The sequence below is a fragment of the Pedobacter zeae genome, assembly GCF_014196715.1.
GTDB classification, from domain to species: domain Bacteria; phylum Bacteroidota; class Bacteroidia; order Sphingobacteriales; family Sphingobacteriaceae; genus Pedobacter; species Pedobacter zeae.
The window spans coordinates 1037355-1151552 of record NZ_JACIEF010000002.1 but is presented as its reverse complement, the minus strand read 5'-3'; the positions used below and the strand labels follow the sequence as shown (position 1 = coordinate 1151552).

Genomic DNA, 114198 nt, shown 5'->3' with positions numbered 1-114198 from the left:
ATTACCATTGATACATGACCGGCAAAATTAGATCCGTTTGCAATATCGTAAGTAGCAAAAACCTCGTTTACGCGTTTGGTCGTACCTTCGTAAATACGGATCGAAGCAAAAGGAATGGTACCGAAATCATGCCCCCTGAAGCTGTTCAGCACAAATGCCACATAATTTACATTAGCATCCAGCTGCGAAAAATCAAGCGTAATAATTTCGTTATCAAGGCCATCGTCGCCACCCATGTCTCCGGTTAAATCATCACCGCTGTGTTTTACCGATCCGTTTTTTGATTTCAGGTTTCCAAAATAAACAACTTCTAAAAGCTGCTTATTTTCGTTATACAAAGCGCAACTTGCATCTAAATCTACGGCTTCTTTTGACGATCCGAAGCCGAAGAGACCTTTCTTTTCAATTGCACCCCAGTTAATCCCTACACAAACCTGCTGAAGTTTACTTCCATTGCTTTTTTCAAGACTGATACGCTGTCCTTTTTGAAGATTGATTGCCATAATATTACTGATATCTGTTTAAATAATCCTGTAAACCACCTTTCATTCCAACTCCTACCGCCTCAAATTTCCATTGATTTTCGCGTTTGTAAATTCTTCCGAACTCTACTGCAGTTTCAATAGAAAAATCTTCCTCGAGTTCGTATTTTAAGATCACTTCGTTGGTTACCGCATCAAAAATACGGATGAATGAGTTCCTTACCTGGCCGAAGTTCTGTCTTCTGCTTTCTGCCTCGTGAATGGTTACCACAATGCAGATTTCGCTAACCTTACTATCTATTTTGGTCAGGTCGATTTTAATCTGTTCGTCATCACCATCGCCATCACCTGTTAAATTATCGCCAGTGTGCTCTACCGCACCGTCTGGCGAAACCAGATTGTTATAAAAAACAAAATTTTCGTCAGAAATTAATTTCTTCTGATCGTTCATGATAAAAACCGAAGCATCTAAATCGAATGCCGAACCTGTAGAAGAGCTGTTGGTATCCCAACCTAAACCTATTGTAAATTTAGGGGCATTGATGTTTTCCCTTTGCCCCTTTTGCAGATTAATTGCCATATTTAAATTAATTTATAATTGTTGTTCTTGATATAGTCTTTAATAAGGTCTAAATTTTTCGAATAGGCATCAATAGTGTGGTAATTGTTGCCGAGCGAAAGATCGTAAAGCTGGTTAACAAATTCGGCATTTCTGCGCTCCAAAAATATGGTAAAACTGCTCGAACTGCTGTTTAAAATATACTTTACGATACGTGTATTGAAGCAAAAATTGCCCCCATCGATAATTTCTTCAAGGTCGAAAATGGATTTAACCTGATGGTAATTCAGAAAATTCTCAACATTGGGATGGATATTTTTGTTAACCAGTTCGGCAAAGTAAAGCATGTGCATTTCGTTGGTAAGCCCATATTCTTTTGCCATTTTTAGGATCATCCTTTCGTGGCTTCCGGTAATTTTGATATCATCCAGGAAAAGCAGTGTTTTCCCTGCCAAAAAGTCCTTATCGATATGAAAAGAATCATTGCCGATCAACGAAAGCCTTTCTTCGGCACTTAATTCGCCATAATCCTCCTTGTAGGTAATGGTGCGGTGTACCTTGGTTTCCTGTACAGCCAGGCCACCATTTTCTACCAGCCAGCGGTTAAGCTGGCTCACGAAATAGTTTTTCATGGCAAAAGTTGCCGTTGGGATAAAGCTGTAAGGACTAGATATTACCACAATCTGATCAGTAATCAGGTTATCAACCAGGTAATAATTTATAAAGCCATCTGCCAGGGCTTTACCGAACGAACGGGCTACCCGATCATCACCAAATTTAAAGCGGCTGTACTCATCGGCACTAAAACCAAAATCGGCTGTATTGTCGATTTTATGGAGTGAATAACTATACGGTATCATAGAGTAGATTTGAGATAGATAGATTATTGGAGTTGATGAGCATACTGTTAATTCCCATGGCTTCGGCCCCTCGCACATCGGCATAAGGGTTATCACCAATATGAATTACATCCGATAATACTAAATCAGGGTGTTTTGTCCTGTCGATCGTATCCAGCATCAGCTGAAAAAAGCCAGCGCTGGGTTTCGACATGCGTACTTCATCCGAATAAAGTTGGAAATCTATATATTGGTCAATTCCCAATTGATTAATAACTATTTTTAGGGTTTTGCCTTTAATAAATCCTGTATTACTTAAAATATTAGTAGTACCATTGCCCGATTCCTTAATTTTGGCCAGCACATCCAAACAATCATCGCAATAGAGTTTTGGCGCATGTGCAAATACAAGCTGCTCCATATCATGATCAAGCTGCCGGAGGTCTACATCGCGAAAATTGTAATCGTAATCGTTGATCATGCTGATTACCATTAAGTACATTTCTTCGGCATCAACGTTCTTTCCGGCCTTTTCGTTAATGGCATTTACCATTAAATCAACCTGGCGGAAAATGATGGCGATTTCTTCAACCGTTTTATTTTTACCGTTAAAGTTCCTGTAAAAATAGTGTACACGTTCCTGCTTATATCTCGGATTGGATTTAATCAGTGTTAACCAAAGATCGAACGAGTAATGTTTGTAAAAAGCCATTTGCACCGGTTTACTCATCTATTTTAATAGGTCTTAATATTACAAAATCAGATTATAAGATCTGGGGGGTGAAAGATTTGCAACAGATAAAACTTAACTTTAAGATTTATCCAATACATCTTCCGCATCTTGCGAGATCACGATATCACTTTTGTGTTTTTTGGGGAAGTTGAACAGTAAAGAACTCAGTACCGGCAGGATAAAAATAGCTACAGTAAAAACAGATACAAAAAGATCAGTTTTCTCGCCTTCAATGGCATGCGAAACCGGTGATTCGGGATTGAAGTGGGTAAATAGCGACGAGGTAAGTTTAATGCCCAATACCCCGATCACGATGAAAGCCACAGTTTCTAAAAAGGTAAATTTTTCCATCAGCTTTACAAAAGCCTGTGCCACAAAGCGCATGGCCAGTATCCCGATAAATACACCAATATAAATCAGCCAGATGTGATCGGTAAACGCAACCGCAGCAAAAACGTTATCGATAGAAAAGGCCAGATCCATTACTTCTACCAGGGCAACAGTTGCCCAAAAATTACCAATTAAGCCTACTGTTGATTTATATATCCAGCTTTTGCTTTTATCTACTTCCTCTTCTTCATCCTTGTTTTTACTGTTCTTTTTTCTGAAATAATCAAATGCCAGGTATAACAGGTATAAACCGCCGAGGGGTTTTAACCACCAGATTTTAACCAACCACGCAGCCAGAAACAGACAGATCCCCCTGAAAACATAAGCGCCGATAATACCATATTTTAATGCTTTATCGCGTTGGTTTTTGGGAAGGTCCATTACCATGGTGGCCAAAACCGCAGCATTATCAACCGAGAGCAAACTTTCAATTACAATAAGGTTTAAAATAATCAATAATCCGGCCTGTATGTCATCACCTAAAATTGTATGCAGAAAATCCATTTGAGCGTGTGTATTTTTTTAAATTAATGTTTTAGTTATTCCAGCAAAGAAACAAAATTTTATCATTCCCGCTAATCAAACTGTTTATTTTAACAGGTATTTTTATTGTTAGAATAACAATTATTAGAATTGTTACAGCATTGGCGTCCAATATCAATCCGCAACCTCCAGTTGGTATACACTTCCTTTTTCTCCGGCCAGGATAACCATCTTGCCCTTTTTTGCCTTTTGGACAGCATTAAAACTTTTATCCGAAATGTGTTTCCAGTTTTGCCCTGCATCTGTTGATATATCTGTACCGGAAGTACCGGTGGCAATTAATGTTTTGGCATTGATGTAAGTTACACCAGACCGGTATCCGAAAACCGGCGTAGTGGGTTTCTGCCAGGTTTTGCCCCCATCGCCGGTGAGCAGTATATTATTGGTATTTTCTTTATCCTTTACATAATTACCGCCAACTGCAACACCATTTTTATCATTTAAGAAATCGATAGAAAAAGGCCCTGTACTGTTTTCGCCCTGTATAATTGGGCATTTAAATACCTGCCAGTGCTGTCCATAATCAGCCGAAAAATAAATATTGGATACTGTACCACCTGTAGCAATCCAGGTTTTACCTCCGGGAAGGGTTTTAATAGTGGTTCCACTGGCCGCAAAACTGGCCTCACCTTTAACTAAACTACTTGTTAAGTTAGCGGTAATATCCTGCCAGCTTTTACCTGCATCAACGGTTTTAAGCAACTGTAGCCTGTTATGAATAGGATCGCCGAAAACGATGCCCCTGTTTTTATCCCAAAAGCCGGCCCCATCTAAAAATATGGCGGTATCTGCATTTTTATAATGCGTTGTCCAGCTTTCTCCCCCATCGGTTGTTTTAAGGATATATGCTGGCGATCCGGCGTTTACAATGATGGCATTTTGATTATCGAAAGCTTCGATGTCCCTGAAGTTGAGTTTTTCATAATCTTTAGGCTTGGTCCATTTCCAGGTACTGCCACCGTCGGTACTTTTACCAACCGAGCCGTTGCTACCACTTACCCAGATTACCTGGTCGGATACCACACTTAACCCACGTATGCTGGTTTTAGTGCCTTCGGCTAAAGGTTTCATGGTATAGGATTGTGCAGCGCAAAAAAAAGGTGCCACAATAAGGCACCATACTAATTTCTTCATGTATACTGTTATTTAACGCGTCTAAAAGTCTCTGATCTGCCTAACAGCGAAATACCTACATAACCGCGGATATTTAACACATCGGCACTTTTTAAGGTCATGTTACAGCTGTAGGTTTTACCACTTTTGGGGTCATATATTGTACCATCAGTCCATTTCCCACCATCGTAAACAAAATCTTTTAATATCTCGAGGTTTAGTAAGGCCCTTTTCTGTAAGTTCTCATCAGGATTTTTTGCATCCAGTTTGGGCTTACCGTTTAAGTTTGGTTCCTTCATCCACGCCAGTTTACCGTAAAACTTATCGCCTTTTTTATAAATCTCAATCTGTCCTTCTCCTGATGGATTAAGCCATTTGCCTAAAATAGCATCTTTGCTCTGTGCAGAGACAGAAAACGATACTGCGACGAACAGCAGCATTAAAAATGGTAACTTTCTCATATTTTTTATTTCTAGTTAGATTTTAAAGATAATGATTACTCTTTATATGGAAACACAAAATAACCAGAAAAAGTATGAGAAAGTTTTATAAAAGGTAAAATTTACTTTGAAACAACTGGCAGGTATTTGGCCCTGTAGGCATAAAACAGGAACAGGTTAAACAATAACATTACTGCACTCATCGGAAGATCTTTAGGTTGTGCTAAAAACGCGGTATATAAAAAGATATTCAAAGTAACCGGAAAAATAATGATCGTTGCCAAGGGCGCTGTCCGGTTGATGAGCAACAATATACCTCCGATCAATTCTGTGATTTTAATCAACGGAAAAAGGTAAACCGATGCCATCAGGCCTGTCATAAAAGTGGTTTGTGCAGCTGTCATTTCCGGCGCTTTAGGCATAAAATTTAAAAAATAGCTTATAGAAGCAAATAAATACATAGCGGCTAAAAGCACGCGGATAACAATTACTGTGATTTTCATGTTGGTTAAGTTTTAGTTTGTAATTAAAAATAATATTTTTTGTTCAATTGTAGTTGATTTACCGTTTAAATCAGTCAGTACCCATTCTTGGTACCGCCATCAGCAGCGCTTACAATTTTAAGACTGCCGACCAGAGCTCCCTCGACATTGATTTTCAACTAGATCCTCGTTAGTTTTAAATCCATCCATGGCACCCAGTTTTTTCCATCAAACTGCTCCCACAGGCCTTCAATTGTGTTGTCTTTAAAGTTACCTTTAAATCTTTCAGTATCAGCAAATATTAGAATAATATCATGATAAATTTTAAGTGTAGAGATGGAAATACGTCCATTATTATCGAACGATTGCGACCTGAAAACATCCTCCATATCATCGTAATGGGTAATTTCTAAAGACTGTACCTTTTTCTTGCCAAAGGTTATATCTGTCTTGTGCATCAGAAAGAACCCACCTTCAATCCATTCGTAGGTATCGGTTCCAATAATGGATTCGCCCGATTTGGTTAAACCTTCCGTTTTCCATTTACCTATATAGGGATCGAGCAAATAAAAACTCTTGTTTCTCATAAGATTAATAAAATCAATTGATATTCAAGCTATTGCAGATATTCTTTAACTGATCAACATGGCGTTGTGTATGATAAATCACGAAATAAACGGCCTCCAGCCGGGTCAGAAAACCATATACCGGCAGCTCATAAGAAATACATGTTCTCGTTAAATCGAGGTTGGTTACCGCCTTGGATAACCCTTCCCTGATCTGTTTTAAATTCTCCAATAATTCTGCCTGGTTATAGATCTTGTACTCGGGGTAAATTTCTTTCGGCGAACTGTATTTAGCATCAGCATCCAAAAGATCTTTTTTAATCTGTACCAGCATTAAGTCTGCAGGCCTGTCTGTTTCGTCTACCGCACCGTTGATGACCTGTAGAAAGCCCGAATTGGCTAAAATCAGGTGTTCGGCCAATTGTCCTGCTGTCCAGCTTCCTTTAAATGGTACAGTATTCACCTGGGTGCTGTCAAATTTCGACAAAGTGTTTTCCAATGCCGATAGTGTTTCATCGGTTTGTTTCAGTATCTTTTCCATATAACTACCTATAATTCATTCCAGGGTATCCTAATAATCTCCTCCAAAGGGCTACCTGCCCTATACAGTTGGCTTCACGGTAGCTGCTAAAGCCGATCATTTCGAACAATGTTATTTCCATGCCCGGTATAACCAGTTTTTCGTCCAGCTTTTCATCGGTTGCTGTGGTTAACGCTTCCTGCAAGCGGGGAGAAATTTCTTTCCAGTCTTTTATAAAATCTGCCAGTAACGGATAAGTGGCATCATCAATAATGCCTTTATTGCCGGCAAAAAGTTCGTCGGTTACCGATGGGAGATCGATACCGAATGATTTGGCCAGAAAATAGCGGCTATGCACCACACTCCCGGTAATCCAGGCAATGTGGTTTGCCCTGGTATCCAACCTTTTCTGTGCATCTTTTTGTTCTATCCCATCTAAAGCGCTGAGTAAAAAATCTGTTTGCATTTCGTAAAGCACAATAAAACCGTACATTCTATTACTTGTTGGGCTGCTTTTCATATTTTTTTGATTAGTAATTAACTTGGAATAAAGTTAGGTGTTAATTTAGCGGATCGCCCATGCCGGAAAAGTCAATATTAAGGGGCATTTCAGACAAATTTTATATATTTACGATACCGAAATTCTTAACAAAATGAAACAAATAGGTGTTTTAATGCCACAAAACTTCAGATTATTAAGCGTAGCTGCTATTTTAGATGTTTTTGATACGGTAAATGGATTTTATTGTAAAGAAGGGCGACAAATGCCTTTTAATATCAGTTTAATTACCACGGATGACCAAAATTACAATTTAAGTGAACATCCCTGCATCCCCTTGCAGAAAGCCACCGGTTTTGATCTCATTTTGATCCCTTCCTTTGCCACCCATGATATTAAGGAATGCATTTCGGCCAATATCAGTTACCTGCCATGGCTGAATAAACAGCATCAGGGAGGGGCAGAAATTGCCACTTTTTGTACAGGGGCATTTTTGCTGGCGGCATCGGGATTGTTAGACGGCAAATCGGCTACCACCCATGTTGATGCCTGTACTGCTTTTTCTACGGCCTTCCCACAGGTACATTTAAAGGCTGATAAAACGGTAACACAAGACGGCAAACTATTTACCAGCGGTGGCGCAACCTCTACCTTTCATTTACTGTTACACCTTTTACATCTTCATTGCGGAAAAGATATGGCAGTTAAGGTAGCGAAGATTTTTGCGATCGATATGGACCGCGTAAACCAGTCTTATTTTAGCACATTCCAGCCTGTCCGTCACCACAATGATGATATTGTTGCCTCTGCGCAGGAAAAAATCGAAAATAATTATCAGGATTTGGCTACTATTGAAGAGATGATCAAAGACATTCCTTCCAGTAGAAGAAATATTGTGCGCCGCTTTAAGCAGGTAATCGGCATTACCCCTATCGAGTATCTTCAGCAAACCCGTATCGAAGCTGCAAAAAAGCTATTGGAACAAACTGCCCAGCAAATGACGGAGGTGATCTATAATTCAGGCTACAATGATCCAAAAGCATTCAGGAAAGTGTTCCGGAAATCGGTTGGCATGACCCCCACCCAATACCGGGATAAATTTCAGGCGAGATAGAAGATAACTAACTGACCAGCAGCGTAACAGAAGGAGCTGTAACGGAAAGCAGGGCAGCCGACTGCCACAAAGCACTGAACCTCAACTTTTAAACAAAAAACGCTGTGTATAGCGCAGATGGAATTTATAGTTATTAGTATCGCATAAACCCCTTTGTTTCTAAGCCTGACCCCGTAAATGAACCCAGAAAACAAAAACTAAATATATAGTTTTCAACATTTAAATTTATTATGTTGATAATTAATATAAAATTAATGCGCCACCTTCTTTTATTTAAGATAACTTAATGTTATAATTACACTAACCAAATAAAAATTTATATGAGCACATTCCTTTTAGTTACAGCGGTATTTTATGTTATTTCTTTTGGATTAATGTGGTACTGTTATTTCTCCGCTGAGCAGATTCCCAGCGATGATGAAAAATTCTAATCAGTTCTTTTCCCGTCATCAAAAATTAACGTCTCCCTTTTAGGTTAAAACACTGAACTTTTTTTTGCAGCAGACACGAAAATGGATGTGGTCCACCTGCGCTTATTCTTTTAAAGAAAACTTTCTTTTTATTTATTAGCGATCCACTTAATCAGGTAGGATGCAGTTCCTGTATACCATAAAACTGCGGAGATTAAAAATATTGCGATCAGGATCCATAAAATCGGCCATCCTTCAAATTTATGTTTAGGTCCAGGCGTGTATGACTTCAGGTTATTATGGTCACTGTCCATCCTTTCACCTTTTTTTTCTGGTTTCGGATCAGAGATATTGCTCATAAAATATTTGGTTAGTAATACAAACTTAGCTTATAAACCTATAAATCAAAAATTAGTTTTAATATTCTCTTTTATTCAAATTAAACAAAGTGCAAAAATCGTTAAAATTCAGGCATTTAGCGTGCATACAACCAAACTTAGCCGTAAAAAACGGGGTAAAGCAGCAAATCACCCCAGAAACAAAAGAATCGCACTGAAAAACCGGCTTGCTGAGCTACAACTGCTGTTTCGAAAAAGCCTGCTGATATTTAAGTGGCGTTTTCCCTGTAATCTCTCTAAAATATTTATGAAAACTGGTAAAGTTGTAAAACCCGCAGTCGTAACAAATCTCCTTAACAGTTAAACTACTTTCAATCAATAATTTACAAGCCTGCCCTACCCTAATTTCGTTCAGAAACTGTGTGTAGGTTTTTCTGCTTTTGGTTTTAAAGAACTTGCAGAACGAATTTGGGCTGATTTTGGCCACCGCTGCAATTTCCTTCAGTTCGATTTTATTTTTGTAATTACTGATGGTATAGTTGTAGATCGATTGGATCCGGTCTTTCTCATTTTCTAAAAAATTGGGCTTAAAGCCGAGCGAAACCAATGTTTTTTTCTCCTCAGCACTGGCTATTTCGGAGAGCACTTCCAGGAGCCTGATAATCCGCATGGTACCATTCGCTTCAATAATCAATGGCATTAAGCTGGCTATCCGCTCTTTAGCTGTACCAAATAACTGAAGGCCCTGTTTAGATTGTGCCAACATTTTTTTGAGCTCCTGGTTTTCGGGAAGTTCGATAAATGCTGTCCCTAAAAAATCTTCCTTAAAATGAACAACATAAACATCAACCGATTCTTCCTCTTTTTTGTCAAAAAACTCGGGATCAAAGCGCCAATAATGTGGCAGGTTACTTCCAAGCAGCACCACATCGCCCTCGCTAAAATTTTTGATGCTATCGCCGATAAACTGTGTTCCCCGCCCCTTTTTGATGTAAATCAGCTCCAGGGCAGCATGGTAATGCCACAGGTTGTTCACATCTGGCATAACATCCCTCCTGGCGCTAAAAGAATCTACGGTATTGGTAGATACATTAAGTAAATGCGGTTTCATAAAATCTTTAAAAAAATCAATCTAATATGCAGTAATATTTAGCAATGTATAAAGTTGAGCCAATATCATTTAATAATTAGATCATAAAGTTAAATTTTTATTAGCACTTTAGGGGTTAATTTGTAATGAAACAACTAACCAAAATATATTATGAAGGTTGAATTATTTATTTCTTGTTACCCCGACCGGCTTTTTTCTAAAGTTGCACCTGCAGCCCTTTCGTTAGAAAAAACTGGTTTGGATGTTCATTTCGAATTAAACCAACCAACGGCCATTAGCGAATTCAGGCTATAGCCGTTTAACTCCGGGGATCGATGAACTATTTGTTAAAAATTTCGAAAAATTCGATTATTTTGCTTCAAAAGGGGTATACACCGAAAAGTAAACCCGATGCAATGAACATGATGGCATTAAGTTTATCAAAAAGAGATACAATTTACGATATTGCCGGAAAGTCTTTAACCTAACCTGCTTAATCATTTAATCAACTAAAATATGAGCCAAACTACACCTGCTAACTTTAAAGTATCTGATCCAGAAAAAAATGGGAAAGGATATTTATTCCCACTAATTCTGGTAACAAGCCTGTTTTTCTTTTGGGGTTTTGTCCACAATCTCGATCCCATATTAATTCCGCATTTACGCAAAGCTTTTCAGTTAAATGTTTTCGAATCTACCCTGGTCGATTCTTCAGTTTTTATCGCTTATTTTTTATTGGCATTACCTGCAGGCTACATCATGCGCAAGTATGGCTATAAAAGCGGTATCATATTAGGCCTTGTTTTATTTGCTATCGGTTGTTTATTGTTTATACCTGCAGCCAATACTGCACAATATATATTTTTCCTGGGGGCACTTTTTATTATCGCCTGTGGCTTAACTTTTCTGGAAACAGCGGCAAACCCTTATGTAACGGTATTGGGACCACCAGAAACAGCTACGCAGCGTTTAAACTTCTCCCAATCTTTTAACGGCTTTGCAGCTTTCTTAGCTCCTGTACTGGGTGGTAAATTTATTTTTACCGAAGTAAAATATACCGAAGCCCAGTTGGCGAAAATGCTGCCCTTAGAAAAACAGGCGTACATGCTCGAAGAGGCGTCTACCGTAAAAGCGCCTTACTTAATTTTGGGTATCCTGATTATTGTAGTGGCTATCCTGTTTGTTTTCACCAAGCTGCCCGACATTAAAGAGGAAGAACATGCAGAGGAAAAAAGCAGTTTTGCGCATGTATTAAGCCACAGCCATTTGCGCTGGGCAGTTATTGGTCAGTTTTTTTATGTAGGCGCCCAGGTTTGTGTATTGAGTTTATTCATCAGTTTTGTAACCTCATCGGCAAACATAAGCCAGGATGAAGCAAAATGGTACGCAGGGGCCGCTGGTTTAGCTTTTATGATTGGTAGATTTGTGGGCACCATTTTCATGCGATTCGTAGCACCACATAAATTATTAATGCTTTATGCATTAATCAGCGCTGCACTTACCCTTTTATCTGTTTTTGCGAGTGGAATGATTACTGTTTACGCTTTAATCGGTGTTGCATTTTTTATGTCGATCATGTTCCCCACAATATTTTCACTGGGTATATCGGGTTTGGGTAAAGATACAAAACTGGGTTCGTCGTTAATTGTAATGTCTATTGTTGGTGGTGCATTTTTGCCTCCGGTGTTAGGCCTGATATCAGATGCGGCCCACAACATCCAATACGGATACCTGGTACCCTTCGTCTGTTTTTTAGTGGTATTTTACTTTGGCTGGAAGGGATGGAAACCCAATCATATCGAAAAAGAAATAAGTTTAGAAGTATAAATTAATAATGAAAAAATCAGTCATCAAGATTAACCATGCCGATAACGTTTTGGTTGCACTGCAGGATTTACCAGCCGGCACCCAAATACTTCATGAAGGAAATACTTATGTTACGGTTGATGAAGTTCCTGCCAAGCATAAATTTTTTATGCAGGATATGAAGGCAGGTGACGAAGTAATCATGTATGGTGTTTTAGTTGGAAAAGTGCAGTTCGAAGTGAAGGCCGGTATGCGGATGAATGTGGAGAACACTAAACATGCTGCCGAACCCTTTGCCTATCGCAAGGTTAATTACAAATGGGAAGCCCCTGATGTAAGTAAATACGCCAACCGCAGTTTTAAGGGCTATCACCGTAAAAACGGCTCGGTGGGCACGGCAAACTACTGGCTGTTTATCCCAACTGTTTTTTGCGAAAACAGAAACCTGGAGATCATAAAAGAATCGCTTTACAGCGAGTTGGGTTATGCAGTTGATGACAAATACAAATCTTACACCCACAAGCTGGTGGAGGCTTTTAATAGAGGAGAAGACATTCATAATATCAGTTTTGAACCTAAAGTTGACAAGGCCAGCCGTACTTTTAAAAATGTAGACGGGATTAAATTCCTCACCCATAACGGGGGCTGTGGCGGAACACGGCAGGATGCCGATACTTTAAGCAAATTACTGGCCGCTTATGCCCATCACCCCAATGTGGCCGGTATTACGGTTCTAAGTTTGGGTTGCCAGCATTTGCAGGTAGCGGACTTTAAACGCGACCTGTTTGCTCTTGATCCTGATTTTGATAAACCGCTTTTGATTTTCGAACAGCAGAAAACACAAAGTGAAGAACAATTGATCCAAAATGCAATACGCAGCACTTTTGAAGGATTGATGTTCATTAATAAACAAGAGCGTGCTGCAGCGCCACTAAGCAAACTGTGTGTAGGTGTAAAATGCGGTGGTAGCGATGGTTTTAGCGGCATCTCAGCCAATCCTGCCGTAGGTTATTGCGCCGATTTACTGGTGGCTTTAGGGGCCAAGGTTTTATTGGCCGAGTTCCCCGAGCTTTGCGGTGTAGAGCAGGAAATGATCGACAGGTCTGTAGACCAGCCAACTGCCGAGAAGTTTATCCGTTTAATGACGGAATATGATGATCTGGCGCATAAAGTAGGCTCGGGCTTTTATATGAATCCTTCGCCAGGGAATATTAAGGACGGTTTAATTACCGACGCCATAAAATCAGCCGGAGCAGCGCGTAAAGCGGGTTCTTCTCCTGTGGTTGATGTTCTGGATTATACCGAACCTGCAACAAAACCGGGTTTAAGTTTAGTTTGTACCCCCGGAAACGATGTGGAAGCCACAACGGGTAAAGCAGCCGCAGGTGCTACGCTAATTTTATTTACCACAGGCTTGGGCACGCCAACGGGAAACCCGGTTTGCCCAACGATTAAAGTAGCCACCAATTCGGTTTTGGCCAGTCGTATGAGCGATATCATCGATATCGATACCGGAGCCGTGATCAGCGGAGAAAAAACCATTAACGAAATGGGTGAAGATATCCTCGAATACTGCATTAAAGCAGCCAGTGGCGAGGAAATTCCCAAAGCAGTACAGCTTAATCAAGATGATTTTATCCCCTGGAAGCGGGGCGTAAGCCTTTAGGTGCAGGAAGGTAAGATGGAAGATGGAGAAGGTGAGATGGATAATGGATCATGTTAAATGGATATTGTATGATAGAAAGCTTAAGTCGCCATTTCGACTGCAGTGAAACGGAACGCCTGCCTGTACAGGTGGGGAGAAACCTACACAACCAAAATCCGGATTTGTGTTCTGTGAAAAACACTTTGTATGACAGTTAAAACAACAAAAGAAAAAGATAACCGAATATGAATTTAAATTTAGACGGCAAAATAATACTGGTAAGTGGTGGTGCAAAAGGCATTGGTGCGGCAATTGTTAAGGCATTGGCTACCGAAAACGCCTTTCCGATCATTATTGGCCGAAATGAAGAAGATAACCTGAAAATGCTGCAGGAAGTAAAAGACCTGGGTTTAAAAGCCGATTATTTTACGGCCGAACTTACCGCACCTGAAACCTGCAAAACCATTATTGATAGCATTTTAGAAAAATACAACAGAATAGACGGTTTGGTTAATAATGCAGGCGTAAATGACGGCGTTGGACTCGAAAGCGGCACTTACGAAGCTTTTATGGATTCGCTGCATAAAAATGTGGTTCATTATTACCTGTTGGCCAAGTATGCACTGCCTGCATTAAAAGAAAGTAAAGGATCTATTTTAAATATTGGCAGTAAAACGGCAGAAACTGGCCAAGGTGGTACCTCCGGTTATGCGGCATCAAATGGCGCCAGAAATGCATTAACCCGCGAGTGGGCAGTAGAATTATTGCCATATAGCATCCGTGTAAATGCAATTATCGTGGCCGAAGCCTGGACGCCATTATATGAGAAATGGATCAGCACTTTTGAAGACCGCGACGAAAAGCTGAAAAGTATTACCGATAAAATTCCTTTCGAAAACCGGATGACCACTGTGGATGAAATAGCCAATACCGCTGTGTTTTTATTATCGGATAAATCAAGCCATACCACGGGCCAATTGATTCATGTTGATGGCGGTTACGTGCATCTGGACAGGGCTTTGTTGTAGAATATGCCCGCTTTTTTGTCATTCTGCACGCAGTGAAGAATCTTTTTCTTATCGGCAGTATGGCCTAAGTATGCGGAAATACATAACCCCACAAGCCATTCATTATTAAACAATTGCAAAACAACATCCATAATAGCTTGTAGAAACGCCTATTTAAAACATGTTAAAAGGCGTTTCGACAGGCTCAACTTCGCACAAACTTTAAATAAACCAACAACCTAAGAGATAGATCATTGGGCTGAATTATTTTATGTATGATCAAAAACCTAAAATCGCCCAAAATAACAGAAGGCCATCCTTTTAATCCCATTTTAAGATGAGTTGGTTACATTTGCTGCATGTTAAAGATTGGAATAGCAGAAGATGATCCTAAAATTGCCGGACTTTTAAAATCCGCGCTCGAAGAAAGCGATTATCAGGTATTTACCGTTGCTAATGGCATCGATGCACTGGAGCTTTTCCTGAGTCAAAGTTTCAACCTTTTAATCATTGATGTCATGATGCCCGGCCTTAATGGCCTGCAGCTTTGTAAACACATCAGGCAAAAAGCGGTTCAAACACCAATCCTGATGCTTACGGCCTTAGGTACTGTTGATGATAAAGTTACAGGTTTGGAAGCCGGGGCTGATGATTACCTCGTAAAACCTTTCCACCTGAAAGAATTTTTGGCACGGGTGGCAGCACTTTTACGCCGGCAACCTGCTGTTGATGCTAAAACAGGCTATAAATTATATTTCGAAGACCTTTCGCTTGATACCTACAGCAAAGAAGTAAGCCGGGGCGGAAAGCCGATTGAGCTGAGTGCCAAAGAATTTGTGCTGCTCGAACTGTTTATGCGCAACCCCAACCGATTGCTGTCCAGGCAGTTTATAGCTGAACAGGCCTGGAATATCAATTTCGAAACCGGCACGAACGTAATCGATGTTTACATCAATTTCCTACGAAAGAAGATCGAAAAAGATTTTGAGCGCAAACTCATCCATACCAAAATTAATATGGGTTATATCCTAAAATAAGGTGAAAATAAAAGACCGCATAGCATTCTATTTTACGCTGATCAGCACTTCGATGTTGTTCGCGGTGCTGTGTACGGTGTACTTTACTTTTATGAAATTTTTGGAAGCTGATTTTTTTGAACGGCTTACCGACCGTACCATGGTTACAGCCAAACTGTACCTCGAAGCCGACGAAATCAGCAGGGATGCTTTGAATACCGTTCGCCATAAGTACCTCCAAAAACTGAATGGCGAAGTGATCCGCATTTACGACCATAAAAACAGGGCTACATTTATCGGCGATTCTGCCCAATATTGGCGCAATTCTACTATCGATGAAGTACGTAAAAAAGGCCGTTTAAAATATACCGACGGACAACGGCAGGTAGTGGGTATTTACTACAAAGACAATCAGGGCGATTTCGTGATTCTGGCTTCGGCCGACGATCAGGGTTCGCACAATAGACTAGCCAAACTGTTGAAGATCATGATTGTGGTATTCATCTTCATTTCGTTGATCGTACTGTTATTAAGCAGGTGGATTGCACAAAAAATGCTCAAACCCCTGCAAAAATTCATGCTAGAAGTAAAACAGGCAGGCTCGCAAAATATGGCATTCAGGGTCGAAGAAAATCACAACAAAGACGAGATCAACCTCATTGCCCAAAGCTTTAACCTTTTAATGGAAGAACTGGAACAGGCCTTTATTTTACAGAAAACCTTTGTATCCAACGCTTCACACGAATTACGGACACCGGTAACGCGTATCATGATGACCGCCGAGCTGGCACTGTCAAAAGAAAGGGATCAGGCTGCTTATCAAAAAGTGATCGGTTCGATGCTTGAGGATGCCGAAAAAATGGACCACATTATTACCGGTTTAGTTGCTTTAGCCAAAATGGACCTGGAACTGATCAATTCTAAGCTGGTTCCGATCAGGTTAGACCACCTGATACTCCAAATACAGTCTGAATGGAAATTGCAGAAAAACCTTGATCTTACCATTACCAATCAAAACGCCATTGATGCGAAACCTGAAATAATGGCCAATGCCGTATTATTGCAGATTGCCCTGGATAATATCATTTCGAATGCGTTTAAATTTTCTGATCATCAACAGGTAAGCATTACTGTTGAAGCCAAAGAAAACGATTTTCTCATCCACATTACCGACAATGGAAAGGGCATCCCTGCTGGAGAAGAAGAAAATATTTTTGAACCTTTTTATACGCGGGCCAACGATTTTGGCCTCCAGGGTGAAGGAATGGGGCTTTATATGGCTCAAAAAATCATCCATCTGCTTAAAGGGAAAATAGCTGTGAATAACCTGGAGCAAGGCGGCTGCACTTTTACAGTCATTTTACCAAAGATTTAGAAGCTATTTATCTATCCTCGTGGTTGTCATTCCTGCTAACGCTCGTTTCTAACGAGCGTTGAATAGAATATCGTTTACAACGATAAAATCGTATAACTATTTATGTACCCGTTTGGAAAAGAGCGCAAGCATAATGGAGAAATAATCAACCTATCTGCAACTTTAATCCCCTTTTAAGCCCTATTTAATCCGCCTTTAATTCGGCAAGAATAGTTTTGCTGAATGAAAAGAATAGGTACGTTGCTCATTTTCATTTTAGTCATCACAACCAGGGCAACTTTTGCACAAACCGATACCCTAAGCTTAACCCTGAGGCAGGCCGAAAGCTTTTTTTTAAAAAACAATTACGACCTCCTGGCCAGTAATTATGAGATCGACCGGGCAAAAGCCGAAATGATTACGGCCAAATTGTTTGAGAACCCAACACTTGAGTACGAAAATCTTTTTTACAACCACGAAACCAGGAAATTCCTGCAAACCTCTTATGCCAATGGTCAATATGCAGGATCTGTTTCGCAATTGTTCAAACTCGCCGGTAAGCGGAACAAAAACATCAAACTCGCGCAAACCGGGGTTAAACTGGCAGAGTACGAATATTTCGACCTGTTGAGGACACTGAAATTCGAACTTGTTAATACCTTCTATAAAGCCTATTTCTCTGCACAATCCATAAAAGTATACCAGGAACAAATCAACTCTACCGGGCAATTACTAAAAGCCTACGATCTTCAGTTAAAAATGGGTAATGTGGCGGCAAAAGATGTCATCAGAATCAAATCATTGTTGCTCAACCTCAGGGCTGAACAGGCTGGATTACTGAACGAGCTGGAAGACAACTACAAAGACCTGAAATTGTTATGTGGTTTAGATGCCGGTGCTTCGCTTGTTTTGATAGCAGATCAGGATGCCTTCCAAAACGAGCCAATTGATAAAATTCCCTATGGTTTACTGCTCGATTCGGCCAGGACGAACCGTGCCGACCTTAAGGTAGCCAAAACCGGCCTCCTTTATAACGAACGTAATTTAAAACTTCAAAAAGCAATGGCCATCCCTGATGTAGAAATTGCCTTAAGTTACGACCTAAAAGATAATTATCCCGAAAAATACACGGGTTTGGGTTTAAAAATCCCGCTTCCGCTTTTCTTCAGAAACCAGGGCGAAATTAAAAAAGCGCAGATCGGTATCGCTGCCGCCAATACCAATATCAAAAAACAGGAAACCCTGCTCGAAAACGAGGTATTTAACAGCTATAAAACTGCTTTACGGAATGAAAAATTGTACGCAGAGACAGATCCCGCTTTCAGTACCGACTTTAACACGCTCATTTCAGGACTGATCAAAAATTTCAAAGCCAGGAATATCAGCCTGATTGAATTTTTAGACCTGTATGATGCCTATAAAGAAAATACACTGCAACTGAACAAACTCCGGTTCGAAAGAATGAGTGCCCGTGCTGAGCTCAATTATGTAACCGGTTCTACTATTTTTAAATAAATCTTATGCAAAATCTCTATAAAAGCACTTTACTTATTGCAACAAGCAGCTTGTTACTGGCTTGCAGCGAACACCCAACAGCTGCACCCCATGATAAATTTGTGCTCACCGATTCGTTGATCAACCGCTTGCTGATTGATACGGTGCACCAGGCTAACAACAAGACAGAACTCTTGTTTTCGGCCAAAATTGCAGCAGATGAGGAGCACCGTTCTGAACTTTTTCCCATGGTAAGCGGAACGGTAAACAGTGTTAAGGTACGGCTGGGCGACCAGGTCTCGAGCGGGCAGATATTGGCCACCCTGAGCAGCTCAGAAATGGCCGGTTTTAACAAGGACGTGATTGCGGCCAATGCCGAGCTTAAAAACGCCGAACGATCGGTAAAACAGGCTGAACAACTTTTCCAGAGCGGCTTATCATCTGCAAAAGAACTGGAAGAAGCCAAAAATGATTACCAGGTAAAAAAAGCTGAGGCAAAAAGGGCCAATGCGGTATTAAAGCTGAATGGCGGCAGCAGTACAGGGCTATATGCAATCAAATCTCCTATCAATGGTTTTGTGATCGAAAAAAATGTAACCCAGAACATGCATTTACGTGGCGATAACGATAAGAGCCTTTTCACCATTGCCGATCTCTCCAATGTTTGGGCAATGATTAATATTTATGAATCAGATATTTCGCGTGTAAAGGCTGGCGATGAAGTCAGCCTATCGACCCTCTCCTATCCCGATAAAATTTTTAGCGGTAAAATAGAGAAACTTTACAACCAGGTAGATCAGGATAGTAAAGTAATACTAGCACGTGTGGTGATCCGAAATCCGGGTTTTTTATTAAAACCTGGTATGCTTGGAACAGTAAAAGTTTCAGCAAACTCAGCCATTAATCTCCCTGTACTCCATTCGGGGTCGGTTATTTTCGACGAAAACAAGAACTACGTGCTGGTTCTCGCCCCGGATCATAAAGTAAAAATCCAGGAGATCGAAATTGGCCATAAAACTGCCGATAAAACCTACATCAGCAAAGGTGTAAGCGCCGGCGACCGTATTATCGCATCCAAGCAGGTTTTCCTATTTGAGAGTTTAAAAACACGGTAAAATCCTTTTCATCACTTTGATTATAACAAATGCATAAATTCATTAAAGGCATTATAGGCTTTGCATTGAAGAATAAGTATTTTATCTTTTTTGCTACTTTTATTTTAATCCTGTCTGGTTACCTGAGCTTTAAGCATACGGCCATTGATGCATTTCCTGATGTAACCAATACCAATATCATTATTATTACCCAATGGCCGGGCCGCAGTGCCGAGGAGGTAGAAAAGCTTGTGAGCAGACCACTTGAAATTGCCATGAACCCAACAGAAAAGCGTACCAGTATCCGCTCTTCGTCGCTCTTCGGGCTTTCTATCGTAAAAGTAAGTTTTGAAGATGATGTAGATTATGCCGAAGCCAGGATACAGGTAAACAACCACCTCGATGAAGCTGATTTGCCCGAAGGGATCAAACCAGAGGTACAACCACCTTATGGCCCTACAGGCGAAATATTCCGTTACACCCTTACAAGCGATACCAAATCTATCCGTGAATTAAAAACCCTTCAGGATTGGGTGGTACAAAGAGAGCTTTTATCGGTTTCGGGCATTGCCGATGTGGTAAGTTTCGGAGGTGAGGTAAAAACCTATCAGATTACCGTCGATCCGCAAAAGGCAATTCAGTATGGTGTAAGCGCTACCGAACTTTTCGAGGCAGTATCTAAAAGCAACATCAATGTGGGCGGCGACGTGATTGTGCAAAGCGGCCAGGCTTATGTTGTGCGTGGCATAGGCGTACTCAACAATATCGATGAAATCAGGAATGTAGTGGTCGATAATGTTAATGGCACCCCCATATACGTTAAAACCATTGCCGAAGTTGCCGAATCAGCTTTACCCAGGCTGGGGCAGGTTGGTCGTGATCAGGACCCTGATGTGGTTGAAGGCATTATTGTGATGAGGAAAGGTGGCAATCCAAGCGAGGTAATTGCCAGATTGAAGGAAAAGATCAATACGATCAATACCAGCATATTACCAAAGGATGTAAAAATAAAACCTTTCTACGATCGCGAAGACCTGGTAAACTATTCTGTACATACCGTAATGGGCAATATGCTGGAAGGAATTCTGTTTGTAACCTTAATCGTATTCCTGTTTATGGCCGATTGGCGTACCACCTTAATCGTTTCGGTTATTATTCCCCTGGCCCTGCTCTTTGCATTTATCTGCCTTAAATTAAAAGGCATGTCTGCCAATCTGCTATCTATGGGGGCCATCGATTTCGGGATCATTATAGATGGTGCTGTGGTAATGGTTGAAGGGATTTTTGTAACCTTAGATTGGAGTGCAAAAAAACTGGGCATGGATCGGTTTAACAAAATGAGTAAACTCGGTTTTATTAAAAAGGCCTGCGTTGAAAACGGAAAGGGAATCTTATTTGCAAAGCTGATTATCATTACCGGTTTGCTACCTATTTTTACTTTCGAGAAGGTAGAAGGTAAAATGTTCTCACCCCTGGCGTGGACATTAAGTTTTGCCTTGCTGGGTGCACTAATCTTAACCTTTACGCTGGTACCTGCCATGGCCAGTGTACTCTTAAAAAAGGATGTTAAAGAGAAACACAATATCTTTTTGGAGTGGATTACGAAAACGACCCTCGAATTTTATGATCGCTGCTTCAAAAAAAAGAAGCTTGTTTTTAGTGTTTCTATTGTTGTATTGCTTTTGGGCATTTTTAGCTTCAGGTTTTTGGGAACAGAATTTCTGCCCAGCTTAGATGAAGGCTCTATTTATGTCCGCGCTACCGGACCACTGAGCATTTCATTAGCGGAAACGAAAAAGCTTTCGAATGAGATGAGAAAAATCTTTTTAAGCTTTGAAGAAGTTAAGCAGGTAATGTCGCAGACTGGGAGGCCTAATGACGGGACAGATGCCACAGGTTTTTACAACATGGAATTTCATGTGGATATTTACCCCCGTAAAGAATGGAAACGTAAGCAGACCAAAGAACAGCTGATTGAGCGCATGCAGGAAAAACTAAAAAGTTTCCCCGGTATCAATCTTAATTTTTCGCAGCCCATTTCAGATAATGTAGAAGAAGCCGTATCAGGTGTAAAAGGCTCCATTGTAGTGAAGCTATTTGGTGAAAACTTTGACTACATTGAAAAAGAAGAGGAAAAGATAGAAAGCATTTTAAAAACGGTTGATGGTATTGAAGATTTAGGTATACTAAGAAATCTTGGTCAGCCAGAACTGCAGATCAACCTCAACCAAAAAAAGATGGCTTTATATGGTGTAAGCACTGCTGATGCCAACGCCGTAATCGAAATGGCTATTGGCGGTAAAGCCGCTACACAAATTTATGAAGGCGAACGAAAATTTGACCTGATTATCCGTTATCCTGAAGATTTTAGGAACGATGAACGTTCGATCAGTAAATTACGGGTTCCTACCATATCTGGTACCAACGTTCAATTGGGCGAAATTTCGAGCATACGCAAAATTACGGGTCCCAGTATGATTTACCGCGATAAACACAAACGTTACGGGGCCATTAAATTTTCGGTCAGGGGCCGCGATATGGGAAGCGTAATTGCCGAGGCACAAGAAAAAGTAAATGCAAAGATCCATCTGCAGCCGGGATATACATTGGAATGGGCCGGAGATTTTGAAAACCAGCAAAGGGCCATTGCCAGGTTATCTCAGGCAGTTCCGGTGAGCTTATTACTCATATTCTTCATCTTGTTTGTGCTTTTCGGAAACATTAAAGATGCTTTGTTGGTACTAAACAACGTTCCTTTTGCCATGATTGGCGGTATACTGGCCCTTTTGGTTGCGGGTGTAAACTTCAATATTTCGGCAGGAATTGGTTTCATCGCACTTTTTGGAATCTGCGTGCAAAATGGCGTATTACTCATTACCCGTTTTAAAACCAATATCGCCGACATGAAGCACCATCCCGGCTGGACCTTTACCGATGCCATGCGCGCCGCAGTTGCCAGCAGGTTCAGGCCGGTATTAATGACGGCATTAATGGCTGCCATCGGTTTAATGCCTGCCGCATTATCTACCGGAATCGGTTCTGAAGCATCAAAACCATTGGCCATAGTAGTAATAGGCGGATTAATTACCGACACACTTTTTAACCTTTTCGTTTACCCCATTGTATTCTACTGGTCGAACCGTAAAAAAGTGCAGAAAATGATACCGGAAAGCCTGTAGGGATGGAAAATGGGATAGGTAAAATGGAAGATGGAATATCCAAGCGATCGTCATCCTTAGCAGAGCCGAAGGATCAATCGTAAATGTTAAGTTGCATCAATAAAAAGCATAGTCATCTCGACTGAAACGCAGTGAAACGGAGAGATCTGTCTGGGTAGATCTCTCCCGTAAATCGTCACCCTGAACTTGATTCAGGGTCTATCATGCAAATAGATTTCTCCATCACGCTCCAGTCCGTATCACTACTTCGCTTACTCCGCACCTTTCCGCTGTGTTCTTGGCAGTAAAACCATGCTACTTTAGCCCGCTGATGTATTTTCTCATTTTGGCTACAAAAGCCCTCAATTAGGCTACAAATTACAGACCGGCCTTAGCCACCTTTGATCCATCATTTATTCAGATAAAAATTATGGAACATCAACAGGAACATCAGGGTACAAATATCCCAACAGCAAATAAGGTTTGGTTTATTACAGGTGCGTCCCGCGGATTTGGGCGTGTATGGGCAACAGCAGCTTTAGAACGTGGCGATAAGGTGGCAGCAACGGCAAGGAACCTCTCGGCCATTGCCGATCTTCAGGAAAAGTACAAAGAAAATGTATTGCCCCTCGAACTCGACGTAACCAATTACGACCAGGTAGCAAAAACCGTTCATCAGGCGCACGAACATTTCGGGCGATTGGATGTTGTTTTAAATAATGCGGGTTATTCGCTTGTCGGTACTATTGAAGAAGCTACCATTGACCAGGTTAAGGCCATGTATAACACCAACATTTTTGGAGCAGTGGCTGTTATACAAGCTGCGCTGCCTATATTACGCAAGCAGGGTTATGGCCATATTTTAGGTACATCCAGTAACCTTGGCCACGTAGTTTTACCCGTTATCGGATATTACAGTTCATCTAAATGGGCATTTGAAGCCATTCACGAAAGTTTGGCAGCAGAGGTAAAATCATTTGGGATCAAAGTTACCATTATCGAACCGGGTGCCTATGCCACCGAATTCGGAAGTCAGGCTTCTTTAAAGTTTGCAGATGGATTGGATCTATACACCGATTTTAAAGCAAAGTTTTTTGAAGGTTTGCAACACATGGAAAGAGGTAATCCGGAGGCAACGCCCGAGGCCATTTTTAAAGTGGTGGATACAGAAAACCCACCTTTACGTTTATCGCTCGGCAGCCATAACCTGGCCTGGGTACGTACGGCTTACGCTGAGCGTATAGCCAGCTGGGAAGAATGGGAAGCGGTATCGAATGCAGCGCAGGGTTAATTAATCAGAAATCAACCATATAACCGATAAACACTGGCTTATCGGTTATATTTGTATAATATCAATATGAAAAAGGTAGACAATAGCCCTTATAAATTCAGTTCGTTAACAGAAGCACACCGGATGTTGGGCCTGCCCCAGCCTAAGCACCCTTTGATCAGCCTGATCAACAATGAAGAGCATCCGGTTGAAATGAGCGGACAGCCTAATTCGCATATCCTGAATTTTTATAAGATTTCGTATAAACCAAAATTAAGCGGCAGGCTAAAGTATGGCCAGAGTTATTATGATTTTGATGAAGGCGGTTTATTATTTGCTGCTCCCAACCAGGTTATTGGTCACGATGAAGATTTAAGCTCAAGCGTTTGCTCCTTGTTTACTTTATTGATCCATCCCGATTTTTTATTGTCTTATCCAATAGCAAAAAAAATCAAAAGTTATGGCTTCTTTTCCTACTCAGCCAATGAGGCCTTGCACCTGTCTGAAAAAGAAAAAACCACTGTTATTGCTATTTTTAAGAGTATCGAGGAAGAACTGAACAGCAGGATCGACGATTTTAGCCAGGATGTGATCATCGCACAAATCGAACTGCTGTTAAATTACAGCAATCGTTTTTATAAACGGCAATTTATTACGCGCAAGGTATTAAATAACGACCTTTTGCAAAAACTCGAAGAATTGTTAGAAGAATATTTTAACGATAAAGTAACCATGCTTAAAGGTTTACCTACGGTGCAATACCTTTCTGATCATTTAAATGTTTCTCCAAGTTACTTAAGCGATCTGCTCCGTTCGCTAACCGGACAGAATGCACAACAGCATATCCACCAGAAACTGATCGAAAAAGCAAAAGAAAAATTATCGGGCACCAGTTTATCGGTGAGCGAAGTGGCATACGAACTGGGCTTTGAACACCCGCAATCCTTTAATAAATTGTTCAAAGCAAAAACGAAGGTATCGCCGTTGGCATTTAGAAAAATGTTTAATTAAGCAAAAATGCTCTACCTGTAGCGTTTTTGCTTTCTGCATCGTATAAGCTGCAAATTAAAGCTTTATGAAAAAAATACTATTACTCATTTTGGCTGCAGCAGGCCTTTTGTATATATCATGCAAGAAAACCGGTCATGAGCATGATGGACCCGGTGAAGTTTATGGTAAATGGAAACTCACCGAAGCGATGCAGGATCCCGGTGATGGAAGTGGCAGATATAAAAAGGTAACCGGCGAGGCCAAATACCTTGTTTTAAGCAAATCGGCAGATAACGCCGGTAAATTTGAAGGTGATGCGCTTCCGGATTTGTTTTCTTTCAGGATTCTGGACAGTGTAAAAATGGAAGTTTCCAGTAATACCTATAAAACGCCATTGATTTATTATTACAAAGTTTCGGCAAAATCGCTGCAGCTTAACCCACCCTGTTTCGAAGGTTGCGGGTACAGGTTTGTAAGAGAATAACAGCCTGGTAGATCAAGCAGTAAAAAATAATTTATTAGAAGCAGCAGTTAATAAAACCCTTCTTTAACTAATTGTGATCACCATTTGATTAAGTTAAATATACCCGCTGTTAGCCCCTAAGCCTGTCGAAGACCTTTATCTGTCTACAACAAAAATATTTGTCCTTCAACAGGCTCAGGATGAACGGTCATTTTTAAACAGTCAAACTATCCCAGATCACCTGGTAAACATCCGGTGCATACAAGGTTTTACCAACTGCTTTGGAAGTTACCAAAACCGGTTTAAACTGATCGGCCACATGAATGCGGCCATGTGATCCTTTAACCAGCGTAGCATCTAGCGGGATTACATCCATCACATAACGAAAACCGGCTTTTTTCCTTAAAAGTTTATATCCTGCCCTCAATTTAGAGGTCATAAACATTTCTACAGGATCGTAACCAGGCTTTTTATGGATATCTACCACCCTTGCATAATCAGGTGCTTTGGCATCATCAAGCCAGAAATAATAGGTAAACCAGCTGTTTTCTTTGGCCATCAGCACCAGATCGCCTGAACGTTCATGGTTGATGTGGTGTTTTTTCTGTTCTTCTTTATCTAAAACCAGCTCAACACCGGCTACGTCTTTCAATAAGGCCTTCACCTGTTCCGTCACGCTTTTATCGTTAATGTATACGTGTGCAATCTGGTGATCGGCCACGACAAAAGCTTTTGACGCACCTGCATCCAGGAGTTCCAATCCTCTTTCTTCGCGGATCTGGATCCATCCCTTTTCCCTGAACAGGCGGTTTAAATGAACAGGATGATTTACCGGGGCTATGCCATATTCGGAAAGTAAAATGATACGCGCACCTTTTTCTTCATAAAAGCGCACCAGATCAGAAACCACCGCATCAATTTCCTGCAATTCGGGCTTGATTTGTGCTAAGTCTGGTCCGAATTTTTGTAAACAGTAATCAAGATGTGGCAAATAGATCAATGTAAGCGTGGGGTTATGAAGTTTTTCGGTTTCCATTGCCGCATCGGCAATCCACCGGGTTGATTTAATATTGGCTCCCGGCCCCCAGAACTGGAACAATGGAAATTGCCCTAGCTTATCCTGCAGGTAATCGCGCAGTTCGGCAGGTTGCGAATAACAATCGGGCAGTTTACGGCCATCGGCCAGGTAATTGGGCCGTGGTGTAACCGAATAATCAACCGTAGAATACATGTTATACCACCAGAATAGATTGGCACAGGTAAAGTTTGGATCTTCTTTTTTGGCCTGATCCCATATTTTTTCGGCATTGACCAGTTTGTTCGACTGTTTCCAGAATTTAACTTCTGCATCGGTATCATCGTACCAACCGTTACCTACAATTCCGGTTTCGGAAGGGAATTTCCCGGTAAGGTAACTCGATTGCATCGAGGTGGTAACTGCCGGCAACAGGGGTTCGATGGTACTGAAGTGGTTTTCAGAAATATATTTTTGGATAAAAGGCGTATGCGCTCCTATTACGGATGATGACAGGCCTACGATGTCGATAACAACGGTTTTATGCATGATCTACTGTTCTAATAATGTTTTTACCCAGGCCAGTTCCCTGATGATGGAATCGTTTAAAGGTGCTTTTAAAGTTGTTGGCAAAACCTCCCAGGTATAGGTTTCTACTTCCAGATGGGCTGTAAAAGAGCTTTCTTTCTGCAGGTTCAGTACTTCGGCAATATCGCTTTGGGTAGATTGGATCAGGCCCATATCTTCTACAAAGATCGGGACGTGGAAATGTGCGCGCCATTCTTCTACCGATACATCTCCGGCCGCTGCCAAAGCCTCTGCAAGATCGGGATACCGCAATAAAGTGCCATTGTTTTTACGCGCAATTACCTGGTGCAGGTAAGTAGGTTCATCAAAACGGCTCAGCTCATCCAATACTGCTCGGCGTTCAGGCATTGAAGCCGGTAATTTTGCCTTCAATGCAGCGCTGATCTGGATTTTGCCTATTTTGATACCTTTCTGCCTCAATTCGTTAATAATAGCCGTATGCGGTTCGTACCCGATGGCAAAATGGCAAACATCGTAACACAAATAAATGTGGTTTTTAATCAGTGTTTCATTATTTCCGGCAGGTAAAAGTACATTTTCGTACCAATGGATAAATTCGGGTCCGGATTCAAGGAAGCCATCAGGTTCAGGCTCAATATCCAGGTGGATGAGCTTGCCACGCTGTTCCTGTATTTGCTGCAGGCCTTTGGCAACTTTTACAATATTGGCAGTCGCCTTATTTGTAGCGTTTTCTCTTGCCCCCGCATCGGTAAACCAGGGTTTATAACTCAAAGGGGAAGTGGAGATGCCACCGTCCATATCGTCCGGAAGCAGCTGAGAAAGGATATGAGCCAAACGGAGGGTATACGCTACCCTGTCTTCGGTTGTCCAATCGGGTGCATGTACCTGGTCTTTAACCCTCGTGTGATGGAACCCGCCATAAGGAAAACCGTTCATCGTAAAAACATAACCCCCTTCGTCCTGAAGCCATTGTTTAAAAACCATTAAATGGTTTTGCTCCAAAAGTTCAATACTGGCAAGGTTGGAAAGGCGTAAACCAATTCCGAGGGGCGAACCAGGCGATAACCCGGCTTTTAGCTTCGGGAAACTATCTTTCAGTACGGCAAAATGTGTTTCCCAGTTTTCTCCAGCGTAAATATTGGTACAGAAAGTTAAATGTCCGGAATTTAATTTCATTGCTTAATGTTGGATAATGGCCGTTTGGTTATTTAAAATCCCGGCTGCCTGTTTTAAAATCTGTGGGTCTATTTCGTGTACTTCCTCTCCACTGCCAATGCCGGTAAGCAGGGTAATGGTTAATTGGCCGCCAAGGTGTTCACGGAACTCCTCCAGTCCCTGCAAAATCGGGCTATTACTTTCATTAACCTGTAACAAAGGGTGTGTTAACTCAAAACCAAGTGCCTGGATCAGGTTAATTACCCGTTGTGCCTCTTCGGCTGTAATTCTTCCGGATAAGTTCGAATATACGCTATCCAAAGCGATACCCATTGCCACGGCCTCTCCGTGCCTTACTTCAAAATTGCTAAGATATTCGAGTTTGTGGGCACTCCAATGGCCGAAATCCAGCGGCCTGGCCGAGCCATTTTCAAAAGGATCGGCACTACGGATGTGTTCCAGGTGTAGTTTGGCACACTTCCAGATCTGGTCATTCATGGCTGCAGTATCCCGTGCGGCAAGTGCTGCTGCATTGGCTTCGAGCCACTCAAAAAACTCGGCATCTTTAATCAAAGCCACCTTAATGGCCTCGGCAATACCCGAACGCCAGTCACGGTCAGATAAGGTACTTAAAAAAAGTTCGTCGTTAAAAACAGCAACGGGTGGTGAAAAAGTACCCAAAAAGTTCTTTTTATTAAAATAGTTAATGCCATTTTTTACCCCAACGCCCGAATCATTCTGCGAAAGAACCGTACTCGGAATCCTGATGTGTTTAATGCCCCTGTGTGCAATCGTAGCTGCATAGCCCACCATATCGAGTACAGCACCACCACCAATTGCGGCCACAAAAGAATGGCGGTCTATACCATGTACGTTAATGGATTCCAATACCTGGTCGAAATAGCGGGTATCGTTCTTCACCTGTTCACCCCCGGGAATGACCAGGATATCCTGAACCAGCTGTGTTTTAACGTATTTAGAGAAATAGTTTTTAATTTCAGTAATAAGGCCCTGGTGCGCTTTGGCTACCCCTTCATCAATTACAAATAAAATTTTCTTTACAGTAACCGCAGGGTTTAAATTGATTAAAAAATTGTTCAGCAAATCGTTTTCAGGTGAAAACAGTGCTGAAGTAAAGAAAACATTGTAGTTATATTGTACGCTGAAAGATTGATGTAAATGTTCCATAATTGGATAATCTGTGTATGGTTTAGGTAACAGCAAATAATTTAGAGAGCCACAACGATAGGGGCAATAAAGCCGCGATGATAAAAGCAAGGGTCAGGGCATCGAAAGTTACCGCCCAGGCAGCATCCATCAAAATCAGGGATATTACGCCAGCTTTAACGGCTGCACCGATATTTTTGCCAATAGGCTGACCAATTGCCTTCAAAAGCGGCCTGAAAATCATAAAAGTAAAGGGCACCAGGAAAAGCAGCGACCACAGCAACCTCTCGTTTACAAAAGCAAAATAAGCAATCGCAAAAATTACTATTGCATAAAGAAAGGCGGCCAGGTACAAGTTTTTAGCATGGCCTCCGTGAACTTCGCCACGGCTCGTCATGGTGATGGAGAAAATATAGATTACCGGAATAACCGCTAAATAATAATGACTGTAAAGCAATTCCGGCACAATACTTAAACCCAGCAAGAGGTTAAATCCCCGGCATAAACCCATATTAAAGGGGCCTAAAAAAGAATGGTGCTTGCTTAGTTTGTTATACAGCAAAGCGAAAACGGCTACTAAAAACGCAAGTATACCGGAAGTAAAACTATTTAAGGATGCAAATGCAATTCCAGCCAAAAGTAAAAGGGTACCAAAAATGGTTGCATGCTGCAAACTGATCAGGCCACTGGGAATGGCCCGTTCCGGCCGTTCAACTTTATCGAGTTCGGCATCAAATACATCGTTAAAAACAATGCCTCCACCATATAAACAAGCTGTTGATGCGGCCAAAAGCAAAATGGAAAGCCATGGAACGGAAAATCCGCTGCTTAAAACTCCCGAAATGGCAATTCCCGCTAAAATATCGGCTACAGAAGTAACAATATTGGCAGGACGCATCATGCGCAGGTAAACAATTATTTTTTTCAATGCCATTTAGCTGATAATGATCGAAGATTTATCGGGTTTTGGTTGCTGTCCGCCACGCAAAATGGTATTGCCTTCAAATTTCTCGGTAAGGTCTACAGCCGCATTAAAATCGGCCTCATCAAGCTGTCCGCTTTGAGCAAAAGCGGTAATTGCATTGCGGTAGGTAACGAGTTCAATTTCTTCATCGCTTAAACCCCGTAATTTCATTAAGGCCGCAGTTTTAGGTACGGCCAATGGGTCGCTAATACCCCAATCGGCAGCCGAATTTACCATAATGCGTTCTGCACCGTATTGTTTTACAATCTCTACCATACGCTCGTTACCCATTTTGGTAAAAGGATAAATGGTAAAGGCAGCCCAGAAACCACGGTCTAAAACCTCTTTTACCGTTTCTTCATTGTTATGGTCTATAATCACCTGGTAAGGATCGAGGCCATGTTCTAAAGCAATATCCATACTCCGCTGGGTACCTTTTTTCTTATCGCGGTGTGGCGTATGCACCTGTACAGGCAAACCGGCTTCTTTGGCAAGTTCGAGCTGTAACCTGTAGTATTTCTCCTCGGCAGCGGTCTGATCGTCGAAACCGATTTCGCCAATGCCTACCACCCCTTCTTTATAGATAAATAAGGGCAGGATCTCCATAACCTGCTCGGCCAGGCTTTCGTTATTGGCCTCTCTTGAATTAAGCCCGATGGTACAATAATGTTTAATACCGAACTGTGAAGAACGGAAACGCTCCCAACCAACCAAACTGCTGTAATAGTCTCTGAAACTGTCTAATCCGGTACGTGGCTGGCCCAACCAGAATGCAGGTTCGATTAACCCAACAATACCGGCATCGGCCATGGCCTGATAATCATCCGTAGTTCGGGAGGTCATGTGAACATGCGGATCAAAAAATTTCATCCCCTTTACAGCACTGATATCGAAAGCCTCAGGCTCCCCCATCATTGCTTTATCTCTTGCGATTGAGCTACTACAACACATCTCTTTATCTTAATTTTTTAGGTTATATTGAATTCCAGGTTAAGCTTCCATCGGCCAGGGCCAATTTCAGTTCCGGGAAGGTATTGATAAAATCTTTGGCCTGCGGGTAATCCGATCCGGCTACAGCCAGTGCAATGGCACGCTGTTCGGTCGGGTTATAACGCTGTAGACCAGTCTTGAGGTCTTCAAAAATTTCGGCGTTGATAAATTTAGCGACCAGGCGCCACAACTGTGGATTTACTTCCCTGCCTGCCGCCCAGCGTTCTTTGGCATAATCTACCAATGTTAAAGCCAGCTGAAGATTGGCACGCTCATCCAGGCCTACAATACGTTTAATATTTTTTTCGGTAAAAAACGCCTTTAAAACAAGCTGGTTCCAGGCCGCCTCATCGAGATTTGCCGCCGGATACGGATTATTTTCCATAATGGCTTCGAGCACAGACCCAATATTGCTCCTGATCCCTTCGGCGCAGCGTTTCACCCAGCATCCGGGATGCGCCAAAAACGGCAGTGCCGAATATAAAGCTACAGCCTCGTTCACCTCGGCCGACAGGAATAAACGCTCAATGTTTGAAAATAAGCGTTCTTTATCGCCAGGATCCAAACCTGCCAGCAACCACACACGGCTCAGCCTATCAATGGTCCAGCTACGGATATAACCAAAGCCTGCTGTATCCAGTGCCTGTTGCTGATCTCCGGTAATGGTAACCGGTAACTTGCCTGTTTTACGCGGCAACATCACAAATACTTTGCCTAGCTGTGCCCATTGGTCCTGAGATTGCATAAAAGCTTCCAGCCAATTTTCGGCCTCCGGATTTATATTGTTTTTAACAACAGCGCCCATTATTTCTTTCACCGCCTTCATATGATTACCGCTCATAAATAAAATCTCCCTCAAGGCACTTATGCCGTTATACCGGCAGAAACAAAATAATTGATCAGGAGTGCACCTGCAATAATCAACAGGCCAAAGAATTCGCGCGTTTGCTCGATATAAGGTTTCGTTGCCTGCATGCTCTGCACAAGGCTCTCGCGCCTGTATTTGGTAATCCAATCGCGCACACCATCTTTTGCAAAGAAAAGGATAACCGCATAAATTAAATAAAAAGCAGTTAAAAACAGGTAAGCAAAAGGGTAAAATTTACCAGCTGCAGCTAATCCGCAGCATATTGCGGCACTTAAATAGATAGACACCCATAAGAAAGCATCGTTATCGTTAAGGTTCACATAAGCAAAACCCAAAAATGAGATACAAAAAATAATGTTAAGAATAATTAAAAGCATTTTGAGTCATTTGGTTTAAATAAGCTAATCGGTTGCCCGATTCTTTCATTGACAAACAAAGTTATTTAAACAGAATGCTTTTTTTGCTTAAAATATGTAAATTATATACTGCTATAAAATTTTTTTTTGATTAAAACAGCACCAGTTCAATCAAACAATAACCTCATATTCAATAATTTAAAGATAAAAAACAATCAATTTACCGATCAGCGGGCACAAAACCATTTTTTCGCATCCATTCGTAGCAGCTTATAAACCAGCTGTCTTTATTCTCTGCATCATAAAGGCCAAAGCCATGGCCTCCGGTTTGCAGGATATGCATTTCACTTTTAACCTTTGCTTTTAGCAAGGCATCGAAAAACTGCAAACTGTTTTTCACCGGTATTACCTCATCATCGGCTGCATGAACCAGGAATGTTGGCGGCGTAACCTGGCTTACAGATTTATTGGTGCTGTATAATCCCAATGTTTCGGGGCCAGGGTTTTTTCCTATTAAATTTTCCCGGGTGCGTGGTATCTCCGGATCATAAATAATAACCGGGTAAAGTAAAATCATAAAATCAGGACGGAGCGAGGTATTTTCTTTATTATCGATCACTACCCTGTTTAACTGCGTGCCCGCTGTTGAAACTAAATGGCCACCTGCCGATAGCCCCATCATTCCTATCCGGTTAGGGTTGATATTCCATTCGCCGGCGCTCCGGCGTAACGTTTTAATCGCCATTTGAGCATCCTGCAAAGGGCCGATTGTTTTGTCGATCATAATTTTATCGCTGGGCAGGCGGTATTTCACCACAAAGGCAGCTACTCCCAGCGCATTAAAAGCCCTGGCCATTTCAATGCATTTTTTGGGCGCAAGAACAAAATAACCACCGCCGGCAAAGAGGATTACAGCCGTTCCGTTGGCTTTATTTTTAGCAGGAAAATAAGCCTGCATGGTGGGTTTACTTACATTTTTAATCAAACCACTGCTATCGGTTTCTTCCGTATAATCGGCAGGGGTTTTCTTTGAATTTGGCACCCGTTCCGGGTAGAGCTGAATGGTAAGATCCTGGGCATAACAAAATGACACGGATAAAATAGAAAAGAAAAAAATAAAGGCGCGGTTCATGTAAAAGGCTTTAATTGATAACCCGATAAAATTAAGCCCTGTTTAACCGGAAACATGTGCAGAAATGCGCTATTTACCGGTGCATTTTTCTGAACGTTAAAGGTTGCAGGCCATAAGCAGATTTAAAGGCCCTGCAAAAAGCACTCTCGTTTTCGAATCCACTGCCCCAGGTGATTTCGTGGATGGGTTGATCCGTATTTTTAAGCAAATCGGCAGCCTGTTTTAGTTTTATCCGGATCAGGTATTGGTGTGGGGTAACCTTAAATACAGATTTAAACTGCCTGATGAGCTGGGGTACCGATAAACAAGCCATACTGCCCAGTAATTTTAAATCAGGTTTTTCCATAAAAGTTGAATGGAGATAATCTTTCGCAATACACAGGCGCCGGTAAATTTCGATTTTTGAGGATGGCTTTATGGCCTGCACCCCAGCTATTTTTTTTGTATCAGATTTGAGGGTACTGATCAGGTACCTGAGTAAAAAAACCAGTTGTTCTTCTGTACCATCGTTGTAACCATTATGCTCGAGCTGCGAAATAAGCTTTCCCAGTTGCAACTGTAATTCCGGGCCGGTATCATTCAGTGTCTGAAAAAATTCGGGTTGCTTATTATTGCTGTAAAACGGGTTATCCAATAGCTCCGTTTCACTTTTCAAGGTATCGTCAAATACCCGGGCCGCAAAATCTTTCTGAAAAAAAACCGATAGCCCCCTTACCTTATCGTGGGTATCGATCTTGCAGGAATAATGCTGTTCATCGTTTAATACCAGGAACTGCCCCGGCCTGATGGCCAACCGGCGTTTATTTACCCCGTACCACTCCTCTCCTTTTAATATCGTTTTGAACGAAAGGCAACCTACGTGGTCATCGCAAAAACTGTAACTGCTCAGCGTATTGAAAACAACATTATGGGTTTTAAATCTTCCGAAATGAAGATCCTTATCAAAATCAGGGCTGGAATGATCCGGTAACGAAGTTAAATACATTATTGATCCTATTTTTTTACTACAGGTTAATACAAGATACTCATTACCATATTAAAGATCAAATCAGCAGTCGAAAGCGCCACGCCTAAGCAGCCTTATTCTATCCTGGTATTACTCAACATAAAGAAAAGGATATAAAGCGCTTAAACCTATCCAGTTTTAATTATTTAGCTTCACTGTTAATTTTCAAAAACCAATTTCAGAATATTGGCCAGCACGGGGTTATGATCATCGGCCCGCCAATTGATCAATAAGTCGGTTTTAAAAGGCAGCGGGATAAAGCGCAGCCCCGGGCTTTGATGGTGCATATAAGAATCGGGCAGGATGGCAATGCCCAGGCCTTTTCTAACCAATGCGATGATGGTTGAGCCGAATTCGGAGTGCAGAAACACATCGGGAACAAACTCGTAAGATTTAAAAAGGGCCTGGATGATCTCGCTGTAACTGCTCCCCTCATCTTTTGTGGGCAGGATAAATTTCTGTTGCTTTAAGCTTTCGGTTGATAAATCACCGAAACCTTTAAAAGGATGATCTAACGGAACCACGAGCGCCAGGTGATCGGAATGTATTGTTTTCGACCTGATGCCCGGTTCTCTGTTGATATCGCGGGTAATGGCAAGATCTATTTTATAATTTTTCAGGAATTCCAGTTGGTTTTCGTACAAAACCTGCACCAGTTTAATCTGCAGCTGTGGGAATGCGGCCGTAATCTTCGCTAAAAGATCGGGCATGAGCGATGCAGATATCGAATCGGGATGCGCAATGGTTATCGTTCCGCGCTCGCCCAGGTGAAGCTGTTTGGCAAACTGGTGGATGTATTCGATTTCATTTAACTCCAGCTCCCATTTTTCTTTTAAAAATTTCCCTGCCGGGGTGAGTTTCACATTCCGTTTATTACGCTCAAAAAGCTGCAAACCCAGCTCATGTTCGAGCGACTGTATCTGCCGGCTAAGGGCTGATTGTGTGATATTTACCTTTTCTGCCGTTTTCCAATAATGAAGCTGCTCCGATAAGGCTAAAAAATACTTGATGCGCTGAAGATCCATTAATGCAAAATACACATTAATAAATGAAATAATAGCATTTTAAATCATTTAATAACTTCCTACATTCGCAGCATGGAGCAGCAGATCACAATCGAAAGGGTAAACGTTGCCGAGGTTAAAAAACTACAGGAAATCGGGAGATTCACCTTTTTTGAAGCTTTTGCCGAAGTAAATACGGAACAAAACATGAGCAATTACCTTGAAAACCATTTTTCAGAAGAGCAGCTGGAAAACGAACTGAACAACAGGGATTCCCAGTTTTATTTTGCCCGCGTGAAAGAAAAGGTAATTGCTTATCTAAAAATCAACCTCGGCGAAGCGCAAAATGAAAAAATAGATGATGCACTCGAAATTGAACGGATTTATGTATTAAAAGCATTCCATGGTAAGGGAGTGGCACAGGCCCTCTATCAAAAAGCAATTGATATTGCTCACCAAATGCAGCTGGGAAAGGTATGGTTAGGTGTTTGGGAAGAAAATTACAGGGCTTTAAGATTTTATGAAAAAAACGGTTTTACAGCCTTTGGCAAACATGCATTCTGGCTGGGCGATGACGAACAAACCGACCTGTTGATGAAAAAAGAATTGGCCAGCACAAACGAATTAAAAACACATTAATGGAAAAAAGAACGCTTTTTCTTATTTTACTTATCCTGGGCACCGCTTTCTGGGGCATTTCCTTTCCGGTTACCAAACTGGCTATTGGCCAAAGTCAACCACTTTTATTTTTATGCTACCGTTTCTTTTTGGCAACCATGGTTTTATCGGTAGTTTTTTGGAAACACGTTAAGCAAGCCAAGGTAACATCCATCAAAACGGGTGCAGGCCTGGCCATTCCGCTTGTGCTCGGCATTTACCTGCAAACGCTTGGCATTACCCATACCGCTGCTTCGCAGTGTTCGTTTGTTGCCGGAATAACGGTAGTGATGATTCCAGTGATTAAACTCGTTATTTACCGCAAATCGGCGCCCTTAAAAATATGGATAGCGGCATTTACGGCACTAATGGGTTTATTTATGATTTCGATCAATGATCATCTCCGCATCGGAACCGGCGATCTTTATACCATTATTGGTGCATTTTGTTTTGCCATCTACCTGATACAGGTTGAAAAAGAATCGAAAGCAGCTAACATTGTGCCCACCATTGTACCCATGTTTGCCACCTGCGCCCTATTTACCTTTTTATTGGCCACTTTTCAGGCCGATACGGTATGGTTACCGCAGCAGCCAACCTTTTGGCTGGGTATTGTTTTCTGTGCCTTGTTTTCAACGGCCTACATGTATACCATATCCAACATCGCCCAAAAGTACATCAGTGCCGAAAGGGTATCGATCATTTATCTTTTCGAGCCGGTATTTGGCGCCTTTGCTGCACATTTTATATTGGGAGAAGAAATTACATCGAGGCTCTTAATTGGTGGCGGGATGATATTTTTGGCCACACTGATCTCCGAACTCAGGTGGAAAATGCCAAATCAACTGGCCATACCAGGCCTGTTAAAGTGGAAAAAGGACCAAGGCTAATTTTTTGAAGCCACCCAAATGATCGATATATTCGTACAATGGAACCTATCGTACTGGACCGATCGCAGGCACGGAAAATCATTTTACAAGCAGCCGGACTTTCAAAAAAAGCACCGTTCGGGATGGGAATCGATGCTGTTTACCTGGTAATTGACCATCTGGGCTATGTACAGTTAGATACCAACTATGTGGTAGAACGTGCCCACCACCATGCCCTGTTCTCCCGCGTTCCCGATTATCAAACAGAATGGCTCGCGCAACTTGGCGAACAGGGCGATATTTTTGAATACTTTACCGCTGATGCCGGCTTTATGCCCATGCACGATTTTCGCTTTTCCTTACCGGTTAAAAAGGCGTTTGCAACACGCGATACTTCCTTAACGAAAAGAGAAGCTGACCTGATGAACCAGATTTTAGACCAGGTGGAACGCGATGGAGCGGTGATGGTTGGAGATTTTGAGAACGACCGTGTAGAGGCAAGTTCGGGCTGGTGGGACTGGCGGCCGGCAAAAGTTGCACTGGAAAGACTTTACCTCGAAGGTAAACTGATGATCAGCCGGACCAGTGCTTTTCAGAAAGTTTATCACCTGCCATTAGATAGGGTACCTCCGGATATCGATCAGACCATGCCTACCGGCGAAGCTTATGCACGTTATGTGATTAACCGTACACTCGGCGCTTTGGGAATTTCTTCCATAAAAGAAATGGCATGGCGCTCGCGCCGCGTAAAAGGCAACCTGGTAAAAACAGAGCTGGAAAAAATGGTCAGTACCGGCCTGGTGAAGCCTGTTATAGTAGAGGGCGTAAAAACTAAATTATACATGCGCGCCGGCACAGAGACTCATGTGAGTTTAGAAGATGAGGTTTTTATCCTTTCCCCTTTCGATACGCTTAATGTATTCCGTTCGCGCTTAAAAGATTTTTTCGATTTCGATTACCAGATCGAATGTTTTGTTCCGGCGCCAAAGCGAAAATTTGGTTATTTTTCACTCCCTATCCTGGCCGGAGAAAAATTTATTGCCAGGATGGATGCCAAAGCCGATCGTAAACAAAAAATACTAATTGTTCACAACCTCCATTTTGAGCCTGTTGAAATTGGGAAAGAAACCATCCATAAATTGGTATGCCATCTAAAAGAATTCATCCTGTTCAACAAATGCAGAGATGTGCAGTTTAAAAAAACCAACAATAACAATTTACTGGCATTAATTAGCAAAGAATTTAAGTAACAAAAATATTACTTTACAGGAAGTGGTAATCCTGCTACACTCGGCCAAAGTATCAGCACAGATTAGGAATGCTTTAAGGGACGGTAACCGGATAAATCCTCCCCATTAGGTCTTGCCATTTTCCACCAGCTAACAGTTCTGTCTTTTTTTCTCCCCTCTTGGTATGCGCCGTCTGACTGCTCAGTCAGGAATGAAAATAGAAATAGATTATGCTGGGAAAGGCAATTTCCTCAGCCTTAATACAAGGAATTTCATTTAATTGCTTGCTGATGTACATGACCAATTGCCTCGGGTCGGAAGCAAAAATAGGCATCCCCTGAAAATGTAGACTTTTCGCCCTGTCATCAGCGAAAACCTCTACCAATTGATTGGCCTTATATTCAAGTGATATTCCAGAATCCATGTACACCGTCGTAATATCATCCCTACTATCGCCAACAACCTGCATTGCTTCAAGTACAGTTTTTAAATCGTCCTGACTGAAGAACTCGCTGAATTGATTGAAGGTATCAAGTAATTCCTGTTCCTGCTGCTGCGAATTTTCGCTCCTTTCTGCGGTGATGGAGCCGAGTTCATCGTAATATGTTTGTAGAACTGATTTATCCGTCAAAAATTCTATCGGCCCCAAGCCGATCAACGGCAATAGCTCCCAAAACGGCGAATGTGAAGTATGCTTACTCATATCACGAAGTTAAATATTATTTAAAGAAACTTATAAAGATTAGTGAGTGGTTACTATCCTGTCCGTTTTTGCTCCCTGCCACTGCCGATTTGGCCTTAGATCCATTTCGCAGCAATAGCGGTAAAGCATCAGCAATTTTCGGCTTTTTTCAGTTAGCTGTTACTTTTATCATATTAACTGATTAATACAGCATACCTCTTTATTGCCTATGGCCGTCACATTGTTACTCTGTTCCGCTATTTCCTTAGCCGCATCAAACTTGTTTAATAAGAAGAAGCCATAAAGTATTTTTTGTGGTATATTGGTGCAACATCCTTAAATAATGTTTGTCTTTTTTAAGCAGGTACATCAATCATCTAAAACAGTATAAGCCCTTGGCCCGATATGAAAAAAGCAATTATTACCGCGCTGTTTGCACTGATCAGTGCTGCCTGTTTGTCGCAAACGTTATCAAAAACAGATTTTATGGAAGATCTGGAGTTTCTAAAAAAAACCTTACCTCTTAAGCATACCAATCTTTTTGCCAAAATAGACAGTAACCAATTTAAAAATAAGGTCGATCAGGTATCCATGAGGTCGAACGGGTTTGACAGGAACCGCTTTATTGTCGAGCTCTTCAGGCTAACAAAATCCATTGGCGATGAGCATACTTTTATAGAAGTAAATTTCACCAAAGTTTTGCCTGTGCAATTCGAACTTTTTAAAGAGGGTTTATTCGTTGTAGGCATCGATCCGGCAAACACTTCGGTATTGAACAGCAAATTAGAAAGCATAAACGGACATCCGGTAAACGACATATTGGCCCGTTTCAGAGAAATTATCCAGGATGAAAACCCCATGTATTTTAACGACCGGCTTTTGCAACACCTTAACAACCCGGTATTGTTAAATGGCTTAGCGCTGATCAGTAACGATTCTACCGCAACATTTACCTTAAGCAACGCAGCTGGCCAGGTACAAAATATTAAGCTTAAAGCCGTTGCCGGCAAAGATGCCACAAAACTTAACCTGGCGCAATCAGGCAACAACCTGCTGTCGCATCAAAAGAACAGCAATTACTGGTTCGATTACCAAGCAGATACAAAAATCCTCTATTTTAACTATAGCGATTGTAGCGAACACGCATCCTATCCCTTTGCAAAATTTGCTGAAGAACTTTTCACTGTGATCGACAAACAAAAACCCAATAAAATCATACTCGATCTGCGCAGCAACGGTGGAGGAAATTCTGCCATTTTAAATCCTTTCATTGAGAAAATAGCGGCCAGTTATTTAAATAAAAAAGGCAAATTTTATGTACTCATTGGCCCGCATACTTTCTCCTCAGCCGTAATGAACGCCGTAAGGATCAAGAGAAATACCAATGCTATCCTGGTGGGTCAGCCCAGCAGCGGTAATATTAACGGGTATGGCGAAGTAAGGGGCTTTGCATTGCCAAAATCAAAGATCATTGTGGCCTATTCTACCCGGTATTGGGAAAACTGGAAAGGGAAAAAAGGTCCGTTAAAGCCCGATAGCTATGTGGACTATTCGATTAAAAACTACATCAAAGGAAAAGATGAAGCCCTGGCCCAGGCAGATAAAAGCTTCGGGCTATCGAAGCCATAATTTTTTAGTCTTTGCTTAACTTAATATTTATCGGGTTTCAAAAACCAAATTCATGATAGCTTCCTCAGCGAATTTCATCGTCCTATCCTGCTCAAGGGCAAGGCTGAATAACCACAAGCTTCCTTATGTTATTAATCATTCCCATTTCTTAAATTTGATTAGCCAAAACCAAACCAATGACGATTAATTCTTTTTCCAAGCCACACAGCGCACAAAACGTTACCGATTATCCGAATAACAATACTTATTTTCTGGTCTGGAATTTCAGGGAAGAGGCCGGTCTGGTAACAATCAAATCAGTTTTTCAGCGCATATGTGCCCTGGTGATTAACCTTAATAATTCTGCGTTAAACCGCTTTCCCGATGCAAAGGCCAGCTGCGTAATGGGCATAGGCTACGATGCCTGGCTGCAGCTTGACCTGCCTCAACCCCTGCCTAAAGAGTTGAAGCGGTTTGAGCCGGTAACCGGTAGCAAACACACGGCCGTAAGCACCAAAGGCGACCTGCATTTCCATATCAGGGCTGATCATAAAAGCCTTGCTTATGATATGGCTGCTGCCATTTCTGAATTGATGAGCCCTGTTGCCGATGGTGTAGTGGAAGTGCAGGGTTTTCGTTATTGGGATAGCAGGTCTGTTTTAGGTTTTGTAGATGGTACCGAAAATCCGCATGGTGCAGACCGCGATCGTTTTGCCATTATTGGTGGCGAAGATCCCTCCTACCAGGGCGGAAGCTACCTCTTTGTACAACAATACATCCATAACCTCAGGGCCTGGAAATCGCTTCCGGTAGAAGAACAGGAAAAGGTAATTGGCCGATCTAAAGAACAGGATATTGAAATGAGCGACGAGCTAAAGCCCAAAAACGCGCATATTGCCCTGGCCAACATTGGCGACGATTTTAAGGTGGTGAGAGATAATATGCCTTTCGGAAATGTAGCCACCAATGAGATGGGTACCTATTTTATCTGTTACGCCAGCACTTTCAGCACGGTAGAGAAAATGCTGAACAACATGTTTATCGGCAACCCGGAAGGAAATTACGACCGTATACTGGATTTTAGTACCGCGAAAACGGGATCGCTATTCTTTGCCCCGAGTTTGGAGCTGCTTGACGAATTTGGAGGTTGATGTAATACCGGCCTGGCAAGGCTTTGTAAATAATAACAGGAAAAAGATTGATAATCGCTTTCAGCTATTTACTACCTGTTCCATTGGTTATCACATTAAGGTTTTCAGAAACAACTGCTATTGCATGTGAAAACATTAAAACCAGGATCTTCCTGATGGGTTTCAGGGGATGGAAGAAAGTTAACTTTCTCCAATAGTTTAATCGAATGGTGGTTTTCCTGATGGGTAAACGCCACTATTTTTTGAAATTTCAACCACTGAAAAGCATAAGAGATCACTTCCTTGATGGCTTCGGTCATAATTCCTTGCTTTTGGAATTTTGGCATAAGCTCGTAGCCAATTTCGCCACTGTTTTTTTCATCCGAAAAGTTAAAAAGGCAAATGGTCCCTACAAATGTGTTGGTTTTCGCCAGGGTAATGGCCCAATAAATGGAATTGTTTTTTTGAATATGCTCGTTAACCTTATTGATAAAATTGGTTGCATCTTCAATGGTCTTGCTCGGCTCTCTTGCAAGATATTTATTGATTTCCGGATCAGAACGCAAAGCTAAAATATCCTGCTGGTCGTCTGTTGACAACTGCCTAAGGGTGAGCCTTTCTGTTGTTAAAATGGGGAAAGGGGTAAAATTTCTTTTGATCATGCGGTCTGCTACTTTTCAGGTTGTTGGCATCACTAACTGACTGCCCACTCAAATATAAACGAAAGCCTGAGATTAATGAACAGGTTACCCTGTTATTTACTTTGAAACTGCTAAGAGTAGTAGAAATAGCGCCAAAATTTATTTCTGCTTGCTGCGCGCCAGAACAGCGCTTACAGTCATGGCTGGCGATCACAAAAATCACTTTATACTGACAAACTGCAACTGGCTTTGCAGAAATAAGAATTAGATTTGTTTGATGAAAGCGATCCTCCTGCACAAATTTGGCCAACCTGAAGCGTTACAGTTTAGCGAGACAGCGAAACCCGTTATCAATAACGATCAGGTATTGATTAAGGTAATTGCTGCAGGTATAAATCCTGTTGATGCAAAGATCAGGTCGGGCTTACACCGGTCATCTAAAAGTTTACAGCTACCGGCTATTTTAGGAAAAGATGTAAGCGGTATAATTGAACAGGTAGGCAGTAATGTTTCGGCATTTAAAATTGGGGATGAAATTTTCGGAATTGTAAATGGCAGTTACGCAGCATATACAACAGCAAGCCCTGACACTATCGTAAAAAAACCAGCTCATGTTTCATTCTATGAGGCGGCGGCTATACCGACTGCCGGATTAACGGCTTATCAGGCTGTTCACGAACAATTACAGATCAAAGCGGGGCAAAAAGTATTGATACAGTCTGCTGCCGGGGGCGTTGGTCACCTAGCTGTACAATTTGCTAAATTTGCCGGTGCTTATGTTTATGGAACGGCATCTGCTAAAAATGCAGCTTTCCTTTCGGAACTGGGTGTTGATGAAATCATCAATTATAAAGAACAGCAATTTGAAGAAATTGCTACTGAACTGGATGCCGTGATGGATACCATGGGCGGCGAAATACTTTATCGCGCCATCCAAATTGTTAAACCGGGTGGTAAGGTGGTATGCCTGCCTTCATCTACCAAAGACGATCCGATTGCCTTAAAAATGGCTGAAGAACGGAATATTGAATTAATATGGCCAATGATGCAACCCAGCAAAGAACAATTGCAGTTATTTGCCACCTGGCTTGAAAAAGAAAAGTTAAGGGTTAAAGTAGAAAAAGTTTTTTCATTAACCGATATGGTCAGCGCCCACAAGACCATTGAGTCACATGGGGTTAGTGGAAAAATTGTTGCCAAAATATCCTGAGGGCGTTTCGGCCTGTTGTATTCGCTTATACCTAAAGTGCAGTGTGACCCGGACAGTTTAAAACACTATTGATAAAAAGTGCTCCGATCCCGATCACACTGCTGCTCATAAAATTTGCATACCATAAAAACGGCCCTGGTGGGCAGCCATGTTACTTTAGGCACTGGTGTTACCTGATGCATTTCCGCTCAGGTCGCCGTTAACGTCTTCTTCATCGTCAGTTTCGCCGCTTAGGCCCCGCTGCACATCATTCTCCTCCATTTCATGATCATCATTTGGGCTTTGTTTTTTCTGGGCGTCCTGGTTTTCGTCTTCCTCCTCTTGGGGTACTTGTTTTGGATCTGTATTCATCATCACTAATTTTTTATTTAAACAACAGCACCAGCCCGCGAAAGGTTTAGCAACCATTGCAAATAGTGATGATCCGGTATTTCCCGCTGAATTTTTTGGGTATTAACCTGATCGAAAACAGGTATTAATCCTGCCAACCATATGATGGATTACCTGTTTTTTAGGTATCTGTTTACTAAAAACAAAATACCATGAAAAAACTAAGCCTTATTTTAAGCTGCCTGGCACTTTTAACACTCGCCTGCAGTTCCGACCGTAAAAACGACAGTACCGATTCGCTGATGAACGACACTACGCAAACGGATACCAGTTCGAACCTCAACCAGGATACTTTAGGAAGCGATACAACGCAGGATACCACCATTCGCATGCAGTAAGCCGGTTTGCCTATCCGGATAGAATACCATTAAACATTAAAAACCCTAAAGCATTAACAACAATTATCTGATTCAAATGGATATTAAGAAATTCAGTTCTCAATTGGAGCATAATGCCAATGCTTTAAAATCGAGAGCGATCTTGTTCACTAAAGATGAGGATGATGCCGACGACCTTGTACAAGATACGCTGATTAAAGCCTACAGATTTTTGGAACGTTTCCAAGACGGTACAGATTTTAAAGCCTGGCTGTTTGTAATTATGCGCAACACTTTTATCAACAGTTTCCGCAAAAAACAAAGATGGTCAGCGGTTTTTACCCCGCAAAGTGAAGCAGATAATAACCTTTTATACGGTGCGACCAGTAACCAGGCAGAAAGAAACTTTGCCGGCAGGGATATCGCGGCTGCTTTGAACCGCCTGCCCGACAGCTATCGGGTGCCTTTTGTGAGGTATTTTGAGGGTTACCAATACCAGGAAATTGCTAACGAGCTGGGACTGCCACTGGGCACCGTTAAAACCCACATTTACCAGGCCAGGGCAATCCTGAAAAAGAACCTGCGCAAATACCGGGAAGATTTGCCCGGAACTTAAACCTGGTAAATACGACAGCAAGCATTGATGATAAAAAGGGTTAAAGGGCATTTGCTTTTTTAACCCTTTTTTATTTAAAATTTAAGTGTGCCTTTACAGAACTGCTTATTTCCTACTAAACGTGATGGCAGGAAAATGTAAGATTACCCAGGATTTTCACTTGGGCAGGTCAGCAGCTACCGTAAAAATTCCTCAAACTTCTTTACTTAAGATAGGGTTGTTTAGATAAAAGCAGAAAGTATGAAACCGATGTCTATTTGGGCGGCGAATGCCGCAGCTGAACTACAGCATATTGATACGCTTGCCTTGGTCTCCGAACCGGTAGGGGTATCCCTTAGTCTGGGCAGTGATTCGCTTTGGCTGGTAAAACGCTGGCCGGATGGAGGCAAGATTGCTTTTAGAACCGCTTTTTCTCCTTCCGGGAAACTCCGCATCACTAAAATGGACCAACAGGGCACCAAAATATTGGTGAGCCTGGAATGCTCTACGCTAAAATACGAAGTGATGGCAGCGATCGATGAAGGCCAGAGGTTGCTCAGGTACACGGTTAGTGCGAGCCCGAAAATCTCATTGAACCTTCCGTACTGGCCCAAAGATATGATCAGTTTAAACCAAAAAGGAAAAACCGGGACCCGGGGGACCATCCATACCCAGCAAAGGGGTACGCGGTCAGGCATTCTTTATTTCAACCAGGACCGGTCGGGATCGGTATTTTACTTTCAGAACCTGAGCGCCCTGAACCGGTATTGTGAGGATGCTCAATGCAGCGCCGGCGCTACTGTAGGCGGCGAATGGCCTGAAATCGGGTTTTCGCTTCCAGCCTCAAACGCCCCCCTGAAAAAGGATCAGACTTACATTTTCAGTGAAGCCCTGGTGAACTTTTCTGATCACCTTCCGGAATCGCCGGGAGAAATCGCGATCGATTATCTAAACAGGCTCTCTCTAACTTATTTGCAGCTACCGCGGCCGGAACGCTTTTACCTTAACTGGCTGGATATTGTTGAGAAAGGATTAAATGATTTAGTATACCATAAAGGCTGCTGGAGTTTTGCCGCCGGACACGCCTACCTCAATGCCTATGTAGCCGATTATAAAAATCCGCCTGAGGTGATGGTACAGCTTGCCGTATTACTGCCTATGATCGAATACGTGAACTGGAAAGGAGAAACCAATCATCAACTTATAGCGGAGCTGAAATCGGGACTGGAAAACTTCTATGAGGAAGACATGAAAACAATAGTACGCTGGTTGCCGGCCATGGAAGAAAACCTGGATCATTCGGAAGAGCAGAAAAAAACCCGCATTATGGATGCATGGTACCTGCACCACCCGCTAATGAATCTAGCTCGTTTGAGCGACCATGGGGATAAAATGGCGCATGACCTGCTCTTTAAATCAATCGGTTATGCTATGCATGTAGCCCAAACATTTAAGTATAAATGGCCGGTTTTCTATCAGATGGATACCCTTAATGTGATTAAAGCGGAAACAGCAGAAGGCGCCGGCGGCGAAAAAGACGTTCCGGGCACTTACGCAGACCTGATGTTGAGGATGTGGAAACTGACCGGCGAGAAAAGATTTTTTAAAGAAGCCGAACGGGCAGCCAAGGAACTGGTTGGCCTTAGCTTTGATATTTTTTATCAGGCCAATAATACAGCCTTTAGTGCAGGGGCAATGCTCAGGCTCTACAAAGAAACGGGAAACCAAAAATACCTCTACCTGAGCTATGTATGCCTGGCAGCGATTTTTGACAATGTACAACTTTGGGAATGCAACTATGGGCATGCGAAGAATTTCCCTACCTTTTTTGGCATTTTTCCGCTCCGGGATGCACCTTATACTGCAGCTTATGAAGAGCAGGAGGTATACGCAGCCCTTCACGACTACCTGGCTGAGGCTGAAGGCATTGACATCTTACCATCGGTAAGATTGCTGATAGCGGAGTTTATCCGGCATACCATCGGACGACTAGCCTACTACTATCCTACTATGCTAAAAAGCGATATGATTGCGACGAAAAGTAAAACCGGCGAAATTGATCAGCGCCTTTGGATTGCCCTGGAAGATTTACATGATGGCTGGGAACACTCAGGTGAGGTTGGCCAGGAGGTATACGGCGCCGGAATTGCTTTTGGCGTGATCCCGAAACAGTATCGTAAAGTTAAGGATGAACATTTTACGGTTTTTTGTGATTATCCGGTAGCCAGTTTCCGGAAAGTAAAAAAAACGCTCTATATGACCACAGGAGGTGATGCCAGGTTAGAATGCAGGCTGATCTTTCTGCTGGATGGCCGTCATCCCTACACTTTCAACCTTGATCTGGGTGACGAAATACCGGGTCCGGAACCGGTGAAAGTAACACCAGAACTGGTTGAGTTTAGCATTACAGGCAATCTAAAGGTCAAGGTTACCTGGACAAAAAAAAGCCCCTGAAGCAAGCCATTACCGGGCCAGGTTCTGAATTTATACGCCGGCTAAGAAAGGCCGTAGGAGCTGAATGGAAGGCCAAATGTGGCTTTTGGCGCATCAGGCACGGAGCATACTGAGGCCCGCTGCATTTTACGCATAGCCTGCTATCTCACTGCGCACGGCCAGCATTTCCTGTACCCGGTCGATCGCTGTTTTACTGGCCGTAATGAGATAAATTACCGTTAACCGTCCATTTTCTTTTGCCATGTCCATCCGCTCAATCTTTGCATCGGTTAACCGCACATCTGCCTCGAGTTGTTCAACCACCTTCATTTCAGCGCCGCTAAACGTAATGGTTATGAGCTTTTCGTTCCGGAGTCCCGAAACCATCTTTTCTACTTTACTAACCGTAAGCAGTATCATAATTGTAACTAAAGTTAACACCAGCGCCAACGCATGGTAACCAATACCCGCAGTCATCCCGATTGCAGCGGCTGTCCAGATGACGGCTGCAGTGGTTAAACCCCGGACGGAGATCCGGTCTTTAAATATCACACCGGCACCTATAAACCCTATTCCGGTAATAATATTGGCTGAAATGCGGTCGTCAGTACCAGCCCCGTGCCAGGAAACAATGGTAAAAATTGTTGATCCCAGGGTGATCAGGATAATGGTTCTGAAACCGGCAGATTTGTTTCGGTATTCCCGTTCAAATCCAATACATCCCCCACAAATTACCGAAATGGCCATGGCCATGATATGCTCAAATTCTATTGTAAAATCCATTATATAAGGTTGTTTAATTCCTGGCCCGATTGAACTGTCTTTTTTTAATCTCAAAGCAAAAAAAATATGCTCTTGTAAAAATAACAGGCCAAAAAGGATAAAGGTTTCTGAAATTAACGCAAATGTATGGTCAGCCTGAACGGAAGCCAAACACTAAATTGCGGTTACCAAGCTGCATTTAAGCAAAACTTCTTTGGCTTTAAGCGTGTTGAAGTGCAGGGATCACTATTTTTTTAAATAAAGGTTTACCGGTCAGTGCCCTTGAACCGTCTTCTTACAATATGCGGCCAGATACCGGTTGATCTCTCCGGTGGTCATGAGCTGTTTGTTGGTCACGGGCTTCGTTTTTTCCAAAAGGCATAGCCCCCAAAAATAGCATGTACCAATGTAAAAAAACATGATCAAAAAAATATTGAAATGAAAAAGCAAAGCAAAATATCAGCAGAAAAGCCAAACAACACTTCAGCCGGCTTAGAAAAACCGCGTTTACGTGGCTCTGGTTATACCTACGATGAAAAGGCAGAACCCAGCGACAAAAGTTCGCCGCTAAGCCCAGACAACGCAGATGAAGCCGTGGTTTTGCCTCCTTTAGGGCAAAAGAACAGGCCCTGACGGTCATCCACATTCGTTTTATTTTTCCATCGGGAATATGGATAGCGGCTTCATTTTCTGCCAGGCAGCTTAAATTAATTGCATGTGCGGCCTGATTTGCAAGTTAACCACATCAGATCGCGGCGGTTGTGCAATGCAGAAGGCTATTGCCCATGCGATGTCTGTTGCTTTCAGCATCTCTTGCCGCTCGATTTGTTCGAGCTTATCTTTCGAACTCCCCTCCTGAAGGTCTGTATCAACCGCCCCGGGTTCAATTAACGAAACTTTCAGCCCCTTGGGGTTAACTTCTTTACGCAATGCGGTTGCAAAGCCCTGGATGGCTGCCTCGGTAGCCACATAGAGCGAACTGTCCGCCTCCCTTACATCTGCACTCATGGAGCCCATCAGGATAAGCTGCCCACCTTCCCCCATTCTGGAAACAGCTTCTTTACTGCAAGCGATATAGGAAAGCAGGTTGGTATTTAAAACATACTGCCAATCATCATATTCGCCTTCCAGCACACTTCCGAATGGTAGTGCGGCATTATTAACCAAAATGTCTACACCTCCCAACTGTTGATCGGCAACTTCAAAAAGTTTTTTGATACCAGCCTTTGATGCCAAATCAACAACAAGGCCCATACAGGTATCATTTCTACCGGGATCAATAACATTCAAAGTCTCGTCAAGTTGCTGCTGGTGCCTACCGCAGATCAGGCACCGGCTTCCCAGAGCGCTCAATAAAATGGCTGCCGCTCTGCCAATGCCTGTGGTACCACCCGTGATGATAATTTTTTTATTTAAAAAAGCACTTCTGAAGTATGAATTGAAATCTTCCATAACGAAATCTGATTAAATTTTAAAACCACAGGCATCCATACTTTTTCTCCTGATTATACAAGCCGGATGAGAACAACTGTCTGGTATCCCTGTCTTTCAGGTGTAACTACCTGAGTGCAGATTTTAGTCAACCCAGGTTGATTTTTACCTGAAGAAAATAAAGCGCCAACAGAAGAAGAACAGTGGCAACCCGATCTACTGGAATGTCTGGATGAATCCACAAAATATAAACCGGACCATCATAAGCAACAGGATGCCAGGAAAAAGGATATCAAATATCTGACAACAAACGTTAACCCAGGCGTACATTTACACTGATAATTTTAAAATAAGATTCGTTTTCTTTTTTAACGATCAAATCCAGGTATTCCGGAAAGCTGACTAGGTTAGGCACTTCGTCTTCCAGAAAGGCGGCAAAAACTTCCAGATCGGTTGCTGCTTGAAGGATGAGTTCAAGCGTTTCGCTCGTTTTCCAGTTAACAGCTACGATTTCAGGATAATTACCCTGCAAAATAGCGGGGAATCCCTGCAGGGAAAAAACATTGGCAAGCTGCTCAGAAATTTCGTTAATATGGGGCTTTAATGCCTTATCGCGTGTATACCAGTTGTTATTCCCCTCACCTCTCCACATCACACCGGCGTAGGCCCCGTTCATCTGTACAGCATAACAATCGCCCTCATGTTTAACCACAGCCTGGTATGGCCGCCGGCCTTTATGCCAGTTAAACACATATCTTTCTTTAGAAAACGGCGCAAAATCAAACGCCTGCTGTGCGGCTTTTTGCTTTCTTAAGCGCAGGTAGATCCACATACCGGCCAAACCAAAAGCAACGGCCATTAATCCGATCAACTTATTGTCAGTCTTTTTTATCAATATATTTTCCATGCTTTTTATTTAAATGAACACCTGTTTTTTCAAATAAGTTTTAAGGGGATGGCACTTGGCAACAAGCTGATGGCTTTATTCGTGAGCTGCAAAATTAAGGTAAGCTTCATTTAAAAGTGCGTTAGGCACATCAGGCCATATGAATGGCCATTTCACCTGAAAGAGAGCGGAAAACCGACTGGCAGGCCCAAAATACTACCTCCGGTTGAGTTGCAACCAATGCGTGATCTACCTGAAAACCGGGTAGATATACTTGATTTAAAGTAGGCGTAATCAAGAGCAAACAACAAATAAAACACTGACAAACAAATACTTACAATATTATAACAGGAAGAAGCAGCTTTCCATAACCGGTTTTGAAACAAAACATAACACTTTTTCAGTCTGTTCTATCAGAAAATCTATAGTTATGAAAAAGTTAATTGTATTCATCCTGTTATCGGTATTCAGTTTCGGCGCTTTTGCACAAACCCGCCAGGATACCACGAAGAAGAAAACCGAAAAGAAAAGCAAGCCCAAGCAGATCCCCCAAAAAAAGCGGGATACGACCTCTCGGGACACCTTGAAGAGAGACACGATCAAACACCTGCCACCAAGGTAGCTGGTAAGGCCTGGGAAACCAGGCCTTTGTTGTATAATAACCTGATCACAAAATTATCCGGAACCAAAAAACTGTTACTGGTTAATCGGCCGGGTCAACCCGCCCAAATAATTCTGTTAATTTTTTCAATTGCTCTGCCAGGCTGCCACTAACCTTTGTTTGCAGTTTCCATGCCCAATTGCCCTTAGCCTCCCCGGGAATATTCATGCGTGCGCGTTCATCCAGGCCTAAAATATCCTGAATGGGTAATATTGCCGTTTGGGCTACCGATGCATAAGTGAGCTTGGCCATGGCCTGATGGACATTTTTAAGGGTGATGCGCTCACCTGCATATAAACTGAGGCGTTCAATCTCTTCAGGGCTTGCCTGCTGATTGAACCAACCTTTTGCCGTATTATTATCATGTGTACCGGAATAAGCAATACAGGCCGAATTTTCAAAATTATGTGGCGCATGCGGAGAGGAGGGCAATGTACTGTTGAAGACGAACTGCAATACCTTCATCCCCGGAAGCTTAAACTGATTAAGTAAGGCATTCACACCCGCACTTTCTTCTCCCAGGTCTTCGGCAATAAGTGGCAGCTCACCCAGCTCCTGGCGCAGTTGCTTAAAAAAATCTTCTCCGGGGCCATTTAACCATTTTCCCTTTACTGCACTGGTTTGGCCTGCAGGTACCGACCAATATTCAGAAAATGCACGGAAATGATCTAAACGCAACAGATCAAAGCGCTTAAGGCTTTTGCTGATCCGCCCGATCCACCAGCCATATTTTTCCTGCTTCATCTTTTCCCAATCAAATACCGGCATGCCCCATAATTGGCCCTGGGCATTAAAATAATCAGGTGGTACCCCGGCCACCGCAAGTGGTTCCAGGTCTTTACCGAGTTTAAAGAGCAATGGCTCCTCCCACAACTCATGCGCAGCATAATCGGGATAGAACGGTAGATCGCCAATAAATGCAACCCCCTTATGTTTTGCATATTGCCTTAAATCTTCCCACTGTTTAAAAAAAATAAACTGCTGCCACTTTATCTCCTCGATTTCGCTTTCGTGCTTTTTGCTAAAATCTGCAATTGCCCGGGCTTTACGGTATTTGTAAGGATCTGGCCAGCGGTACCACGCTTTGCAGTTGAGCTGCCGCGAAAGCACCTGGTGGAGCGCAAAGGTATGGAGCCAATCTTCCTCCGCGCTGCAAAACGCTGTAAACTGCTGCTTCAACGGCTTAAAATCCCCATCTAAAAAATACCGGTAAGCTTTTTCAAGTATAGCGTTTTTCTGGTTTAAAACCTGTTCGAAATCAACCACAGAACCGGCCTTAAATCGGCATGCCTCCAAATCGGATGGTTTAAGCAGCCCATCCTTTAGCAATACTTCGGGGCTGATGAGCAGAATATTCCCTGCCGAAGAAGAATGACTGGCATAGGGCGAAAAACCGTTTTCAGCGCTGACAGGATTGAGTGGTAAAATTTGCCAGTACCGCTGACGGGCCTGATGTAAAAAATCAACAAAACCAAAAGCAGCCGGTCCCAAATCCCCTATTCCGAAATCGCCCGGAAGACAACTGATGTGCATCAATATGCCTGCGTTCCGTTTTGGCAAAGAGGCTTGCAGGCTAATCAGCGCAAAGGGATGCTGGGCAAAGAGTTCGGAAATACCTAATCCATCGCTCAGGATATCCTGGTGACCGCTTTGCCCGTTCAATAAATCTTTCCAGCTTAAAGGTGCACCTGGGGGTAATATCAGTCTGGTATCTTTCCAATCTAAATCCAATACTCCGCAACCTTGCTTTTTGCTTAGCTTTGCCAAACCCAGGGGTATTGCAACCAGGATCCATTGATTGTTAAATCTCTGGGCAAATGCGCAAATGTGTGCGGCGTAAACTCCCTTTACGCTTATCGGAATGTATTCTCCTTGGCTAAAAAGCTGTGCATGCGTTTTCCGGAGTTCCATGAGCGCGCGCACCAACCTGAGTTTTATCCCGCCTGAAAAGCGCTCCTGCCAAAGTTCGGAAAATGTACGTGTATCTGCTTCTTTCAGTATTTTCAGTCTTTTTTTATAATCTACGGGCCTGCGGTTATCCGGATCGACCAGGCTGAGCTCCCAAAGCTCGCTGCCCTGATAGCAATCAGGTACTCCCGGACAGGTAAACTTTAAAATCAACTGTGCAAGGCTATTCATCACTGCAAAATCTGCAATTTGCCTTAAAAACCCTTGTAAAAGCTTGCCACAGTCGCTGTGCGGATCATGCAACAAATCAGATAACCCAGCCAGGCGGGTTTCGTAATCCTGGTTTGGAGCGGCCCAGTCTGAGCGCTTTTTAGCCTCCCTGAGGGCTTTGGGAACGAATTCTTTCATCCGGCTGCCGATCTCATCGCCATCTTCTCCGGGAAATGGAAGCGCACCTGTTAAAGTCTGCATCAGGAGGTAGACATCATTTTTATGCAAGCCCTCAAATTCCCGATGCTGAGCCATTAACTGCTGCATGCCCCATACAAACGCCGCCCATTCATCAGGCATATCACTGAGCACATTTAACCTTGCCCTTACATCTTCCCCTCTTTTGGTATCGTGGGTAGTGGTGGCGTTCATGCTAAATGGCCACTGTAACTGCCGCCTGACCATATCATCATGAAATGCATCTATGCCAATACCAAAAGCATCGGCAGAATCGCCCACTTCATTATGGGCAATGAACCGGTTAAAGGTAAACATCAGCGTATCTTCTACACCTTTTGCCATTAGCGGCCCCGTAAACTGCATACACCGTTGAAAGAACTTAGCAACCCTTCGGTTATAAGGCTGGTTACCTTCCGCGGGTTTATCCAGCAGGATTTTACGGAGCAGTAAGCCCTCCTGCCGGAATTGAGGTTCATTTAACATTGGGCCTGTAATTGTCTCAATCTCCCGGTAAAGGTCAGGGTTGGGTGGAAAGCCATACGTGTAAAACCTGTACACGGGCATGCGGATAAGTAACTGGGCAATAGCACGCTTAATTTCAGCACCATCTGAAACCGTTTCGGGAACAAGTTTAAGTTCATGAAACAAGGCGCAAAGGTTATTGAGCTCGCCCGCCATGTGCTCGTGTAAGATATAACTTTTCTTTTCGTAGCTAAGCCGCGCGGGATCTTGTTTCTTACCCGTTACCTTAAAGTATAGGCTGTCCATTTTCTTTTGAGAGGAGCGGTCGGTAAACAGGTTATTGACCACGGATAGAAAATCGTAACCGCTATTGCCTTGTATGGCCCAGCTTTCGGGTAAATGCTCCCCCTTTTCGAGTATTTTTTCGACGACGATATAAACTTTTTGCCCAACTGCCCGGCGCAACCGGCTCAGGTATTGCTCCGGATCATAAAGTCCATCCACATGGTCGATCCTTAGTCCCTGAAATACACCTTCTTTAATCAGCCTGAAAATATAGCTGTGGTAATGGTCAAATACCTTTGTGTGCTGGATATTTAAACAAATAAGGCTGTTAACGGTAAAAAAACGGCGGTAATTGCTGTTGGCAGAAGTCTCCTGCCAGTGGCAAAGACGGTAAAACTGTTCATTTGCAAGTGCTAAAATCAACGCTTTATCCTTTAATTTGCCGCCATTTTTGATCTCGGAAAGCCTGCCCGAACTCTTGCTGTTCAGGGGCCAGTTTCCGCTGCCCGTATGGAGAAAGTATTTCCCGTTTTGTTTTTGCAGGCTAAGTGAGCCTTCTTCTACAGCCTGGTTGATGTTATTGCCCAGAAACGGCACCATAAGCCTTCCATCCCCTTGCGCCCAATCGATATCAAAGTAATCAGCAAATGCCGACTCCCTGCCTTTTTCGAGCACATCCATCAGCCAGGTATTATCCGGATGAAAAGCCATGTGATTCGGTACAATATCCTGGAGCCAGCCTATTCCGGCCTGCTTTAACTTTTTTGACACCGCAAATAGTTCTTCCTCTGTGCCTATCTCTGGATTGATCCTTAAAGGGTTAACAATATCGTAACCGTGGGTACTAGAAGGCATGGCCTGAAAAATTGGCGAAGCATACAGTGTATCAATGCCCAGTTCGATCAAATACGGAATGGCCCGGTCAAGGTCTGCAAAATTGAAATCTTTATGAAATTGTATACGGTAAGTTGATTTAGGAAGATACATGCTGAGCTGAAAAAATTAAAATGGATTCTGGAAATATCGTCACCTGGTTATCTGCTAAAACAGCCTTTACGCCCTGCCCGGGTCCGCCCCACCGGGCACTGGAAGAATCGAGCAGCAAAATATAGGGAGCTGCTCCCTCCGGCAGCTTTAGCAATTGCGCCTTGGGCGAAAAATTCATCAGGCAAACCACCTTTTCAATAGAATTGCTTCGCTCCAATATCAAACAATTTTGATCGGCAAGAGCAATAGCCTTCAGTCCGCTGCGATCTAATTTGGAAAGTACCGGGCTGTTTTTGCGGAGACTGATCAGCTGGCGGTAATATTGAAGCATCAGCTGGTGCTTACCTGTTCCAACTTTGTTCCAATCCAGTTTGGAGGCTTCAAAAGTAGCAAGGGACTGGGGATCTGTCGGTTCCTGTTCACCCTGAAAGGCAGAAAACTCTGCTTTTCTTCCTTCCCTAACCGCTTCAATTAAGCCCGGATCGGTATGACTGGTAAAAAACTGAAAGGGCCTTGTTTCTGCCCACTCCTCGCCCATAAAAATCAGTGGTAGGTATGGACTGCAAAATACTGCGCCGGCCATTACTTTGAGTAGTTCAAAACGATAAAGACTGCTGCTGCGTTCTCCCAGCATGCGGTTTCCCACCTGATCGTGGTTCTGCGAAAAAACCACAAACTGCTTGCCCGGGTTGTTTAAAGCCGGGCGTCCGAAGGTCTTTTCGCGGTGTGGCGAGTACCAGCCATCATATACATAGGCATCGCGATAAGATTTGGCCAGATGATCCACACCATTGAAATCGCTGTAATACCCGATTCGCTCGCCGCCCGCTGCCACACGCAGTGTATGATGAAATTCATCCATCCATTGGGCATGCATGCCATAACCACCGGTTTCAAAAGGATTGATATAGCGGTTGTTATTCAAATCAACTTCAGCAATGAGGTAGAAGGTTTTATTGGTACTGGCAGAAAGCTGATCGGTATATTGCCGTAGCTCCTCCAGAAAGTGAACGGCGCTGAAATCGCGAATGGCATGTACAGCATCGAGTCGCAAGGCGTCAATATGAAAATCCCGGAACCACATCAGGCAGTTTTCGATGAAAAACGATCTGACCCCATCGCTTTGCGCATCATCAAAATTAATCGCCTGGCCCCATGGCGTGTGGTACTTATCTGTAAAATAGGGACCAAAATCGGCAAAATGGTTTCCTTCGGGGCCAAAGTGGTTATAAACCACATCGAGTATCACCGCAATGCCCTTGCTGTGGCAGCTATCTACCAGCTCCTGCAATCCTTTAGCTCCGCCATAACTTTCCTGTACAGCAAATGGAAACACCCCATCATAACCCCAGTTCCGCCCGCCTGGAAACTGTGCTACAGGCATCAGCTCAATAGCGGTAATTCCCAATGCAAGCATATGGTCGAGCTTCTCTGCAATTCCCTTAAAATCGCCTTTGTGGCTAAATGTACCGGTATGCAACTCGTAAATGATGAATTTTTCGGGGTCAGGGCACTGCCAGGCAGCATCCGTCCACGCATAGGCCAGATCTAAAGCCTTTGATGGCCCTGTAAGTCCGGCAGGTTGGTTTAAAGTCGCAGGGTCGGGCCTTAATACCGGTTCGATACCCGACTCCTGTGTTACGATTTTCAGCTGATATTGATCTCCGGGCTGTATTTTGTTGGTTTGTAAAAACCAGTACCCGCGGTCTTCCTTTTCCAGATGAAGTGATGTTCCACCACTAAGTACCAAAACCTGCCAGGCCAAAGGTGCCCATATCCTGAGTTCGGCATTACCATCTTTAAAATTTAAACCAATCTGTCTTCTTTGTATATCTATTTTCATCTGTAATTTATCTCAGATAAACACTAAAAAATCGTGCAGAGTTTTGTTTAAGCTGTTTTCTTGTGATAAAATTTAGCATGTGAAGCTTCATCATCTACCTGTTGTGAGCAAGGCTACCTTTTTGAACCAAGTGGAATCTACTACCGACTTTATAGAAAAAGGTGGCATTTGTGGCGGTGTGCTGAAGCCGGGTAACCGAAAACCGGTGCCTCTAAGCGACAGACATAGTTGATCAGGCTTAAACCAAGTAATCCTGCCCGTCAGATCTGAGCGTTTTTCATGGCACTATCGTCCTCCTGGCACCAATTCCTTCTCTGGGAGTGCCGCCTGGTATTTTATTTAATTTGTTAAAAAGGCTTTTGGCTGGTTTGGGTTTAATGGGCTTAAAATGGCGATATTCTGGTTATAGAACCGGCCTGTCATAGAGTAGCACGTGCGTGTCGTCAAGTACCAGACTTCCGTCATCGCACATCTCCATCAGTGCATTATCAATAACCTCATGGTCAAATCCCTCCTGAAAAAGCTGAGATAACATCTCTGTTTTAGAAATGGAAAGCTGATAAGCTTCGCTGTTTGCTGTAGTTCCGCTTTCGTTTAAAATACGCGCTATGGTTTCTTTTATCTTCATCTTTTTTATCCGGGTGGATCTTTAATGTAGGGTGCTATAAACACCTGACCGAAATGCCTGCCTTTTAATATTTCCTCATGGTATCTTCAGGATTCGGTTTGGGTTTAGCGGAAGAATCTGCTTTATTTTTCTTTACGGTATCGCCATAATCTTTTTGGTAAGGACCTTTTGCCCTTTCGGACGGATTGGTGCAGGCTGCCGATACTGCTATTATCAGGAACGTCAAATAAATAAATGCCGGGTTTATTGTTCTCATTGTTATCCTATTTATATGAATGCCTGAAACCTGATTGCGGCCACGTAAATAAATCCTACCAGCCAAGCTATATGATTAAAACATCGCTTTTTCCGATAAAGTTTTGTAAAAGGTTTTTATGTTTAAGCATAGCGTTGTTATTACTGTAACCTGTTTCTCATATTGTTGTGATCCAGCAGAGGAGGCAATTCATTGATCAAAAGCTTTTTATATTCTTGATTTAAAGTGTTTTGTTTTACGCTTTACGCAGGTAAAAACTATGCGCATCTTGATTATGTATCCTGAGATGGAAATCAAAACTATCTGTCCTTAGAATTACGCAAAATGACTCAACGGATTATGGTGCAGTGCTGAGTTTCTAAACTCAACATGGCTACAGATAGATGGCGTTTATATAACTATTTAAAATAATTCTTTAATTCGTTCAATTTTTAGGATTTTAGCAACAATTAGGCTCTTTTATTATATGAAAGTCAAAGAACGACTTATAAATACTTTTAAATTATTAGGATATACCCTATCTGAACTTGATGGGATGAAACCTTTTTTTGAAGGTCAAAACCTGAATAACCAATTTTATAGGAGGATTTTACTTAAAAATTTCTTTGCTGTCATAGAAACCTACCTGTATATAAGCAGGGAAATGGTTTTAGTAAAAAGTCTGATAGACCGCGACAATGATGGTTTGAGTTGGGAAGAGATGTCTTTGTTGAACCAAAAGAAAGCTGGATTGAATGCAAAAGGAGAAGTGATTGCTACAGATACCTATCAAAATTTTATTCCATCTTTTAGATTCAGTCTTTCAATCTTTGCAAAAGCCTTTGATTCTGAAATGCCCGATTTTTCTGATATTCGGTTCAATCATCTGCAGAAGATGATTAAAAGAAGAAATGATCTTACACACCCGAAATCACATCAAGATATAAGTATTACAGACGAGGAAATAAAAATGCTGATCCCCATGTTTGGTTGGTTTATTAATTTACACGGAAAAATAGATATAGGATTTAAGATATGGTTAGAAAAAATCTGGCCTGATCTATAAATAGTAAAAAACAGATACGTTTAGTTTAATCAGCTAGTTCTTAGAGATAGATGTTTCTAAGTTAGATATCTCTCATCACAATACTCCGCAGTGACGGTTAACAAATCATAAACCAAAAAAGCCTTACATCTCTAAGGTTTCATACTATCAGAGAAATTTAACCTCCGGTAAAATACCGATCAGGAAAAGTATTTCTCACCTTTCTGGCGCAACTCTTAACAGTTGCGGAACTGTTGTGGATGACTTTTGCTTTTCAAAACTCAATAAATTAATCAATTTTACTGAAGTGCAAAATCAATAGGAATAAAAAAACCGGAGCCAAGATTGAAAAAAACTTAAACTCCGGTGAAGTACCCAGAAGCAGAGTACATTTATAATGTTTACACGTATTTACCCACATTCGCAAGCACACATAAAATCACGCTTTAATAACATTAGAACAAACATTAACTAACGTAAACTTTCATAAACTTTTATAGGTATTCATAATAACTGTATGTATATTTGTATGACATACACATTACTACATACAGTTATGGCATTACCTAAATTCTACCTCGAACCTCGCAAAACATCAAATGGCAAGCAGCCGATAAACATGTTTTTTTCAATCTATGGGCAAAGGCTTCAGTATTACACTGGGGTTCGTATAGATCCAAAATTTTACAAAGAAAGCGACAGCAAGGGCAACCCAATTGATCGAAGTGATATCAACAAGCTGATTAGCGAGGCTGCTCCATATAGCACCCAAATAAGGGCTAATTTGAAGCAAATCGCCATCGATGTACAGAATATTGCAAATAAGGCAAAAGCTAACCAGGTTCCAGTTACAAAAGAAATGCTAAAAGCGGAGCTTGACAAAATACACAAGCACAAGGAGGAGCCAGCAGAAACTAAGGAAACATTCACATTTATGTCGTTTTTCGAAAAGGTAATTAACGACAGCAAATCAGGTATTCGCGTTATGCAAAAAGGTAAAGCTGCCGGGCAACGATATAGCCACAATGCAATAAAAAATTATGGCACTACCTTATCAGCAGTTAAGAGGTTTCTGTTGAATAGAAAGATTAAAACCTTGCAATTCGACGATATCAACAAAGCCTTTTATGAGAATTTTAAACTGTTCTGCTATAATGATGAACAGAAGGAGGTTTCGACATTTGCCGGATACATTAAAGATATCAAATCAATAATGAACGAAGCAAAGGAGCATGGCCTTCAAAGTTCGGACGGCCACAAAGCCGGTACGTTCGTTCTACCATCATATGAAGCAGATACTATCTATTTAAATGATGATCAAATCGCGGCAATTGCTAATATTGATTTGTCAGATTCAGACAAATTCATAACTCATAAAGTACCTGCCAGAGCACCTGGGCGCAAAGACTTCATCTATGATAAGAAAGGCGAACGAGTATTAGCAGATGAAAAAATATTTTATCCAGTTTTAGACAAGGTACGTGATCTATTTTTAATAGGTGCATATACCGGTCTTAGGTTCGGTAACTTCACAACATTGAAGGCCAAAGACATTCAGGGCGCATTTATAAAAGTTAAGCAGATTAAGACAGGTACGCCTGTAACGATTCCAATCATGCAAAAGCTTAAGCCAGTATTGGAAAAATACCAGGGCGATCTTCCATCGATTACCAATCAGAAATTTAACACATACATTAAACTTGTTGCAAGGCTTGCAGGGCTTACCGATCTAGTTGAAACAAAATCCTATAAGGGCAATGTTCAAACGGTAGAGCAGCAACCGCTTTATTCGCTGATCAGTTCACACACCTGCAGGCGCTCATACGCTACAAATATGTTTCGCAAAGGGGTGCCGTCAATGTTGATCATGAGCGCAACTGGTCACGCTACCGAAAGCAGCTTTTTAAAATATATACGGGCCACCAACGAAGATAAGGCGATGTTAATGGCCGAAACACTTGCAAAACTGGGGCTATAAATAAGAAAAATACCTCATAAAACTGCTTAGATATCCTATTTAAGCAGTTTTTCACATTTATACAGCGCCATAAAAGAGCTTTTTTAGTAAAAATCAGATTAATAGAATGTCATAAATTAGTCATATAAAGCTCAAATAAAATAGTTAGTGTATCATTATTCCCTACAACACAAATAAAAAAAGGCCGCCTAAACTATTTAAAACACATTAGTGTAAAAAAAAACACTAGAATCCGGTAGAATTTGCAATTAAAAAAACATACACTAAGGTAAACGTCGTAAAATTTTACAACTATTTTCTAACATTTTCTATCAAGATTTACCACTATTCCAAACCCACCTAAAACACTAACACAAAAACCTCTTTTTAAGCAAGTTAAGTAAGAAAAAACTATTCTTTTTAGTAAAAATACACACTATTTTAGCAGTGTTAAAACAGAACTAAAAAGCATGAAAGATTTAGCAGAAGGCTTAAAGGAGATTGAAAAAGATATTGACACTATGTGTTCTGTGAATATTGATATTTCCAGAAAGATAGAGCAACAAAACGAAAACATTTTGCGCAATACCTTTTCCTGTAAAGAAATGTGCTCTTACCTGGGCATTACTCAGCCGACCCTTATTAAGCGAAGGAATCTCGGTCTAATACCATTCTTCAAGCTCGGCCACAACTTCTTTTATCTAAAGCCAGAGGGAGGAAATAACAATGGATAGTCTACTGGATACTTTATCAAAAGATCACCCTCTATATGCTTTAAATATTGGCCAGTTTGAAACCTTAATGCAGGAAATCATGAATAAAAACATGCCTGCACCAGTGGCTCAAATAGAGGCCCGTAATCAAAGTGATGAACTGAGCATAACAGAATGCATTGATTATCTTAAAATATCTGAGACTACGCTTCATCGGTACAAGAACAACGGTGTAATACCTTTCTACAAGGCTGGAAGAACAATATATTTTAAGCGAAGTGAGATCGATGCTGCTCTAAGTTCGGCGCCGGTAAAAAAGAAAGGGAACAAGATATGATCCTATTCCCTTTAAAGTCTTTACGTGCTTTGGTCGAGCGGTGTAAAGATACAAAAACCAATCTACTTAACAAATTATTTTTACACCTAATCACCACAAAATTAACCTGTTGTGAGGATTGCAAAGCCAGTCAAATTGATTTCAAACCTTAATACATCTGCTGCAAGAAGATTCGCGAAAAAGATAGATGATGTAAACCCCAGAGACGTGTGGAAGCAGCAGTCTATAGGGGCCGGAATGGTGCTAAATGGATTTTTCGCGTTCACAATAAAAGAACATAAAGAAAATCAATGGAGCTGTACGATCAAAAACGTTTCAAAAACAAATGTTCTTGAGTACATTAGCTATTCAGGTTTTAGGAAGGTTTACCACAAAAAATCAAATGATTACCTTATCGTTAGGGTTGAAAACAACGTTATCAATGAAGTTTCCGCGGACATAATACGGGTTCAATGTTATAACGAAGCCAAAAAGCATGGCGAGGTAAATATAATTACCCCGGACGGCTCTAAATTCGAGTTCCACTGGAAACTACTGGACACCATTTACCTGCAATACCAGGATCAAATTTTCAATAAAAATTTTCTTGAACTCCTAGAAGAATTTAGTATTCCACAACTAAGAGATACCAGAACAGAATCATTTTTCCTATTCAAAAACACAATTATTAAGGTTTGTAAAAATAACATTGACTTGTTGCCTTATTCAGAACTTATAAAATTAAATCGATCGGTTTGGAAAAGCCATATTCTTGACCGGGAATATAACGAACAGCCTAACCAACAAATCAGCGAGTTCCAAAGGTTTATTGAAAATGTTTCTAATAATCAAGAAAACCGCATTCGTGCTTTTACCTCGGCCATCGGTTATTTGCTTCATCATTATAATGGCTCCCATATGGGACAAGCAGTAGTTTGTTATGATGAACAGCCTACTGATGTTAAAAATCCACAGGGAGGTACAGGGAAGGGGTTGTTTGCTAATGCAATTAGTCAAATGCGGGAAATGGCAGAGATTGACGGCAAGCATTTCAAAGCCGATGATAAGTTTCGTTTTTCAAGTGTAGAAATCACGAGCCAAGTTGTAGCCGTGGATGACTTAGCGAAAGATGTATCATTTGAAACATTCTTCTCTGCGATAACAAATGGATTTACCATAGAAAAGAAAAACCTTAATAGCATTAAGTTGCCGCCTGAGGACAGCCCAAAAATGCTTTTCTCGATGAACGCCATTGTGAATGGTAATGGTGGGAGCCACAAGCGTAGGATGTTTATAATTGAGTTTTCTAACTTCTATAGCAAACACATAATTACCGGTAGTGAGAAACCAATCGAGGATATGCATGGCATTTTATTCGATCGGATTGAATGGAATGACCAGCACTGGAGTTCCTTTACTAAATACATGATCGACTGTGTGCAGTTTTATTTACAAAATGGCCTTCAACCGTATGAGCTAATAAATGTAGGCAAAAATGCCCTAATCCAACAAACTAGCGAAGAATTTTCAGAATGGACAGAACAGCAAAATTTTGAGTTCAAAAAGTTCTACAAAACCAAGCAGATGTTCGAAGAATACCGGAACACTTACTTCGGTGAGAACGCCGAATTTACTCAGCGATCATTCACAAATATGCTTAAAAAATATGCAACAAGTAAAAATTGGGATTTCAAAATACAGACAGATTCAGTGTCAAAAGTAAGTGAATTTGTGTTTAACAGTAAAGTTAATTCGGAAGAAAAAGCCATTTAAACATATTTAAACAAGGTTTACGAATTAACGAAACAACATATACCCATTGTGGGGGGGGGTGTCAAAATTAATTAAAATAGTACCCCCTCTCCTAACAAGGAAAAGTTAATTCCTTATTTCGGAAGGAGGAGATTATGAGCAGACCATTTAATGAAAAATGCAGTTTATACAAAACATATTATAGCAAAAAACTAGGTAGATATTGCTTTAGTGTGAAAGATCCGGAAACGGTAAGTATTTACGACATGCTCTCATTCCCATGGCAGGGAAATTTAGAAAATGAAGTTAGGGCAATTGAGAATAAGGACAAGCGCGACACTCTGAAAAAAAGATTGAAGGGGATTACCCCATCAATGGTTCATGCAGGTGGCAGAGGCGCAAAGTACTGCGTAGAACACAACGGACTTATGGCGTTCGATATAGACCCCAAGGATACAGAAAATCCATGGTTAAAAAAGCCTGGTATGTTGGAAGAAGCAAAAAAAATGATTTGCGAAATACCATACACTGTTTATTGCGGTTTGTCGGCAAGTGGTAGAGGATTATGGGGTTTGTTTAGGATTAGTCACCCTCACTTACACAAGCAGCATTTTGATGCTATGGAGGCTGCATTTTTAGAGATAGGGATAGTAATAGACAAAGCACCCAGCTCGCCCAGTTCATTGAGATTTCTGGCTTATGATGAAAATGCCTACTACAATGAGCACGCAGAATTATTCGATAAACGCATTGTTCCTGAACCTAAGAAGGTAGAACCATTAATAAAAAAAAGAGAGCGAATTAATGGGATTAAAGTAACTAATGAAGAAACCGACGAAGAAAAAAAGCAAAGGCAAGAAGATGCTATTGCTCTGTGTGAAAAGTTTAATAAAGAATGCAAGCCGGATCACATTGACGAGATATTAACAAATTTTGGTTTTAACTACCATAGCCACTCAGGACTTCGTTATCGATACACCAGACCAAACAAAGAAGTTACAGCCGGGCTCAGCGTAGATTATCACGAGGGGAAGCGAACCCTGTTTTGCTTTTCAGATGCCGTGCCAGGCTTAGAGCATTGGAAAGAAGAAGAAGGGGGTTGGAGCTGCAGCCCATTGACGGCATTATTAATTTATGGCTGCGGCGGTAAAACTGCTAAGGATTGGGCTATGGCATTTGAATACATAAAAAGCAAAATACAATAAACAAAATGGAAAAAATAATTAACGGTAAAAAAAAATGCACTAAGTGCAAAGAGGTAAAGCTTTTAGAAGCTTTCTTGCCTACCAAACAGATCTCATCTGGGATTACATCTAAATGCAAGAAGTGCTTTAACGAATACAGCAAAAATTGGAGATTGAAAAATCTTGAAAAAACAAGAGCTTACTTCTCAGAATATCGTCGTAAGAAAAATCCCTCACTGGGGCAACCTCAAATTTTTGTACGAGATGAGAAAGGAAAATTTGCAAAAAGACCACTAATAAAATAACATAATGGAAAAACTATTAAAAAACATTGAGAGATCAGAGAAAAACAACCCATTGTTAACTGAAGCGCTACAGGAAATTGCAAGACTTAATGGCATCATTGACCAGGTTAAAACGATACTGGAAGCCACAACGTCTGATACAACATTCCAAGAAGAAGGCGGCGAACCTTATCGTCCGACTTTCGATCAACTGAACGATACGAAAATCGACTTATTATCCAATTTATTACACAACTAAAACCAATGGAAAAACTTTTAATAATTGCCGGGGCAGTTGCCCTGGCTGCATACCTGATGATGGAACACAGAAGGATTAAGAGACATGAGGCATATGATCCGGAAATTGAAAGATTCAGGTACATGGAAAACCTGAATCCAGATGAATTAATGATCGAGCTGATTAGGATGAGCCGCAGCGATAAAGAGGCATTACTAAAAACATTAATTAACAAAAGCGAATACACCTATAACAATCGGTTGGTGATTCAAGCAATAAGGTTTTTTTTAATTGAAGAACAAACCACCTATTAACAAAATTAACATTAACGATTAAGTGAGAGAGATATGAAAAGACACGTAAAAATCGCCCAGAATACGCTAATTGCCTATGCCCTAAAAAGCATCAATCCAGAATTGTTTGATTTATGTATGTCGGTTCCGATACCGCTTTTAATAAATTATAAGCACATTGAATTTGTAGCTTATGAGTTTGAGCGAGATTTTGGGCCTATAAACATGATTAACAAACCTATTTTCGTGGCGTGCTTAATGAGGCTTTACAATCCAACACACTTGTATGGAATGTTTAATAAAGCACCTACGGGCCTTCGTGATGCTATTGGGTTAGTTTTAGGTTATAGTAACCCTGAAAACATCAACTATTTTGTTAGCATGGGCCCAGCACATTACAAAAACCCAAGAACAGCTAAATCAATCAATGATTTTGCAGATAAGGTTTATCATATTCTAAAGGAATGTGACGAATTAAGTCCGGAAGAAATGGAAGCTGGATCTGCTCAAACCATTTTGAATATAAAAAATTACATGCCTTCCAGTGATTTGAGACCGGTTAATAAATACTTATCAGAATGAAACAACTAAGCAGCCTCAAACTCACGGCCAAACAGGAAATATTCTGTTTCGAATATGTTAAGACTTTTAACGCTACTGCTGCGGCCATAGCTTCTGGATATTCTGAAAAGTCGGCTTATTCTATCGGAAGCGAAAACCTGAGAAAACCTGAGATACAGAAAAAAATCGATGAATTAACAAAAGGCAAGATTATGTTGCCTGATGAAATTCAAAAAAGGATGACAGATATAGCCAGAACGCGGCTAAATGACTTCATTGTTCCTAAAACGACAGTGTATATCAAAAAAATCAAGGTCGGCTTAGAAGAGCTTATTTCACGTTTAAGATCTGAGATTGATTTTGAGGATGATTTTTCATTACAGGCAAACATTCAGGGAAAAGAATTAGCGAAGCATGAAAAAGCCCAGGAACAACGGAGGCGGCAAATTATTCGGTATAAATTAGAACTTAACAACAACCCCAATGCATACAGGATTATTGATGGCGAACCTGAGTTAATAGAAGTCGCCGATGTGAATCTGCTCAAGTTGTCCAGGGAAAAAGAACAGGGAAATATCAAATCATTGAAATTCACAAAAGACGGCCCCCAAATAGAATTGTACGCGGTAGATGCTGCGCTTGCGAATTTAGCGAGGATCAATGCAATGTTTATTGACAAGCACCAGGTTGATGTCGTTTCGAAATTGGAAGGAATGACAGACGAACAGTTGATAATGTTAACCGACATCGTTATGCAACTTTATGGAAAACCTCAGCATATAATCGATGATGCAATTACCATGGCTTTAACTAAAATTAACGAAGATGGCACAGAACACTACGAATAGACAAAAACTGATTGAGCGCATTATTGGTGTTGTCAAAGGCGAGGTTTTCCCTCCAAAACCCATTTGCATTCTTTGGGATGAAGATCCAGAAAGCGAAGAAAACATTTACATTTTAAATAACAGGCAAGTAAGCTATGAACACTGGAAAAAGTTTAAGTAAAAGAGACATCCTTAAAGAAAACATTTTGGCATTAGCCAGAGGCCAAAAATCACCAAAAGACATTTATCCTGATTGCCTCTGTAAAATAGGGTATGGAGAGGATAACATCTATCTGATAAACGATAAGGAAGTTGGAAAAGAAGAATTTGACAGGGCATCTGCTAACTTAGATTGTGAGGGATTTACAATAACCTACGGAGGTAAAATTTAGATGATGAAAAATAAGTTAACATCAATTAGGCAAAACAGGATTGATGCTATTATGGGATTGCTTAGCGGAAAAGCCAAGCCGTCGGATATGCCGGCAAAGCTTATTCTAAAACAACCCACTGACGGCAATCGAACCTATTATATCAATGGAAAATTGGTTGACAAAAAGACCTTTGATGAAGAATGCGGCAAACTACCATGGTATGAGGGCAATTTTAAAAGTATAGGTCGCCCGGATGATGATGCGGAGTATTATTATGGTGAAGTGCCATTTACAATTTACACAGATGGAACGGCACTTAAGTGTTAATTTATGAGAACAAAACAACAAAGAATTGAATTATTGATGAAGTTTATGCGCGGAGAGGTTCCGGCATCCGCTCTAAAAGATCATGTTTTCACATGGTTGCATTTGTTAAACTCAGATCAAAGAGAAAACATTGAAGGCAAAGTCGGCAAGGTTAGGCCGTCTAATTGCTCGGTACATAATCCAGATGAGCCACTATGCGCTTTATGGGATGGACATATACCTATAGGACTTACAGCGGCCTTTCATCTATCAATGTTTGCCCACCCCGATAGCCGTGTTAATTTTATAGACTGCAGCAATCCTGTTGCCTTCAATGAATTGTTTACTTCCCTTCCACAAAAGCAACTTACAGACGAAGCACCAGAAGATAAACGAGCAAAGAAATAAAAAAGCCCTGCATTCATGCAAGGCTAATTGGCATTTGCGGTTGCCTATTGCTCATTCTCATCAAGCGAGTAAATAACTGCATTAACATACACTTCCATTGGGTATAAAAATATAGCCTATTAAGGTCTTAAAAAGCTATTTTTATTTTTAGCATACATTTTGACATAACAATTACATTTGAACACCATAATTATAATATTGTTTGTAAAAATTACCAATATCTGCTTCGTGGCTTCCGATTGTTAAGCCTTTACCCTTCACAAATGCGGCGTACTGGGTTGAAATACATTCTAATTCTTGATAAATCATCCTGGACAAAGCCAATACTTTTTCATCATTCGTTCGAGAAGAATTCACGATCCATTTGATGTTTGAGGATAAAGCATCATATAGAGACTTACCCTGTAGATTGTCGATAAATACCTGCCCGGAGTTTTTTGCTCTCAATTTGTTCAGAGATTCGTTTAGGTGGGATATATCGACGACATTTTGAACAGTTTCTATTCTTTGACATCCAAATGCTGTGTATTTAATATTAGCAGTGTAGAATATAGTGCTGTAAATATTTGTATTCTCAATAATCTCAACATTCTCCTTCTCATACTTACTCATTCCGTTTATTGGTTCGTAATGCTTCAAAACGAATCCATTTTTAATTAGTACCTGGTTCATAAAACAAATTTAGTATTTATAATAATACATTGCCGCTATTTTAAACTACAAAATTTCAACAATTCAACAATCTTATTATATCAGGCCAGTAAGCCCGAAAACTTCCATGCCCCACCCTGTAGGACTACCTTTGATTATCAATAAAAAAACAATATAAACGCAATTATGCCATTTGTAAAGGGAGTATCAGGATGCCCAACCGGAAGACCAAAGGGCAAAAGAAAAAAGCCTGTTAAACCAATCCTGGAGAAACTGCTAGAAAAAACTCTTCCGGTGATAGAACAGGAAATATCAACATGCGATCCTGAAACCAGGAGAAGTTTTTTTAAGGATTTAACTAAGGTAGTATTAACATTAAATGTGTAATGGAAAAATTTAACAAAGCCCTCTATGACGAGGCAGTCAATGATTTTTATCAGTTAATTAAAAGGTATCAGGGTTATGTTTCTGATTCTTTAAAAAAATTAGAAATAGAACTAACGAATGAATTGTGGTTATCTTTTGTCTCTGAAGGAAGCAAGAAAGTAAGAGAATTTGTTTCTGATAAAATTAACTCAAACAAAAGCATCTATTTGCCATCACCGAACCTCGCTCCTATTCAAACTGTATTGACGGAGATTCAAAACCTGCATTCTGCCATGATCGAATCATATCACAGGCCAATTAATAAAGCGAATTTAATACCTCTTACATCATGCGGTTTAGATGCTGTAATCAACCCAGATGCGCTAGATAAGCTAAAGCAAGTATGCACCAATTCAATAGATGATAATTTGGTAAAATCACTTGAAAAATTCATTAAATCATATAATGAAGTAAACGCAATTCACCCAAAGTCAATTCAGGTTGAAAGTAATTACCTGGTACATGGTGAAGACGGCAATTTGGAATTGACTTTTAATAAATTATAAAAATGAACGTAGAAAGATTATTGAAACAGGTACTAAACGAGCCTGAAAAGCATGTAAAAGCTTTAAACTCATTTAAAGAGACCTACGAAGGGTTGCAAATTGGAGAATACTCAATGGACATTTTAACCGATGTTATTGAAAATGGCACCTTCAATATTTCTGAACGATTTAAAGAGGCTGCAACGGCCCAATTAGATAAATCAGGTATTACCAGTCCATTACTTAAAGCAAACCTACTGAAAGGATGCAATGAGGTTGTTTCGCAATTTGAGCAAGCCATTGACGGCTTAGTTAAATCAGCAATTGACGTAAATGACAAAGCTGAATTTGACAGGATTACGGATAAGCAAATGAAGGTAGAAGGAGTTTATGTTGGCGGTAATTGCATTAGAAACATCCATAGTGAATACAAATTACTCCGAACAGGCCGTGTTAAAGGCGGATTAGTAACTAAATGCAATAAAGTCATTGATATCGACAGCTCACAGGTTAGAATCGACAACGATCAATCAGACCATTTTTTATATGCTAAATGGCCAAGATCTGGAGGCATGGCAGTTCTATCAGCTTTTAAAGAGCCTAAAGAAAATACAGAAAAAAACTTTTACATTTTTTGGCAATCCGGTTTATTTCACGAAATCAATATTTAACATCAAATAAAGCGATAAACAAATGAGTTATTCAAAGGAACAACGCGAAAAGAACAACGCGTACATTGAGAAAACCTTATCTAATGCAACGAACCAGGACATAGCCGATGTTATTCAACAATGCAATTTAACATGGCCGGACGATAACGAGGTTATAGAGTTAGTTAAGGCAAAACAGGCAGAAATTTCATTAAGGGCCACACCAGAAGAAATTGAGGAAGTTTTTAAAAATATGAGGGTATAATGTTAAAAGACGACGAGGGTTCGCGAGTGCAAATGATCATGTTGAAACTAAGGCACTAAATTATACAGCTTTTTAAAACTTACTCGTCTTTAGTGTACAAAATAATAGCCTCAAATCACTAGAGACGAGTTTTTAAAAACTAACATACAGTTTAACAAATTAAAACCATCATGCTTAACATAACCTCAGACTTTACGCAAGATGAAATAAGTAACTGGATAAAAGAAGATCTTAATTCAATTATCTATGAAATGGGCGAGGTTATGTTTAAGGCCGGTTGCAAAGTGGTGGATCTGGCCCGGGCCAAAACAAAGAACGAGGGAGGTTTTGGGAATATAACATGGAACCTCCGAGGCTCTATTGGTTGCCTGCTTCTTATTGATCATAATATACCGGATGAGTTTATTTACTTCCCTCCTGTTTCAAAGGGCGAAGAAGGAAGGCAAAAAGGCATTGATTATGCCAGGGAAATCGCGCTGTTGGTTGATGATGGTGCTCCGGTCCTGATCATTGTTGCCGGGGAAGAATATGCCGGATATGTACAGGATATGGAGGACTACGACGTAATTGACGGCTCAACTAAGAGATTTGATAGTTTATTAAAACAGATTCTTAGCTAATGAAAACGGCATTTGATATAGTTAAGGATGTGAGAGGCATGATCAATGTGCCGGAAGTGTTAAATTACATTGACGGCAAAATCTACCCATTTGTCATGCCATCCAATAGTAGTAAGCAGAACATAACGGTGTCTGTTTTATCTGCAAATAACGATTGGATGCAAGAGGCAACCGTCAATATACGTATCCACTCCCCCAACATCAACGGAACGCTTCCTGATTTAAAGCATTACGATCTTATTTCAAAAATCATTTGCAGTTTAACAGATAGCCAGTATAGAGATACATTCCATACTGAAGTAATTGAACCTGGTCGACTTTATAGAGATCAGGACGGCAGTCACGTATGCGTGGTTCAAATAGATTATTACTCAATTCAAAATAATTACAAAAACATATAAGCTATGGCGAAAGGGATTACAGTCGGGGGGAGACAGCTTAATTATACAGCAAACCTAAGTATTGAAGAAGCTCTAAAAAGAGCAACAAAACTTAAATCTGGTTTTGATGATATGGTTGCCGCAGCGAGAAAAGTCGGTAACGTTCCGGTCAACACAAACCAATTAACTGGATATCAGCAAGCACAAATCGGATTAAAAAAAGCGCTGGCAGATTCCCAACTTGAAACTGAGAAGTTAAGACAAGAAACACAAAGATATAGGTCTGAGCTTGAACAGGGCAAGATTGCACAGCAAAACGTTAAAAATCAGCTTGAGGCGCTACGTGCGGTTGAGCAGATGTTAAATAACGATTTAAAATCAGGGCGGATTGTTCTACAACAGCATACCATTGAGATCGAGCGCAACAAAGCGGCCCAAGCACAATTGACGGCAACCTTAGCCCAGGGCAGAGTTGAGCAGCAAAATATCCGTACTGAGATTGCGCGGATGACACTTGCGAGAAAGCAGGAGGTTGAGGCGCAAAGGCAAGCCCGTAAGGCGGCTCAAGAAGTATCTGGTTCTTACAATGAGGCTCAGAAGAAACTAAGGGATTTAGGTAACGAGATCAAAAGCGCAGAAGGTGCATTCAAAAAGCTTACCCCTGAGTTAAAGGCAAAGGTCAAAGAATATAATGAACTAAATGAGGCCCTAAAGAAATTTGATGCCCAGATGGGGAACCACCAGCGAAATGTTGGTAATTACAAAGGTGCTTTGCGCAGCACAGCAGAGGATCTGCTTGGTTTTGCATCTGCATATCTTTCCGTTGGGAATGCTTTGACATTTGTATTCAACGAAACTTTAGCTTTTCAGAGGATTAAAACACCATTAACCTTTATCCTTGGTTCGGAGGGTGAAGCAAGCAATAAGTTAATCGAACTGAAAAAGTTTTCAGAAGATATAGGTGTTCAATTTTTCACCATTGCTGAATCGTATAAAAAATTTACCGCTGCGGCCAGAGCTTCTAATTTTGATTTAGGCGAATCGGAAAAGATTTTTAAATCAGTAACGAAAGCCGGGGCGGTTCTTGGATTATCCAGCGAACAGCTAGAGGGAACTTTGCTTGCCTTGCAACAAATGATCAGTAAGGGCAATGTGCAGTCCGAGGAACTAAGGGGTCAGCTGTCTGAGCGTTTGCCAGGTGCTTTTGCTTTAGCGGCCAAAGCAATGAACGTAACCGAGGGAGAGTTGGGTAACATGCTTAAAACTGGTCAGGTTGTTGCCAAAGACCTTTTGCCCAAGCTTGCTGTAGAGCTTGACAAGGCCTACGGAGATAAAGCAGCCAACGGTATTTCTGGCTTAAATGCGGAGCTGGCCAGGTTAAAAACTGAATTGGAATCGAACGCCGGTGATAGCAGTGCTTTAAGTAAAAGAATATTTGAACCTATTATCGTCGGCGCAAGAGAGGCTGTAAAAGAGATTGGTCAAATGTTCCGTGGATCGTTTGGGGAAAACTTAAGATATTTCTTCACATTTAGCAGCAGAGACCTTGCCAATCAGAGGCTAGTTTACGATCTAAGAGATAGTAGGCGTAATAATGAGAATGCTCAGACTGCTGCAGAACAATACAAAACAGAAGGAAAATCGTTAGCTGATTTAAGAACAAAATATTCTCAAATTACAGAAACATTAAGAAATTCTTATGACGCCAGGGCAAAGTTTATTAAAGGCGTAAAAGAAGGCACATTAAAAGAAACAAAGGACGCTACAATTGGGAATTACACGGCTATTGCAAATGGGTTGAATGCGCAACGAAAACGAATCGCAGACGCGATTCTGGACGCTAAGCACGCACAACTAAAAGCGAACAAAGAAACGCTCGATAGCGAACTTACCTCTATCACTGCGATTCAGAAGCGGATTGCTGAGCTTAAAAAAATGGCTGGTTCAGCAATCGCCGGCAGCGAAGTGTATAATCGGATCCAGGCATTGCAGGATAGGCTTAAAAAACCTGGATTACCAAAGTATGAGGCCGAAGAAACCGGGCAAAGAACCTTACAGAAACAAATTGACGATGCTATCGCTAGTTCGCAACGCAAACAGGTTGATGCTAATGCAAAGGAAGTTTTAGAGGTTAAGAAAAAGTATGCCGATTTACGCAAAGCTGCCGATGATCATAATAAGGAAGTTGATAAATACAATAATGCTCTCGCCAATAAAAATAAACGTAAAAAAATCAAAGTTGATGCCAGCGGATTAAATAAAGCCGAATCGGAGGAGACTGATTTTGTTGTTGATAAAGGTAAGGCCGAGGAACTTAAAACAGACTTAGAAAAAAAGAAACGCTATTACGAAGATTTTGAGAATTTCCGCACAAAGGTAGGCAAGGAAAAAGCTGAACAAAGGTATAAGGATCTGATCGACGTAAACAAAACTTATCGTCAATACCTGGATAGTATCGATGCCAAGCTTAATGGTGTGGACGATAAGACCAAAGGAGGTGATGGTGACGGCGAGCGCGTTGCCCAGCAAATTGCCGTTGTCAAAAAAGAGCGTGAAGCAATTCTTGTAGAGGAAGAAAAGAAATATCAGGATTTACTTTCCCAGCTGGTAAGCTATGAGGAAGAAAAGGCGGCAAAAATACAAAGTTATGAGGCTAAAAGATCTCAGTTAGTAAAAGATAATAGAACAGAAGAAATTAAGGTTCTGGATAAAATTCAATTTGAATCAATGGCAGCCTTTGAGGGTGAAAACGTGGAAAAGCTAACGGCATTCAAAGAACTTTTTAAAGGCATTGAAGATTTAAGTGCTGAAGCTGCACGTCGGGTAATTGGCAACGGGAAAGCCCTCATTGACGGCTTACTCAAAAAAGGAATCAAGCTTAGCCCAGAATTACAGAAAGAAATTGAAGATGCCTTGAAAAATGCCACAAAGTCTCTTAAGCTTCGTGTGCCGGAAGAATTGATTTTGATCGGAAACGAAATACAGAATTTGGCCGGATTTGCCGGCGAAGTCAACGAAGCTTTCGGGCAATGGGTTGGTACGCTCGGCGGGACTATAAGCGGTATAGGCCAGTTACGCAAAACGATGCTAGATTTCAAAGACCTTAAAAAGGGGGACACTCTTGGAGCTCTTGGTCTCGGTGCTCAAGCTATTGCAATAGGAGGCGGTATATTTTCGGGTATCACAAAAGCAATTAGCGGAATTATACAAAGTTCATATCAAAAGGTTTACGAGAGACGGGTTGCCGATAACGAGCTTCAGATAAAGCAAAGCGAGGCTGTTTCAAGGGCTTTGGACCGTCAATTGAGTTTGATAAACAAAGTTTATGGAACTGAGAAGCTAACGGCTTATAACCAGGCTTTGAAAGATATAGATTCCACTACTGAAAGTGTGAGTAAAAAGCTTAATGGAATGTTCCTAAATACGGGTAATTCAGAGCTTGACCGATTAATAGGTCTTTATAATAGCGGAACTCTTGAAACAAAAGGCTTTGACAGGGCTAGTTTCAATCAGCTTTTGGATAAAGGAGTTTTTAGGAATATTGACACATCCGATATTGAAGCCTTACGTAAGTTGATTGGGTCAGGGGCCTTGGATGCTACAGCCGAACGATATGCGCAGCAACTGGTTGACCTTAAAGATAAAAGCGTTGAGGCTGCAAATGCAGTAAAAGAAACATTAACAGGAACCACTTTCGAAAACTTTGCGGACAGTTTAGTCGACCTTTTTGCAAAAGGCACCGCCTCAGCTGAGGATTTTGGAAAAAACTTTGAGGATATCATGAAAAAATCAATACTAAACAGTTTTAAAACGAAAACTATTGCAACACAACTTCAAGCTTTCTATGATCAGTTTTCGGAGTTATCCTCTACAGGTCGCCAATTGACAGAGGACGAAGTAAAGATTTTAAAAGCTAAGTATGATACGATCATAAAAGAAGGTCAGAATGAATTCGACAATTTGCAAAAGGTGTCCGGAGTTAGTTTTTTGGATAATAGTAGCAGCACAAGTTCGGTCGGAAAAATTAGCGCTTCACTAACCGAGGCGACTGGTAGCGAGTTGTTAGGATTATATAGATCTCAATATGATATTTCGAAAAAGATTGAGATTAATACCAGACAATTAGGCTCATCTATTGGCGACTTATACCTGATTGCAAAAAGTAATTTTGAATTACAAGTAAAAATTGAAGCTAACACCTATAGGACGGCTGAAAATACAGAACCATTGAAGGCTATCAAAGCAGGGATAGATACGCTGGTCAAAAACTCGAACGCAAGCGGTAGCACAGGCTACGATCGTGGTATATAATACTCCAATAAGGGGTACAATAAAACCTCATTCAGATTAATGAATGAGGTTTTAAAAAATTAACATACATTCCAGCATACATTACCAAGTGTCATTTATGGCTTTTTCAAGGCCGGCCAAGTAGCTTGTTAGCCATTGATCAAATCCCGTCTTGATTTCGTCCTGGAATAAGAAATATCCAGGTTTATCTTTATATCTCATATAAATGCAGCGAATTTCTACTGGCTCAGGTGAATCCGTGTTTGCAACATAAAATCTGTTTTTAGATTTGCTGACTGTAAAAATCTCACTTATTTCAATGACATGCGGCTCAAATTTGATTTTCCCATCTTTGAACTGTAGTACAATATTATAATCGAAAGGGTATCTGTAAAGCCCTTTTGTCGCGGTTATTTCATCACTATAAGCATTGACGGCGATCGACTCGTTTTCAACAGAAGAAATAACCTGTTTGGGATTTTTATAAATGCTATTCAGATAGGTTAACGTTTTTTTGTACAACTCCGTTTTTGAAACCTTTGGATGATTGAGTACAATGTAATTTTTGGTGCTATCCGTTGATGATACAAAACCGTTGTGCTTTAACTCCATTCTAAGCACCTGAGCGTTTAATTTAGTAGCAGCTGCGGTAATGATCAATAAAAATAGTAAGCGTTTCATAAGCGATGATTGAGGTGTAAATATATGATTTACTGTCAATCCTATAGCAACAATTGATGATATAGCCCAGATTAGATTTGAAGATTTAGGTTTTTTGTTTTCCATGTTGCTTACGATTATATTTTGCATGCAAAAATATATCAGTGCATTACATAGGCTTTACGGTTAACCGGATTATGTTGTTTTTAATCTTAAAGCGATTATTTCTATTCCTCTGATTTCTTCTTCTCAGGCGCTCGACTGTAAATATCGTCAGCCAAATCTTTTAAAACTTTCCAGCCCTTTTTTAGATCATCTTCGGTCAGGCGGGCTAATCCGTTGCCTGACTTTCTGCCTGCAAGTTTGGCACTTAATGTCGTTCGGGCATATTTATTATCTGGAAACATTTTATCTGCTATCCCAGAGTTATTGATTTCCTCTCTTCCAAGCAAATCTTTAAAATCTTGTTCATTCATATCGCAAAGATAACAAGCTAAAACGATGTAAACTACAAATGTAGATTAATGACATTACTATGACTTTTATATCTAATTTATAATCTACATTTGTAGAGTACAAAAGGAAATAATATCATGAAATCAAGAGTTTTTAAAACAGCCTGGCAGATTGCCTCAAAATTCAAAACGTTTGCTGCGGCGTTAAATCACGCATGGGAATTGATTAAGTTAAAAAAATCAATGTTGTCCGGAGTTGTGAAGTTCACTTACAAAAGAATTGACGACTCAATTAGGCCAGCTGTAGGAACCTTAAAGGAAATTGATACTAAATATGCTTTCCAAGGTAACGCCCGGACGAAAGAATCAATGATCTACTTTGATTTGGAAATGGGTGCGTTCAGATCATTCAAAATTTACTAACCACTAAAAATACTGTTATGACTTACCAACAAAATAACACCTCAATAAAACAAGATCCTCGTTTCACAGGAGTTGATCACCATTGCCTTTTGCCTGGCGCTTCTATAATCAAATGCGATCACTGGGGCTGCAAAGTAACCGCCAAACAACCGCAATATTATCCCGGGTGGAAAAAATTCTTTTCAGATCGCGGTACTACGCGCTTTCATATCCATAGACGTGATTTCTCCCAGCTGAGTGCAGACCAATTAAAAAATGTACCTGCAGATATCAACCCGGACCTGGCTTGGTTAACGCCGATGCCTAAGGGTGATGGGGATAAGCCAAACTTAAATACTGGATGGATAGTAGAGGCCGAGGGCTATTGGCCAGACCGCAGCATCTATAATGCTGACGAGGTTGATTTTATTCATGTGGAGTATCAAACCATGAGAGCCAAGCAAAACGATGAGACAAAAGCCATAATTGCTACTCAGGATGTTAACAGCCTTAATTATCATGAAATGTTAACCGAGCAAGTTATGGATGTTAAAGAGGTGGCGATTTTTGTAGGAAAGGAGGTTGTGAATGGCTAGTTTAACAATTGATCTGAATTACATTACCGAAGATCAAGCCCGTCAGGTTATAAAAATGTTTGACAGTCCGGAGGAATATCAAAGGAATTTCAGCGCAATCAAGGCAATTACTCGCGGTATGTTCAAACTGATTTGCAACGAGCGGGGCAACCATAAAATCAAGGGTATGTTTGATACCGTGAATAACCTGCAAGGTATTTTGCTTTTGGAGGATTCTCAAGAAGTCGAACGAATACTTGAGGCAAGCGGGTTAATGCCGGATGTTTGGCAGAGCCATGTACCTGTCAACATAAACATGAATGATCTGCCGGTTATTAATGTTGACGAAATGTACGGTAAGAAGGGAGGGGAATCATGCTAAGCAATCCTAAAGCCGCAGCCCTGATCGCTAAACTCGAAAAATTAAATAAGGATGTTGCTAAAAGTGGCATCCTTATAGAAAAAATTACACCTGAGCAGGAATATTTGATTGATAAAATCATACATTCCTTTACAAAGGAAATTAGGCATATTGAAATTGCTACGCCTGTTTTGAGACTAGACCGGCTGAAGGTATTCCTGGAACATTTAAAAACCGGTAAGCTATCAAAAAAATTTGAGTTGGGCTATTATACAAATACCGCTGATTATGCAATCTTATTTCCCGAGCATTGGAGTTTGCAGATCAGCGACTTCGATAGACCTGTAGGCAAATATCTACCGATTGATTGCCATGTATCTAAGGGGGAACAGTTTTTCTACGGTTTAACGTATAAACAATATAAACACTTGTTTTATTCATACAACCAAAATTCTGAATGGGGTAATGTCCAGATTACTGGCAGAACCGGATTACCAAAATTTATCGAGAACATGGAACAATTCATTGACTACTTCGAGAAAGGGTGCCGTCAATGTTAGAGCTTCCGATCATCACAACTCACTGGCCAATTCCTATTCATACTCCTGAATGAATTTACTCGTTTATAATACATGGAAAAGCCAAATATAGCAATCATTGATAATGTTCTCATTGAAACCTTAATAGCTTCTATTATGGATTTTGAGAAACTAGTGCTCAATAAACTGGAAGAACTTAATGCGTTTAATAGGCCGTACCTTACGCTACAGGAAGCTTGCAAGTTGTTAAATAGGTCCACAAAATGGATGATGGCGCACAAACATGAGATTGGATGTAGCAGAGTAGGCCGTGATTGGATTTTTAAAAGAAAAGATATTGATTCATTCTTCAATCAAGGCTATTTTAAAAAATAGACGCACCGTACATTCATTAGAAAACCGTATGTAAAAAGGTATGCGTTAAAGAAGCAATCCCTTGTAAGTATTTAATTTACAAGGGATTTAAACTCTTTGAAGTACCCAGAAGCAGATTCGAACTGCCACGCCGTTGCCAGCGCCACCCCCTCAAGATGGTGCGTCTACCAATTTCGCCACCTGGGTTTATGCTGCAAATATATCATTTGAAATGAAAAAAAACCGGGTATTTATAAAAATATTGAGATTTAGGTTAAATCTTTTCTGCTTTTAGACGGTATGCTTATCACGACCACAGCCATCGGGATGGCTAGCTGCCCTGAACTGCCATAAATTTTAGCTCCCTGAAGAGTTTAAATCTCTAGTTTTAACCCGTCATAAGCCAGCCTGATATGCTTGGGCAAATCATTTTCAACATCGGCATGTTTACCTAAGTTATGGCTGATGTGTGTGAGATAGGTGAATCCGGCACCGGCTTTTTCGGCAAAAGCAATGGCCTCATCTAATGTAAAGTGTGAAATATGCGGCCCCTTCTGCAAAGCATTAATGACCAAAATTTTAGAGCCTTTTATTTTATTAAAACTTTCTTCTGATATGGTTTTAGCATCGGTAATGTAAGTAAAGTCGCCTATCCTGTAACCGGTAATAGGAAGCAGATGGTGCATCACTTCAAAAGGAATAATGGTGCTTTCGCCAATTTTAAAATCTTCGCCATTGGTTACGGTATGCAGGTTAATCTGTGGTAAACCATGATATTTGGTTTCGGCAAAAATATAGTAAAACTCCCTCTTGAGTGCCGTTTGAACCCGCTCTGTAGCATATACATCGATTACCTTATGCAAGAGGTAATTAAATGGCCTGATATCGTCCAATCCGGCAATATGATCTTTATGCTCATGTGTAAACAAAACTGCATCCAGGTCTTTTACCTGTTCCCGCAGCAATTGATAACGGAAATCCGGACCACTGTCTACCACCATCGTTTTGTCGGCAGTTTCTATTAAAATGGATGTCCTTAAGCGTTTATCTTTTTTATCCGGAGATAAACAAACTTCGCACCCACAGGCAATTACAGGAACGCCCTGCGATGTACCGGTACCTAAAAAAGTAACTTTCATTGGATTAAATTTCCTTTCTTATACCTATAATTCCTGCTGTATATCTCCATTAAAATAATTCGGTCTGTTGTAAGGATTGGTAAAACTGCCTTTGTTTTTCTTCAAGCAGGTTTTCGTCAGCATTGGTCTGTTTCACCAAAGTAACCAATGCGGCTATTTTTCCTTCCAGATTTGAAAATTTATTAACCACGATTATCTTATTGTGCTCCAGCAGGCAAGAGCCCGTTTTAAAGTTCCCCTTTTCGTAGCGTACCTTATAACCCAATGCAAAAAGCAAGGCCTCTAATTTCTCTAAAGTATGGTTTGTTAGTGGCAATGACATCGGAAACAAACTTAGATAAATCTGCGCAGCATTCATAAATCCGTTTGCAAAAAATATAGCTTTTTATGTTTTTACCACCAACTTACCCTTGTAGCCTGGTTTTTCCACCACGTCTGACACCTGAGAACACCTTTTTCTTAAAATGCCTGTAGGAGTGGAAACAAAAAAAGTTCAGCTGTTTCCAACTGAACTTCCAGGTTTCATTCCGCCTTTGCGGAAATTCGTTATTATCTTAAATCTACCACTTCAACGCCAGGATATTTTTTGGCATCAAAAGCAAATGTAGTTTCAGGTACATTTACGTTAGGCGAGAAAGTTTTCACATTATAGGTGTACTTGTTTCCATTTTTATCGAACAATACCACGTTTGCAATCTGTTTAGCCGCTTTATCAATGCTTAAACGAACTTTAAAGATTGATTTTTTAGCATCAACAGGGGTTAAGTCGATCATTTGATAGGTTTTACCCCCTGCTTTTTCATCGCCGGTATAAACGTATTTGAATCCTTTCTCATAAACAGTGAAAATTTTAGCAGGATTAATGGCATCGCCACTATTATCTACATTACTCACTTGCACTTCTTTGTCTTTTTTCAAATAAGTCCACTGGCTTTTACCATCGCTGAATAACTCCTGGTTGGTCATGGCCACTTTATACTTATTCGAATTGGCCTTTACATACAAGGTACCTTGCTGGGTTTCTTTTACTTTCGCTTTTGGATTATCCAAAGTGAAAGTAAAATCAGTTTTTACGATATTATACGATTTGTATTTTTTACTCACATCGGCTAAAATGGCTTTAGCTTTCGCATCAGTTTGAGCATATGTTGAAGTTGTAAAAGCAACGACAACCATGAATGCTGAAATTAGTTTCTTCATCTTTTCTTTTTTAATTTTTTCTTTGAAACGTTGGAATAGATTATTGTTAAATAGTTTAATCTACTCCTGATTATCAATACCATTCAAGAACTGTTCCAAAGAATACTCATCAGGGTATAAAACTTCCCTTGCTTTACTTCCTTCAAACGGACCAACAATACCTGCGGCCTCCAATTGATCAATAATTCGCCCGGCCCTGTTATAGCCCAATTTAAGTTTACGCTGTATCAACGACGTCGACCCCTGTTGATGCATCACAATCAGCCTTGCTGCGTCCTCAAAGAACTTATCGCGCTCGTTAGGATCAAAATCGGCCTTGCTTCCCTCCCCTGCTTCATCTATGTATTCTGGCAGTTGGTAAGCATCGGCATAACCGCGCTGGTTACCGATATATTCCGAAATGCGGTCAACCTCAGGTGTATCAACGAAAGCACACTGTAGCCTGATTAAGTCGCTACCTGTAGCTAAAAGCATATCCCCCCGGCCTATTAACTGATCGGCACCACCGCTATCCAGAATGGTCCGCGAATCGATTTTAGACAATACCCTAAACGCTAACCTGGCCGGGAAATTGGCCTTAATGGTACCCGTAATAATGTTTACCGATGGACGCTGTGTAGCCAAAACCAAGTGGATACCGATGGCCCTGGCCAGCTGCGCCAAACGTGCTATCGGCGCCTCCACCTCTTTACCAGCTGTCATCATCAAATCGGCGAACTCATCAACCACTAAAACGATGAAAGGCAAAAAGCGGTGACCATTATTAGGATTAAGCTTGCGTTTAATGAATTTATCGTTGTATTCTTTTAAATTCCTCACCTGTGCATCTTTCAGCAAATCGTAACGCTGATCCATTTCGATACAAAGTGAATTTAAGGTATTAACCACTTTCTTCGTATCGGTAATAATGGCATCGGCTTCGCCAGGGAGCTTAGCCAAAAAGTGTCTTTCAATCCGGTTAAACAGGGTTAACTCTACCTTCTTCGGATCGACCAGTACAAATTTCAGCTGTGCGGGATGTTTTTTAAATAACAGTGAAACCAGAATGGAATTAATACCAACAGATTTACCTTGCCCTGTTGCCCCGGCTACCAATAAGTGAGGCATTTTTGCCAAATCGGCTATAAAAACCTCATTGCTAATGGTTTTACCAAGTGCAATCGGCAGATCCATAGTGGTCTGGCTCCATTTTTCAGTATTCAGGATGCTTCGCATCGGCACCATTTCAGGGTGCTGGTTTGGTACTTCGATACCAATTGTACCCTTACCGGGCATTGGTGCAATGATCCGTATACCCAGCGCGGCTAACGAAAGGGCAATATCATCCTCTAAATTTTTAATTTTCGAAATCCTGACCCCCGGAGCCGGAATAATCTCGTAAAGGGTAACTGTAGGTCCAATTGTGGCTTTAATCTTATCGATTTCGATATTATAATGGTTAAGGGTTTCGACGATTTTATTTTTGTTGGCCTCCAGTTCTTCTGCATTAACCGAAATTTTATTGGTACCGTAATTTTCGAGTAAATCAATGGTTGGGTACTTGTAACCGGATAAATCCAGCTTTTCATCGTAATTGCCAAACTGTTCTACCAGGTCATCCGATTTTTTCTCTTCTTCGGTTTTTTCGATGGTAAATGCAGGTTCTTTTTCGTCTTCTATTGGCGGTTCTACCACTAAAGGCGTTGCCGTTGCTGCAGCAGAAGCAATGGGCAGATTGGTAGCCAAGGGAGATAATATTACAGGTGCTACGGTTTCTTCCTCTTCTTTTTCTTCGAAACGGCTTGGCTGTAACACCACGTTTTGTTGTTTACGTTCGTTGGTTACCGGTCTGTCAGGTAACACCGGTTCAATGGACGAAGAATGCTCATCGAAAGTTTTGTTTTTTATCACCTGCTCCCTGATGTCGTTTACATAATCAGGTGTTTCATTATCGAGGTAAACCTCTTTAGCCTTACGCTCCGGGAATTTAAAATCGATGTTATAAGCAATGATCAGTATGGTTAAACCGGCAAAAGCAATTAATCCGGCAACACCGGCAGCCCCGATTTGGGCACTTAACAATTTATTGCTCCAGTAACCAAATTCACCCTCCAGGTAATGCGGCGATTCTGACCAGAAGCTATGTGCAAAACCTAAGGTTAACGAGATAAAAAGTAAAAAGAAAAAGCTATAACCCAGTGTTTTAGAAATGGAAAGGATTTTAACTTTAAACAATAAACGGTAGCCAATAATAAAAAAGGCCAAAACGAACAGAAAAGAGGCAATACCGAACCATTCATAAATAAACTGGTGCGATAACAAGGCACCAAATTTACCCAACCAGTTTTGAACAACCGGCGTGGTCACTCCGGCAGTTTTTAATTCTTCGGATGTTTTAAACAGATTGCCCCAACCGCCATTTGCATCGATCACATAACTTTGGTCATCCTGCCAGGTAAACAGGTACGAGGTAAAGGCAATTAAAAAATATAAGGATAAGATCACAAAAAACAGACCTGCAATTTTAATTGCACGCCCATCTGCCAGATCGAACCTTGGTAAAAATTCTCTTTTTTCTTTGGTCTGACGGCCCGCCGAAGACCTGCCAGGTGTATTTTCAGCACCTTTATCTCTGAATGTATTGGTTTTAAACTGGTTACCCCGTACCGACATTTTCTTTCCTAAATAATTTAATATTGAACAAACTTAGATAAAACTGCGCAGCATTAATAAAAAAAATAATCACAAATGATGCCCGCAGATAATTTTATATAATCTGCCTTAAATTAAATAAAAATATTCATCGGGCATTAAACCTTAAACAGAAATTATAGTCTATTATTTTAACAACACACAAGTTGTTACGTTTTGTTAAATGAAACGGATTTTGTTTTAGGTTTTATCCCGTTTTGCCTGGAGGGGCTAAACGGGATTTTTTTTTTAAAAATGAATACTGATTCAGTGTTTATTTTGATCAACAAATTACTTTTTTCAAAACTTAATGTTATTTTAAATGTCAAATTAAATTAACATGAAAAAACTCAACTATTATACAAAAAGAATTTTGTACGCAGAATTGGTGCTCATTTTTGCCTGTTTGATTTTAAAAATAACGCATTTTGGAGGTATTACGACAAGCATTCTATTTGCCATTGGAAGTATCGGAATGATCTTCAGTATCATACTTATACTAATAATTATTTATAATCAAATATTTAAGCCTTCCAAAGAAACCTCTCAAATGAATTAAGACATGAAAACCTACTATCTGAAGAGAATTACAAATGGACAATTGTGCTATATGAATCTAAAAGACTGGGACGGACAAGTTGTCTGGTAATAAATTAGAATTTTGGTCAGATTACTAATAAAATACAAAAGCACAAACCATCAGGGACAGTCAGTAGTTTATTTATCAATGATTTTTGTTTTCAAAGTATAATGAGCTCTGTAAATTCTTGGCCTGGTGCTTTTGATTGTAAAAACGAGCAGGCCACAAACCATCAAGGCAAAGATAGCAAACCCTTAATCTTTATTTGTAGAGACATTATAGGTTTAACTCGTCGTTTAATTTATTTTTAAAGTTCTGAAGAGAAGGTTAAGATGGTCATATTATTTTGAAAAAGCAGGGTTCTGTGCACTTCGGTTACGATAGTCCTGCTATCACTACAAGTCCTCACTCATTTCTTCGCTCCGGGCTTTCCGTTCTATCAAGTTTATTTAACACAGGCCTGTAATTCTTAAGGACTTTAGACTTAGGATCAAAACCCCGCAGGTTTTTGAAACCTGCGGGGTTTTGATCTTTGTTAATTTGCCCTACACTATATATATTTAGACAATAAAGTTTACAATTCCTTAATTTTTGGTAATTTAAGTCGATTTTTAAATAATATTATGGGAATAGCGCAGCTCGAAGAACAAATTGAGGCCGGAAACTTACAGGCAGTAAAGCAAATTTTGGTAGAAAACCCCAAATTGGCAAATACGAATACTTCTCATCAAATTTCGCCCCTGTTACTGGCCTGCTACTATAAAAAGCAAGAAATAGCCGATTTAATTGCCGAGTTTACCGATAATTTAACCTTGTTTGAAGCCTGTGCAGTAGGTAAATTCGATGCGGCTACCCTAGCTGTTTTTCAAAACCCGGAGCGCGTAAACGAATTTTCTGATGATGGATTCACCCCGCTCGGTCTTGCCTGCTATTTTGGGCATGAAGAATTAGCCCGTTTTTTGGTACTGAAAGGTGCAGATGTTAACCTGGCTTCAAAAAATGGATTTAATGTATTTCCGATCCACTCGGCAGTTGCAGCTAACAATTTCAATATTACCAAAATGCTGCTGGATGCGGGTGCATATCCGAACGTTTGCCAGAAAGCAGGATTGGCTCCTTTACATACCGCAGCACAGCTAGGCAATATAGAATTGATTATTTTATTGTTAGAACACGGTGCAGAAGTTTCTTTACGTATGGAAGGCGGAAAACTACCTGCAGATTTAGCCGCAGAGAAAGGTTTTCATGAAATTGCAGAGATTTTGAGAGATGATGATTAGTTAGTCTGGAGTGGTGTGTCTTTAGTCAAAAGTCTGATTTGTTAACCATTTTCCATCGTCCATATTACCGCTTACATTATTCCCAGATCCTTAGCCGCATTCTTTTGATATAAGTCCTGATATCGAGCACAACAGCTGCCAAAAAATAGAATAATATCGGAAAACCCACCGCTAGAAAAGAGGAATAGATAAAAAACAAACGAACTTTAGCTGTACTCATGTTTAACTTGTTAGCCAAATAAGTAGAAACGCCAAAACTCTGCTGTTCGAAATAGGTTATAATTCTTTGGAACATTTTAAGCTCGTTTTAAAATCTTAATCACATATCGCAAGATAAATAACAGGAAACCGGATTCACATGACCTGGTTTCTTTTTCTTTACTCTAATTTAGGAATAATAATCGGTTAATTATTCAATAGCATACCGGCTTCAATTACTCCAAAACCAGTTTTTCAAAATCCTGTTTATCTTCATGTTTAATAAAAAGCGTCTGCGGCTCTTCCAGGCCGGAAAAATTTTGGATCAATTTCATTTTAAATTGGTAGATATCAACACCTTTATTTAATATAACGGTTAAGGCATCGGCATTGCCCCTAACTTCAATAATCTGATCGGGATAAAGTTCTTTTAACTCGTGAGGAAATTCCATACTATAAAAACGGATTATAAGTTAGAAAGTTTTATCAGGCTTCAGAATCTGATCAGGCCTGCTTTAAAATTTTAATTCCAATACCACAAGATAAGCATTTTTTCTCATTACAATATTGCTTTTTTAGCTGCAAAATGCCCTGAGAAGCAAATGCATGTCCGATTTTTACTCCGGCTCCTCTAAATTTACCGGTAATTGCATTTTCTTCAGCCGGCAGGCTTTCCAGCAACTTTATTGCCCTGCTGATGTAAAACTGGGTAGCGGTGTATTTGCCATAGGCAAACAAAAATAAGGCAACGGTATTAAGGAGAATATTATCTACCGAATCTTTACCGATCTGTATGTTTACACCGGGGGCTTCTTTTTTAAAATGATAATGCGTTTTCCAGTAATCGTTTACAGGCAGTTTTTCGAATAGGATACGCAAATCATTAACCTCTTTGATCTCCATAATTTTAGAAAAAAGATGGTTCGCCTTTACCATTAGCGCTGCAAACTGTGCCAGCCTGATGGTTGGGAAATTCTGTGGCCGCATGCGCATAAATTTCCATACCGAAACCTCTACAGGTTCAATGTTGTACTTCTTCCTGAGAAACGCGAATTCGGCTTTTAGCTTTCGAGGATACTCTTCTTCGAACTGATCAGTTAAAAATCCTGCTGCACCAAAAACCATGGCTTCAATCTGATACGGGTTATTTTTATGCTTCGAATAAATATGCTGTGGAACTGCTTTCGCAATCATTTCGAAAGGCAGTGCATTGATCTTGAATCCGAAATTACGTGCCATAAAACGGTAGAAAGTCTCCTCCCAATTCCCATTTAATTCATTCAGGGTTTCGATCACAGCATTTGTTTTTAGCTCGAAACGTTCGATCAGGGTTCTGGCTAAAAAAGAATCAACAATCAGTGGATCAACGGTTCCGATCTGAGCAATACAGGGAAAATCGGTAAGGGTAAGGAACAGGTTTTCATATTTTTTGATCAGATCGGCAGAAATGCGGTTTTTTAACTCGAGTACAGGTAATACCGTTTGATCCATTCTTTTAATTTCGGCATCATGTTCGTAAACCACATGCAAAATCACATTCTCGTAAGCAGGGTTTTTCTGGTGATGGTGTTTTAACCAATCTGACGACCGGAGGTGGATTTCTACATTGCCCGCCCAGGTGGTACCATCGATTTCGATCTTCGCATGAAAAAAATCCGGTCCGGCGTTTTTATTGAGCAATCCCGGATTGATAATTTTTAAACTTTCTCCCGCTACAGTGTGCAGCCCGCTATAATCAAACGACCTGAACTGCCATACATAATGAAGAAAATCTTCCGGAAAATTCATCCTTGAAGATAATGAATTTATTATTTGGCTACAACTAACTTATCAGTTTAAATTCTGTGCTGCTTTGGAGTAGTTAGGATTTTTTGGCACATGAAAAAGCCATTAACCTCATCAGGGTACATTTATACAGGCTCAATATGACAACTGATATGATTTTTTTTATACCAACCCCGCTTTGATCAAAATCTGCTCCATTTCCTGTTGCAGTTTTAAAGCTTCTTCCCTTGCCCTTTCGGCAAAGTCCTCACCCTGGCCGGCGTAAATAATTCCTCTTGATGAGTTGATCAGTAATCCGCATTGCGCATTTAACCCATATTTACATACTTCATTCAAATCGCCCCCCTGCGCGCCAATACCGGGTACCAGGAGGAAGTGGGTGGGTGCCAGTTTACGTACATCGCCAAAAGCTGCTCCACGGGTTGCCCCTACTACATACATCATCTGCTCATCAGTTGCCCAGTTTTGTGAGGTTTTAATCACTTTTTCGAAAAGTTTATCCTGGCCTACCTCCTGTAACTGAAAATCGGCATGCCCACTGTTAGATGTTAAAGCCAAAAGGATTACCCATTTACCTTTAAAATTTAAAAACGGCGTGATCGAATCGCTACCCATGTAAGGTGCTACGGTAACCGAATCAAAACTCATCTCGGATGATGCCGGATTAAAAAAAGTTTCGGCATACATGGCAGAAGTATTTCCAATATCGCCACGCTTGGCATCTGCAATAGAAAAAACATCCTGTGGAATGTATTTCGAGGTTTCGATCAGAGTTTCCCAACCCTTTTTACCATAACACTCGTAAAAAGCGGTATTGGGCTTATAAGCCACACACAAATCATGAGTTGCATCAATAATCTGTTTATTGAATTCCAAGATCGGATTTTCATATTTTAACAGGTGTTTCGGGATCTTATCTAATGAGGAATCCAATCCGACACATAAAAACGAACGTTTTTTTTGTATCCGCTCAAAAAGTTGCTGCTTTGTCATATATGGGCTTATTTGCTGCAAATATGAAGATTTTTAAGTTTTTCTGAACGATAAAATAATCCCCATCAGAATTATTTTTATAAACATTTTAAACTTTTGCTTGCAGATTACGTTTCAAATACATACAATTGCAACATAATTTCTCAACCGTTTATCTGAATATCCCAGAAAAATTTATCAAAACTTGTTTTTTGTTACCATTTTTTAAAAGCAAAAATTGCTTTTGTTCAGCTTATAAACAATTATGAAACACTTTGAACATTATCCCTAATGCACTCATTTATGTTTTATAGCCAAAGAACTTATACACAATAAAAACCAGGCTTGCGCTAACACAAATATTTTTAGGCCTGTGTAGATTTATAACAGAAAACGTCCGTTATAAACAAATGAAAAATTTCTTGAAACATATATATTTAGAATGTTTAGTAAAACAGAATTAAATGATAAGCTCACAACAGAATTACGTGAGCTGGCAAAAAGCTATGGCATTGAAGGTGCCGACTCCCTAAGAAAAATAGACCTTGTTGAAGTACTTTTACACCAACAGGACATCATAAATGCCGCTAAAGCCGGCGCAGATCCATATAGCGAAATCGAGCCCCTTGTAAATACGCCTGCACCTAAAACCAAAGCGGCTAAAGCATCAAAAACTGCGGCAGTTTCTGCAGTGGTAGCCGATAAGCCTATTGCTGCCACCGCTGATAAACCTGTTAAAAAAAGAGCACGATTACCTAAAGATGATACCGCAGCGGCGTCAACCGCAAGAAGAAAAGATGCGGTAACGTTATTTGACGAACCTCAGCATCAGCAACAGCCCGACAGGATTATTGAAGCTGAAGAAAGTGTAAAACCTATATCAGCTTTACTGGAAGAAAGTGCAGAAGTACTTCCGGTAGCGCCAAAACAAAAACAAGAGCCAAAAGAAAAACAGGAAAAACCACAACGTGATGAAAACCGCCAGCAAAAACAACCGGGCGGTGGCAACCACCACAAAAACGAAAACAGTTACTCTAACCTGGATTTCGATAACGTAATTACAAATGAAGGTGTTTTAGAAATTATGCCTGATGGTTACGGTTTCTTGCGCTCTGCAGATTACAACTACTTAACTTCTCCTGATGATATTTATGTATCTCAGTCTCAAATAAAACTTTTTGGATTAAAAACCGGCGATACCGTTAAAGGAAGTATCCGCCCGCCAAAAGAAGGCGAAAAATATTTCCCGTTGGTTCGCGTAGAAACGATTAACGGCAGAATTCCGGCTGAAGTTCGCGATCGCGTTCCTTTTGACTATTTAACACCACTTTTCCCAACCGAAAGATTAAACCTGTTTACGGATACGAATAATTATTCTACCCGTATTATGGATTTATTTACGCCGATTGGTAAAGGACAGCGCGGTTTAATTGTTGCCCAGCCTAAAACGGGTAAAACCAATTTATTAAAAGAAGTGGCCAACGCAATTGCCAAAAACCACCCGGAAGTTTACCTGATTATCTTATTGATCGATGAGCGCCCGGAAGAGGTTACCGATATGGCCCGTAGCGTAAGGGCCGAGGTAATTGCCTCAACTTTTGATGAACCGGCTGAGCGTCACGTTAAAATTGCCAATATAGTTTTAGAGAAATCGAAACGTTTGGTAGAAAGCGGACACGACGTGGTAATTCTTTTAGACTCGATTACACGTTTGGCCCGTGCATATAATACCACTGCACCGGCATCGGGTAAAATATTATCAGGTGGTGTTGATGCGAATGCTTTACATAAACCAAAACGTTTCTTCGGTGCGGCCCGTAATATTGAAAATGGCGGTTCACTGACCATTTTAGCTACAGCCTTAACCGATACAGGTTCTAAAATGGATGAGGTGATCTTCGAAGAATTTAAGGGAACCGGTAACATGGAGCTTCAGTTAGACCGTAAATTATCTAACAAACGTATTTTCCCTGCAATTGATATTACTGCATCAAGCACACGTCGCGACGATTTATTACACGACAGGGATACCTTACAGCGTGTATGGATTTTACGTAACCACCTGGCCGATATGAACAGTCAGGAGGCAATGGAATTTGTTCAATCTCAAATAAAAGGAACAAAAAGTAACGAAGAGTTCTTAATTTCGATGAACAGCTAAATTAAGGCCGAAAGGTAAAAGGCATAAGGCTTAAGGCTTCCTATTTGGTGTCTTAAGTCTTACAGCTTTAAAGGTTTTATGCTAGATTTGCATCCAAAACCCTACACCTTAAATCCCACACCTTAAACCTTATGAAAAGGCATCTTCCTAATGCGATTACCTGTTTAAACCTCTTTTCTGGTTGTATCGGAATCGTTTTTGCTTTTAAAGGCAATTTAGAAACTGCAGCATATTTCGTTATTTTATCTGGAATATTCGATTTCTTTGATGGTATGGTGGCCCGTTTGTTAAATGTGAAATCGGCCATTGGGAAAGACCTCGATTCATTGGCCGACATGGTTAGCTTTGGATTTTTGCCGGGCGCAATGATGTTCCAGTTGTTAAAATTAAGTGATTATCCTTCTGCTTACCTTCCTTATCTGGGTTTTTTAATCACTGTTTTCTCGGCATTAAGATTGGCTAAATTTAATAATGATGCCCGCCAGACAGAAGATTTTATTGGCTTAAACACGCCGATGAATACGCTGTTTATCTGCTCTTTGCCTTATGTTGCGGCTGATTACCCACAAGTAGTTTACTCGGGCATATTGCTCATTGCCATCACTGCTGTAACCTGTTTTTTGCTGGTAAGCGAAATCAGGATATTTTCTTTAAAATTCAGCAATCTAAGCTGGGCAAAAAACAAGGTCAGATTTATCTTTCTTATTCTATCGGTTATCCTGATTGCTTTTCTAAAATTCGCAGCAATACCTTTCGTTTTGGTATTGTATATTGCGTTATCTTTTCTTCATTTTAAGGGCGTAGCCCCTACCAATAAGGTTTAGCTTTTCGTTCGGTAAAGGATAAGCGCCGGGTGGACCTGATATAAATCTGCTTAATTACAGCTTTTTAACCTCAAGGGGATCTTTAATATGGAGAAAGATCGATAAAATTGTTTCTCCCAGCACAGGATGTACCACATCAGGTGCAATCTCAGCTAATGGTTCCATTACAAATTTCCGGTTTTGCATATGCGGGTGGGGTACCTGAAGCTTATCGGGTACATGGATGATTTCATTACCAAAAAGGATCAGGTCTATATCAATTAACCTTTCTCCCCATTTATCTTTTCTTATCCTTCCCAATTCCCCTTCAATACTTAATGCCCGGTCTAAGACTTCTAAAGCGCTTAAATTGGTTTGCAAAGCCACTGCCTGGTTTAAAAATGCAGGCTGATCGGTTTTGCCCCAGGCTGCAGTTTCGTACAACGAAGAAACCGATATTACCTTGCCAATTTTCTCATCCAATAGTGCAATGGCCCGTTTTAAATTTTCTTCCCTACTCCCCAAATTTCCACCGAGTAACAAATAAACCGTATTGCACTCTAAAGCTTTATTAAGCATCATGTATTTTTATATCTTTACTGCACAAAATTAAAACATTTAAATGAGAGAATTCTTTAAGTATTTATTTGCCTCTATCCTGGGCTTTTTCGTATCGTTAATCATTGTATTTATTATCTGCTTCGTAGTTGTTGTTGGTTTAATTTCTTCAATTGATAGCGACAAAACAGTTGTTGTATCTAACAACTCGGTATTGTTTCTGAATTTAGACCAGGCCATTACCGAGCGTACTCCAAAAAATCCGTTCGGGAACCTGCCTATAGTTGGAAGTGAAGAAAAAGATGGTATAGGTTTGAACGATTTTATCAAAGCCTTACAAAAAGCCAAAACAGACGATAATATTAAGTGCATTTACATTAATGTGAGCAGCCCGAATGCCGGTTATGCTACCTTGCGCGAAGTGAGAAACGCATTGATCGATTTTAAAAAATCGCATAAAAAAATTATTGCTTACAGCGAAGTTTATACACAGGCTGCCTATTACATCGCTTCGGTGGCGGATAAAGTATACTTAAATCCGGAAGGCGCATTAGAATTTAAAGGTTTTAGTTCCGAACTCACCTTTTTTAAAGGCACTTTAGAAAAAGTTGGTGTAGAAATGCAGGTGATCCGCGTAGGAAACTATAAAAGTGCCGTTGAGCCCTTCATCTTAGATAAAATGAGCGACTATAACCGTAAACAGGTTACCGCTTACGTTGGCGGATTGTACAATACCTTTTTATCTGATATTGCGTTGAGCAGAAACATTCAGAAAGATAGTCTTTACGCTATTGCCGATAACTATAAAGTTCAACAGCCACAGGATGCCGTAAATTTTAAAATGATTGACGCTTTAAAATATAAAGATGAGATTTTAGAAGAATTGAAGGGCTTATCGGGAAGAACCAGGGGCGAAAATATCCGTTCGGTTTCTATTAACGATTACGCAAAGAACAATACCGATACAGGCGAAGGAAAAGATAAAGTGGCTGTAATTTATGCCAACGGAGAAATTAGCGGAGGTGAAGGTTCTGATAACCAGATCGGTTCAGAACGGATTTCCAGAGCAATCAGGAAGGCCCGCTTAGATGACGATATTAAAGCGGTAGTGCTCCGTGTAAACTCACCGGGAGGCAGCGCACTGGCTTCAGATGTGATCTGGAGAGAGATAGTATTGACCAAAAAAGAGAAACCGGTTATTGCATCTTTCGGTGATGTAGCCGCATCGGGCGGGTACTATATTGGCTGTGCAGCCGATAGCATCTTTGTTCAGCCCAATACCATTACGGGTTCTATTGGGGTATTTGGTATTATCCCGAACTTTCAAAACTTAATGACCAACAAACTGGGAATTACCTTTGATGGTGTTAAAACCGGTAAATATGCCGATATAATGGCCACAAACCGCCCTATGACGGAAGGAGAAAGGTTTATTATACAAAATGAATTAAATAGAATTTACAGCGGTTTTGTAAGCAGAGTAGCCGATGGCAGAAAGAAAAGTAAAGCCTATATCGACAGCATTGGCGGTGGCCATGTCTGGATCGGTACGGATGCTGTTCAGATTGGCCTGGCAGATAAGATCGGAAGTTTTAACGATGCCATTAAAGCTGCTGCTAAAAAGGCGAAGTTGAAGAAATATAAGGTGGTGGAATATCCTGATGTGATCGATCCTTTGAAATCGCTGATGGAGGATGGCACCAACAAAATTAAAACCTATTACACCAAACAGGAACTTGGCGATAACTATATGCTTTATCAACAAATGAAAAAGGTAATCGCAAGCTCCGGCATCCAGGCCAGGATGCCATTTGAAGCGGTTATAAAATAATGTAAGATCGAAATAACGTAAGATGGAAAATGGAGGGTGGGAAATGAAAATATCGCTACATCACCCATTTTCCATTTCACCTCTTAAATCATTCCACTATTTTCCATTCTGGATGCAAGGTTAAATAAGTTTGGTTAAGCGCAGTATTTACCGGATGTACCGTTAAAGAAATGCTTTTCCCTTTTAAAAATTCGAAACCAATTCCATCTGTTTTGGCATCATAAATTGTTACGGTATCTTTATTTTCGTTTAAATAGGTCGAAATTTTTTCGATGTTTGGGAATTTCGGCTGAATATCTTTAAAAGTAGCACCAGTTGCCAAACCATCCTTTGTTTTGAACGTATTTGAGGTAATCCTGATCTGTTTTACGTCTTTTATGCGCATACTGGTATCGCGGTAAGAAGAATAAACGGCAATTTCATCCCGCTGTTTAGCCGTAGAATCGCCGCTGTACCAAATCCCCCAGGCCTTTCCCATCGCGGCATCGCCGGCATCTGGTCTTCCAAGCTTTTGACCAACCTGTGCCATATCTTCACCAAGAGCTATTTCACCAACCGACCGGCCGGGAACCACCAAAAACCGTTCATCTACGGGTTGCATAGTACCAGCAGAGGTATTTTTTACTGAATCTGCCTTATTTTCATCTGGTTTATTTGCAGTTTGGCAGGCAAGCAGACTTATACTCAACCCTACCAGAACGGTTTTTATAGCTTTCATAACAGTAAAACAACGCCTTAATAAAATTGTGTTTAGAAAACAACAAGCTTGATTAAAATTTGGGGCATTATTTCCTAATTTTACCCCTTATGGAAAATAAGACCATCGCCCGCACTTTACGCCTTTTATCGCAGCTCATGGAACTGCATGAAGAAAATCCTTTTAAGATTAAATCAGTTGCAAATGCCTATTTTAAAGTAGACAAACTTCCTTTTGCCTTAAAAGACAAACCCCTTGATGAACTGGATAAAATAGAAGGCATAGGTAAAGGTTTGGCTTCTAAAATAGTAGAACTTCTTCAAACCGGAGCATTACAGGAACTTAACGAAATCCTCGAAAGAACACCTGAGGGCGTGGTCGAAATGCTCGGCATTAAAGGTATCGGTCCAAAAAAGATTTTCATTATTTGGCGAACGCTTGGGATAGAGAGTATCGGTGAACTCTATTACGCCTGTAATGAAAACCGCCTGATTGAAGCCAAGGGCTTCGGGTTAAAAACACAGGAAGAAATTAAAAATGCAATTGAGTTTAAGTTGGCTGCCAATGGCAGGTTTTTATATGCACAGGTTGAAGGTTTTGCCAAAACTTTGTTTACCCAACTTTCTGCCTGGGTGGCCAATATTGATGGAAATGCACTTTTGGGCTTTGCTGGTCAATACCGCAGGGCATGCGAAATTATTGATGAACTCGAAATCGTAATCGGCACTGAAAATACTGATGCCATAAAACAAAGCTTGCCTGCTTTCGAAACACTTTCGCTTATTGAAGCCGGGAACTCGTTCATTTGTACCACTGAGGCTGGCCTCAGGATTAAAATCGATGTGGCAGAAAAAACATCTTTTTATTTACAATGGTTTACTTTAACCGGAAATGCCGGACACGTTGAAAAAGTACTGGCTTTAGCGGGTAATGGCCCTTTCGCAAATGAAGAAGAAATTTACAGCAAAGCTGGATTGGCTTTTATCGAGCCCGAACTGCGTGAAGATTTTGACGAAATTGAACTGGCCAAATCAAACAAACTCCCCAAACTGATCCAATATGAAGATTTAAAAGGCAGTTTGCATAACCACTCTACCTGGAGCGATGGTGTACACACTTTAGAACAAATGGCCATGTATTGCAAGGAGAACTTAAATCTTCAGTATTTAGGAATCTGCGATCACTCTAAAACTGCAGTATATGCCAAAGGCCTGAACGAACAGAGAGTTTTAGACCAGCACCAGGAAATAGACGAACTGAATAAAAAACTCGCGCCGTTTAAAATTTTTAAGGGGATTGAAAGCGATATTTTAAGTGATGGATCGCTCGATTATGCTGAAGACATTCTAAAAACATTCGATTTTGTGGTCGCCTCCGTGCACAGTAACCTGCGCATGGACGAAGCCAAAGCAACGGCACGGTTGTTAAAAGCTATCGAAAACCCATACACGACTATTTTAGGTCATCCAACCGGTCGTTTATTGCTAGGCAGAGCCGGATACCCCATCGATTACAAAAAAATTATCGATGCCTGTGCGGCCAACCAGGTAGTAATCGAAATCAATGCCAATCCGCTACGTTTAGATCTAGACTGGCGCTGGCACCGTTATGCACTCGAAAAAGGTGTTTTATTGTCGGTAAACCCCGATGCACACCGTACCGAAGGTTTCCACGATATGCATTACGGCATTCTGGTAGCCCGCAAAGGTGGCTTAAGTACTGATAAATGTTTAAATGCTTTCTCTTTGGAAGAAATTACAGCTTACTTTAACCACAAAAAAACAAATTAACCACAGATAAAAAGGATAAACACGGATAAGTTTAAATCTGTGTATCTGTGAAAATCTGTGGTAAAAAACCATAACTTTGCCCCATGATAAGTGAAATTGCCAACCGTATATTTAATCAGGTAATTACAGACTACCACCAGTTTGATGACATTGACCACCCGGTTGAAAACCCATACGATGCTGAAAGTTTAGAGCATCTTTTTTACATTAAAAACTGGATTGATACTGCCCAATGGCACATGGAAGATGTAGTGCGTAACCCCCAGATTGACCCTGTTGAAGGCTTAAGCTGGAAAAGGCGCATCGATGCACAAAACCAGGTACGTACCGATATGGTAGAATTTATAGACGGCTATTTTTTAAACCTTTATAAAGACGTTCAGGCTTTACCCGATGCCAAAATCAATACCGAAAGTCCGGCCTGGGCAATAGACAGACTTTCTATACTGGCACTAAAAATTTACCATATGCAGGAAGAGGCCGAACGTGAAAGCGCATCTGCTGAACACCGTGCACAATGCCAAACTAAACTCAATGTACTGTTATCGCAGCGTGAAGACCTTTCAACAAGTATTGACGAGTTATTGGCTGATATCGAAGCCGGTAAAAAATACATGAAAGTGTACAAACAAATGAAAATGTACAACGATCCGAGTTTAAATCCGGTATTGTATAACAAAGCATAAAGACCAAAGCCGAAAACGAAATTCATGTCATCGAACCAAAAAATCATTGTTTTACGTTTTTCGGCAATGGGCGATGTAGCCATGGTGGCTTCGGTTTTACGGGAATTTTCAGAACAAAACCCGACAGTTGAGCTCATTATGGTAAGCCGGCCGGCCTTTAAACCATTTTTTGATCATATTCCCCATCTCATCTTCCATCCCATACAGCCAAAAACAATCCATAAAGGGATAGTTGGCCTGTATAAACTTTACAGGGAGCTTTGCACCTACAAGCCAGATGCCGTAGCAGATTTACACGATAATTTAAGAAGCAGGGCCATTTCTGCCTTTTTTCGTTTAACGGGAACAGAAATTAAGCGGATAGATAAAGGAAGGGCTGAGAAAAAAGCGCTCATACGCCTCAACAATAAGATATTTAAACCCCTCAGAAAAACTGTTGAACGTTATGCAGATGTTTTCCGCCAATTGGGTTTTAATATTACACTCAGCCATAAAATAAATAAGTCTCCCTTAGAGATTCCGGCAAAAGCACATCATTTGTTTACGAATAAAACTGCTAAAAAAGTAGGTATCTCCCCTTTTGCACAGCATATTTATAAAGTATATGCTTTAGAAAAAATGGAGGAGGTAATTGCCTCATTAACAGGGATGGGCTATGAGCTTTTTATATTTGGTGGAGGTGAAAAAGAAAAGGTAATTGCCGAAAAATGGGCTAAAACCTACAAAAACACTTATAATTTAATTGGGACTTTTAATTTAACAGAGGAACTGGCCATCATATCCAACTTAGATGTGATGTTGAGCATGGACTCATCAGGTATGCATATGGCATCACTTGTTGGTGTTCCGGTGGTTTCGGTATGGGGGCCAACCCATCCTTACGCGGGCTTCCTCGGTTATGGACAACTGGAAAGCGACTGCATCCAGATTGACCATCCTGCCAGGCCAAATTCTATTTATGGAAACAAACCTTGCCTCTGCGGTGTTGAAAACTGTATAGACTTAATTAAGCCGGAAACAATTGTAAATAAAATTAAAGAAAAACTAAATGGCTAAGCAGTTACTATTGGTCCGTCATGGAAAATCGGATTGGGGAAATTTAGATTTAAAAGATTTCGATCGCCCCTTAAATAAACGGGGTAAAGAAAATGCACCAGAAATGGCCGAAAGATTAATTAATCGCGGGTTTACATTCGATCTTATAGTAAGCAGTCCGGCAAAACGGGCAAAATCTACAGCCAAGTATTTTGCAGAGGCTTATCATCTAGATCAGATCCAATATGAAGAAAGCATTTATGAAGCAAGTACCCGTACTTTGTTAAATGTGGTAAACCACCTGCCTGATGATGCAAATACTGTAATGATGTTTGGGCATAACCCTGGTTTTACCGATTTTGCAAATGAACTGAGCGGTAGCGACATTTACAATATCCCAACTTCCGGTATGGCATTAATTTCTTTTCCTTTTGACTCCTGGCAAATGATAAGCAAGGGCACAGGTGAACTGGTGTTTTTTGATTACCCTAAGAATAGTGATGAAGTTTAGATTTCTTCTGCCACTCAGGAATTAAGGACATTAAAGCTAATAAACAGTTTAGATATTTGTTCGTGGAAGCACAGATTTACCAACGAATTGGCGCTGGAAAGGTTTTCCCGACCAGCACTATCCACAGTTAAATAAACCCGGTAGTAGCGGCAGCTCCCGGTGCTTCATCGGGACTACAGCGAATAACGGGGCTGAAGAAGCCAAGAACTACAAACCGTTCGTTTTTCAAAAAAAATAAAAAACAATCTCTTTTGTCATTAAAAGAATTATCTTTGACAACACAATAACGAAAAGTCCGGCAATAGACATTTCGGTGAATTCATAACCTAAACTCTTCTGGTTATTTCATAATTCGTATCGCCGGAATATTTATCCATTAATTTATCTATACATGAGTTTTGACTATAACACCACGCGTAGCCATTTAATTTTATCGGAGTATGGCCGCAACGTACAGAACATGGTAAAGTATATATGCGAATTACCAACCATTGAAGAACGTAATAAATATGCCCAGGCCGTAATAGACCTGATGGGATTTTTGCAACCGCACCTACGTGATGTTGCCGATTTTAAACACAAACTGTGGGATCACCTCCACATTATTTCGGGCTATAAAATTGATGTAGACAGCCCCTATCCAAAGCCATTGGAAGAAAATGCCTTTATCAAACCGGAGCCATTGGCTTACCCTCAACAACGCATTACCTATAAACATTATGGCAAAACGGTTGAAAACCTGATTGAAAAGGCCATGCGCGAAGAAGATCCCGAAATTAAAAAGGCCATGGTACAGAGCATTGCAAATTTTATGAAAATGGCTTACGTTACCTGGAATAAAGACAATGTGAGTGACGATACCATCATTAAGGATTTAAAATACCTTTCGGGTGGATTATTATCGCTTGATGAAGGTGTTAACTTAGCTAAAGTTGAATTCAGGGCTCAAAATTCGCGTCAAAACAATAATAACAACAATAACCGCGGCAGGAGCAACAACAATAACAACAACGGAAAAAACCGTCAGAACAACAATAACCGTCAACGTAACAACAACAATAAATCTAAATATTAAAGGAAAAGGTAAAAGACAGAAGGTAAAAAGGCAGAAGGTTAAATATCTGACCAATCTTGACACTGATGTTTGATACTTGCTACTAACTACTACAAGATATATGAACGCATTTGAAATAACAGGCGGAATTAAATTAAAAGGCGAAATTACCCCTCAGGGAGCCAAGAATGAGGCGTTGCAGATTCTATCGGCTGTACTGCTTACCGAAAAGAAAATAACCATCAGCAATATTCCTGACATTAAGGATGTAAACAAACTGATTGAATTACTTGGCGATTTAGGGGTAATCATTGAGCGGATTAATAAAGATACCTATACTTTTGAAGCTAAAAATATTGATTTGAATTTCTTTGAATCGGATACTTTTAAATCGAAAGGTGGCGGTCTACGCGGTTCGATTATGATTGTTGGTCCTTTATTGGCCCGTTTTGGTAAAGCAGCAATCCCAAAACCAGGGGGCGATAAAATCGGACGCAGAAGATTGGATACCCACTTTATCGGTTTTGAAAAATTAGGTGCCAAATTTGTTTATGACAGCAAAAAAGCTTTCTTTAACGTTGATGCCACCAATTTACAGGGTGCTTACATCCTGTTAGATGAAGCATCTGTAACCGGCACGGCAAACATTGTAATGGCAGCAGTTTTAGCTAAAGGTACCACCACCATTTATAATGCGGCCTGCGAACCTTATTTACAGCAGCTTTGTAAAATGCTTAACCGGATGGGTGCCAAAATTTCGGGTATCGGCTCTAACCTTTTAACCATTGAGGGAGTTAAAGTTTTAGGTGGTACCGAGCATAGGATGTTGCCAGATATGATCGAGATCGGTTCTTTCATTGGGATGGCCGCCATGACGGAATCAGAAATTACCATTAAAAATGTTTGTTATGATGAGCTTGGTGTAATACCGGAAGTTTTCAAAAAGCTGGGTATAAAATTAGAGCGCCGCGGTGATGATATCTATGTTCCATCTCAAAAACATTACGAAATTGAAACCTTTATCGATGGATCGATCTTAACCATTGCTGACGCTCCATGGCCAGGTTTTACCCCTGACCTGCTGAGTATTGTTTTAGTAGTAGCCACACAAGCTAAAGGAAACGTGTTAATCCACCAGAAAATGTTCGAAAGCCGCTTATTCTTCGTGGATAAGCTGATTGATATGGGTGCGCAGATTATCCTTTGCGATCCGCACCGCGCTACGGTTAACGGCATTGATAAAAAATACAAACTTCGTGGGATTAGCATGACTTCTCCTGATATCAGGGCCGGTGTTTCCTTATTAATCGCAGCCTTATCAGCAGAAGGCAAATCGACCATTTATAACATCGAACAGATTGAACGCGGTTACCAGGATATCGATACCCGTTTACGTGCCCTGGGTGCGCAGATTAAGCGTGTAAATGCTGATGCGCCTAGTCATTAAAGGTTGAAGGTTTAGAGGCGGAAGGTAGAAGGTTTAAAAGCTGAAAAAGACCAAAGCTTAAAGACTAAAGCATAAAGCGAAACGCCAGCATAAAAATTAAGCTGGCGTTTTTATTTGTCACCATTGCGAGTATAAAGCAATCTCACGGTAAATTCGCAGGCCGAAAATTATCTTATCAGACTAATAGATATAAATAAAACGTCTGAGTGAAATATATTGGTATTTTTTTAGCCTTTCCCAGCAAAGTATGCCAATGGCACGATTAATAATATACCGATAATTAGCGGAATCCAGATTGGCTTGGCTCTGTATTTGGTATCCTTTCCTAGACTTCTATTCCAAAAGAATTGATACATTATAATTACTCCCAACGCATTAATAATGAGAGAAATTCCCATTGACGGATGTGGAACAAATTCCATCAGATTAATTTGACCAAACGTAAATAACAATCCGAAAAAAATAGGTGTACCCCATCGTTTTCCAGCATTTTTCAAGTTAATTGCCAGCATCACAGAACCAAAAAGCACAGAAAAAAGAATTGAAAACACATAAATTGCAGTTTGAGAATAGTACTCCGGGGCATCAATATCTTTAACTACGTTTCTTTTCCAGCCTCTTAAACTGTCATAATTGATACTCTCTTTTAACCTGATCTTCTCTTCTATCAACTCATCGATGCCTTCGGGTAATTCTGCATTTCTATTTTTTAATTCTGCAAGGGCTGCCCTTACTCCATCCGAAGTATGTTTATCTACGTGATCTAAATAATACCTTAATTGTTGATCTGTTTTAGTTGATAAGATTTCTTTGAGCGTTGTCATATTTATAAAAAGAATGGCCACAAGTTAACAACTTATGGCCATTCTAAAAATTTTATTGTTCAGCGATTTTACAGATCGAAAGCCTATCAATCGGTATTACCTTGCTAATCGAGATTTAAGCGGTCGGGATTACAAATCCCGATCAACAATCAATAATTTACAAATTGTCATGCTGAATTTATTTTACAAGTAGAATAGTATTTCCAATTATCTTGTAGCTAGTGCGTGGTCAGCATCTTCCATGCGATAAGATCCTGAAACAAGTTCAGGAAGACGAGTGCGGAGCTTACAGCTTCCATCCCACATTTTCCATCTTACATCCCCCTACCCTGATATCGCATTAATAATATCATACTGGGTAATGATCTCGATCCTACCTGATTCATCTTCAACCAATACAGCAGAATTTTCTTTGTTAATCAATGAAGAAATTTTATCAATTGAGGTGTTCAAATCAACAAAAGAGAAAGTAGCCGTCATAATTTCTGAAATCGGTGCCGATTTTAAGCCCGGATTTTCGAGCAGTGCCGATAAAATATCACTTTCGGCAACCTTACCTACAATCATTCCCTGTTGGGTTACCGGAATTTGCGATATATTCATCGATTTAATGGTATTGATCGCCTCCAATACAGTTTTCTGTGCATCAAGTGTTACAATTTCGGTACTCTCCTTTTTAGCCAGGATTGATTTGGCCGTTAATTTTTCATCTTGCAAGAACCCACGCTCGCGCAACCAGTCTTCATTATACATTTTACCCATGTAACGACTGCCGTGGTCGTGAAAAATGACCACTACCACGTCTTCGGGCTTTAATTTATCTTTTAACTGAATTAAGCCGCCAATAGCAGCACCGGCAGAGTTGCCTACAAAAATCCCTTCTTTACGCGCAATATCGCGGGTCATTAATGCGGCATCTTTATCAGTAACTTTTTCAAACAGGTCGATTACATCAAAATTTACGTTTGCCGGAAGAAAATCTTCACCAATCCCTTCGGTGATATAAGGATAAATTTCATCCTTGTCAAATATGCCGGTTTCTTTATATTTTTTGAAAACCGAACCATAGGTATCAATGCCCCAAACTTTAATATTTGGATTTTTCTCTTTCAAATACTTCCCAGTTCCGGAAATGGTGCCGCCGGTACCTACACCTACCACCAAATGAGTAATTTTACCTTCTGTCTGTTCCCATATCTCGGGCCCGGTTTGCTCATAATGGGCCTGCGAGTTAGCTAAGTTATCATATTGATTGGGTTTCCACGAATTCGGAACCTCGCGTTCCAAACGCGAAGAAACAGAATAGTATGAACGGGGATCTTCGGGTTCAACGTTAGTCGGACAAACGATCACTTCTGCACCAAAGGCACGCAAAGCATCTACTTTCTCTTTTGATTGTTTATCAGTTGTGGTAAAAATACATTTATAGCCTTTAATAATGGCTGCCATAGCCAAGCCCATACCTGTATTTCCTGATGTTCCTTCAATAATTGTCCCGCCTGGTTTTAACTTACCGCTTTTCTCGGCATCTTCGATCATTTTAACCGCCATCCGGTCTTTAATCGAGTTGCCCGGATTGGTTGTTTCTATTTTCGCTAGGATTGTTCCTGGAACTCCCTTTGTTATCGTATTTAATTTAACCAATGGTGTATTGCCAATGGTTTCTAAAATATTATTGTACCACATGTCACAAAATTAAGCAATGGCATTAAGTATTTTATAAACTATATTTTATTTAAAACATAATTTTAAAAAATAAAAATTTAAAGAATTTAATTCCATAATCTATAATTATGATAGGCATTATAGATTGATTATTGGGCAAAATACCATTCCGGTAATAAGCTTGTGGTTCAGATCGGGGGTATCCACATGGAGAAATCAGGGCATCAGCATGTTCTCTCCACCACCCTCTGGTAATTTATGATTATACCAATTTATAAATTTTCCCCGGCAAAGAAACAATGATCCCCTGCATCTCTAATGTAAGGACCACAATGGCCAGTTTACTTTGTTGCATATTCAATTGAATGCAAAGCTCGTCTATAGACAGCTGACCGTTTTGCAATGCATCAACAACCCGTTGTTCGTTAGGGGTAAGACTAAGCTGTAACACAGTTTGCGTCTCCTTTTTCTTTTCTTTCAGTTCATCGTCCCAGCCTAGATAATAAATCAAATCATGAGCGTTATGAATTAAGCCTGCTCTGTTGGTTTTAATCAGGAAATTACAGCCTTCCGAAAAAACATCGTTGGTTCTACCCGGAAAAGCATATACATCCTTATGATAAGAATTTGCAATTTCGGCGGTAATTAAGGCACCTCCTTTTATTGATGCTTCAACCACAATGGTAGCATCTGCAATCCCTGCAATAATCCTGTTTCTTTGTGGAAAATTAGTCCGGTCGGGATTGGTCAGGATCGGAAACTCGGTAAGCAGGCCTCCATTCAACACCATTTTCTGGGCAACTGTTTTGTGAATTTTTGGATACATCCGGTCTAAACCATGACCAAGAACCCCAACAGTTGGGATATGATTTACCAGGCATTCTTTATGGGTTGTTACATCTATTCCATACGCCAGGCCACTAACGATCAGAACATTGTAGGGCGCTAAAACTTCGCAAAGCTCCTTACAGAGGTTTTTTCCGTAGTTAGTTGCATTACGGGTTCCAACAATGCTGATGATACGCGGGTGGTTAAAATCTACGGTACCCTTGGCGTAAAGCAATACCGGCGAATCGATACAATTTTTTAATCTTTTAGGGTATTTCTCGTCTGAAAAGAACAATACTTCTATCCCGTGTTTTTCAATAAAATCCAATTCTTGCCTGGCCCTTAACAGGGCATCGGAACCGCGAATGGCTTCGATTGTTTTCTCTCCAACACCCGGAATCTGTAAAAGCTGTTTTTTACCTGCCAAAAATATATTCTCGGCACTTCCACAATAGGCAAGAAGGTTTTTGGCCGTTACGGGGCCAATAGATTTGATAAAAGTTAAGGCAATTTTATGCAGCGTGCTCATAATCTGATAAGGTTAAATAAATGCGGGATGATTTATTTCCTTAAAGCAAGCTTAAAAATCGATATCGATTAAACTTTTTAATGGAATATGAATATTGTTTTTCAATTGTATATAGCTCTCGGTTACTGCCCAAACTGTGGTATCAACGCGTTTTGGACCAATGGTAGTATTAAAAGTAATTACGGCTTTTGATTTAAATTCATTGCCAAGCCTTTGCGCTCTGTTAAGTTTGCTCTGCAGCTCATCAGAATGATCTTCCTTTGCATTAATGATATTTAAATAACTGATATGTTCTTTTTCTACAATTTCTATCGGCATGTGTCTCTTTAACGATTAATGTTTAACAAGCTTATCAAATTTTTATAAAAAAAGCAACCCCAATGTATTCGTTTTGTGTAATAATTATATAAAAAATGGCCAGATTCGAACTACAAATCTGGCCATTTTAAAACGATATGAGTTCATTATTTTAATCTCAGCTTCCTGGTTTCAACCATCCCTTTAAACTCATGATTGAGCTTTTCGTTAGCGGCATCGATTTGTTGTCTGGCCATGCCCGAAGTACTGCTAATTGCATTATCTTTAGCCAGTGCAGAGAAGTTGTTGTTCGCAGAATAGTATAAAGCCTGGGCTAGCATTTTCTCTGATGGGTCGCCAAAATCTTTCGTCAAATCATCAGCAACATCTTTATCAACAGTCATACCGGCAAAATAATCGCCCTGATCTAACTGATTTTTGGTTTGAAACTGCGGAATGTATAAATCGTTTTTATCAATACGTATCGAGAAGAAGCCCACCGGTTTACCATAAGTGGTTTTACCGATTAACTTTACATCTACTACCGGTTTTAAATTATTGATTAATAACTCGCTGGCAGAAGCTGTACCACCACTAACCAGGAAATAAACCCGCGTTAATCCGTTTAAACCACCACGTTTGGCAAAAGTTTCCTGGTTACCAGCAGCCATAGTAGGTTTATAAGAATAATCGAAATACGAATAAAGCCTGGTTACACCATCGTTGCCCTTGGCATAAAATTTCTGGTTTTGTAAAATGGTGGCATTTCCATCCTGCATGGTTTTAGTCCAATAGGTGGTGTACATAATTTTACCGTTTTGTGCAGATGGCGCAATTAAGTTTGTAAACAACTCGGAAGTAGCAACAGAGCCCCCACCGTTGTACCTTAAATCGACCACGAGCTCGGTAACGCCGTCGGTAGTAAATTTAGAAAAAGCAGCATCCAGCGCACTGGTAGCATTGGTGGTAAAACTATTAAATACGATGTAACCCACTTTTTTTGTGCCAACCGTATAGGTATTTTTAAATAAAACCGGGTTAATATTATAACTTGCACGGTTAATTACAACATCCTGTGTACCCCCACCTGGTTTTACAAAAGTTAATGAAATGGATGGATTATCACCGAATATGGAAGCGTTTAAATTGGCTATATCAGCGCTCGACCGGGAAGTACCACCACCATTTACTTTAATCAACTGGTAACCTCGCTTTAAGCCTTGTAAATCGGCTGGTGAGCCTGGGTAAACATATTTAACCCTCAACAGGTCAGAGGCATCAAAATTAGCCGAAAAACCGTAATCCTCACCTTCCCCGCTCAGCTGGCTGGCTACAGATCCATCATCAATAAAAGAGTATTTATCTTTGCCCCCGGTGCTGGGTAAAGCCTTTAATGCTGCAATGATGGCATTGTTAGAGCTGTATTGTCTTGGGTTAAACGTATCATAATTAGGCATGCCTACATTCCAGAAATAGGTTTGTTTGGCATATAAAAAAATCGAATCTTTAGTCAGTAATGCCCAATCGTTGGTTGGTGTTTGCAACACGTTTGATTCACCACCAACATCCGCATCAGGGCTATTTTTTGACTTTTTACACGATGCTGTAAGCCCAACCACAGTAATTAAAGCACACCAAAATGCGTTTTGCGAAACAAATTTTCTAAGCATATTTATTTGTAAATTTCTATTGATCCAATATACTGCAAATTAATTGATTTAGCTTGTTGCTCATCAAATTTATTTGCACCAACAACTAACGCTTGATTAACCGATAAATTGTTGTTGTTTAGTATGTTCTGAAAAATTTCTGCTTTAGATTGACCAAGTTCGTCAACAAAATATACGGTAAGGTATTGCTCCAGTCCGTTCCACTCGGTTTGCTTGATTTTATTGAGCTGCTGCTCAGGGTCACCGGCCGTTACAATAACGATCTGTTTACGGCCTACTACTAGTTCCTGCATAAATTCGAGCATATCTTTATAAAGCAAAAGCTTTAAGGGCAAACGGGCATTTTGATGCAGGAGGTTGAAGTTGTACTCGTATTTTAGATCGATACCGAACTGTTTTGCTGTTTTTTCAAAAAGTTTTTCTACCCCGTTATTTTCATACTCGGCACGCATGAAGCCTAGAATAGGCTGTGCATTTTTCTGCTCGGTGTACTCAATAAACTGGGCAAACAGATAATAAACCTGCAGTAAATAATCTTTTTCAGGAAACAATACATCGTCCAATTCAAAAATTACGATCTGTTTGTCTTTAACGTATTGATTAACATCCATATTAAATTGTAAAAAGCTTTAATTCATCATCGGCAACGTTATAGCCGAATACCCCGTTTAATTTTTCCTCCGTTCTGACAAAAATTTCTTTTCCGCTCGCAAATACACATTCACCTCCTACAAAAACAGCAAAATTTTGAAACGTACTTTGTTTGTCGGGCAGGTATTCTGCTATTGAACTGGCATCGGGCAATAAAACCTGGATGCCATATTCGCCAAAAAGCACAGCAGATTTGGCTATTGGCTCTACTTCGTAGGAGTGTAGCGGAATCAGGCAGTCGATCCCTTCTGTAATGCAAAAATTGAGTAAAACATGTGCAATACTATCTTTATTTAGTACCCCTATCGACGAGAAAGCATAGTTTTCAGTAACTATCCCAGGCACATCTCCGTAATCGGCCAACAAAACAAAATGGTTTGGAAACGCTTTCATCAGCTTTAGCGCTTTCGCATGGTTTCCGCCGGTAATCAGTATTTTCAAAATTTAATGAGTAAATGAATGAATAAATTAGTAAATGACTTCTTCCATTTCCTAAGTCATATATCTTTTAATCTTTAGCTTATACAATTAAACCATCCTTCATGCTGACCACACGGTCGCTGGTTTTGGCAAGGTGTTCATTATGCGTAACGATTACAAAAGTTTGATGGAAGTTATCCCGTAAAGTCACAAACAACTGGTGTAATCCTGCTGCATTTTCGGAGTCGAGGTTACCTGAAGGTTCATCTGCCAGTATGATGGATGGATTGTTGATCAACGCCCTGGCAATGGCCACCCGTTGCTGCTCTCCACCAGATAACTGGTTGGGTTTGTGCTTCGCCCTATCTTTCAAACCAAAAAGATCCAAAAGTTCTAAAGCCCTGGTTTCGGCTTGTTTTTTTCCCGTTTTAGCGATAAATGCCGGGATGCAAATGTTTTCGATGGCATTAAACTCTGGCAATAAATGATGGAACTGAAAAACAAAGCCAATGTTCTGGTTCCTGAAAGTACTTAACAGATCGCCACTCAGTTTATTGATCATGGTACCTTTTAATTCCACAGTGCCATCGTCAGGCTTATCCAACGTACCCAAAATGTGCAATAATGTACTTTTTCCGGCTCCGGATGGGCCAATAATACTTACGATCTCCCCTTTTTGTACTTCAAAATTTACACCTTTTAATATTTGCAGATTTCCGTACGATTTTCTTATTCCAGTGGCTTTTAGCATGGCTCAAATTTAGCAAAAAAGCTTAAAGGGGAAAGACCAAAGCAGCCTATCTCATCTTGATACTTAATACTTGATACTCCATACCATTAAACCTTTAAAAAAATAAAATTTGCAATTATCATTTTCTTGGTTAACTTTGAAAAACAAAGCACTTTTAAAATGAGTAACCAGGAAGAACAATTAAATGCCTTAAAGGATATCAGACAAATGATGGACAGGTCGTCGAGATTTATTTCGCTGAGCGGTTTATCAGGTGTTTTTGCGGGTGTGATTGCTTTAATCGGCGCTTATTTTGCCCATGATGAAATTAATAAGTTCATCAACAAACGTGGTTATGGTTACGGGATTGACGGGGAGATGGACCTGGAGTTTAACCTGATCAAACTGGGTATATTTGTTTTAATTATTGCTTTGGCCGGAGGAATTTTATTTACATACAGGAAAAGTCAGAAAAATAACCTGCCCATCTGGGATAAAACTTCAAAATCACTTTTGGTTAACTTATTTATACCCCTGGCTGCCGGTGGCTTATTTATTATTGCTTTATTAATTAACCACCCGAATACTTATAGCATTATTGCACCAAGCTGCCTCATTTTTTATGGCCTGGCACTGATCAATGCCAGTAAATTTACCTATAGCGACATCCGTTATTTAGGCTTTTGCGAAGTGGTATTAGGCTTAATCTGTATGTTTTATGCAGGGTATGGCTTAATTTTTTGGGCTTTTGGTTTCGGTGTTTTACACATTGTTTATGGTCTTTTAATGTATTTTAAATATGAGAGAGGTCAGTAAGGATGAAAAACCCGATAGCAGATTTAAATAAAATATTCGATAGCCGGATCAGGCTCGGCGTAATGTCAATACTTGTAGTGAACGATGAAATTGGCTTTAACGACCTGAAACAGATGCTGGAGTTGACTGATGGCAACCTGGCTTCACACCTGAATACTTTGGAACAGGCCGAGTTTATTAAGGTACACAAAGGTTTTATTGGCAGAAAAACCAGCACTACCTATTCTATTACTGCTTTGGGCAAACAGGCCTTCAAAGCACATTTAGATGCACTCGAAAAAATGATCAGGAAGCTATAAACTATTTTTTTAGTTATTCACTTTGAAAAACAAAGCACTTTTAATAAATAAAATGGAAGAAATTAAAGAACCTCAAATGATCTATATCGGCAAGAAGCTTGCTTACTATTCCGCGCTTATCGGAACCGTAATTTTAGTAGCCTATCTCCTATCACACGCCGAATTTTTGATAGGATTGGGATTGATTTACGTATTATCGGCATTGGTGATTAACGGTATTTTTCTATTTGCGCTTTTAATAGAGCTGTTGTACAATACCGATCGTTGGAGGGCTTATTCGGTAGCCATTATCTGCATGCTATTAAACATTCCCCTCAGTGCTTTCTATTTTTTTCTTGTATTGCATCCTATTTTTTAATTCTAAATAAATGAAAACAACATCCAGCTTCTTATTGCTTTCAACCCTATTGGGTGGCTTGCTCTTCAGTTATATCTTTTGGGATAAATGGCTAGGCCTGAACCAATTGATATACAGCATTTTTATTATAACGGTTACCTTTTTAAACAGCGAGGTAGCCAAAAGCAACAAATTTAAAATATACGCATCGGCGCACCTGCTTGCAGCAGTACTTGTAGTAGTAAACAATTCGGTATTAACCAGTGTAAGCTATAACATTAGCCTACTATTCTTTGTGGGCTTTGCCCATTACCAGGCGGTACGTACTATCTATGTTGCAGCAATGGCTACTACACTTCAGTTCATCACCGTTCCGGCCACACTAATTAAAAGGCTTTCTGAACTTAAAATCGGCAAATTTGATTTGAAACCTGTGTTTAAACCCATTAAATACATTTTATTGCCACTTTTTATCATTTTCGTTTTTGCCGCGATATACAGTGGTGCCAACCAAATTTTTGCACACTATTTAGAAACCACTTTCACCGGTATTTATAATTTCTTTAACAATATTTTCGGTTTTATCTTCCAGGATCTAAGCCTTCCACGCTTCATGCATTTTTGCTTTGGTTTGTTCTTAACTGCGGCTTTAACCATCACCTTTTACAATAAAGGTATCGAAAAACTCGAAGCCGGCTGTAAGGAAAAATTGCAGCGGGTTAGACGGGACAAAAAAACCAGAAGCCTATGGTTCCAGGTGGTTCATACGTTTACCGGTCAGATTATCACCAAAAAAATGGCACTGAAAACCGAATATATCATAGGCCTCATTTCTTTTATTTCGCTCAATCTCCTGCTGTTATGTGTAAACCTGATCGATATTTCGACGCTCTGGTTAGGCTACAAACCAGAAGGCAATTTCTCTTCCGATCTGCACGATGGCACAAATGCCTTAATTTTCAGCATCATACTTGCTATGGCAGTAATTTTATATTTCTTCCGCGGTAACCTTAATTTTTACTACAAAAGCAAAACCTTAAAAAGTTTGGCCATTGCCTGGATGGTGCAAAATTTTATCCTCATCATCTCCGTGTTTATCCGGGATGGTTATTATATCGAATTTTATGGCTTAACGCACAAAAGAATTGGAGTTTTGGTTTTCGCCATCCTCTGCATCATTGGCCTAAGCACCGTTTACCTCAAAGTTACCAAAGAGAAAACCTTATTCTATCTATTTAAAGTAAACGGAAATATCTGGTTTGTACTGCTATTGGCTTTTAGCCTGGTGAACTGGGATGTTTTTATTACCAGGTATAACCTCTCACACAGCGACCGGGTTGCGGTAGATGCCGGTTACCTGCTATCATTATCTGATAAGACTTTACCGCTATTGGATCAAAACCGTGCAAAACTGCATTACACACCTGTAAAAGATCTTTTCGGAAAACAAATTGTAAAACCCAAAGAAACAACGTTTTATAGCGAACTACTTAATGAGCGCATAGGCTATTTTAAAGAACGCTACCAAAATGTAAGCTGGCTATCATGGAATTTGCAGGATTGGAATACCGCGAAATATTTTGGGGTTAATCAACAATAAAAAATTAGCTTTTTAAAAATCCTGTATAATTAACCTCTCGCCTTTGCTAACTTTTGTTGGATTTGGTTTTCCCGGTGCGCTGCACCGGGGAGCAAAGGTTTCTACTTTAAAAAATTAAACACTATATTAATATTTAAAATCATGAAAAATCTACAGTCAACATTAAATTCGCCAGCAAACAGGATTGCAATTATCCTTGGGGTTGTGGCCTTAATTTTAAGCATTCCGCTTATCGCCATGCAATTTACCAATGAAGTAAAGTGGAATTTAACCGATTTTATGGTAGCGGGCGCCCTGCTGTTAAGCACTGGTCTGGCCATAGAACTTGTTATCAGAAACTTAAAAACCGGCACCTTAAGAACCATAATATTATTGGTTATTCTACTGGTGCTATTCCTAATTTGGGCCGAGCTGGCTGTGGGGATCTTTGGTACCCCCTTTGCCGGTAGCTAGACTATTTTTTTGCTGCTTTTCTTAAATCTGCCAGTCTTGAGTTGCTTCCGTTTTGCTGATGGGAGCAACAAAAAGAAGCTTAACATTTCCGATTAACATAAAACGTTCATTTTCTGAAAAAATCGGCAAATGCTATTTGTTTAAAGGCTTTGAAATTGTAGCTTTGGGCAAATTTTGTAGCAAATGAACCCGATGCTGTTAAAACAATTATTTTAACGGTAAAAGGCTCCATCTGACAGATAAAGAAAAAATATAAACAGATGAATATTCACGAATACCAGGGTAAACAAATATTAAAAAGTTTCGGTGTTAACGTTCAAGAAGGAATAGTTGCCGATACTCCTGAGCAAGCTGTTGAGGCCGCTAAAAAAATGAAAACCGATTATAACTCTGACTGGGTTGTAATTAAAGCGCAAATCCACGCTGGTGGTCGTGGTAAAGGTGGAGGTGTTAAATTGGCCAAAAACCTTGAAGAAGTTAAACAACGTGCTACCGATATCATCGGCATGCAACTGGTAACTCCTCAAACCGGACCAGAAGGTAAAAAAGTGAACAAAGTTTTAGTTGCTCAGGATGTTTACTATCCGGGTGCTTCTGAAACCAAGGAATTCTACATTTCAGTATTATTAGACCGTGCAAAAGGCCGCAACATCATTATGTATAGCACCGAAGGTGGTATGGATATCGAAGAAGTTGCTGAGCATACACCACACTTGATCTTCAAAGAAGAAATCGATCCTAAAGTTGGCTTACAAGGTTTCCAGGCACGTAAAATTGCCTTTAACTTAGGTGTTAGCGGTAATGCTTTCAAAGAAATGGTAAAATTCGTTACGGCTTTATATAAAGCTTACGAAGCTACCGATTCTTCTATGTTCGAGATCAACCCGGTATTAAAAACTTCTGACGATAAAGTAATCGCCGTTGATGCTAAAGTAAATCTGGATGAGAATGGTTTATTCCGTCACCCGGATTATGCAGCTATGCGCGATGTTACCGAAGAAGATCCAATGGAAGTTGAAGCAAGTGCTTCTAACCTGAACTTTGTTAACCTTGATGGTAATGTGGGTTGTATGGTTAACGGTGCCGGTTTAGCAATGGCGACTATGGATATCATTAAATTAGCCGGTGGTGAACCTGCAAACTTCCTTGACGTGGGCGGAACTGCAAATGCACAAACGGTTAAAGCCGCTTTCAATATCATTTTGAAAGACCCTAACGTGAAAGCCATTTTGATCAACATTTTCGGTGGTATTGTACGTTGCGACCGTGTTGCTCAAGGCGTTATCGATGCTTACAAAGAAATCGGAAACATCCCTGTGCCAATTATTTGCCGCTTACAGGGAACAAATGCTGAAGAAGCTAAAAAGTTAATCGATGAGTCGGGCTTACAG

121 protein-coding genes and 1 tRNA gene (2 of these 122 running past the window's edge) are annotated in these 114198 nt (G+C 40.6%); 68 read left to right on the top strand and 54 right to left on the bottom strand.

From position 1 onward, the window contains the following. From GGQ60_RS11595 to GGQ60_RS11545, 11 genes are all read right to left on the bottom strand, one after another. Positions 1 to 503: the 5' portion of a TerD family protein gene (locus GGQ60_RS11595; RefSeq protein ID WP_183763964.1), read on the bottom strand. It extends 112 nt beyond the left edge of the window; 503 of the gene's 615 nt are visible here — the first part of the coding sequence; its start codon is at positions 501 to 503; its stop codon lies beyond the left edge, outside the window. 4 nt (positions 504 to 507) lie between these two features. Further along, a complete protein-coding gene (locus GGQ60_RS11590) occupies positions 508 to 1062 on the bottom strand; it encodes a TerD family protein (RefSeq protein WP_183763961.1) in 555 nt (184 codons plus the stop codon). A gap of 2 nt (positions 1063 to 1064) precedes the next feature. After that, a complete protein-coding gene (locus GGQ60_RS11585; RefSeq protein WP_183763958.1) occupies positions 1065 to 1901 on the bottom strand; it encodes a phosphoribosyltransferase family protein in 837 nt (278 codons plus the stop codon). After that, positions 1888 to 2610, bottom strand: a complete 723-nt coding sequence (locus GGQ60_RS11580) for an HAD family hydrolase (RefSeq protein ID WP_229685015.1) — start codon at positions 2608 to 2610, stop codon at positions 1888 to 1890. Before GGQ60_RS11580 ends, GGQ60_RS11585 begins: the two co-directional genes overlap by 14 nt. 81 nt (positions 2611 to 2691) lie before the next feature. Next, positions 2692 to 3507 carry a MeeY/MeeF family manganese export membrane protein gene (locus GGQ60_RS11575; RefSeq protein WP_183763955.1) on the bottom strand — a complete coding sequence of 272 codons (816 nt, stop codon included), beginning with the start codon at positions 3505 to 3507 and terminating at the stop codon, positions 2692 to 2694. A gap of 153 nt (positions 3508 to 3660) precedes the next feature. Beyond that, the gene (locus tag GGQ60_RS11570; protein WP_183763952.1) at positions 3661 to 4680 is read right to left on the bottom strand and encodes a WD40/YVTN/BNR-like repeat-containing protein; all 1020 of its coding nucleotides are present in this window, start codon (positions 4678 to 4680) and stop codon (positions 3661 to 3663) included. A gap of 8 nt (positions 4681 to 4688) precedes the next feature. Further along, complete coding sequence (locus GGQ60_RS11565) at positions 4689 to 5120, bottom strand: DUF2147 domain-containing protein (protein ID WP_183763949.1); 432 nt, start codon at positions 5118 to 5120, stop codon at positions 4689 to 4691. Between the two features lie 101 nt (positions 5121 to 5221). Next, entirely contained in the window at positions 5222 to 5602 is a 381-nt protein-coding gene (locus tag GGQ60_RS11560) for a DoxX family membrane protein (protein ID WP_183763945.1), read from the bottom strand. Positions 5603 to 5760: 158 nt separating this feature from the next. Then, a complete protein-coding gene (locus tag GGQ60_RS11555) occupies positions 5761 to 6168 on the bottom strand; it encodes a hypothetical protein (RefSeq protein ID WP_183763942.1) in 408 nt (135 codons plus the stop codon). 13 nt (positions 6169 to 6181) lie between these two features. Then, positions 6182 to 6688, bottom strand: coding sequence for a DinB family protein (locus GGQ60_RS11550; protein WP_183763939.1), 507 nt, complete (start codon positions 6686 to 6688; stop codon positions 6182 to 6184). A 4-nt stretch (positions 6689 to 6692) separates the two neighbouring features. Further along, positions 6693 to 7187 (bottom strand): DinB family protein, encoded by a 495-nt coding sequence (locus GGQ60_RS11545; protein ID WP_183763936.1) that lies wholly within the window; start codon positions 7185 to 7187, stop codon positions 6693 to 6695. Between the two features lie 133 nt (positions 7188 to 7320). Between GGQ60_RS11545 and GGQ60_RS11540 the strand changes: the two genes are divergently transcribed. Continuing rightward, entirely contained in the window at positions 7321 to 8280 is a 960-nt protein-coding gene (locus GGQ60_RS11540; protein WP_183763934.1) for a GlxA family transcriptional regulator, read from the top strand. 983 nt (positions 8281 to 9263) lie between these two features. On the opposite strand, the gene GGQ60_RS11535 is transcribed toward GGQ60_RS11540, so the two are convergent. Next, positions 9264 to 10139 (bottom strand): AraC family transcriptional regulator, encoded by an 876-nt coding sequence (locus GGQ60_RS11535; RefSeq protein WP_183763931.1) that lies wholly within the window; start codon positions 10137 to 10139, stop codon positions 9264 to 9266. 150 nt (positions 10140 to 10289) lie between these two features. On the opposite strand from GGQ60_RS11535, the gene GGQ60_RS11530 reads away from it, so the two are divergent. From GGQ60_RS11530 to GGQ60_RS11470, 13 genes are all read left to right on the top strand, one after another. Beyond that, positions 10290 to 10433, top strand: coding sequence for a hypothetical protein (locus GGQ60_RS11530; RefSeq protein WP_183763928.1), 144 nt, complete (start codon positions 10290 to 10292; stop codon positions 10431 to 10433). A 20-nt stretch (positions 10434 to 10453) separates the two neighbouring features. Next, on the top strand, positions 10454 to 10606 hold the full coding sequence (locus tag GGQ60_RS11525; protein ID WP_183763925.1) for a hypothetical protein: 153 nt from the start codon (positions 10454 to 10456) through the stop codon (positions 10604 to 10606). A gap of 28 nt (positions 10607 to 10634) precedes the next feature. Further along, on the top strand, positions 10635 to 11945 hold the full coding sequence (fucP, locus tag GGQ60_RS11520) for an L-fucose:H+ symporter permease (protein WP_183763922.1): 1311 nt from the start codon (positions 10635 to 10637) through the stop codon (positions 11943 to 11945). A gap of 7 nt (positions 11946 to 11952) precedes the next feature. Next, on the top strand, positions 11953 to 13590 hold the full coding sequence (locus GGQ60_RS11515) for a UxaA family hydrolase (protein ID WP_183763920.1): 1638 nt from the start codon (positions 11953 to 11955) through the stop codon (positions 13588 to 13590). Positions 13591 to 13814: 224 nt separating this feature from the next. Then, entirely contained in the window at positions 13815 to 14597 is a 783-nt protein-coding gene (locus GGQ60_RS11510; protein ID WP_183763917.1) for an L-fucose dehydrogenase, read from the top strand. Between the two features lie 338 nt (positions 14598 to 14935). Beyond that, entirely contained in the window at positions 14936 to 15613 is a 678-nt protein-coding gene (locus tag GGQ60_RS11505; protein ID WP_183763914.1) for a response regulator transcription factor, read from the top strand. A gap of 1 nt (position 15614) precedes the next feature. Then, positions 15615 to 16967: a HAMP domain-containing sensor histidine kinase gene (locus tag GGQ60_RS11500; RefSeq protein ID WP_183763911.1), complete on the top strand. Its 1353-nt coding sequence runs from the start codon at positions 15615 to 15617 to the stop codon at positions 16965 to 16967. A 222-nt stretch (positions 16968 to 17189) separates the two neighbouring features. Continuing rightward, the gene (locus tag GGQ60_RS11495; protein ID WP_183763908.1) at positions 17190 to 18461 is read left to right on the top strand and encodes a TolC family protein; all 1272 of its coding nucleotides are present in this window, start codon (positions 17190 to 17192) and stop codon (positions 18459 to 18461) included. Positions 18462 to 18466: 5 nt separating this feature from the next. Next, positions 18467 to 19555, top strand: coding sequence for an efflux RND transporter periplasmic adaptor subunit (locus GGQ60_RS11490; RefSeq protein ID WP_183763905.1), 1089 nt, complete (start codon positions 18467 to 18469; stop codon positions 19553 to 19555). A gap of 29 nt (positions 19556 to 19584) precedes the next feature. Beyond that, the gene (locus GGQ60_RS11485; RefSeq protein WP_183763902.1) at positions 19585 to 22713 is read left to right on the top strand and encodes an efflux RND transporter permease subunit; all 3129 of its coding nucleotides are present in this window, start codon (positions 19585 to 19587) and stop codon (positions 22711 to 22713) included. Between the two features lie 409 nt (positions 22714 to 23122). Next, positions 23123 to 23983 (top strand): SDR family NAD(P)-dependent oxidoreductase, encoded by an 861-nt coding sequence (locus GGQ60_RS11480; protein ID WP_183763899.1) that lies wholly within the window; start codon positions 23123 to 23125, stop codon positions 23981 to 23983. A 66-nt stretch (positions 23984 to 24049) separates the two neighbouring features. Further along, positions 24050 to 24973, top strand: coding sequence for a helix-turn-helix domain-containing protein (locus tag GGQ60_RS11475; RefSeq protein ID WP_183763896.1), 924 nt, complete (start codon positions 24050 to 24052; stop codon positions 24971 to 24973). Between the two features lie 64 nt (positions 24974 to 25037). Then, on the top strand, positions 25038 to 25436 hold the full coding sequence (locus GGQ60_RS11470; protein ID WP_183763894.1) for a hypothetical protein: 399 nt from the start codon (positions 25038 to 25040) through the stop codon (positions 25434 to 25436). Between the two features lie 193 nt (positions 25437 to 25629). Here GGQ60_RS11470 and GGQ60_RS11465 read toward each other — a convergent pair whose 3' ends face one another. The 10 genes from GGQ60_RS11465 to GGQ60_RS11420 form a co-directional block, all read right to left on the bottom strand. Continuing rightward, positions 25630 to 26979, bottom strand: a complete 1350-nt coding sequence (locus GGQ60_RS11465) for an alkaline phosphatase family protein (protein ID WP_183763891.1) — start codon at positions 26977 to 26979, stop codon at positions 25630 to 25632. A 3-nt stretch (positions 26980 to 26982) separates the two neighbouring features. Then, on the bottom strand, positions 26983 to 28155 hold the full coding sequence (gene eboE / locus GGQ60_RS11460) for a metabolite traffic protein EboE (RefSeq protein WP_183763888.1): 1173 nt from the start codon (positions 28153 to 28155) through the stop codon (positions 26983 to 26985). Positions 28156 to 28158: 3 nt separating this feature from the next. Next, positions 28159 to 29322 carry a 3-dehydroquinate synthase gene (locus GGQ60_RS11455; protein WP_183763885.1) on the bottom strand — a complete coding sequence of 388 codons (1164 nt, stop codon included), beginning with the start codon at positions 29320 to 29322 and terminating at the stop codon, positions 28159 to 28161. Between the two features lie 22 nt (positions 29323 to 29344). Further along, positions 29345 to 30235 carry a UbiA-like protein EboC gene (gene eboC / locus GGQ60_RS11450; RefSeq protein WP_260300594.1) on the bottom strand — a complete coding sequence of 297 codons (891 nt, stop codon included), beginning with the start codon at positions 30233 to 30235 and terminating at the stop codon, positions 29345 to 29347. Continuing rightward, a complete protein-coding gene (locus GGQ60_RS11445; protein ID WP_183763882.1) occupies positions 30236 to 31216 on the bottom strand; it encodes a TatD family hydrolase in 981 nt (326 codons plus the stop codon). 22 nt (positions 31217 to 31238) lie between these two features. Further along, a complete protein-coding gene (locus tag GGQ60_RS11440; RefSeq protein ID WP_183763879.1) occupies positions 31239 to 32096 on the bottom strand; it encodes an EboA domain-containing protein in 858 nt (285 codons plus the stop codon). Positions 32097 to 32119: 23 nt separating this feature from the next. Beyond that, a complete protein-coding gene (locus tag GGQ60_RS11435) occupies positions 32120 to 32500 on the bottom strand; it encodes a transmembrane 220 family protein (protein WP_167293666.1) in 381 nt (126 codons plus the stop codon). A 199-nt stretch (positions 32501 to 32699) separates the two neighbouring features. Next, positions 32700 to 33611, bottom strand: a complete 912-nt coding sequence (locus GGQ60_RS11430; protein WP_183763876.1) for an alpha/beta hydrolase — start codon at positions 33609 to 33611, stop codon at positions 32700 to 32702. A gap of 73 nt (positions 33612 to 33684) precedes the next feature. Then, complete coding sequence (locus tag GGQ60_RS11425; RefSeq protein WP_183763872.1) at positions 33685 to 34596, bottom strand: helix-turn-helix domain-containing protein; 912 nt, start codon at positions 34594 to 34596, stop codon at positions 33685 to 33687. A gap of 179 nt (positions 34597 to 34775) precedes the next feature. Next, the gene (locus GGQ60_RS11420; protein ID WP_183763869.1) at positions 34776 to 35642 is read right to left on the bottom strand and encodes a LysR family transcriptional regulator; all 867 of its coding nucleotides are present in this window, start codon (positions 35640 to 35642) and stop codon (positions 34776 to 34778) included. Positions 35643 to 35714: 72 nt separating this feature from the next. Here GGQ60_RS11420 and GGQ60_RS11415 point away from each other — a divergent pair, with 72 nt between their 5' ends. Genes GGQ60_RS11415 through GGQ60_RS11405 form a run of 3 tightly spaced genes read left to right on the top strand, consistent with a single transcriptional unit; the run spans position 35715 to position 38397 of the window. Continuing rightward, on the top strand, positions 35715 to 36260 hold the full coding sequence (locus GGQ60_RS11415; RefSeq protein WP_183763865.1) for a GNAT family N-acetyltransferase: 546 nt from the start codon (positions 35715 to 35717) through the stop codon (positions 36258 to 36260). After that, the gene (locus GGQ60_RS11410; RefSeq protein ID WP_183763862.1) at positions 36260 to 37168 is read left to right on the top strand and encodes a DMT family transporter; all 909 of its coding nucleotides are present in this window, start codon (positions 36260 to 36262) and stop codon (positions 37166 to 37168) included. The genes GGQ60_RS11415 and GGQ60_RS11410 overlap by 1 nt, the downstream gene beginning before the upstream one ends. Before the next feature lie 38 nt (positions 37169 to 37206). Further along, positions 37207 to 38397 carry a winged helix-turn-helix domain-containing protein gene (locus GGQ60_RS11405; protein ID WP_183763859.1) on the top strand — a complete coding sequence of 397 codons (1191 nt, stop codon included), beginning with the start codon at positions 37207 to 37209 and terminating at the stop codon, positions 38395 to 38397. A 184-nt stretch (positions 38398 to 38581) separates the two neighbouring features. Here the strand turns inward: GGQ60_RS11405 and GGQ60_RS11400 are convergent, their stop codons facing one another. Then, positions 38582 to 39079, bottom strand: a complete 498-nt coding sequence (locus GGQ60_RS11400; RefSeq protein ID WP_183763856.1) for a hypothetical protein — start codon at positions 39077 to 39079, stop codon at positions 38582 to 38584. Positions 39080 to 39463: 384 nt separating this feature from the next. Here GGQ60_RS11400 and GGQ60_RS11395 point away from each other — a divergent pair, with 384 nt between their 5' ends. Both GGQ60_RS11395 and GGQ60_RS11390 read left to right on the top strand, forming a co-directional pair. Beyond that, positions 39464 to 40687, top strand: a complete 1224-nt coding sequence (locus tag GGQ60_RS11395) for a S41 family peptidase (RefSeq protein WP_183763853.1) — start codon at positions 39464 to 39466, stop codon at positions 40685 to 40687. Between the two features lie 176 nt (positions 40688 to 40863). Next, positions 40864 to 41817: a Dyp-type peroxidase gene (locus GGQ60_RS11390; RefSeq protein ID WP_183763851.1), complete on the top strand. Its 954-nt coding sequence runs from the start codon at positions 40864 to 40866 to the stop codon at positions 41815 to 41817. 104 nt (positions 41818 to 41921) lie between these two features. On the opposite strand, the gene GGQ60_RS11385 is transcribed toward GGQ60_RS11390, so the two are convergent. Beyond that, a complete protein-coding gene (locus GGQ60_RS11385; RefSeq protein WP_183763848.1) occupies positions 41922 to 42458 on the bottom strand; it encodes a GNAT family N-acetyltransferase in 537 nt (178 codons plus the stop codon). A 256-nt stretch (positions 42459 to 42714) separates the two neighbouring features. Between GGQ60_RS11385 and GGQ60_RS11380 the strand changes: the two genes are divergently transcribed. Further along, on the top strand, positions 42715 to 43647 hold the full coding sequence (locus GGQ60_RS11380) for an NADP-dependent oxidoreductase (RefSeq protein ID WP_183763845.1): 933 nt from the start codon (positions 42715 to 42717) through the stop codon (positions 43645 to 43647). A 156-nt stretch (positions 43648 to 43803) separates the two neighbouring features. Here GGQ60_RS11380 and GGQ60_RS11375 read toward each other — a convergent pair whose 3' ends face one another. Next, entirely contained in the window at positions 43804 to 44001 is a 198-nt protein-coding gene (locus GGQ60_RS11375; protein ID WP_183763842.1) for a hypothetical protein, read from the bottom strand. A 188-nt stretch (positions 44002 to 44189) separates the two neighbouring features. On the opposite strand from GGQ60_RS11375, the gene GGQ60_RS11370 reads away from it, so the two are divergent. The 3 genes from GGQ60_RS11370 to GGQ60_RS11360 all read left to right on the top strand — a co-directional run bounded on the left by GGQ60_RS11370 (position 44190) and on the right by GGQ60_RS11360 (position 47403). After that, the gene (locus GGQ60_RS11370; RefSeq protein ID WP_183763839.1) at positions 44190 to 44375 is read left to right on the top strand and encodes a hypothetical protein; all 186 of its coding nucleotides are present in this window, start codon (positions 44190 to 44192) and stop codon (positions 44373 to 44375) included. A gap of 76 nt (positions 44376 to 44451) precedes the next feature. Further along, positions 44452 to 44970, top strand: coding sequence for a sigma-70 family RNA polymerase sigma factor (locus GGQ60_RS11365; RefSeq protein ID WP_183763836.1), 519 nt, complete (start codon positions 44452 to 44454; stop codon positions 44968 to 44970). A 240-nt stretch (positions 44971 to 45210) separates the two neighbouring features. Continuing rightward, entirely contained in the window at positions 45211 to 47403 is a 2193-nt protein-coding gene (locus tag GGQ60_RS11360) for a hypothetical protein (protein WP_183763833.1), read from the top strand. 126 nt (positions 47404 to 47529) lie between these two features. On the opposite strand, the gene GGQ60_RS11355 is transcribed toward GGQ60_RS11360, so the two are convergent. Next, positions 47530 to 48165: an MgtC/SapB family protein gene (locus tag GGQ60_RS11355; protein WP_183763830.1), complete on the bottom strand. Its 636-nt coding sequence runs from the start codon at positions 48163 to 48165 to the stop codon at positions 47530 to 47532. Positions 48166 to 48582: 417 nt separating this feature from the next. Between GGQ60_RS11355 and GGQ60_RS11350 the strand changes: the two genes are divergently transcribed. Continuing rightward, positions 48583 to 48777: a hypothetical protein gene (locus GGQ60_RS11350; RefSeq protein WP_183763827.1), complete on the top strand. Its 195-nt coding sequence runs from the start codon at positions 48583 to 48585 to the stop codon at positions 48775 to 48777. Positions 48778 to 48846: 69 nt separating this feature from the next. Here the strand turns inward: GGQ60_RS11350 and GGQ60_RS11345 are convergent, their stop codons facing one another. Continuing rightward, on the bottom strand, positions 48847 to 49596 hold the full coding sequence (locus tag GGQ60_RS11345; protein WP_183763824.1) for an SDR family oxidoreductase: 750 nt from the start codon (positions 49594 to 49596) through the stop codon (positions 48847 to 48849). Positions 49597 to 49888: 292 nt separating this feature from the next. Further along, positions 49889 to 50482 carry a hypothetical protein gene (locus GGQ60_RS11340; protein WP_183763821.1) on the bottom strand — a complete coding sequence of 198 codons (594 nt, stop codon included), beginning with the start codon at positions 50480 to 50482 and terminating at the stop codon, positions 49889 to 49891. Between the two features lie 409 nt (positions 50483 to 50891). Between GGQ60_RS11340 and GGQ60_RS11335 the strand changes: the two genes are divergently transcribed. Next, positions 50892 to 51083, top strand: a complete 192-nt coding sequence (locus GGQ60_RS11335; protein ID WP_183763818.1) for a hypothetical protein — start codon at positions 50892 to 50894, stop codon at positions 51081 to 51083. Positions 51084 to 51164: 81 nt separating this feature from the next. Here the strand turns inward: GGQ60_RS11335 and treY are convergent, their stop codons facing one another. The 4 genes from treY to GGQ60_RS11315 form a co-directional block, all read right to left on the bottom strand. Further along, a complete protein-coding gene (gene treY, locus GGQ60_RS11330) occupies positions 51165 to 55214 on the bottom strand; it encodes a malto-oligosyltrehalose synthase (RefSeq protein ID WP_183763815.1) in 4050 nt (1349 codons plus the stop codon). Then, complete coding sequence (treZ, locus tag GGQ60_RS11325; RefSeq protein WP_183763812.1) at positions 55201 to 57057, bottom strand: malto-oligosyltrehalose trehalohydrolase; 1857 nt, start codon at positions 57055 to 57057, stop codon at positions 55201 to 55203. The genes treY and treZ overlap by 14 nt, the downstream gene beginning before the upstream one ends. 403 nt (positions 57058 to 57460) lie before the next feature. Then, the gene (locus tag GGQ60_RS11320) at positions 57461 to 57685 is read right to left on the bottom strand and encodes a hypothetical protein (RefSeq protein WP_183763809.1); all 225 of its coding nucleotides are present in this window, start codon (positions 57683 to 57685) and stop codon (positions 57461 to 57463) included. 64 nt (positions 57686 to 57749) lie between these two features. Continuing rightward, complete coding sequence (locus GGQ60_RS11315) at positions 57750 to 57941, bottom strand: hypothetical protein (protein WP_183763806.1); 192 nt, start codon at positions 57939 to 57941, stop codon at positions 57750 to 57752. A gap of 466 nt (positions 57942 to 58407) precedes the next feature. Here GGQ60_RS11315 and GGQ60_RS11310 point away from each other — a divergent pair, with 466 nt between their 5' ends. The 15 genes from GGQ60_RS11310 (at position 58408) to GGQ60_RS11240 (ending at position 68178) form a co-directional block, all read left to right on the top strand. Next, positions 58408 to 58986, top strand: coding sequence for a hypothetical protein (locus GGQ60_RS11310; protein WP_183763803.1), 579 nt, complete (start codon positions 58408 to 58410; stop codon positions 58984 to 58986). Positions 58987 to 59521: 535 nt separating this feature from the next. Next, positions 59522 to 60943, top strand: coding sequence for a tyrosine-type recombinase/integrase (locus GGQ60_RS11305; protein ID WP_183763800.1), 1422 nt, complete (start codon positions 59522 to 59524; stop codon positions 60941 to 60943). Positions 60944 to 61392: 449 nt separating this feature from the next. Beyond that, positions 61393 to 61656, top strand: a complete 264-nt coding sequence (locus GGQ60_RS11300) for a helix-turn-helix domain-containing protein (RefSeq protein ID WP_183763797.1) — start codon at positions 61393 to 61395, stop codon at positions 61654 to 61656. Next, positions 61649 to 61972: a helix-turn-helix domain-containing protein gene (locus GGQ60_RS11295; RefSeq protein ID WP_183763794.1), complete on the top strand. Its 324-nt coding sequence runs from the start codon at positions 61649 to 61651 to the stop codon at positions 61970 to 61972. The genes GGQ60_RS11300 and GGQ60_RS11295 overlap by 8 nt, the downstream gene beginning before the upstream one ends. A 111-nt stretch (positions 61973 to 62083) precedes the next feature. Beyond that, positions 62084 to 63724, top strand: a complete 1641-nt coding sequence (locus tag GGQ60_RS11290; protein WP_183763790.1) for a hypothetical protein — start codon at positions 62084 to 62086, stop codon at positions 63722 to 63724. A gap of 134 nt (positions 63725 to 63858) precedes the next feature. Next, entirely contained in the window at positions 63859 to 64908 is a 1050-nt protein-coding gene (locus GGQ60_RS11285; RefSeq protein ID WP_183763787.1) for a BT4734/BF3469 family protein, read from the top strand. 5 nt (positions 64909 to 64913) lie between these two features. Next, a complete protein-coding gene (locus GGQ60_RS11280) occupies positions 64914 to 65192 on the top strand; it encodes a hypothetical protein (protein ID WP_183763785.1) in 279 nt (92 codons plus the stop codon). A 4-nt stretch (positions 65193 to 65196) separates the two neighbouring features. Further along, on the top strand, positions 65197 to 65430 hold the full coding sequence (locus GGQ60_RS11275) for a hypothetical protein (RefSeq protein ID WP_183763781.1): 234 nt from the start codon (positions 65197 to 65199) through the stop codon (positions 65428 to 65430). A 5-nt stretch (positions 65431 to 65435) separates the two neighbouring features. After that, complete coding sequence (locus GGQ60_RS11270) at positions 65436 to 65723, top strand: hypothetical protein (protein ID WP_183763779.1); 288 nt, start codon at positions 65436 to 65438, stop codon at positions 65721 to 65723. Positions 65724 to 65756: 33 nt separating this feature from the next. Next, complete coding sequence (locus GGQ60_RS11265) at positions 65757 to 66284, top strand: hypothetical protein (protein WP_183763777.1); 528 nt, start codon at positions 65757 to 65759, stop codon at positions 66282 to 66284. Beyond that, the gene (locus GGQ60_RS11260; RefSeq protein ID WP_183763774.1) at positions 66281 to 67111 is read left to right on the top strand and encodes a terminase small subunit; all 831 of its coding nucleotides are present in this window, start codon (positions 66281 to 66283) and stop codon (positions 67109 to 67111) included. The genes GGQ60_RS11265 and GGQ60_RS11260 overlap by 4 nt, the downstream gene beginning before the upstream one ends. Next, positions 67089 to 67271, top strand: a complete 183-nt coding sequence (locus tag GGQ60_RS11255) for a hypothetical protein (RefSeq protein ID WP_183763771.1) — start codon at positions 67089 to 67091, stop codon at positions 67269 to 67271. Before GGQ60_RS11260 ends, GGQ60_RS11255 begins: the two co-directional genes overlap by 23 nt. Further along, positions 67246 to 67482, top strand: a complete 237-nt coding sequence (locus GGQ60_RS11250) for a hypothetical protein (RefSeq protein ID WP_183763767.1) — start codon at positions 67246 to 67248, stop codon at positions 67480 to 67482. The genes GGQ60_RS11255 and GGQ60_RS11250 overlap by 26 nt, the downstream gene beginning before the upstream one ends. Beyond that, positions 67483 to 67791 carry a hypothetical protein gene (locus GGQ60_RS11245; protein WP_183763765.1) on the top strand — a complete coding sequence of 103 codons (309 nt, stop codon included), beginning with the start codon at positions 67483 to 67485 and terminating at the stop codon, positions 67789 to 67791. 3 nt (positions 67792 to 67794) lie between these two features. Further along, a complete protein-coding gene (locus GGQ60_RS11240) occupies positions 67795 to 68178 on the top strand; it encodes a hypothetical protein (RefSeq protein WP_183763763.1) in 384 nt (127 codons plus the stop codon). 171 nt (positions 68179 to 68349) lie between these two features. Here GGQ60_RS11240 and GGQ60_RS11235 read toward each other — a convergent pair whose 3' ends face one another. Continuing rightward, on the bottom strand, positions 68350 to 68850 hold the full coding sequence (locus tag GGQ60_RS11235) for a hypothetical protein (protein WP_183763760.1): 501 nt from the start codon (positions 68848 to 68850) through the stop codon (positions 68350 to 68352). A gap of 165 nt (positions 68851 to 69015) precedes the next feature. Here GGQ60_RS11235 and GGQ60_RS11230 point away from each other — a divergent pair, with 165 nt between their 5' ends. The 7 genes from GGQ60_RS11230 to GGQ60_RS11200 all read left to right on the top strand — a co-directional run bounded on the left by GGQ60_RS11230 (position 69016) and on the right by GGQ60_RS11200 (position 75966). Then, positions 69016 to 69216, top strand: coding sequence for a hypothetical protein (locus tag GGQ60_RS11230; protein WP_183763758.1), 201 nt, complete (start codon positions 69016 to 69018; stop codon positions 69214 to 69216). Beyond that, positions 69216 to 69761 (top strand): hypothetical protein, encoded by a 546-nt coding sequence (locus GGQ60_RS11225; protein WP_183763755.1) that lies wholly within the window; start codon positions 69216 to 69218, stop codon positions 69759 to 69761. Before GGQ60_RS11230 ends, GGQ60_RS11225 begins: the two co-directional genes overlap by 1 nt. Positions 69762 to 69763: 2 nt before the next feature. Beyond that, on the top strand, positions 69764 to 70411 hold the full coding sequence (locus GGQ60_RS11220; RefSeq protein WP_183763752.1) for a hypothetical protein: 648 nt from the start codon (positions 69764 to 69766) through the stop codon (positions 70409 to 70411). Positions 70412 to 70433: 22 nt separating this feature from the next. Further along, the gene (locus GGQ60_RS11215) at positions 70434 to 70655 is read left to right on the top strand and encodes a hypothetical protein (protein ID WP_183763750.1); all 222 of its coding nucleotides are present in this window, start codon (positions 70434 to 70436) and stop codon (positions 70653 to 70655) included. A gap of 170 nt (positions 70656 to 70825) precedes the next feature. Beyond that, positions 70826 to 71275 (top strand): hypothetical protein, encoded by a 450-nt coding sequence (locus GGQ60_RS11210; RefSeq protein ID WP_183763747.1) that lies wholly within the window; start codon positions 70826 to 70828, stop codon positions 71273 to 71275. Continuing rightward, a complete protein-coding gene (locus tag GGQ60_RS11205) occupies positions 71275 to 71676 on the top strand; it encodes a hypothetical protein (RefSeq protein ID WP_183763744.1) in 402 nt (133 codons plus the stop codon). Before GGQ60_RS11210 ends, GGQ60_RS11205 begins: the two co-directional genes overlap by 1 nt. A gap of 3 nt (positions 71677 to 71679) precedes the next feature. Next, positions 71680 to 75966: a tape measure protein gene (locus tag GGQ60_RS11200; RefSeq protein WP_183763741.1), complete on the top strand. Its 4287-nt coding sequence runs from the start codon at positions 71680 to 71682 to the stop codon at positions 75964 to 75966. Positions 75967 to 76047: 81 nt separating this feature from the next. Here GGQ60_RS11200 and GGQ60_RS11195 read toward each other — a convergent pair whose 3' ends face one another. After that, on the bottom strand, positions 76048 to 76731 hold the full coding sequence (locus GGQ60_RS11195; protein WP_183763738.1) for a DUF4468 domain-containing protein: 684 nt from the start codon (positions 76729 to 76731) through the stop codon (positions 76048 to 76050). 101 nt (positions 76732 to 76832) lie between these two features. Further along, complete coding sequence (locus tag GGQ60_RS11190) at positions 76833 to 77081, bottom strand: hypothetical protein (RefSeq protein WP_183763735.1); 249 nt, start codon at positions 77079 to 77081, stop codon at positions 76833 to 76835. 117 nt (positions 77082 to 77198) lie between these two features. Between GGQ60_RS11190 and GGQ60_RS11185 the strand changes: the two genes are divergently transcribed. The 5 genes from GGQ60_RS11185 (at position 77199) to GGQ60_RS11165 (ending at position 79312) form a co-directional block, all read left to right on the top strand. Next, positions 77199 to 77483, top strand: coding sequence for an SH3 beta-barrel fold-containing protein (locus tag GGQ60_RS11185; RefSeq protein WP_183763733.1), 285 nt, complete (start codon positions 77199 to 77201; stop codon positions 77481 to 77483). 17 nt (positions 77484 to 77500) lie between these two features. Further along, entirely contained in the window at positions 77501 to 78058 is a 558-nt protein-coding gene (locus tag GGQ60_RS11180; protein ID WP_183763730.1) for a hypothetical protein, read from the top strand. Then, complete coding sequence (locus GGQ60_RS11175) at positions 78051 to 78419, top strand: hypothetical protein (protein ID WP_183763727.1); 369 nt, start codon at positions 78051 to 78053, stop codon at positions 78417 to 78419. Before GGQ60_RS11180 ends, GGQ60_RS11175 begins: the two co-directional genes overlap by 8 nt. Further along, positions 78413 to 78958 (top strand): hypothetical protein, encoded by a 546-nt coding sequence (locus tag GGQ60_RS11170; RefSeq protein ID WP_183763724.1) that lies wholly within the window; start codon positions 78413 to 78415, stop codon positions 78956 to 78958. The genes GGQ60_RS11175 and GGQ60_RS11170 overlap by 7 nt, the downstream gene beginning before the upstream one ends. A gap of 72 nt (positions 78959 to 79030) precedes the next feature. After that, on the top strand, positions 79031 to 79312 hold the full coding sequence (locus GGQ60_RS11165; protein ID WP_183763721.1) for a helix-turn-helix domain-containing protein: 282 nt from the start codon (positions 79031 to 79033) through the stop codon (positions 79310 to 79312). Between the two features lie 102 nt (positions 79313 to 79414). On the opposite strand, the gene GGQ60_RS11160 is transcribed toward GGQ60_RS11165, so the two are convergent. From GGQ60_RS11160 to GGQ60_RS11140, 5 genes are all read right to left on the bottom strand, one after another. Continuing rightward, a tRNA-Leu gene (locus GGQ60_RS11160) sits at positions 79415 to 79498 on the bottom strand. Positions 79499 to 79665: 167 nt separating this feature from the next. Beyond that, entirely contained in the window at positions 79666 to 80430 is a 765-nt protein-coding gene (locus tag GGQ60_RS11155; RefSeq protein WP_183763718.1) for an MBL fold metallo-hydrolase, read from the bottom strand. Between the two features lie 49 nt (positions 80431 to 80479). Then, the gene (locus GGQ60_RS11150) at positions 80480 to 80752 is read right to left on the bottom strand and encodes a hypothetical protein (RefSeq protein ID WP_183763715.1); all 273 of its coding nucleotides are present in this window, start codon (positions 80750 to 80752) and stop codon (positions 80480 to 80482) included. A 227-nt stretch (positions 80753 to 80979) separates the two neighbouring features. After that, a complete protein-coding gene (lolA1, locus tag GGQ60_RS11145; RefSeq protein WP_183763712.1) occupies positions 80980 to 81630 on the bottom strand; it encodes an outer membrane lipoprotein periplasmic chaperone LolA1 in 651 nt (216 codons plus the stop codon). A 60-nt stretch (positions 81631 to 81690) separates the two neighbouring features. Further along, entirely contained in the window at positions 81691 to 84282 is a 2592-nt protein-coding gene (locus GGQ60_RS11140; protein ID WP_183763709.1) for an FtsK/SpoIIIE family DNA translocase, read from the bottom strand. Between the two features lie 1221 nt (positions 84283 to 85503). Between GGQ60_RS11140 and GGQ60_RS11135 the strand changes: the two genes are divergently transcribed. Then, positions 85504 to 86160 carry an ankyrin repeat domain-containing protein gene (locus tag GGQ60_RS11135; protein ID WP_183763706.1) on the top strand — a complete coding sequence of 219 codons (657 nt, stop codon included), beginning with the start codon at positions 85504 to 85506 and terminating at the stop codon, positions 86158 to 86160. Between the two features lie 76 nt (positions 86161 to 86236). On the opposite strand, the gene GGQ60_RS11130 is transcribed toward GGQ60_RS11135, so the two are convergent. The 4 genes from GGQ60_RS11130 to pyrF form a co-directional block, all read right to left on the bottom strand. Then, positions 86237 to 86455, bottom strand: a complete 219-nt coding sequence (locus GGQ60_RS11130; protein ID WP_183763703.1) for a PspC domain-containing protein — start codon at positions 86453 to 86455, stop codon at positions 86237 to 86239. A 139-nt stretch (positions 86456 to 86594) separates the two neighbouring features. Continuing rightward, positions 86595 to 86810, bottom strand: coding sequence for a hypothetical protein (locus tag GGQ60_RS11125; protein WP_183763700.1), 216 nt, complete (start codon positions 86808 to 86810; stop codon positions 86595 to 86597). 52 nt (positions 86811 to 86862) lie between these two features. Then, a complete protein-coding gene (locus tag GGQ60_RS11120; RefSeq protein WP_183763697.1) occupies positions 86863 to 88146 on the bottom strand; it encodes a DUF2851 family protein in 1284 nt (427 codons plus the stop codon). Positions 88147 to 88305: 159 nt separating this feature from the next. After that, complete coding sequence (gene pyrF / locus GGQ60_RS11115) at positions 88306 to 89136, bottom strand: orotidine-5'-phosphate decarboxylase (RefSeq protein ID WP_183763694.1); 831 nt, start codon at positions 89134 to 89136, stop codon at positions 88306 to 88308. Positions 89137 to 89557: 421 nt separating this feature from the next. Here pyrF and rho point away from each other — a divergent pair, with 421 nt between their 5' ends. Together rho and pssA are read left to right on the top strand one after the other, a co-directional pair. Further along, positions 89558 to 91276 carry a transcription termination factor Rho gene (gene rho / locus GGQ60_RS11110; RefSeq protein WP_183763691.1) on the top strand — a complete coding sequence of 573 codons (1719 nt, stop codon included), beginning with the start codon at positions 89558 to 89560 and terminating at the stop codon, positions 91274 to 91276. A 131-nt stretch (positions 91277 to 91407) separates the two neighbouring features. Continuing rightward, entirely contained in the window at positions 91408 to 92100 is a 693-nt protein-coding gene (pssA, locus tag GGQ60_RS11105) for a CDP-diacylglycerol--serine O-phosphatidyltransferase (RefSeq protein WP_183763689.1), read from the top strand. 54 nt (positions 92101 to 92154) lie between these two features. On the opposite strand, the gene folK is transcribed toward pssA, so the two are convergent. Continuing rightward, entirely contained in the window at positions 92155 to 92661 is a 507-nt protein-coding gene (folK, locus tag GGQ60_RS11100; protein WP_183763685.1) for a 2-amino-4-hydroxy-6-hydroxymethyldihydropteridine diphosphokinase, read from the bottom strand. A 40-nt stretch (positions 92662 to 92701) separates the two neighbouring features. On the opposite strand from folK, the gene sppA reads away from it, so the two are divergent. Continuing rightward, positions 92702 to 94468, top strand: a complete 1767-nt coding sequence (gene sppA, locus GGQ60_RS11095; RefSeq protein WP_183763681.1) for a signal peptide peptidase SppA — start codon at positions 92702 to 92704, stop codon at positions 94466 to 94468. An 88-nt stretch (positions 94469 to 94556) separates the two neighbouring features. Here sppA and GGQ60_RS11090 read toward each other — a convergent pair whose 3' ends face one another. Further along, complete coding sequence (locus tag GGQ60_RS11090; RefSeq protein ID WP_183763678.1) at positions 94557 to 95186, bottom strand: hypothetical protein; 630 nt, start codon at positions 95184 to 95186, stop codon at positions 94557 to 94559. A gap of 89 nt (positions 95187 to 95275) precedes the next feature. Here GGQ60_RS11090 and GGQ60_RS11085 point away from each other — a divergent pair, with 89 nt between their 5' ends. The 6 genes from GGQ60_RS11085 to murA all read left to right on the top strand — a co-directional run bounded on the left by GGQ60_RS11085 (position 95276) and on the right by murA (position 101688). Continuing rightward, positions 95276 to 96955: a helix-hairpin-helix domain-containing protein gene (locus GGQ60_RS11085; protein ID WP_183763675.1), complete on the top strand. Its 1680-nt coding sequence runs from the start codon at positions 95276 to 95278 to the stop codon at positions 96953 to 96955. An 83-nt stretch (positions 96956 to 97038) separates the two neighbouring features. Further along, a complete protein-coding gene (locus GGQ60_RS11080) occupies positions 97039 to 97641 on the top strand; it encodes a DUF4254 domain-containing protein (protein ID WP_183763673.1) in 603 nt (200 codons plus the stop codon). Positions 97642 to 97665: 24 nt separating this feature from the next. Continuing rightward, positions 97666 to 98697 (top strand): glycosyltransferase family 9 protein, encoded by a 1032-nt coding sequence (locus GGQ60_RS11075; protein WP_183763670.1) that lies wholly within the window; start codon positions 97666 to 97668, stop codon positions 98695 to 98697. Then, on the top strand, positions 98690 to 99187 hold the full coding sequence (locus tag GGQ60_RS11070) for a SixA phosphatase family protein (protein WP_183763667.1): 498 nt from the start codon (positions 98690 to 98692) through the stop codon (positions 99185 to 99187). Before GGQ60_RS11075 ends, GGQ60_RS11070 begins: the two co-directional genes overlap by 8 nt. Before the next feature lie 391 nt (positions 99188 to 99578). After that, the gene (locus GGQ60_RS11065) at positions 99579 to 100262 is read left to right on the top strand and encodes a DUF4290 domain-containing protein (RefSeq protein ID WP_183763665.1); all 684 of its coding nucleotides are present in this window, start codon (positions 99579 to 99581) and stop codon (positions 100260 to 100262) included. Positions 100263 to 100362: 100 nt separating this feature from the next. Beyond that, complete coding sequence (gene murA, locus GGQ60_RS11060; protein ID WP_183763661.1) at positions 100363 to 101688, top strand: UDP-N-acetylglucosamine 1-carboxyvinyltransferase; 1326 nt, start codon at positions 100363 to 100365, stop codon at positions 101686 to 101688. Positions 101689 to 101915: 227 nt separating this feature from the next. Here the strand turns inward: murA and GGQ60_RS11055 are convergent, their stop codons facing one another. The 8 genes from GGQ60_RS11055 to GGQ60_RS11020 all read right to left on the bottom strand — a co-directional run bounded on the left by GGQ60_RS11055 (position 101916) and on the right by GGQ60_RS11020 (position 109323). Continuing rightward, positions 101916 to 102512 carry a hypothetical protein gene (locus GGQ60_RS11055; RefSeq protein ID WP_183763658.1) on the bottom strand — a complete coding sequence of 199 codons (597 nt, stop codon included), beginning with the start codon at positions 102510 to 102512 and terminating at the stop codon, positions 101916 to 101918. A 324-nt stretch (positions 102513 to 102836) separates the two neighbouring features. Then, complete coding sequence (locus GGQ60_RS11050; protein WP_183763655.1) at positions 102837 to 104198, bottom strand: pyridoxal-phosphate dependent enzyme; 1362 nt, start codon at positions 104196 to 104198, stop codon at positions 102837 to 102839. A 241-nt stretch (positions 104199 to 104439) separates the two neighbouring features. Continuing rightward, positions 104440 to 105534: a DNA-processing protein DprA gene (dprA, locus tag GGQ60_RS11045; protein WP_183763652.1), complete on the bottom strand. Its 1095-nt coding sequence runs from the start codon at positions 105532 to 105534 to the stop codon at positions 104440 to 104442. 51 nt (positions 105535 to 105585) lie between these two features. Then, entirely contained in the window at positions 105586 to 105852 is a 267-nt protein-coding gene (locus GGQ60_RS11040) for a hypothetical protein (protein WP_183763649.1), read from the bottom strand. A 146-nt stretch (positions 105853 to 105998) separates the two neighbouring features. Beyond that, positions 105999 to 107501, bottom strand: a complete 1503-nt coding sequence (locus GGQ60_RS11035) for a S41 family peptidase (RefSeq protein WP_183763646.1) — start codon at positions 107499 to 107501, stop codon at positions 105999 to 106001. A 2-nt stretch (positions 107502 to 107503) separates the two neighbouring features. After that, a complete protein-coding gene (locus GGQ60_RS11030) occupies positions 107504 to 108112 on the bottom strand; it encodes an HAD family hydrolase (RefSeq protein WP_183763644.1) in 609 nt (202 codons plus the stop codon). A 1-nt stretch (position 108113) separates the two neighbouring features. Then, the gene (locus GGQ60_RS11025; RefSeq protein ID WP_183763642.1) at positions 108114 to 108593 is read right to left on the bottom strand and encodes an ATP-grasp domain-containing protein; all 480 of its coding nucleotides are present in this window, start codon (positions 108591 to 108593) and stop codon (positions 108114 to 108116) included. A gap of 79 nt (positions 108594 to 108672) precedes the next feature. Continuing rightward, complete coding sequence (locus tag GGQ60_RS11020) at positions 108673 to 109323, bottom strand: ABC transporter ATP-binding protein (RefSeq protein WP_183763640.1); 651 nt, start codon at positions 109321 to 109323, stop codon at positions 108673 to 108675. A gap of 159 nt (positions 109324 to 109482) precedes the next feature. On the opposite strand from GGQ60_RS11020, the gene GGQ60_RS11015 reads away from it, so the two are divergent. From GGQ60_RS11015 to sucC, 6 genes are all read left to right on the top strand, one after another. Further along, positions 109483 to 110118 (top strand): hypothetical protein, encoded by a 636-nt coding sequence (locus tag GGQ60_RS11015; RefSeq protein WP_183763638.1) that lies wholly within the window; start codon positions 109483 to 109485, stop codon positions 110116 to 110118. Positions 110119 to 110120: 2 nt separating this feature from the next. Next, positions 110121 to 110417: a winged helix-turn-helix domain-containing protein gene (locus GGQ60_RS11010; RefSeq protein WP_183763636.1), complete on the top strand. Its 297-nt coding sequence runs from the start codon at positions 110121 to 110123 to the stop codon at positions 110415 to 110417. A gap of 52 nt (positions 110418 to 110469) precedes the next feature. Continuing rightward, entirely contained in the window at positions 110470 to 110775 is a 306-nt protein-coding gene (locus tag GGQ60_RS11005; RefSeq protein ID WP_183763634.1) for a hypothetical protein, read from the top strand. A gap of 10 nt (positions 110776 to 110785) precedes the next feature. Beyond that, positions 110786 to 112354 carry a DUF4153 domain-containing protein gene (locus GGQ60_RS11000; RefSeq protein WP_183763633.1) on the top strand — a complete coding sequence of 523 codons (1569 nt, stop codon included), beginning with the start codon at positions 110786 to 110788 and terminating at the stop codon, positions 112352 to 112354. A 141-nt stretch (positions 112355 to 112495) separates the two neighbouring features. Beyond that, positions 112496 to 112807 (top strand): hypothetical protein, encoded by a 312-nt coding sequence (locus tag GGQ60_RS10995; RefSeq protein ID WP_183763630.1) that lies wholly within the window; start codon positions 112496 to 112498, stop codon positions 112805 to 112807. 260 nt (positions 112808 to 113067) lie between these two features. Next, a protein-coding gene (gene sucC, locus GGQ60_RS10990) for an ADP-forming succinate--CoA ligase subunit beta (protein ID WP_183763627.1) crosses the window boundary here: on the top strand, positions 113068 to 114198 show its 5' portion. It continues 69 nt past the right edge of the window; 1131 of the gene's 1200 nt are visible here — the first part of the coding sequence; the start codon lies at positions 113068 to 113070; the stop codon falls past the right edge of the window.

Bases quoted from the DNA above. Each gene is read 5' to 3' on its own strand.
- GGQ60_RS11075 (WP_183763670.1), top strand. From the start codon at position 97,666: ATGTCATCGAACCAAAAAATCATTGTTTTACGTTTTTCGGCAATGGGC.
- GGQ60_RS11300 (WP_183763797.1), top strand. From the start codon at position 61,393: ATGAAAGATTTAGCAGAAGGCTTAAAGGAGATTGAAAAAGATATTGAC.
- GGQ60_RS11030 (WP_183763644.1), bottom strand. From the start codon at position 108,112: ATGGATGTTAATCAATACGTTAAAGACAAACAGATCGTAATTTTTGAA.
- GGQ60_RS11435 (WP_167293666.1), bottom strand. From the start codon at position 32,500: ATGCTTTTAATTATTCTTAACATTATTTTTTGTATCTCATTTTTGGGT.
- GGQ60_RS11130 (WP_183763703.1), bottom strand. From the start codon at position 86,455: ATGTTCCAAAGAATTATAACCTATTTCGAACAGCAGAGTTTTGGCGTT.
- GGQ60_RS11270 (WP_183763779.1), top strand. From the start codon at position 65,436: ATGGAAAAACTTTTAATAATTGCCGGGGCAGTTGCCCTGGCTGCATAC.
- GGQ60_RS11390 (WP_183763851.1), top strand. From the start codon at position 40,864: ATGACGATTAATTCTTTTTCCAAGCCACACAGCGCACAAAACGTTACC.
- GGQ60_RS11320 (WP_183763809.1), bottom strand. From the start codon at position 57,685: ATGAAGATAAAAGAAACCATAGCGCGTATTTTAAACGAAAGCGGAACT.
- GGQ60_RS11485 (WP_183763902.1), top strand. From the start codon at position 19,585: ATGCATAAATTCATTAAAGGCATTATAGGCTTTGCATTGAAGAATAAG.
- GGQ60_RS11560 (WP_183763945.1), bottom strand. From the start codon at position 5,602: ATGAAAATCACAGTAATTGTTATCCGCGTGCTTTTAGCCGCTATGTAT.
- GGQ60_RS11020 (WP_183763640.1), bottom strand. From the start codon at position 109,323: ATGCTAAAAGCCACTGGAATAAGAAAATCGTACGGAAATCTGCAAATA.
- GGQ60_RS11185 (WP_183763733.1), top strand. From the start codon at position 77,199: ATGAAATCAAGAGTTTTTAAAACAGCCTGGCAGATTGCCTCAAAATTC.
- GGQ60_RS11440 (WP_183763879.1), bottom strand. From the start codon at position 32,096: ATGAGCGGTAATCATATGAAGGCGGTGAAAGAAATAATGGGCGCTGTT.
- GGQ60_RS11585 (WP_183763958.1), bottom strand. From the start codon at position 1,901: ATGATACCGTATAGTTATTCACTCCATAAAATCGACAATACAGCCGAT.
- GGQ60_RS11375 (WP_183763842.1), bottom strand. From the start codon at position 44,001: ATGATGAATACAGATCCAAAACAAGTACCCCAAGAGGAGGAAGACGAA.
- GGQ60_RS11455 (WP_183763885.1), bottom strand. From the start codon at position 29,322: ATGGAACATTTACATCAATCTTTCAGCGTACAATATAACTACAATGTT.
- sppA (WP_183763681.1), top strand. From the start codon at position 92,702: ATGAGAGAATTCTTTAAGTATTTATTTGCCTCTATCCTGGGCTTTTTC.
- GGQ60_RS11545 (WP_183763936.1), bottom strand. From the start codon at position 7,187: ATGAAAAGCAGCCCAACAAGTAATAGAATGTACGGTTTTATTGTGCTT.
- GGQ60_RS11195 (WP_183763738.1), bottom strand. From the start codon at position 76,731: ATGGAAAACAAAAAACCTAAATCTTCAAATCTAATCTGGGCTATATCA.
- GGQ60_RS11250 (WP_183763767.1), top strand. From the start codon at position 67,246: ATGAACACTGGAAAAAGTTTAAGTAAAAGAGACATCCTTAAAGAAAAC.
- GGQ60_RS11305 (WP_183763800.1), top strand. From the start codon at position 59,522: ATGGCATTACCTAAATTCTACCTCGAACCTCGCAAAACATCAAATGGC.
- GGQ60_RS11315 (WP_183763806.1), bottom strand. From the start codon at position 57,941: ATGAGAACAATAAACCCGGCATTTATTTATTTGACGTTCCTGATAATA.
- GGQ60_RS11225 (WP_183763755.1), top strand. From the start codon at position 69,216: ATGGAAAAATTTAACAAAGCCCTCTATGACGAGGCAGTCAATGATTTT.
- GGQ60_RS11285 (WP_183763787.1), top strand. From the start codon at position 63,859: ATGAGCAGACCATTTAATGAAAAATGCAGTTTATACAAAACATATTAT.
- GGQ60_RS11235 (WP_183763760.1), bottom strand. From the start codon at position 68,850: ATGAACCAGGTACTAATTAAAAATGGATTCGTTTTGAAGCATTACGAA.
- GGQ60_RS11275 (WP_183763781.1), top strand. From the start codon at position 65,197: ATGGAAAAACTATTAAAAAACATTGAGAGATCAGAGAAAAACAACCCA.
- GGQ60_RS11000 (WP_183763633.1), top strand. From the start codon at position 110,786: ATGAAAACAACATCCAGCTTCTTATTGCTTTCAACCCTATTGGGTGGC.
- GGQ60_RS11515 (WP_183763920.1), top strand. From the start codon at position 11,953: ATGAAAAAATCAGTCATCAAGATTAACCATGCCGATAACGTTTTGGTT.
- eboE (WP_183763888.1), bottom strand. From the start codon at position 28,155: ATGAAATTAAATTCCGGACATTTAACTTTCTGTACCAATATTTACGCT.
- GGQ60_RS11035 (WP_183763646.1), bottom strand. From the start codon at position 107,501: ATGCTTAGAAAATTTGTTTCGCAAAACGCATTTTGGTGTGCTTTAATT.
- GGQ60_RS11335 (WP_183763818.1), top strand. From the start codon at position 50,892: ATGAAAAAGTTAATTGTATTCATCCTGTTATCGGTATTCAGTTTCGGC.
- folK (WP_183763685.1), bottom strand. From the start codon at position 92,661: ATGATGCTTAATAAAGCTTTAGAGTGCAATACGGTTTATTTGTTACTC.
- pyrF (WP_183763694.1), bottom strand. From the start codon at position 89,136: ATGACAAAGCAGCAACTTTTTGAGCGGATACAAAAAAAACGTTCGTTT.
- GGQ60_RS11280 (WP_183763785.1), top strand. From the start codon at position 64,914: ATGGAAAAAATAATTAACGGTAAAAAAAAATGCACTAAGTGCAAAGAG.
- GGQ60_RS11480 (WP_183763899.1), top strand. From the start codon at position 23,123: ATGGAACATCAACAGGAACATCAGGGTACAAATATCCCAACAGCAAAT.
- eboC (WP_260300594.1), bottom strand. From the start codon at position 30,235: ATGGCATTGAAAAAAATAATTGTTTACCTGCGCATGATGCGTCCTGCC.
- GGQ60_RS11155 (WP_183763718.1), bottom strand. From the start codon at position 80,430: ATGAAAGTTACTTTTTTAGGTACCGGTACATCGCAGGGCGTTCCTGTA.
- GGQ60_RS11200 (WP_183763741.1), top strand. From the start codon at position 71,680: ATGGCGAAAGGGATTACAGTCGGGGGGAGACAGCTTAATTATACAGCA.
- GGQ60_RS10995 (WP_183763630.1), top strand. From the start codon at position 112,496: ATGAAAAATCTACAGTCAACATTAAATTCGCCAGCAAACAGGATTGCA.
- GGQ60_RS11580 (WP_229685015.1), bottom strand. From the start codon at position 2,610: ATGAGTAAACCGGTGCAAATGGCTTTTTACAAACATTACTCGTTCGAT.
- GGQ60_RS11540 (WP_183763934.1), top strand. From the start codon at position 7,321: ATGAAACAAATAGGTGTTTTAATGCCACAAAACTTCAGATTATTAAGC.
- GGQ60_RS11220 (WP_183763752.1), top strand. From the start codon at position 69,764: ATGAACGTAGAAAGATTATTGAAACAGGTACTAAACGAGCCTGAAAAG.
- GGQ60_RS11490 (WP_183763905.1), top strand. From the start codon at position 18,467: ATGCAAAATCTCTATAAAAGCACTTTACTTATTGCAACAAGCAGCTTG.
- GGQ60_RS11175 (WP_183763727.1), top strand. From the start codon at position 78,051: ATGGCTAGTTTAACAATTGATCTGAATTACATTACCGAAGATCAAGCC.
- GGQ60_RS11150 (WP_183763715.1), bottom strand. From the start codon at position 80,752: ATGTCATTGCCACTAACAAACCATACTTTAGAGAAATTAGAGGCCTTG.
- GGQ60_RS11085 (WP_183763675.1), top strand. From the start codon at position 95,276: ATGGAAAATAAGACCATCGCCCGCACTTTACGCCTTTTATCGCAGCTC.
- GGQ60_RS11360 (WP_183763833.1), top strand. From the start codon at position 45,211: ATGAAACCGATGTCTATTTGGGCGGCGAATGCCGCAGCTGAACTACAG.
- GGQ60_RS11470 (WP_183763894.1), top strand. From the start codon at position 25,038: ATGAAAAAAATACTATTACTCATTTTGGCTGCAGCAGGCCTTTTGTAT.
- rho (WP_183763691.1), top strand. From the start codon at position 89,558: ATGTTTAGTAAAACAGAATTAAATGATAAGCTCACAACAGAATTACGT.
- GGQ60_RS11065 (WP_183763665.1), top strand. From the start codon at position 99,579: ATGAGTTTTGACTATAACACCACGCGTAGCCATTTAATTTTATCGGAG.
- GGQ60_RS11565 (WP_183763949.1), bottom strand. From the start codon at position 5,120: ATGAGAAAGTTACCATTTTTAATGCTGCTGTTCGTCGCAGTATCGTTT.
- GGQ60_RS11040 (WP_183763649.1), bottom strand. From the start codon at position 105,852: ATGCCGATAGAAATTGTAGAAAAAGAACATATCAGTTATTTAAATATC.
- GGQ60_RS11295 (WP_183763794.1), top strand. From the start codon at position 61,649: ATGGATAGTCTACTGGATACTTTATCAAAAGATCACCCTCTATATGCT.
- GGQ60_RS11015 (WP_183763638.1), top strand. From the start codon at position 109,483: ATGAGTAACCAGGAAGAACAATTAAATGCCTTAAAGGATATCAGACAA.
- GGQ60_RS11170 (WP_183763724.1), top strand. From the start codon at position 78,413: ATGCTAAGCAATCCTAAAGCCGCAGCCCTGATCGCTAAACTCGAAAAA.
- GGQ60_RS11385 (WP_183763848.1), bottom strand. From the start codon at position 42,458: ATGATCAAAAGAAATTTTACCCCTTTCCCCATTTTAACAACAGAAAGG.
- GGQ60_RS11180 (WP_183763730.1), top strand. From the start codon at position 77,501: ATGACTTACCAACAAAATAACACCTCAATAAAACAAGATCCTCGTTTC.
- GGQ60_RS11050 (WP_183763655.1), bottom strand. From the start codon at position 104,198: ATGTGGTACAATAATATTTTAGAAACCATTGGCAATACACCATTGGTT.
- GGQ60_RS11260 (WP_183763774.1), top strand. From the start codon at position 66,281: ATGAAACAACTAAGCAGCCTCAAACTCACGGCCAAACAGGAAATATTC.
- GGQ60_RS11400 (WP_183763856.1), bottom strand. From the start codon at position 39,079: ATGAGTAAGCATACTTCACATTCGCCGTTTTGGGAGCTATTGCCGTTG.
- lolA1 (WP_183763712.1), bottom strand. From the start codon at position 81,630: ATGAAGAAACTAATTTCAGCATTCATGGTTGTCGTTGCTTTTACAACT.
- GGQ60_RS11535 (WP_183763931.1), bottom strand. From the start codon at position 10,139: ATGAAACCGCATTTACTTAATGTATCTACCAATACCGTAGATTCTTTT.
- GGQ60_RS11165 (WP_183763721.1), top strand. From the start codon at position 79,031: ATGGAAAAGCCAAATATAGCAATCATTGATAATGTTCTCATTGAAACC.
- GGQ60_RS11550 (WP_183763939.1), bottom strand. From the start codon at position 6,688: ATGGAAAAGATACTGAAACAAACCGATGAAACACTATCGGCATTGGAA.
- GGQ60_RS11415 (WP_183763865.1), top strand. From the start codon at position 35,715: ATGGAGCAGCAGATCACAATCGAAAGGGTAAACGTTGCCGAGGTTAAA.
- GGQ60_RS11555 (WP_183763942.1), bottom strand. From the start codon at position 6,168: ATGAGAAACAAGAGTTTTTATTTGCTCGATCCCTATATAGGTAAATGG.
- GGQ60_RS11475 (WP_183763896.1), top strand. From the start codon at position 24,050: ATGAAAAAGGTAGACAATAGCCCTTATAAATTCAGTTCGTTAACAGAA.
- GGQ60_RS11340 (WP_183763821.1), bottom strand. From the start codon at position 50,482: ATGGAAAATATATTGATAAAAAAGACTGACAATAAGTTGATCGGATTA.
- GGQ60_RS11575 (WP_183763955.1), bottom strand. From the start codon at position 3,507: ATGGATTTTCTGCATACAATTTTAGGTGATGACATACAGGCCGGATTA.
- GGQ60_RS11190 (WP_183763735.1), bottom strand. From the start codon at position 77,081: ATGAATGAACAAGATTTTAAAGATTTGCTTGGAAGAGAGGAAATCAAT.
- fucP (WP_183763922.1), top strand. From the start codon at position 10,635: ATGAGCCAAACTACACCTGCTAACTTTAAAGTATCTGATCCAGAAAAA.
- GGQ60_RS11005 (WP_183763634.1), top strand. From the start codon at position 110,470: ATGGAAGAAATTAAAGAACCTCAAATGATCTATATCGGCAAGAAGCTT.
- GGQ60_RS11350 (WP_183763827.1), top strand. From the start codon at position 48,583: ATGAAAAAGCAAAGCAAAATATCAGCAGAAAAGCCAAACAACACTTCA.
- GGQ60_RS11140 (WP_183763709.1), bottom strand. From the start codon at position 84,282: ATGTCGGTACGGGGTAACCAGTTTAAAACCAATACATTCAGAGATAAA.
- GGQ60_RS11080 (WP_183763673.1), top strand. From the start codon at position 97,039: ATGATAAGTGAAATTGCCAACCGTATATTTAATCAGGTAATTACAGAC.
- GGQ60_RS11380 (WP_183763845.1), top strand. From the start codon at position 42,715: ATGAAAGCGATCCTCCTGCACAAATTTGGCCAACCTGAAGCGTTACAG.
- GGQ60_RS11120 (WP_183763697.1), bottom strand. From the start codon at position 88,146: ATGAATTTTCCGGAAGATTTTCTTCATTATGTATGGCAGTTCAGGTCG.
- GGQ60_RS11265 (WP_183763777.1), top strand. From the start codon at position 65,757: ATGAAAAGACACGTAAAAATCGCCCAGAATACGCTAATTGCCTATGCC.
- GGQ60_RS11210 (WP_183763747.1), top strand. From the start codon at position 70,826: ATGCTTAACATAACCTCAGACTTTACGCAAGATGAAATAAGTAACTGG.
- GGQ60_RS11430 (WP_183763876.1), bottom strand. From the start codon at position 33,611: ATGAACCGCGCCTTTATTTTTTTCTTTTCTATTTTATCCGTGTCATTT.
- GGQ60_RS11310 (WP_183763803.1), top strand. From the start codon at position 58,408: ATGAAAGTCAAAGAACGACTTATAAATACTTTTAAATTATTAGGATAT.
- GGQ60_RS11410 (WP_183763862.1), top strand. From the start codon at position 36,260: ATGGAAAAAAGAACGCTTTTTCTTATTTTACTTATCCTGGGCACCGCT.
- GGQ60_RS11010 (WP_183763636.1), top strand. From the start codon at position 110,121: ATGAAAAACCCGATAGCAGATTTAAATAAAATATTCGATAGCCGGATC.
- GGQ60_RS11370 (WP_183763839.1), top strand. From the start codon at position 44,190: ATGAAAAAACTAAGCCTTATTTTAAGCTGCCTGGCACTTTTAACACTC.
- GGQ60_RS11135 (WP_183763706.1), top strand. From the start codon at position 85,504: ATGGGAATAGCGCAGCTCGAAGAACAAATTGAGGCCGGAAACTTACAG.
- murA (WP_183763661.1), top strand. From the start codon at position 100,363: ATGAACGCATTTGAAATAACAGGCGGAATTAAATTAAAAGGCGAAATT.
- GGQ60_RS11125 (WP_183763700.1), bottom strand. From the start codon at position 86,810: ATGGAATTTCCTCACGAGTTAAAAGAACTTTATCCCGATCAGATTATT.
- GGQ60_RS11495 (WP_183763908.1), top strand. From the start codon at position 17,190: ATGAAAAGAATAGGTACGTTGCTCATTTTCATTTTAGTCATCACAACC.
- GGQ60_RS11245 (WP_183763765.1), top strand. From the start codon at position 67,483: ATGATGAAAAATAAGTTAACATCAATTAGGCAAAACAGGATTGATGCT.
- GGQ60_RS11205 (WP_183763744.1), top strand. From the start codon at position 71,275: ATGAAAACGGCATTTGATATAGTTAAGGATGTGAGAGGCATGATCAAT.
- GGQ60_RS11530 (WP_183763928.1), top strand. From the start codon at position 10,290: ATGAAGGTTGAATTATTTATTTCTTGTTACCCCGACCGGCTTTTTTCT.
- GGQ60_RS11070 (WP_183763667.1), top strand. From the start codon at position 98,690: ATGGCTAAGCAGTTACTATTGGTCCGTCATGGAAAATCGGATTGGGGA.
- pssA (WP_183763689.1), top strand. From the start codon at position 91,408: ATGAAAAGGCATCTTCCTAATGCGATTACCTGTTTAAACCTCTTTTCT.
- GGQ60_RS11345 (WP_183763824.1), bottom strand. From the start codon at position 49,596: ATGGAAGATTTCAATTCATACTTCAGAAGTGCTTTTTTAAATAAAAAA.
- GGQ60_RS11230 (WP_183763758.1), top strand. From the start codon at position 69,016: ATGCCATTTGTAAAGGGAGTATCAGGATGCCCAACCGGAAGACCAAAG.
- GGQ60_RS11215 (WP_183763750.1), top strand. From the start codon at position 70,434: ATGAGTTATTCAAAGGAACAACGCGAAAAGAACAACGCGTACATTGAG.
- GGQ60_RS11090 (WP_183763678.1), bottom strand. From the start codon at position 95,186: ATGAAAGCTATAAAAACCGTTCTGGTAGGGTTGAGTATAAGTCTGCTT.
- GGQ60_RS11355 (WP_183763830.1), bottom strand. From the start codon at position 48,165: ATGGATTTTACAATAGAATTTGAGCATATCATGGCCATGGCCATTTCG.
- GGQ60_RS11505 (WP_183763914.1), top strand. From the start codon at position 14,936: ATGTTAAAGATTGGAATAGCAGAAGATGATCCTAAAATTGCCGGACTT.
- GGQ60_RS11425 (WP_183763872.1), bottom strand. From the start codon at position 34,596: ATGTATTTAACTTCGTTACCGGATCATTCCAGCCCTGATTTTGATAAG.
- GGQ60_RS11255 (WP_183763771.1), top strand. From the start codon at position 67,089: ATGGCACAGAACACTACGAATAGACAAAAACTGATTGAGCGCATTATT.
- GGQ60_RS11055 (WP_183763658.1), bottom strand. From the start codon at position 102,512: ATGACAACGCTCAAAGAAATCTTATCAACTAAAACAGATCAACAATTA.
- GGQ60_RS11465 (WP_183763891.1), bottom strand. From the start codon at position 26,979: ATGCATAAAACCGTTGTTATCGACATCGTAGGCCTGTCATCATCCGTA.
- GGQ60_RS11365 (WP_183763836.1), top strand. From the start codon at position 44,452: ATGGATATTAAGAAATTCAGTTCTCAATTGGAGCATAATGCCAATGCT.
- GGQ60_RS11445 (WP_183763882.1), bottom strand. From the start codon at position 31,216: ATGTGTTGTAGTAGCTCAATCGCAAGAGATAAAGCAATGATGGGGGAG.
- GGQ60_RS11525 (WP_183763925.1), top strand. From the start codon at position 10,454: ATGAACTATTTGTTAAAAATTTCGAAAAATTCGATTATTTTGCTTCAA.
- GGQ60_RS11240 (WP_183763763.1), top strand. From the start codon at position 67,795: ATGAGAACAAAACAACAAAGAATTGAATTATTGATGAAGTTTATGCGC.
- GGQ60_RS11420 (WP_183763869.1), bottom strand. From the start codon at position 35,642: ATGGATCTTCAGCGCATCAAGTATTTTTTAGCCTTATCGGAGCAGCTT.
- GGQ60_RS11395 (WP_183763853.1), top strand. From the start codon at position 39,464: ATGAAAAAAGCAATTATTACCGCGCTGTTTGCACTGATCAGTGCTGCC.
- GGQ60_RS11510 (WP_183763917.1), top strand. From the start codon at position 13,815: ATGAATTTAAATTTAGACGGCAAAATAATACTGGTAAGTGGTGGTGCA.
- GGQ60_RS11405 (WP_183763859.1), top strand. From the start codon at position 37,207: ATGGAACCTATCGTACTGGACCGATCGCAGGCACGGAAAATCATTTTA.
- GGQ60_RS11590 (WP_183763961.1), bottom strand. From the start codon at position 1,062: ATGGCAATTAATCTGCAAAAGGGGCAAAGGGAAAACATCAATGCCCCT.
- dprA (WP_183763652.1), bottom strand. From the start codon at position 105,534: ATGAGCACGCTGCATAAAATTGCCTTAACTTTTATCAAATCTATTGGC.
- treY (WP_183763815.1), bottom strand. From the start codon at position 55,214: ATGTATCTTCCTAAATCAACTTACCGTATACAATTTCATAAAGATTTC.
- GGQ60_RS11570 (WP_183763952.1), bottom strand. From the start codon at position 4,680: ATGAAGAAATTAGTATGGTGCCTTATTGTGGCACCTTTTTTTTGCGCT.
- treZ (WP_183763812.1), bottom strand. From the start codon at position 57,057: ATGAAAATAGATATACAAAGAAGACAGATTGGTTTAAATTTTAAAGAT.